Source organism: Maribacter taeanensis (genome assembly GCF_047345145.1).
GTDB lineage: Bacteria > Bacteroidota > Bacteroidia > Flavobacteriales > Flavobacteriaceae > Maribacter_C.
Map to the genome: position 1 here is coordinate 230,686 of NZ_JBLFER010000001.1, position 115,343 is coordinate 346,028.

Annotated in this window: 106 protein-coding genes and 1 other RNA gene (2 of these 107 only partly in view); 51 read left to right on the forward strand and 56 right to left on the reverse strand. The window is 37.0% G+C overall.

Going from position 1 to position 115,343, the window contains the following annotated elements; all coding sequences use genetic code 11:
* Both ACKWCD_RS00925 and ACKWCD_RS00930 read right to left on the reverse strand, forming a co-directional pair.
* On the reverse strand, nt 1-617 hold the 5' portion of the coding sequence (locus tag ACKWCD_RS00925; RefSeq protein ID WP_413982041.1) for an adenylate/guanylate cyclase domain-containing protein. It extends 1,483 nt beyond the left edge of the window; the window shows 617 of its 2,100 coding nt (coding positions 1-617); its start codon is at nt 615-617; its stop codon lies beyond the left edge, outside the window.
* A gap of 88 nt (nt 618-705) precedes the next feature.
* On the reverse strand, nt 706-2,022 hold the full coding sequence (locus ACKWCD_RS00930) for a DEAD/DEAH box helicase (RefSeq protein ID WP_413982042.1): 1,317 nt from the start codon (nt 2,020-2,022) through the stop codon (nt 706-708).
* 223 nt (nt 2,023-2,245) lie between these two features.
* Between ACKWCD_RS00930 and ACKWCD_RS00935 the strand changes: the two genes are divergently transcribed.
* Nucleotides 2,246-3,682 carry a C-type lectin domain-containing protein gene (locus ACKWCD_RS00935; protein ID WP_413982043.1) on the forward strand — a complete coding sequence of 479 codons (1,437 nt, stop codon included), beginning with the start codon at nt 2,246-2,248 and terminating at the stop codon, nt 3,680-3,682.
* Between the two features lie 7 nt (nt 3,683-3,689).
* On the opposite strand, the gene ACKWCD_RS00940 is transcribed toward ACKWCD_RS00935, so the two are convergent.
* The 4 genes from ACKWCD_RS00940 to ACKWCD_RS00955 form a co-directional block, all read right to left on the reverse strand.
* Nucleotides 3,690-4,295, reverse strand: coding sequence for a hypothetical protein (locus tag ACKWCD_RS00940; protein WP_413982044.1), 606 nt, complete (start codon nt 4,293-4,295; stop codon nt 3,690-3,692).
* 66 nt (nt 4,296-4,361) lie between these two features.
* Nucleotides 4,362-5,912, reverse strand: coding sequence for an NAD(P)/FAD-dependent oxidoreductase (locus ACKWCD_RS00945; RefSeq protein WP_413982045.1), 1,551 nt, complete (start codon nt 5,910-5,912; stop codon nt 4,362-4,364).
* Between the two features lie 82 nt (nt 5,913-5,994).
* Nucleotides 5,995-7,431: a M20 family peptidase gene (locus tag ACKWCD_RS00950; RefSeq protein WP_413982046.1), complete on the reverse strand. Its 1,437-nt coding sequence runs from the start codon at nt 7,429-7,431 to the stop codon at nt 5,995-5,997.
* A 106-nt stretch (nt 7,432-7,537) separates the two neighbouring features.
* Nucleotides 7,538-9,559 carry a S9 family peptidase gene (locus ACKWCD_RS00955; protein ID WP_413982047.1) on the reverse strand — a complete coding sequence of 674 codons (2,022 nt, stop codon included), beginning with the start codon at nt 9,557-9,559 and terminating at the stop codon, nt 7,538-7,540.
* 210 nt (nt 9,560-9,769) lie between these two features.
* Between ACKWCD_RS00955 and ACKWCD_RS00960 the strand changes: the two genes are divergently transcribed.
* From ACKWCD_RS00960 to ACKWCD_RS01010, 11 genes are all read left to right on the forward strand, one after another.
* Nucleotides 9,770-10,393, forward strand: a complete 624-nt coding sequence (locus ACKWCD_RS00960; RefSeq protein WP_413982048.1) for a tetratricopeptide repeat protein — start codon at nt 9,770-9,772, stop codon at nt 10,391-10,393.
* A gap of 5 nt (nt 10,394-10,398) precedes the next feature.
* Entirely contained in the window at nt 10,399-11,736 is a 1,338-nt protein-coding gene (locus tag ACKWCD_RS00965) for a 2TM domain-containing protein (protein ID WP_413982999.1), read from the forward strand.
* Between the two features lie 176 nt (nt 11,737-11,912).
* Entirely contained in the window at nt 11,913-12,197 is a 285-nt protein-coding gene (locus ACKWCD_RS00970; RefSeq protein ID WP_413982049.1) for a 2TM domain-containing protein, read from the forward strand.
* An 84-nt stretch (nt 12,198-12,281) separates the two neighbouring features.
* Nucleotides 12,282-12,632: a 2TM domain-containing protein gene (locus ACKWCD_RS00975; protein ID WP_413982050.1), complete on the forward strand. Its 351-nt coding sequence runs from the start codon at nt 12,282-12,284 to the stop codon at nt 12,630-12,632.
* On the forward strand, nt 12,632-12,961 hold the full coding sequence (locus ACKWCD_RS00980; RefSeq protein ID WP_413982051.1) for a 2TM domain-containing protein: 330 nt from the start codon (nt 12,632-12,634) through the stop codon (nt 12,959-12,961). Before ACKWCD_RS00975 ends, ACKWCD_RS00980 begins: the two co-directional genes overlap by 1 nt.
* A 13-nt stretch (nt 12,962-12,974) precedes the next feature.
* Complete coding sequence (locus ACKWCD_RS00985) at nt 12,975-13,304, forward strand: 2TM domain-containing protein (protein WP_413982052.1); 330 nt, start codon at nt 12,975-12,977, stop codon at nt 13,302-13,304.
* A 36-nt stretch (nt 13,305-13,340) separates the two neighbouring features.
* Nucleotides 13,341-13,679: a 2TM domain-containing protein gene (locus tag ACKWCD_RS00990; protein ID WP_413982053.1), complete on the forward strand. Its 339-nt coding sequence runs from the start codon at nt 13,341-13,343 to the stop codon at nt 13,677-13,679.
* Nucleotides 13,680-13,690: 11 nt separating this feature from the next.
* Complete coding sequence (locus tag ACKWCD_RS00995) at nt 13,691-13,996, forward strand: 2TM domain-containing protein (protein WP_413982054.1); 306 nt, start codon at nt 13,691-13,693, stop codon at nt 13,994-13,996.
* A gap of 32 nt (nt 13,997-14,028) precedes the next feature.
* The gene (locus tag ACKWCD_RS01000; protein ID WP_413982055.1) at nt 14,029-14,358 is read left to right on the forward strand and encodes a 2TM domain-containing protein; all 330 of its coding nucleotides are present in this window, start codon (nt 14,029-14,031) and stop codon (nt 14,356-14,358) included.
* Nucleotides 14,359-14,368: 10 nt separating this feature from the next.
* Nucleotides 14,369-14,854 carry a DUF2306 domain-containing protein gene (locus ACKWCD_RS01005; protein WP_413982056.1) on the forward strand — a complete coding sequence of 162 codons (486 nt, stop codon included), beginning with the start codon at nt 14,369-14,371 and terminating at the stop codon, nt 14,852-14,854.
* 18 nt (nt 14,855-14,872) lie between these two features.
* Nucleotides 14,873-15,628, forward strand: coding sequence for a LytR/AlgR family response regulator transcription factor (locus ACKWCD_RS01010; protein WP_413982057.1), 756 nt, complete (start codon nt 14,873-14,875; stop codon nt 15,626-15,628).
* Nucleotides 15,629-15,802: 174 nt separating this feature from the next.
* Here ACKWCD_RS01010 and ACKWCD_RS01015 read toward each other — a convergent pair whose 3' ends face one another.
* From ACKWCD_RS01015 to ACKWCD_RS01025, 3 genes are all read right to left on the reverse strand, one after another.
* Nucleotides 15,803-16,987 (reverse strand): LETM1-related biofilm-associated protein, encoded by a 1,185-nt coding sequence (locus tag ACKWCD_RS01015; RefSeq protein WP_413982058.1) that lies wholly within the window; start codon nt 16,985-16,987, stop codon nt 15,803-15,805.
* Between the two features lie 483 nt (nt 16,988-17,470).
* Complete coding sequence (locus ACKWCD_RS01020) at nt 17,471-19,711, reverse strand: efflux RND transporter permease subunit (RefSeq protein ID WP_413982059.1); 2,241 nt, start codon at nt 19,709-19,711, stop codon at nt 17,471-17,473.
* Nucleotides 19,712-19,805: 94 nt separating this feature from the next.
* A complete protein-coding gene (locus tag ACKWCD_RS01025) occupies nt 19,806-20,474 on the reverse strand; it encodes a VOC family protein (protein ID WP_413982060.1) in 669 nt (222 codons plus the stop codon).
* Between the two features lie 60 nt (nt 20,475-20,534).
* Here ACKWCD_RS01025 and ACKWCD_RS01030 point away from each other — a divergent pair, with 60 nt between their 5' ends.
* On the forward strand, nt 20,535-20,939 hold the full coding sequence (locus ACKWCD_RS01030; protein ID WP_413982061.1) for a response regulator: 405 nt from the start codon (nt 20,535-20,537) through the stop codon (nt 20,937-20,939).
* Here the strand turns inward: ACKWCD_RS01030 and ACKWCD_RS01035 are convergent.
* Nucleotides 20,936-21,337, reverse strand: a complete 402-nt coding sequence (locus ACKWCD_RS01035) for a DUF4345 domain-containing protein (protein WP_413982062.1) — start codon at nt 21,335-21,337, stop codon at nt 20,936-20,938. The two genes, ACKWCD_RS01030 and ACKWCD_RS01035, sit on opposite strands and share 4 nt — an antisense overlap.
* A gap of 145 nt (nt 21,338-21,482) precedes the next feature.
* On the opposite strand from ACKWCD_RS01035, the gene ACKWCD_RS01040 reads away from it, so the two are divergent.
* The 3 genes from ACKWCD_RS01040 to ACKWCD_RS01050 are packed head-to-tail and all read left to right on the forward strand — an operon-like array spanning nt 21,483 to nt 24,231.
* Nucleotides 21,483-22,232, forward strand: a complete 750-nt coding sequence (locus tag ACKWCD_RS01040; RefSeq protein WP_413982063.1) for an SDR family NAD(P)-dependent oxidoreductase — start codon at nt 21,483-21,485, stop codon at nt 22,230-22,232.
* A 44-nt stretch (nt 22,233-22,276) separates the two neighbouring features.
* On the forward strand, nt 22,277-23,329 hold the full coding sequence (locus ACKWCD_RS01045; protein ID WP_413982064.1) for a flavin monoamine oxidase family protein: 1,053 nt from the start codon (nt 22,277-22,279) through the stop codon (nt 23,327-23,329).
* Nucleotides 23,330-23,355: 26 nt separating this feature from the next.
* Complete coding sequence (locus ACKWCD_RS01050; RefSeq protein ID WP_413982065.1) at nt 23,356-24,231, forward strand: helix-turn-helix domain-containing protein; 876 nt, start codon at nt 23,356-23,358, stop codon at nt 24,229-24,231.
* Between the two features lie 53 nt (nt 24,232-24,284).
* Here the strand turns inward: ACKWCD_RS01050 and ACKWCD_RS01055 are convergent, their stop codons facing one another.
* From ACKWCD_RS01055 to ACKWCD_RS01085, 7 genes are all read right to left on the reverse strand, one after another.
* Complete coding sequence (locus ACKWCD_RS01055; RefSeq protein WP_413982066.1) at nt 24,285-24,887, reverse strand: superoxide dismutase family protein; 603 nt, start codon at nt 24,885-24,887, stop codon at nt 24,285-24,287.
* 94 nt (nt 24,888-24,981) lie between these two features.
* Nucleotides 24,982-27,816: a M16 family metallopeptidase gene (locus tag ACKWCD_RS01060; protein ID WP_413982067.1), complete on the reverse strand. Its 2,835-nt coding sequence runs from the start codon at nt 27,814-27,816 to the stop codon at nt 24,982-24,984.
* A 59-nt stretch (nt 27,817-27,875) separates the two neighbouring features.
* On the reverse strand, nt 27,876-28,358 hold the full coding sequence (locus ACKWCD_RS01065) for a YdeI/OmpD-associated family protein (RefSeq protein WP_413982068.1): 483 nt from the start codon (nt 28,356-28,358) through the stop codon (nt 27,876-27,878).
* Complete coding sequence (locus ACKWCD_RS01070; RefSeq protein WP_413982069.1) at nt 28,358-29,572, reverse strand: bifunctional alpha/beta hydrolase/OsmC family protein; 1,215 nt, start codon at nt 29,570-29,572, stop codon at nt 28,358-28,360. The genes ACKWCD_RS01065 and ACKWCD_RS01070 overlap by 1 nt, the downstream gene beginning before the upstream one ends.
* Before the next feature lie 67 nt (nt 29,573-29,639).
* Nucleotides 29,640-30,347 carry a DUF2490 domain-containing protein gene (locus ACKWCD_RS01075; protein ID WP_413982070.1) on the reverse strand — a complete coding sequence of 236 codons (708 nt, stop codon included), beginning with the start codon at nt 30,345-30,347 and terminating at the stop codon, nt 29,640-29,642.
* A 104-nt stretch (nt 30,348-30,451) separates the two neighbouring features.
* Nucleotides 30,452-32,395, reverse strand: a complete 1,944-nt coding sequence (locus tag ACKWCD_RS01080; protein WP_413982071.1) for a S9 family peptidase — start codon at nt 32,393-32,395, stop codon at nt 30,452-30,454.
* 99 nt (nt 32,396-32,494) lie between these two features.
* Entirely contained in the window at nt 32,495-35,755 is a 3,261-nt protein-coding gene (locus ACKWCD_RS01085; protein WP_413982072.1) for a VPS10 domain-containing protein, read from the reverse strand.
* A 211-nt stretch (nt 35,756-35,966) separates the two neighbouring features.
* Here ACKWCD_RS01085 and ACKWCD_RS01090 point away from each other — a divergent pair, with 211 nt between their 5' ends.
* The 3 genes from ACKWCD_RS01090 (at nt 35,967) to ACKWCD_RS01100 (ending at nt 39,499) form a co-directional block, all read left to right on the forward strand.
* Nucleotides 35,967-36,590: a hypothetical protein gene (locus tag ACKWCD_RS01090; RefSeq protein ID WP_413982073.1), complete on the forward strand. Its 624-nt coding sequence runs from the start codon at nt 35,967-35,969 to the stop codon at nt 36,588-36,590.
* A 59-nt stretch (nt 36,591-36,649) separates the two neighbouring features.
* Nucleotides 36,650-37,582 (forward strand): NAD-dependent epimerase/dehydratase family protein, encoded by a 933-nt coding sequence (locus ACKWCD_RS01095; RefSeq protein ID WP_413982074.1) that lies wholly within the window; start codon nt 36,650-36,652, stop codon nt 37,580-37,582.
* A 258-nt stretch (nt 37,583-37,840) separates the two neighbouring features.
* Complete coding sequence (locus tag ACKWCD_RS01100) at nt 37,841-39,499, forward strand: RICIN domain-containing protein (RefSeq protein ID WP_413982075.1); 1,659 nt, start codon at nt 37,841-37,843, stop codon at nt 39,497-39,499.
* A gap of 13 nt (nt 39,500-39,512) precedes the next feature.
* Here ACKWCD_RS01100 and ACKWCD_RS01105 read toward each other — a convergent pair whose 3' ends face one another.
* The 4 genes from ACKWCD_RS01105 to ACKWCD_RS01120 all read right to left on the reverse strand — a co-directional run bounded on the left by ACKWCD_RS01105 (nt 39,513) and on the right by ACKWCD_RS01120 (nt 43,651).
* Nucleotides 39,513-40,115, reverse strand: a complete 603-nt coding sequence (locus tag ACKWCD_RS01105; RefSeq protein WP_413982076.1) for a methyltransferase domain-containing protein — start codon at nt 40,113-40,115, stop codon at nt 39,513-39,515.
* A complete protein-coding gene (locus ACKWCD_RS01110) occupies nt 40,108-41,358 on the reverse strand; it encodes a metal-dependent hydrolase family protein (protein ID WP_413982077.1) in 1,251 nt (416 codons plus the stop codon). Before ACKWCD_RS01110 ends, ACKWCD_RS01105 begins: the two co-directional genes overlap by 8 nt.
* Before the next feature lie 75 nt (nt 41,359-41,433).
* On the reverse strand, nt 41,434-42,864 hold the full coding sequence (locus ACKWCD_RS01115) for an amidohydrolase family protein (protein WP_413982078.1): 1,431 nt from the start codon (nt 42,862-42,864) through the stop codon (nt 41,434-41,436).
* Between the two features lie 19 nt (nt 42,865-42,883).
* Nucleotides 42,884-43,651, reverse strand: a complete 768-nt coding sequence (locus tag ACKWCD_RS01120; protein ID WP_413982079.1) for a CDP-alcohol phosphatidyltransferase family protein — start codon at nt 43,649-43,651, stop codon at nt 42,884-42,886.
* A gap of 135 nt (nt 43,652-43,786) precedes the next feature.
* Between ACKWCD_RS01120 and ACKWCD_RS01125 the strand changes: the two genes are divergently transcribed.
* On the forward strand, nt 43,787-45,043 hold the full coding sequence (locus tag ACKWCD_RS01125) for an MFS transporter (protein WP_413982080.1): 1,257 nt from the start codon (nt 43,787-43,789) through the stop codon (nt 45,041-45,043).
* On the opposite strand, the gene ACKWCD_RS01130 is transcribed toward ACKWCD_RS01125, so the two are convergent.
* Complete coding sequence (locus ACKWCD_RS01130) at nt 45,040-45,621, reverse strand: YdeI/OmpD-associated family protein (protein WP_413982081.1); 582 nt, start codon at nt 45,619-45,621, stop codon at nt 45,040-45,042. The two genes, ACKWCD_RS01125 and ACKWCD_RS01130, sit on opposite strands and share 4 nt — an antisense overlap.
* 98 nt (nt 45,622-45,719) lie before the next feature.
* Here ACKWCD_RS01130 and ACKWCD_RS01135 point away from each other — a divergent pair, with 98 nt between their 5' ends.
* Nucleotides 45,720-49,109, forward strand: a complete 3,390-nt coding sequence (locus ACKWCD_RS01135) for a ThuA domain-containing protein (RefSeq protein ID WP_413982082.1) — start codon at nt 45,720-45,722, stop codon at nt 49,107-49,109.
* Nucleotides 49,110-49,173: 64 nt separating this feature from the next.
* Complete coding sequence (locus ACKWCD_RS01140) at nt 49,174-49,752, forward strand: M23 family metallopeptidase (RefSeq protein ID WP_413982083.1); 579 nt, start codon at nt 49,174-49,176, stop codon at nt 49,750-49,752.
* Here ACKWCD_RS01140 and ACKWCD_RS01145 read toward each other — a convergent pair whose 3' ends face one another.
* Together ACKWCD_RS01145 and ACKWCD_RS01150 are read right to left on the reverse strand one after the other, a co-directional pair.
* Nucleotides 49,753-50,457: a hypothetical protein gene (locus ACKWCD_RS01145; RefSeq protein ID WP_413982084.1), complete on the reverse strand. Its 705-nt coding sequence runs from the start codon at nt 50,455-50,457 to the stop codon at nt 49,753-49,755.
* Between the two features lie 8 nt (nt 50,458-50,465).
* A complete protein-coding gene (locus ACKWCD_RS01150; RefSeq protein WP_413982085.1) occupies nt 50,466-53,774 on the reverse strand; it encodes a T9SS type A sorting domain-containing protein in 3,309 nt (1,102 codons plus the stop codon).
* A 136-nt stretch (nt 53,775-53,910) separates the two neighbouring features.
* Between ACKWCD_RS01150 and ACKWCD_RS01155 the strand changes: the two genes are divergently transcribed.
* Nucleotides 53,911-54,216, forward strand: a complete 306-nt coding sequence (locus tag ACKWCD_RS01155) for a hypothetical protein (protein WP_413982086.1) — start codon at nt 53,911-53,913, stop codon at nt 54,214-54,216.
* On the opposite strand, the gene ACKWCD_RS01160 is transcribed toward ACKWCD_RS01155, so the two are convergent.
* The 3 genes from ACKWCD_RS01160 to ACKWCD_RS01170 are packed head-to-tail and all read right to left on the reverse strand — an operon-like array spanning nt 54,213 to nt 56,357.
* Entirely contained in the window at nt 54,213-54,662 is a 450-nt protein-coding gene (locus ACKWCD_RS01160; protein WP_413982087.1) for a GNAT family N-acetyltransferase, read from the reverse strand. The genes ACKWCD_RS01155 and ACKWCD_RS01160 overlap by 4 nt on opposite strands.
* Before the next feature lie 12 nt (nt 54,663-54,674).
* Nucleotides 54,675-55,589 (reverse strand): metallophosphatase, encoded by a 915-nt coding sequence (locus ACKWCD_RS01165; protein WP_413982088.1) that lies wholly within the window; start codon nt 55,587-55,589, stop codon nt 54,675-54,677.
* Between the two features lie 3 nt (nt 55,590-55,592).
* Nucleotides 55,593-56,357 (reverse strand): 5'-nucleotidase C-terminal domain-containing protein, encoded by a 765-nt coding sequence (locus tag ACKWCD_RS01170; protein WP_413982089.1) that lies wholly within the window; start codon nt 56,355-56,357, stop codon nt 55,593-55,595.
* 230 nt (nt 56,358-56,587) lie between these two features.
* Here ACKWCD_RS01170 and ACKWCD_RS01175 point away from each other — a divergent pair, with 230 nt between their 5' ends.
* From ACKWCD_RS01175 to ACKWCD_RS01235, 13 genes are all read left to right on the forward strand, one after another.
* A complete protein-coding gene (locus tag ACKWCD_RS01175; RefSeq protein WP_413982090.1) occupies nt 56,588-57,121 on the forward strand; it encodes a DUF6913 domain-containing protein in 534 nt (177 codons plus the stop codon).
* Nucleotides 57,121-58,011, forward strand: coding sequence for a 4-hydroxy-tetrahydrodipicolinate synthase (gene dapA, locus ACKWCD_RS01180; RefSeq protein WP_413982091.1), 891 nt, complete (start codon nt 57,121-57,123; stop codon nt 58,009-58,011). Before ACKWCD_RS01175 ends, dapA begins: the two co-directional genes overlap by 1 nt.
* 113 nt (nt 58,012-58,124) lie before the next feature.
* A complete protein-coding gene (locus ACKWCD_RS01185) occupies nt 58,125-58,961 on the forward strand; it encodes an outer membrane protein assembly factor BamD (RefSeq protein ID WP_413982092.1) in 837 nt (278 codons plus the stop codon).
* An 18-nt stretch (nt 58,962-58,979) separates the two neighbouring features.
* Nucleotides 58,980-59,306 carry a DNA-directed RNA polymerase subunit omega gene (locus ACKWCD_RS01190; RefSeq protein ID WP_138658587.1) on the forward strand — a complete coding sequence of 109 codons (327 nt, stop codon included), beginning with the start codon at nt 58,980-58,982 and terminating at the stop codon, nt 59,304-59,306.
* 2 nt (nt 59,307-59,308) lie between these two features.
* Entirely contained in the window at nt 59,309-60,514 is a 1,206-nt protein-coding gene (gene coaBC, locus ACKWCD_RS01195; RefSeq protein WP_413982093.1) for a bifunctional phosphopantothenoylcysteine decarboxylase/phosphopantothenate--cysteine ligase CoaBC, read from the forward strand.
* Nucleotides 60,507-61,397 carry a type IX secretion system protein PorD gene (gene porD / locus ACKWCD_RS01200; protein ID WP_413982094.1) on the forward strand — a complete coding sequence of 297 codons (891 nt, stop codon included), beginning with the start codon at nt 60,507-60,509 and terminating at the stop codon, nt 61,395-61,397. The genes coaBC and porD overlap by 8 nt, the downstream gene beginning before the upstream one ends.
* Before the next feature lie 55 nt (nt 61,398-61,452).
* Nucleotides 61,453-63,105: a DNA repair protein RecN gene (gene recN, locus ACKWCD_RS01205; protein WP_413982095.1), complete on the forward strand. Its 1,653-nt coding sequence runs from the start codon at nt 61,453-61,455 to the stop codon at nt 63,103-63,105.
* Between the two features lie 66 nt (nt 63,106-63,171).
* Complete coding sequence (locus ACKWCD_RS01210; protein WP_413982096.1) at nt 63,172-63,984, forward strand: enoyl-ACP reductase FabI; 813 nt, start codon at nt 63,172-63,174, stop codon at nt 63,982-63,984.
* 45 nt (nt 63,985-64,029) lie between these two features.
* Entirely contained in the window at nt 64,030-65,028 is a 999-nt protein-coding gene (locus ACKWCD_RS01215; protein ID WP_413982097.1) for a glycosyltransferase family 2 protein, read from the forward strand.
* Nucleotides 65,029-65,038: 10 nt separating this feature from the next.
* On the forward strand, nt 65,039-65,998 hold the full coding sequence (locus tag ACKWCD_RS01220; protein WP_413982098.1) for a CdaR family protein: 960 nt from the start codon (nt 65,039-65,041) through the stop codon (nt 65,996-65,998).
* Nucleotides 65,995-66,576 carry a dephospho-CoA kinase gene (gene coaE, locus ACKWCD_RS01225; protein WP_413982099.1) on the forward strand — a complete coding sequence of 194 codons (582 nt, stop codon included), beginning with the start codon at nt 65,995-65,997 and terminating at the stop codon, nt 66,574-66,576. The genes ACKWCD_RS01220 and coaE overlap by 4 nt, the downstream gene beginning before the upstream one ends.
* An 84-nt stretch (nt 66,577-66,660) precedes the next feature.
* Complete coding sequence (locus tag ACKWCD_RS01230; RefSeq protein WP_413982100.1) at nt 66,661-68,238, forward strand: sensor histidine kinase; 1,578 nt, start codon at nt 66,661-66,663, stop codon at nt 68,236-68,238.
* 5 nt (nt 68,239-68,243) lie between these two features.
* The gene (locus tag ACKWCD_RS01235) at nt 68,244-68,957 is read left to right on the forward strand and encodes a response regulator transcription factor (RefSeq protein ID WP_413982101.1); all 714 of its coding nucleotides are present in this window, start codon (nt 68,244-68,246) and stop codon (nt 68,955-68,957) included.
* Nucleotides 68,958-68,995: 38 nt separating this feature from the next.
* Here ACKWCD_RS01235 and ACKWCD_RS01240 read toward each other — a convergent pair whose 3' ends face one another.
* From ACKWCD_RS01240 to ACKWCD_RS01280, 9 genes are read right to left on the reverse strand one after another with little or no spacing between them, the layout of a single operon-like run.
* Entirely contained in the window at nt 68,996-69,499 is a 504-nt protein-coding gene (locus tag ACKWCD_RS01240) for a gluconokinase (RefSeq protein WP_413982102.1), read from the reverse strand.
* Nucleotides 69,492-70,403, reverse strand: a complete 912-nt coding sequence (gene miaA, locus ACKWCD_RS01245; protein WP_413982103.1) for a tRNA (adenosine(37)-N6)-dimethylallyltransferase MiaA — start codon at nt 70,401-70,403, stop codon at nt 69,492-69,494. The genes ACKWCD_RS01240 and miaA overlap by 8 nt, the downstream gene beginning before the upstream one ends.
* Complete coding sequence (locus ACKWCD_RS01250) at nt 70,403-71,236, reverse strand: ion transporter (protein WP_413982104.1); 834 nt, start codon at nt 71,234-71,236, stop codon at nt 70,403-70,405. The genes miaA and ACKWCD_RS01250 overlap by 1 nt, the downstream gene beginning before the upstream one ends.
* A 10-nt stretch (nt 71,237-71,246) precedes the next feature.
* Complete coding sequence (locus ACKWCD_RS01255; protein ID WP_413982105.1) at nt 71,247-72,614, reverse strand: exonuclease domain-containing protein; 1,368 nt, start codon at nt 72,612-72,614, stop codon at nt 71,247-71,249.
* A 36-nt stretch (nt 72,615-72,650) separates the two neighbouring features.
* Complete coding sequence (locus ACKWCD_RS01260; RefSeq protein WP_413982106.1) at nt 72,651-73,310, reverse strand: YggS family pyridoxal phosphate-dependent enzyme; 660 nt, start codon at nt 73,308-73,310, stop codon at nt 72,651-72,653.
* Entirely contained in the window at nt 73,311-73,700 is a 390-nt protein-coding gene (locus ACKWCD_RS01265) for a nuclear transport factor 2 family protein (RefSeq protein ID WP_413982107.1), read from the reverse strand.
* 1 nt (nt 73,701) lies between these two features.
* Complete coding sequence (locus ACKWCD_RS01270) at nt 73,702-74,937, reverse strand: DUF1015 domain-containing protein (RefSeq protein WP_413982108.1); 1,236 nt, start codon at nt 74,935-74,937, stop codon at nt 73,702-73,704.
* On the reverse strand, nt 74,938-75,825 hold the full coding sequence (locus ACKWCD_RS01275) for a 3-hydroxyacyl-CoA dehydrogenase family protein (protein WP_413982109.1): 888 nt from the start codon (nt 75,823-75,825) through the stop codon (nt 74,938-74,940).
* A gap of 57 nt (nt 75,826-75,882) precedes the next feature.
* Nucleotides 75,883-76,848: a Gfo/Idh/MocA family oxidoreductase gene (locus tag ACKWCD_RS01280; protein WP_413982110.1), complete on the reverse strand. Its 966-nt coding sequence runs from the start codon at nt 76,846-76,848 to the stop codon at nt 75,883-75,885.
* A gap of 246 nt (nt 76,849-77,094) precedes the next feature.
* Here ACKWCD_RS01280 and ACKWCD_RS01285 point away from each other — a divergent pair, with 246 nt between their 5' ends.
* Nucleotides 77,095-77,601 carry a nuclear transport factor 2 family protein gene (locus tag ACKWCD_RS01285; protein WP_413982111.1) on the forward strand — a complete coding sequence of 169 codons (507 nt, stop codon included), beginning with the start codon at nt 77,095-77,097 and terminating at the stop codon, nt 77,599-77,601.
* A gap of 104 nt (nt 77,602-77,705) precedes the next feature.
* A complete protein-coding gene (locus tag ACKWCD_RS01290) occupies nt 77,706-78,347 on the forward strand; it encodes a protein-L-isoaspartate(D-aspartate) O-methyltransferase (RefSeq protein WP_413982112.1) in 642 nt (213 codons plus the stop codon).
* Nucleotides 78,348-78,436: 89 nt separating this feature from the next.
* Here ACKWCD_RS01290 and smpB read toward each other — a convergent pair whose 3' ends face one another.
* On the reverse strand, nt 78,437-78,898 hold the full coding sequence (gene smpB, locus ACKWCD_RS01295) for an SsrA-binding protein SmpB (RefSeq protein ID WP_413983000.1): 462 nt from the start codon (nt 78,896-78,898) through the stop codon (nt 78,437-78,439).
* 111 nt (nt 78,899-79,009) lie between these two features.
* Here smpB and ACKWCD_RS01300 point away from each other — a divergent pair, with 111 nt between their 5' ends.
* A complete protein-coding gene (locus tag ACKWCD_RS01300; RefSeq protein ID WP_413982113.1) occupies nt 79,010-79,765 on the forward strand; it encodes a DUF6503 family protein in 756 nt (251 codons plus the stop codon).
* On the opposite strand, the gene ACKWCD_RS01305 is transcribed toward ACKWCD_RS01300, so the two are convergent.
* Nucleotides 79,743-80,291 (reverse strand): SixA phosphatase family protein, encoded by a 549-nt coding sequence (locus ACKWCD_RS01305; RefSeq protein WP_413982114.1) that lies wholly within the window; start codon nt 80,289-80,291, stop codon nt 79,743-79,745. The two genes, ACKWCD_RS01300 and ACKWCD_RS01305, sit on opposite strands and share 23 nt — an antisense overlap.
* 96 nt (nt 80,292-80,387) lie before the next feature.
* Between ACKWCD_RS01305 and ACKWCD_RS01310 the strand changes: the two genes are divergently transcribed.
* Nucleotides 80,388-82,388, forward strand: a complete 2,001-nt coding sequence (locus ACKWCD_RS01310) for a PorP/SprF family type IX secretion system membrane protein (RefSeq protein WP_413982115.1) — start codon at nt 80,388-80,390, stop codon at nt 82,386-82,388.
* An 83-nt stretch (nt 82,389-82,471) separates the two neighbouring features.
* Here the strand turns inward: ACKWCD_RS01310 and ACKWCD_RS01315 are convergent, their stop codons facing one another.
* Both ACKWCD_RS01315 and clpB read right to left on the reverse strand, forming a co-directional pair.
* On the reverse strand, nt 82,472-83,068 hold the full coding sequence (locus ACKWCD_RS01315; RefSeq protein ID WP_413982116.1) for a TetR/AcrR family transcriptional regulator: 597 nt from the start codon (nt 83,066-83,068) through the stop codon (nt 82,472-82,474).
* Between the two features lie 121 nt (nt 83,069-83,189).
* Nucleotides 83,190-85,790: an ATP-dependent chaperone ClpB gene (gene clpB, locus ACKWCD_RS01320; protein WP_413982117.1), complete on the reverse strand. Its 2,601-nt coding sequence runs from the start codon at nt 85,788-85,790 to the stop codon at nt 83,190-83,192.
* Nucleotides 85,791-85,964: 174 nt separating this feature from the next.
* Here clpB and ytxJ point away from each other — a divergent pair, with 174 nt between their 5' ends.
* Nucleotides 85,965-86,360, forward strand: coding sequence for a bacillithiol system redox-active protein YtxJ (ytxJ, locus tag ACKWCD_RS01325; protein ID WP_413982118.1), 396 nt, complete (start codon nt 85,965-85,967; stop codon nt 86,358-86,360).
* 61 nt (nt 86,361-86,421) lie between these two features.
* On the opposite strand, the gene ACKWCD_RS01330 is transcribed toward ytxJ, so the two are convergent.
* Entirely contained in the window at nt 86,422-87,609 is a 1,188-nt protein-coding gene (locus ACKWCD_RS01330; RefSeq protein WP_413982119.1) for a hypothetical protein, read from the reverse strand.
* A gap of 119 nt (nt 87,610-87,728) precedes the next feature.
* Complete coding sequence (gene fahA / locus ACKWCD_RS01335) at nt 87,729-89,015, reverse strand: fumarylacetoacetase (protein WP_413982120.1); 1,287 nt, start codon at nt 89,013-89,015, stop codon at nt 87,729-87,731.
* A 111-nt stretch (nt 89,016-89,126) separates the two neighbouring features.
* Here fahA and glyA point away from each other — a divergent pair, with 111 nt between their 5' ends.
* The gene (glyA, locus tag ACKWCD_RS01340) at nt 89,127-90,401 is read left to right on the forward strand and encodes a serine hydroxymethyltransferase (RefSeq protein WP_413982121.1); all 1,275 of its coding nucleotides are present in this window, start codon (nt 89,127-89,129) and stop codon (nt 90,399-90,401) included.
* Nucleotides 90,402-90,448: 47 nt separating this feature from the next.
* Here glyA and ACKWCD_RS01345 read toward each other — a convergent pair whose 3' ends face one another.
* From ACKWCD_RS01345 to ACKWCD_RS01380, 8 genes are all read right to left on the reverse strand, one after another.
* Nucleotides 90,449-91,105 carry a hypothetical protein gene (locus ACKWCD_RS01345; RefSeq protein ID WP_413982122.1) on the reverse strand — a complete coding sequence of 219 codons (657 nt, stop codon included), beginning with the start codon at nt 91,103-91,105 and terminating at the stop codon, nt 90,449-90,451.
* A 172-nt stretch (nt 91,106-91,277) separates the two neighbouring features.
* Entirely contained in the window at nt 91,278-91,946 is a 669-nt protein-coding gene (locus ACKWCD_RS01350) for a response regulator (protein ID WP_413982123.1), read from the reverse strand.
* Nucleotides 91,947-91,949: 3 nt separating this feature from the next.
* Nucleotides 91,950-94,052, reverse strand: coding sequence for a tetratricopeptide repeat-containing sensor histidine kinase (locus ACKWCD_RS01355; protein WP_413982124.1), 2,103 nt, complete (start codon nt 94,050-94,052; stop codon nt 91,950-91,952).
* Nucleotides 94,053-94,126: 74 nt separating this feature from the next.
* The gene (locus ACKWCD_RS01360; RefSeq protein WP_413982125.1) at nt 94,127-94,279 is read right to left on the reverse strand and encodes a hypothetical protein; all 153 of its coding nucleotides are present in this window, start codon (nt 94,277-94,279) and stop codon (nt 94,127-94,129) included.
* 147 nt (nt 94,280-94,426) lie between these two features.
* Nucleotides 94,427-95,158, reverse strand: coding sequence for a LytR/AlgR family response regulator transcription factor (locus ACKWCD_RS01365; RefSeq protein WP_413982126.1), 732 nt, complete (start codon nt 95,156-95,158; stop codon nt 94,427-94,429).
* 134 nt (nt 95,159-95,292) lie between these two features.
* Nucleotides 95,293-96,816 carry a hypothetical protein gene (locus ACKWCD_RS01370; RefSeq protein WP_413982127.1) on the reverse strand — a complete coding sequence of 508 codons (1,524 nt, stop codon included), beginning with the start codon at nt 96,814-96,816 and terminating at the stop codon, nt 95,293-95,295.
* A gap of 43 nt (nt 96,817-96,859) precedes the next feature.
* Nucleotides 96,860-97,249, reverse strand: a complete 390-nt coding sequence (locus ACKWCD_RS01375) for an acyl-CoA thioesterase (RefSeq protein ID WP_413982128.1) — start codon at nt 97,247-97,249, stop codon at nt 96,860-96,862.
* A 3-nt stretch (nt 97,250-97,252) separates the two neighbouring features.
* Nucleotides 97,253-98,302, reverse strand: coding sequence for a glutaminyl-peptide cyclotransferase (locus tag ACKWCD_RS01380; RefSeq protein WP_413982129.1), 1,050 nt, complete (start codon nt 98,300-98,302; stop codon nt 97,253-97,255).
* Nucleotides 98,303-98,490: 188 nt separating this feature from the next.
* Here ACKWCD_RS01380 and ffs point away from each other — a divergent pair.
* The 3 genes from ffs (at nt 98,491) to fsa (ending at nt 100,188) form a co-directional block, all read left to right on the forward strand.
* Nucleotides 98,491-98,589, forward strand: an RNA gene (ffs, locus tag ACKWCD_RS01385) — signal recognition particle sRNA small type.
* Between the two features lie 69 nt (nt 98,590-98,658).
* Nucleotides 98,659-99,468 carry an SDR family oxidoreductase gene (locus ACKWCD_RS01390; protein WP_413982130.1) on the forward strand — a complete coding sequence of 270 codons (810 nt, stop codon included), beginning with the start codon at nt 98,659-98,661 and terminating at the stop codon, nt 99,466-99,468.
* A 66-nt stretch (nt 99,469-99,534) separates the two neighbouring features.
* On the forward strand, nt 99,535-100,188 hold the full coding sequence (gene fsa / locus ACKWCD_RS01395; RefSeq protein ID WP_413982131.1) for a fructose-6-phosphate aldolase: 654 nt from the start codon (nt 99,535-99,537) through the stop codon (nt 100,186-100,188).
* A 77-nt stretch (nt 100,189-100,265) separates the two neighbouring features.
* Here the strand turns inward: fsa and ACKWCD_RS01400 are convergent, their stop codons facing one another.
* Nucleotides 100,266-101,654 (reverse strand): transaldolase, encoded by a 1,389-nt coding sequence (locus ACKWCD_RS01400; protein WP_413982132.1) that lies wholly within the window; start codon nt 101,652-101,654, stop codon nt 100,266-100,268.
* Between the two features lie 179 nt (nt 101,655-101,833).
* Here ACKWCD_RS01400 and ACKWCD_RS01405 point away from each other — a divergent pair, with 179 nt between their 5' ends.
* Together ACKWCD_RS01405 and ACKWCD_RS01410 are read left to right on the forward strand one after the other, a co-directional pair.
* Complete coding sequence (locus ACKWCD_RS01405) at nt 101,834-103,462, forward strand: ABC-F family ATP-binding cassette domain-containing protein (protein WP_413982133.1); 1,629 nt, start codon at nt 101,834-101,836, stop codon at nt 103,460-103,462.
* Nucleotides 103,463-103,510: 48 nt separating this feature from the next.
* Nucleotides 103,511-104,641, forward strand: coding sequence for a hypothetical protein (locus ACKWCD_RS01410; RefSeq protein WP_413982134.1), 1,131 nt, complete (start codon nt 103,511-103,513; stop codon nt 104,639-104,641).
* Between the two features lie 11 nt (nt 104,642-104,652).
* On the opposite strand, the gene ACKWCD_RS01415 is transcribed toward ACKWCD_RS01410, so the two are convergent.
* Nucleotides 104,653-105,372: a hypothetical protein gene (locus tag ACKWCD_RS01415; protein ID WP_413982135.1), complete on the reverse strand. Its 720-nt coding sequence runs from the start codon at nt 105,370-105,372 to the stop codon at nt 104,653-104,655.
* A gap of 308 nt (nt 105,373-105,680) precedes the next feature.
* Here ACKWCD_RS01415 and ACKWCD_RS01420 point away from each other — a divergent pair, with 308 nt between their 5' ends.
* Nucleotides 105,681-106,142, forward strand: coding sequence for a fasciclin domain-containing protein (locus ACKWCD_RS01420; protein WP_413982136.1), 462 nt, complete (start codon nt 105,681-105,683; stop codon nt 106,140-106,142).
* A gap of 3 nt (nt 106,143-106,145) precedes the next feature.
* Here ACKWCD_RS01420 and pheT read toward each other — a convergent pair whose 3' ends face one another.
* Nucleotides 106,146-108,569, reverse strand: a complete 2,424-nt coding sequence (pheT, locus tag ACKWCD_RS01425; RefSeq protein WP_413982137.1) for a phenylalanine--tRNA ligase subunit beta — start codon at nt 108,567-108,569, stop codon at nt 106,146-106,148.
* Nucleotides 108,570-108,702: 133 nt separating this feature from the next.
* Here pheT and ACKWCD_RS01430 point away from each other — a divergent pair, with 133 nt between their 5' ends.
* Nucleotides 108,703-109,923, forward strand: a complete 1,221-nt coding sequence (locus ACKWCD_RS01430) for a TlpA disulfide reductase family protein (RefSeq protein WP_413982138.1) — start codon at nt 108,703-108,705, stop codon at nt 109,921-109,923.
* A 64-nt stretch (nt 109,924-109,987) separates the two neighbouring features.
* Here ACKWCD_RS01430 and leuB read toward each other — a convergent pair whose 3' ends face one another.
* Nucleotides 109,988-111,106, reverse strand: a complete 1,119-nt coding sequence (leuB, locus tag ACKWCD_RS01435) for a 3-isopropylmalate dehydrogenase (protein WP_413982139.1) — start codon at nt 111,104-111,106, stop codon at nt 109,988-109,990.
* Nucleotides 111,107-111,108: 2 nt separating this feature from the next.
* Nucleotides 111,109-112,278, reverse strand: coding sequence for a 2-isopropylmalate synthase (locus tag ACKWCD_RS01440; protein ID WP_413982140.1), 1,170 nt, complete (start codon nt 112,276-112,278; stop codon nt 111,109-111,111).
* Between the two features lie 149 nt (nt 112,279-112,427).
* Between ACKWCD_RS01440 and ACKWCD_RS01445 the strand changes: the two genes are divergently transcribed.
* On the forward strand, nt 112,428-113,972 hold the full coding sequence (locus ACKWCD_RS01445; RefSeq protein ID WP_413982141.1) for a hypothetical protein: 1,545 nt from the start codon (nt 112,428-112,430) through the stop codon (nt 113,970-113,972).
* A 3-nt stretch (nt 113,973-113,975) separates the two neighbouring features.
* Nucleotides 113,976-114,836 (forward strand): DMT family transporter, encoded by an 861-nt coding sequence (locus ACKWCD_RS01450; RefSeq protein ID WP_413982142.1) that lies wholly within the window; start codon nt 113,976-113,978, stop codon nt 114,834-114,836.
* A 10-nt stretch (nt 114,837-114,846) separates the two neighbouring features.
* On the opposite strand, the gene ACKWCD_RS01455 is transcribed toward ACKWCD_RS01450, so the two are convergent.
* Nucleotides 114,847-115,343: the 3' end of an amidohydrolase gene (locus ACKWCD_RS01455; protein ID WP_413982143.1), read on the reverse strand. The gene runs 1,231 nt beyond the window's last position; only the last 497 of its 1,728 coding nucleotides appear in the window; its start codon lies beyond the right edge, outside the window — the gene reads right to left on this strand; its stop codon occupies nt 114,847-114,849.

Genomic DNA, 115,343 nt, shown 5'->3' on the forward strand with positions numbered 1-115,343 from the left:
TCTGTTTCTTTGTACGCAGTATAGACAATATCGCCGGTCTGTAAGTCCACAAGAAATATGTCGTAGAAGTCATACTTCTTAATCATCTGATTAAAAAAACTGTGATATTTTTCATGAATTTTGGAATATTCGCTTCCGTCTTCTGCGTTAACCAATTTATCTTTAGCTCCCATTTCATTGGGATTTTCAACAATATATTCATACTGCAGATAACAGCCTTGCACACTTTTTGGGTAGAACAACGAAATGTCTTTTTTGACATCTAAGTTTTCCGCTAATTTGTCCATATACAAATTGTAGTGGTCGGCCAAGGCCTTGGTGCACTCTGTGTTTAGCTCTTCATTTTCAAGGCCGTAGAAAGCACTCTTAAATTCAGAGGTAGCTTGTATGATAGTAGGGTTTTGACCCATTACCTCGACGAAGTTGCCGACATCATGTAAGTAGGTTTCGATTTGGGTTTTTTTGGCGATTCGCTCAACTTTAAGCTGATTGGTAATCTCGTTGGAGATTACTTTTTTGCCGTAATTCGAAGCAATAAAACTTAATACTAAGCAAGCTAGTAAGCTTACAAATAACAGAATTAGCATTAAGCGCGTGCGGATGGTAATATTTCGCATGAACAAGGTAAGGTTGGTGTGTTTAGGCCTTCAAGATATTAAAAAATCAGGATTTAACACGAAAAGCATTACCTCAATATACTAGGCCTTATTCTTTTTTCGATGAAGAATCGTTATTCGAACGATTGCGATTTCGGTTTCTATTGCGATTTCTATTCCGGTTTCTGTTTTTGTTTCCGCCAGAACCGCCTCCGTTGTTTTGGTTTCTCGACTTATTATTTCGGGGTTTTTGAGAAGGTTTTCTGACTACAGTATCTTGCTCTGAAGCGTCATCCATATAGGGATGTTCACCCAAGCGCGGGACTTGTTGTTTGATGAGCTTTTCAATGTCTTTTAAATACGGACGTTCTTCTGCCATACAGAAAGAAAGTGCAATACCGCTTGCATTGGCACGACCAGTTCGACCAATACGGTGGACATACGTTTCGGAAACATTCGGAAGGTCATAATTTACTACCAAAGACAAACTGTCTACATCGATACCACGTGCGGCGATATCTGTGGCCACTAATACTTTTAATTTCCCTTCTTTAAATGCACCTAGCGCTTTTTGACGCGCAGCTTGCGATTTGTTGCCATGAATGGCGGCAGAACGAATATCTGCCTGTGCTAATTTCTTTACAATCTTATTGGCACCATGCTTCGTTCGTGAAAACACCAATACAGAATCGTCCGGTCTTTGTTCGAGCAAGTGTACCAAAAGTTTTGGTTTGTTTGCTTTGCTTACAAAGTACACACCTTGTTCAACGCGTTCCGCAGTAGCCTGTTCAGGTTTTATGGTTACGCGTTCAAAATCACCTAACATTTTACGTGACAATTCCACTATAGTTTTCGGCATAGTAGCTGAAAAGAAAAGTGATTGTCTTCTTGGTGGGAGTTTTGCAATAATCTTTTTGATATCATGAATGAAGCCCATATCCAACATCTGGTCGGCCTCGTCAAGTACTACAAAATCTAAATCTCTAAAAGAAATGAACCCTTGGTTCATCAAATCGAGTAATCGCCCTGGTGTGGCGATTAGAATGTCCACCCCCGCTTTTAAAGCGTTTACCTGTTTCCCTTGTTTGACACCTCCGAAGATTACCGTATTTCTTAAACCTGTATATTTTCCGTAGGCAGTAAAACTTTCACCGATTTGAATCGCGAGCTCACGTGTTGGCGTAACTACAAGCGCTTTTACTTTTCTTTTGTTATCTCTGAGGCTAATGCCTTCATACAAATGATGTAAGATAGGAATGCCGAAGGCAGCAGTCTTTCCTGTTCCAGTTTGTGCGACTCCTAAAAGGTCCTTTCTTTTCAAAAGAATCGGAATTGCCTGTTCTTGAATCGGAGTCGGATTGGTATAGCCTTCTTCTTGAAGGGCCTTGAGAATAGGCTCTGCGAGCCCAAGTTCTTTAAATGTCATATAAAATTATAAGCCGCGAAGGTACGTTTTAACAGTGGATAATGTTCTTAAGTAAGAATTTTTTGATTACATGTAATATTTGAAAAGTTCTTTGCCACGGTATTTAGAAGTTTTATACTGTTTCTCACTGCCTACACAACATAAAAGTGTAAGTGAAATCTTTAACGTTTAAATTGCTGTACTATTTGATTACCAAATTAAAGATTGGCTGTCCCAAGAACCTATGCGGAATCTACAAATTATTATTTGTACACTTTTATTTTTTTTCTTCCATGCAACACATGGACAGGATACCTTTGCCGATGATTTTGATGTCCGCAGCTATTCCAACAATGACGGTTCAAACTTATTTTTGGGAAATTGGGTGGAAACAAATGAAACTACAAATCCTACGACCGGCAGAATAGAAATCACATCCGGCGGTGATTTAGAATTTTTAAACCTCGATAACAGGTACATTACAAGAAATCTAGATTTATCGGCTTATGAAAATGTAACCTTGACTTTAGACCACGATAGAACAAATGGAAATGAAACCATACTAGTTCAACTTTATGATGGTTCTACTTTTAATACAGTCGCCACTTTAAATGGCGATGGAAGTCTCACCTACGAATTGGCAGCGAATGAGATTAGTGCGGGTTCAGCTATCCGATTTACTACGGGAAGTGGCAATTGGGGGGATTCTGAACGAGTTTTGATTGATAATTTATTGTTTACGGCACAGGAGCCCGATTTACCTCCGATAGTTATTGGTTCAGGAGATGACCTCTATTGTCCTGGTGGTTCTATTCCAATTGCAGAAAGCATTACGATTACCGACCCTGATGATGTGGGAACTACCGCTGTATTTATTCAAATTTCTGGAGGTTATGTGAATGGAGAGGACTTACTCTCCTTAACAGGAAGTCACCCGAGTATTACAACTTCTTGGGATGCGGTTCAGGGTGAGCTGACTTTACAAGGACCAGCTACTTATGCAGAGTTTGAAGCTGCGGTGCTTGCTACCGAGTTTTCTTCAAGTTCTGGCAATCCCTCTGGTATAAGACAGTTTTCGATAACAGTAGGAGAAGCTAATTTCTTGCCTTCAAGCAGTCATTATTATGAATTTATTTCTGCTCCTGGTATATCTTGGACAGATGCAGAGATTGCGGCGAGCAATCGTACTTATTTCGGATTACAAGGCTATCTAGCTACGCTTACCTCACAAGCCGAGGCGGATTTTTCAGGTCAACAGGCAAGCGGATTTGGATGGATAGGCGCAAATGATGTGAACGTTGAAGGAGAATGGCGCTGGGTAACGGGGCCGGAAGCAGGCACCCAGTTTTGGAATGGAGCAGCTGGAGGAACTGAACTGACCTTTGCAAATTGGAATGGAGGTGAACCCAATGATTATCCGAATAACGCAGTGCCAGGTGAAGAAAATTACGCGCATATCGCCGATGCTTCTGTTATTAGAGGAGGGGCACCAGTTGGCTCTTGGAACGATTTACCAAACGGAGGAGGAGGAGGCGCTTATGCGGCTCAAGGTTATGTAGTGGAATATGGAGGTACGGCAGGTGACCCCGTACTTAATATAACCGCTACGACTTCGTTGAATATTAGCGATTGTCGCGTAATTACAAACCGTAGAATAACCTATAGAGCCAAGAACAACTAAAATTACACTACGCGCTACAATCCGTAGTAACCCTATCGAAAAGCGTTAGATACCATTTTCCATCTATTTTGGTCAGGTAAAAGACAATGTCAAGTTTCGTAAAAACTACACGATGACTTTTTTCTTCTATATGTTTTACTTGTTTATAAAATGATTTGGAAAATTTACTAGTTTCAAAAACAGGTTGTTTCAAAATTTTTGATATTCTGGGATAGGAAATTGAATCGGTAACGAACAAACCTGCGCGGTCCCAAACCATTTCATTGCAATCAAATATTGCATTGTACTTTACAACTTCTTTAGGAATAGCGATTTCAGTAATTTCCATTAGATTCGGATATCTCGAAGAATTCTGACCTGCCGGAAAGGAAAAACTTATTGAAAAATGTTGTTCGAAGGTATCTGGCACTCCGATTCGAAACACATCATAAACCCCAAATTCAGGGTGAATATATTTCTTATTGATTTCTGAAACATTAGCATCTGCCGAAAGTTGAAGAATATCACGAATGACAGTTTTTAAAGTTTCATCAACAGTTTGATCTTTAGCCAACTGTGCCTTGCCACTAAACGTAAAAATCATGAAAATCAATAAAATAGTATTTCTAAACATTTTTATAGCAATTTTATACAAAGTTAAAATGTATCCTTCTTAGGAACATCCCTGAAAGCGGGTAAATTAATAATCGGCAATTGCTGCTTCCGCGCAACGCTCCCCGTCCATAGCAGCAGAAACAATTCCACCGGCATAACCTCCACCTTCTCCGCAGGGAAATAAGCCTTTAATTTCAGGATGTTCCAATTGTTCATTTCTAGGGATGTTTACGGGGGATGAGGTTCGAGACTCCACACCAACAATATTTGCCTGCGCCGTATAATAGCCTTTCATCTTCTTACCGAATTCGGCGAAACCTGCTCGCAAACGACTACCGATGAGTTTGGGAAGCAAAGAATGCATGGGTGCCGAATTCAATCCCGGTTGGTAGGAGGTAGGGTTGAGGTCTTCGGATAATTTTCCTTCTACAAAATCGGTTAGGCGCTGTGCAGGTGCAGTTTGTGTTCTTCCACCCGAAGTAAAAGCCAAACGCTCTAGATTCTTCTGGTATTCCAGTCCTCGTAATTCACCAAACTTTTCATATTTGTATAAATCTTCATCAACATTGATTTCAACTACTATTCCTGAATTCGCATATAAATTATTTCTTTTGGAGGGAGACATGCCATTGACAACTACTTCTCCAGGCGATGTTGCTGCGGGAACGATAAATCCACCGGGACACATACAAAAAGAGTACACGCCTCGACCTTTGGACTGATGCACCAAACTATAAGCTGCAGCCGGAAGTAATTCGTTACGTTCTCCCTTGCAATGGTATTGAATGGAATCTATAATTTGCTGCGGATGTTCTACCCGAACACCCATCGCAAATGACTTCGCTTTGAGTGCTATTTTCTTTTCATGTAAGAGATAAAAGATATCACGAGCGGAATGTCCCGTAGCGAGAATTACACGTTTAACCTCCATTTCTTTTGAATCATCTAAAATAATGGATTTCAATTGATTAGACTTAATTATAAAATCTGTTACTTTAGTATTGAAATGGACTTCTCCGCCAAACTTAATAATCGTTTCACGTATGTTTTGTACGATTTTTGGAAGCTTGTTCGTGCCGATATGCGGATGTGCATCCACGAGGATTTCTTCTGTCGCCCCATGATGTACTAAGCTCTCAAAAACACGACGGACATCACCACGTTTTAAACTCCGGGTGTACAATTTTCCATCGGAATAGGTGCCCGCACCACCTTCCCCGAAACAGTAATTGGAATCTTCATTAACCGTATGGTCTTGGTTGATGGCTTTTAAATCACGACGTCTTTCTTGCACGTTTTTTCCGCGTTCGAGAACTATGGGTTTGTATCCTAATTCTAAACAGCGTAGGGCCGCCCACATCCCCGCAGGGCCAAAACCGATAATGTGAATGGGTTTCGCTTTGGAAACGTCTTTGTAATCGAAGGTATACTCCTTCGTGGAAGGCATGGGTTCGTTGATGTAGACTTCCAGTTTATAATTGAAGTAGATACTGGGTTTACGTGCATCGATAGATTTACGCTGGACTTTAATTTGAATATCTTCCTCTGAAACACCCAGGTATTTAGCAGTTTTTGCCTTCAGTCCTAAAGTACCTTCTTCTTTTAAACTAACCCGTAATTGGATGTTTCTGACCATGTGACAAAGCTAGGTGAAATTGTAGAATAAGAAGAAAAACTTTTCCCCTCCTCGGAGGGGCTAGGGGTGGGTTTTAACTGTTTTATTTTTGTGCACCAAACCTTTTAATAAGATGGTAACTAAACAAGACGATTTCTTTGTAATTGTCTTTGCTTATTTTTTCGTCAATACCATGAAAACGTGTCATGCTTTCTGGGCCTAATCGGATAGGGTAGAATCGATATACATCATCAGAGACCTCGTAGAAATAACGTGCATCGGTACCACCACCAACTAGTCCCGGAATTACAACACTTGACGGAAATACATCACGAATGGTTTGTTGTAAAGTTTGGTAGCCTTCGGATTCTATACTCGAAACGGGTGAGGGGTTGGTCAAAAAGCCAACACGCTCGACTTTAATTTTATCTGAAACCGTATTTTTAATATGTTCTTCAACGATGTCAATCGTTTCACCGGGGAGTATTCTAAAGTTGATGGTAGCTTCTGCTACCGTTGGTATGACATTGTTTTTAATGCCACCTCCAATAATGGTTGGCGCAGTCGTAGTATGTGCATTCAATTTTTCTAGAATCGGTTTTTTAAACAACCACGGATTTGACAAGGCCATTTTTTGCACAAAAGGTAATTCTGCGGCCATATATTCTAGTTGATAGTCAATGGGTTTTACCATTTTATAAGGCCGTTGGTTATTTTCAAGGTCCACAATGGCTTGTGCCAACATTCCAATGGTGTTTTCTTTTGGAGGTGCCGAACTATGCCCACCATTCGTTTCTACAATGAGTTTGAATGAAGCAAAGCCCTTTTCAGCGAGGTTAACTATTGCGACGTCATCTTCAACCCCAGGAACCAAACCCTCTGCTAAAAAGCCACCCTCGTCAAGTGTCATTAAAGCTTGTATGCCTTGCGCTTTTAGATGCGCTGCTATCTTTGCAGCACCGTTCGAGCCACCAATTTCCTCATCATGACCAAATGCCAAATAAATGGTACGCTCAGGTTGAAAAGACTCCTCAAGCAATTGCTCAACAGCTTCCAATAAACCTATTAGCGTGCCTTTATCATCAAGGGTTCCGCGACCTATAATCTCTTTATCTGTTATTTTACCTTCAAAAGGTCCAGCTTCCCAATCGCCTAAGGTGGGTTCGTCTACTGGAACAACATCCATGTGCGACATTAAAATAATCGGCTTTTTTGTAGTATCCGACCCTTTCCAAGTATATAACAAGCTATAGGTACTTATTTTTTCAAGTCCGAGGTTTTCATGTACCAAAGGAAAGGTCTCTTCTAAAAACCTATGAAACCCGAAGAAAGCCGTCGAATCTGGAATGGCTTCTTCACTAAAAGAAATGGTTTTGTGCTGTATACCTTTTGCAAGGTTTTGGTAGATGTCTTTTGCCAAGCCTACCTTTTCTAAAGGTTTTGAAGCTACTTGTTTGGAGCTCGTTCTAAAGGTATTAAAGAGCAATACTGCTATGAATAATAGAACAATAATACCGATTAGTTTGAGTATTTTTTTCATGAGGGTTGGTTTTAGTTAGTTTCACTTTGCTACCACTTCTTAATCCCCTCCCAAGAGGGGATTAATCGCGTGGATGGTGGATTTTTTTTATAAGTTTAATCGTAGATTAATCTTTATATTTCTCAAACCAAGCCAAAATACCTGCTATTTTTGCAATGAGATTACTAGGTCTATTCGCAATACCATGGGACGCTCCTGGAATACGAACCATAGCCGTTTCAACACCTTCTAATTTCAAAGCGGTGTAAAATTGTTCAGATTCGGCTATCGGAGTTCGGTAATCTTCTTCTCCCGTCAAAAGCATAGTTGGCGTGGTAATATTGGCAACATAGGATAGGGGAGAGCGCTTGAAATAGTTTTCTGGATCTTCCCATGGTTTTTTGCCAAACCAATATTTGGAGAAGAAGGCGGCGCCGTCGGCATAGAGCACAAAACTCGTCCAGTTGATTACGGGTTTTGCCACTACTGCGGCTTTGAAACGGTCTGTTTTGCCTACAATCCATGCAGTAAGAACACCGCCACCACTACCACCTGTGACAAATAGTTTTTCGCTATCGACGTATCCTTTGGCAATAACCGCATCAACACCAGACATTAAATCTTCATAATCGTGGTTTGGATAATCATGATGAATAAGGTTGCCAAATTCCTCGCCATAACTAGTGCTTCCACGGGGATTTGAATATAGCACTACGTACCCTGCAGCAGCATAGGCTTGAATTTCAGCGGAATACACCGATCCGTAACTGGAGAAAGGTCCACCATGTATTTCAAGTATAAAAGGATATTTTTTAGAAGGGTCAAAATTCGGAGGTGTAACCACCCAACCTTGTATATCTTTCTGGTCATAAGATGATTTCCACCAGAGTTCTTCTACATTTCCTAAGCTCTTAAATGAGAACAGGTCATCGTTAACAAAGGTGAGTCTTTTACTTCCGCGCTTGTCACTTACTCCTAAATCTGAAGGATGTTGCGTAGTTCCTAAGGTATAGGCAATTTTATTTGTATTCGATACGGTGTATGCCCCAGCATTGTAAGGTCTTCCTAAAGAGAGTCCGCCAACACTTTTAACCTTATCCGTAACTTGACTTGACATAGACATATGAGCAATCTTGGTTTCTCCTTTATCGTCGTATTGAAAATAAAGTCCTTTTCCGTCATTGGCCCATTGCGCATTTGAAACACTCCGGTCAAAATTACCCGATAACAATTTTGGTGTTCCTCCTGCCAAATCTAATACATATAACTCGTTTAATTGATACCCTTGCAGTTCATCATCTAGTCCGGTGTAGGCGATTTTAGTACCATCTGGAGAAACCTTAGGGGAATCATCTGGGCCATAGCGATTGGTCAAAGCGGTGACCTTGGCGCTTGCCAAATCGAGTTCATAGATTTCACTGTTCATAGGTTCGAAAGCCTCATCCGCATTAAAATTTGCGGAAAAATAGAGTTTCTTTCCATTTTTGGACCATACCGGAGCCCCATGGTCGAAATCGGTGGAGGTCAATTGTTTCGGTGTGCCTCCGTCTATCGACAGAGTGAAGAGTTGCATTGTACCTCCCTTGATATAACCTTGACCGTCACCTCTGTAATTCAATTTATCGATATATGTTGGAGGTTTATTCCATTTGGCACCCTCAGGTTTTGGAGGCATTTTAATAATGGATTCATCCGCTTTGGGCACAAACATGTTAAAGGCCAAATAGCGGTCGTCAGGAGACCAAGTGACCTGCGATGGAGCTTTTGGCGTATTTGTCAAAGGAGCAATTTCTTTGGTGTCCATCCACATGAGAAAAAGCTTCATGCGCTCATCTTGACGGTTTGATTTAAAAACTATTTTTTGACCGTCATGCGACCATCTTGGGTAGATGTCGTTTTGGTTCCCAGTTGTTATTGGCCTGTTTCTTGAACCATCAGAATTAACTATCCAAATGTTGGATAGGTTTTTATCCGTCATGACATCCTTGAAATTCCGTACGTATAAAATCTGACTGCCATCAGGTGAAATTTGAGGGTCGGAAATGAATTCCATATTGAAAATGTCGACCAATTCTAAATTAGATTTTGTTTGACTTTGCACAAACACGAAATGGCCTAGAAGCAAAACTAGTAGTACTTGTTTTTTCATAGTAAGTTGGTTAATGATTGTAGAGTATATTTAAATGGAAGGGAACCGACTAAAAGTAAAGAAATAAAATGATTTGATGTTTAGAGGCTGAAAGTTTTTAAGGAGAGAGTTTTACAGTCCATCCTCAAAATTCTACAGTTCAGTCTTTCTTTTTTCTTTTCAAGCTTCAATTCGATAAAATTTGTGGGATAATCAATTCGGTAGAGAATCATGAAAAAAGTATTTACAGCCTTAGTATTATTAGTAACAACAATTTCCTTCGCACAAGACCAATACACTAAAGGAATGCAAAAAGCATTTCAATTATGGGGTGAAGGAAAAACGACCGAAGCTTCGAATATGTTTGAACGTATTTCGAATGCCGAAATGGACAATTGGCTTCCGTACTATTATGTAGCTCAAATTAATACTATTGTTTCCTTTGGAGAAAAAGACAAAGAAAAATTAACCCAGCAGTTGGAAAAAGCACAAGAGTTCATTGATTTGGCAAAAGCTATTTCTCCTGATAATCCTGAGATAATGGTGCAACAAGCTATGACACATACTGCTTGGATAGCCTTTGATGGAGCAACCTATGGCATGACGCTTTCGGGTAAAGTGGTTGCCCTATACGCTAAAGCGGCACAACTAGCTCCTGATAACCCAAGGGTTGTGTTTTCTAAAGCTGAATGGGATATGGGTTCAGCACAGTACTTCGGTCAAGATACGGCACCTTATTGTAAAGATGTAGAGCGTTCACTAGAACTTTTTGCTAACTTTAAACCGGAGTCCGATTTTCATCCGAATTGGGGAGCTGATAGAGCCGAAACGACGCATAAACACTGTACAAAATAATGAGTATAAATCAATTTTTAAGAGAACTTCTGAGAGCTGTAATCATGGGCTCTCTTTTGTTCTTTGGATTCCTTCCTTACTACTACTACACTGATGAACCAAGATATCAATTAATCGTTGATGACCTCTGGAGTGAGTATTACGGAAACATCATATTCTTCATCATAATTTACATGGTGAATATGTTCTGGATTCTTTTTCTTATTAAAAAACACAATTCAAATATTTATACTTTAAATAGAATATCTATTGCAATTGCAGGTAATATAGTTTTGTCTTTTGTTGGTGCTATAGTTGCTAGATTTATTATTTTGAGTTTGTTTCATGGGGTTTCTTATCAAGACTTTATTAGCTCTGAAAGTGTAAGCATCTATTTACAACCCGTCAGTATTGCAATTGTAATCTCCTTGATTTTTTATGCTATTTGGTATTATAAGTACCGCCAAGAAAACAGAGTAAAGGAGCAAAAAATAATCGCCGGTACGGCGTCTGCAAAATTCGATGCCTTAAAAAACCAGCTAGATCCTCACTTTTTATTCAATAGCTTGAATGTACTGACTAGTCTCATTGAAGAAGACCCTTATCAGGCACAAAAATTTACAACGTCACTTTCAAAAGTGTATCGTTATGTATTAGAACAAAAGAACAAAGACTTGATTTCTGTCGATGAAGAATTAAAGTTTGCAAAAACGTATGTACGACTTTTAAAAATGCGATTTGAGGATAGTATTGTATTTGAGATTCCCGATGAAAGTTCGAATCCCGAGGCAAAGATTATTCCTTTGTCATTGCAATTGCTTCTAGAAAATGCGGTAAAGCATAATGTAGTAACTTCAGAACGACCACTTCACATAAAGGTTTTTGAGCGCGATGGAATGTTGCAAGTTTCCAATAATTTACAAGAGAAACAGGTCGTTAAAAAGAGCAGTGGAGTAGGCCTTACAAACATACAGCAACGTTATGCGATACTAACTGATAGAAGAGTTCGCATAGAAAAAACGGCATCTGATTTTAGTGTTCAACTGCCCATGCTCACCAAACAGGTTTCGAAAGTGGAAACTCAAGAAATCTATATAGAAGATAAAAGATATGAAAAGGCCAAAGAGCAAGTTGAGAAAATCAAGGGATTCTACGGAAATTTAACCTCTTACTGCATAGTTATTCCCATTTTAATTTTTATTAATTTTAGAACAACAAGCTTTCCTTGGGCGATATTTCCGGCTTTAGGATGGGGCTTTGGTTTGACAGCTCATGGCCTAGAGGCTTTTGGTTATAATCCGCTGTATGGAAAGAAATGGGAAGAACGAAAGATGCGAGAATTTATGGATGACGAAAACTTCTGACTTCGGTTACGCTCAGTCGTCGACAAAAGGAAAATCGTAAGCTGAGCGCAGTCGAAGCTTCAATTCATCCTAAAGAAATTACAGTTCGGAAATTACTTATTTTAAAACCCCTGATTGTTTCTGAAATTTGATTCGAATTAATCCTGAAACCAGTTCAGGATATAAAAACGAAAATCATGAACTATTTAGAAAACAACGAAAGTAAGTATAGAAGAGCGAAAGAGCGCATAGAAGCCATCAAGGGTTTTTATATGAATCTACTGGCGTATTGCATTGTTATTCCTTTCTTAGCATTTATCAATTATAACACGACGAATTTTCCTTGGGCTGTTTTTCCGGCTTTGGGCTGGGGCTTAGGTTTAGCCGGACATGGTTTAGGGGCATTTGGTTATCACCCTATATTTGGTAAAAATTGGGAACAACGTAAGATGAATGAACTGATGAATGACAATAATTTCTAATCACAATTCATCTGTAAAAAACAACAATTCAGAAAGTAATTTTTAGTAAAACGATTCAATTTATAGAAATTTGATACAAGCAAAATGACAAACCTAAAAAAGAAAGATCAGATGGAATATTTAGAGATAAAAGAAACAAGAAATATCAATGACGGAAAGTATCTAAGGGCCAAAGAGCGAATTGCAGAGATGAAAAAGTTTTATGGTAAACTATTGTCTTATGCCGTATTTATAGCTTTCCTAGCTGCTTTAAATTATTATACCAACGGATGGAATTACATGTGGTTCTTATGGGTTGCTTTCGGCTGGGGAATCGGACTGGTTTTTAAAGCTGTGAAGGTTTTTGGAATGAACCCCTTTTTCGGAAGAGGTTGGGAAGAACGCAAGATTAAAGAATTCATGGAGGAAGATGAACAACAAAACAGATGGAACTAATGGACTATAACAATTTTGAAAAGAAAGAACGCGCTAAAAAGCGAGTTGAAGAACTAAAGGGCTTTTACATACACTTTATGGTATATGTACTCGTAAACATAATGATAAGCACAGTTATCGTGGTAAGTCACATGTACAATGGCGATGGTTTTATTGAATCTATTTGGGATTTTGGAACTATATCAACATGGATTTTCTGGGGAATCGGAGTGTTTTTTCATGCAATGAAGGTGTTCTCATTCAACCCCATTTTTAATAAGAGTTGGGAGGAAAGACAGCTGAAGAAATATATGGACGAAGATAAAAAGCAGGCTGAAAAGTATAAATAATCAAACTATCATTATGAAATCAAAAAATAAACAAGCATTGTCTTCCTTTGAGAGAGCTCAAAAGAGGGTGAAAGACATCAAAGGATTTTACGGACACCTCGCAGCGTACGTGATAGTAATTCTAATTGTGCTTTCAACGAGAGGTAGATTTATGTCCATAGACAATACGATATTTCAAAGTTCTGAGTATTTAAACTGGATAGATTGGAATATTTTCGGAACTCCCATCATTTGGGGAATATTTCTTGTTATGCACGGAATTCGCGTATTTGGGAAGAACCCTTTTCTTGGAAAAAACTGGGAAGAGCGTCAGATTCAAAAGTACATGAAGAAAAACGCTTGAGATAAAGAAAAATAGGAAAACTACAATATCATTATCATGCCATCAAAAAACAAAAAACCAACAACATCCTACGAAAGAGCTCGTAAAAGAGTAGATGACATCAAAGGCTTTTACGGGCACCTAGCAGCTTATATCATTGTAAATGCGCTATTGTTGTTAGCCCGTGGAAAATTTCACTTTATGCTTTTAAGTAAAGGGGCTTTAGGAGACCCAGAATTTCTAAATTGGTTGGATTGGAATGTCTACGGTACACCAATTGTATGGGGAATTGGCCTTGGTATCCATGCATTGAGCGTTTTTGTCAAAAATCCATTTTTAGGAAAGTCTTGGGAGGAGCGCCAGATAGAAAAGTATATGAACAAGGATAAACAATAAGCGCAGTAATTATGGAGCAGATATCTACAGAGCAGTACTTGAGAGTAAAAGATAAGATGAAGCGAATTACAAATTTTAAATGGTTTCTATTGATGGGGTTTGTAGCATCAGTAGTTATGATTGGTTTCTCTGCTTTCTTGTATTCAAATGAAGCACAATATTCTTTTGTTCCGATTACTATTTTTTTAGCAACAACACTTGGGCTTTGGATAATCATAGGCATTGAGTATATAACTGTTTTTAAAAGTAATTTTTTCCTCGAAAAATCCTGGGAAGAACGTCAGATAGAAAAGTATATGCGCAAGTTTGGAGAATAACTTAAAAACAAACGAAGCATAAATTATTGGGCATGGATACAAGAAAAATAGACAAGAGCGCAAAGGCCAAAAAGAAAGTTGAAGCCCTAAAGGGTTTCTACATACATCTCACACTGTATTTCTTGATAAATACCATGCTCTTGGTGGTCAAAATCATTGGCACCCCTTATTATGGCGAAAATTTTATGGGACCAATATGGCACTTTAGTACCTTCGCTACATGGCTTATTTGGGGTTTAGGTTTGGCATTTCACGCCAGTAAAGTATTTGGTTTTAACCCTTTTTTCAATAAGGAATGGGAAAAGCGCCAGATAGATAAGTATATAGAAAAAGACCGAAAAGAATCTAAAAAATACAACTGATTAAAGCAGTATGATACACAGTACTATTGGACTGATACACACCATATGTGCCACTGTAGCATTGCTTACGGGTACTTTTGTTTTACTCACTACTAAAGGAAATAGATTGCATGTTCGTGTTGGATATGTGTATGTTGTGGCCATGTTGGCAATGAACTTTACCGGCTTTGGGATTTATCATTTGTTTGGTGGCTTCGGAATTTTTCATGTAATGATTTTGGTAAGTTTGTTTGCCTTGTTCGGGGGCATGTATCCCATACTTTTTCGAAATAAAGTAAAGAACTGGTACTTGCAGCATATAGAGGTAATGAGCTGGAGTATTGTTGGACTTTATGCCGCTTTCGTTGCTGAAGTTGGGGTTAGGTTCTTACCCCTACAATATATGATGTGGGTAGTTGGGGCTGGTAGTGGACTAGTATGTACGATGGGCAGTATATTGATAAAAAGAAAACTCAAAAAAGAAAAAGAACTGATTGAGCTAAAAGAAGTGAGTTAATAAAACATAATTTTACCTATGAACGTAATTATTATAGAAGACGAAAAACCAGCGGCTAGACGACTTTCGAGACTTTTGGAAGAACTGGATGTGCAAGTATCGGTAATGCTACATTCCGTTGAGGAATCTATCAACTGGTTTCAAAATAATGAGCACCCTGATTTGATTTTCTTGGATATTCAACTCTCTGACGGACTATCATTCGAGATTTTTGAGACCATAGAAGTTCGTAGTGCAATTATATTTACCACAGCCTTTGACGAATATGCGCTTCAAGCTTTCAAGTTGAATAGCATTGATTATTTATTAAAACCCATTGATGATGAAGATTTAGAAGTTGCTGTGAAAAAATATAAGTCCCTAAAACCGGAACCTCAAAAATTGGCATTGGATTTTGAGGACATTAAAAAGTTGTTGGTGAATCCGCTAGAGCGTGAATACAAAAAACGATTTACAGTTAAAGTAGGGCAGCACCTGAAAATTATAAATGCGGATGAAGTGGAATGCTTTTATAGTGAAAATAAAGGAACCTATGCGGCAACTTCTGATGGGAGAAATTATTTATTAGACACCACTTTAGAAAATTTGGAAGGGGAATTAGAACCTAAAATTTTCTTCCGGGTCAGTAGAAAATTCTACGTCAATATCAATCATATCAAAGACATTATTTCTTATACAAATTCACGTCTTCAAATCAAGCTAAATCATTTTTCGGAGCAAGAAATTATTGTGAGTAGGGAAAGAGTCCGTGACTTCAAGTTATGGTTGGAGTAGATAATTGTAAATTACTGATTAATAATTATTTAAATATAATGATAGATTTTTCTTATAATGACTTTTTAGTAACAAAACAGTGTTTTTTGAGAAAAAAAAACTGTTTTTTAAAGTTACTAAAAAGCATTTGAAATTACACTTTATAAGGCTATTTTTTCAATTGATTTTAAGCTGTTAATCTATTCTGTTATCATCAAAAGAAGAAGGCAATAATTTCGGAATTAACTTGATAAAAATAGGTAGCAAAACGGCTCCCCCAGGAAGCATGAAAATTGCTAATGACGGAATAGTTTTAAAAATATCAATCAACTGATTCTGCACTTTCTTTTTTTCCTCAGCACTCAAATCTTGGAGGGTCGCTTTAGAAATAAGAGTTACTAATTCTTTACTTTCATGAAGTTCTTTTTGCAAACGTTTGCTATTTCTTAGAATAAGTTTGTTTACAATTTTTGACATACTATCATAGAACTGTACCGCAAGGTTTTGATTCTTCAGAAAGGGAATAGTCTCTCCATTACGCTCAAAGAAAGCGGTAATTTCTTCTAAGGAACGATTAATTTCTTTTTGTTCGAAACCGAGGTCTTTACCAATGCCGAAGATGAATTCTGATTCTTGGTATTCCAAAGATTTATCTTCCCAAACCGTTAGGCAGGCCATATCAAGGAAATATTGATTCTCCCAAGGAGAAAAATTATCAAGGAGTTTTTCCCTGTAAGAACCATCGAAACGCTCCTTATCGGGGTCAATAAAGGTCAAAGATGCTTCGAATAGTTGGGCCAGTCGTTCGTCATTCTCGTTTTTCTCTTTAGAGCTTAAGGCGTGATAGGTAACATTAATAGCAATGTACTCAATGTTTTGAGCATGCTTTTGAATACCTTCCTTTCGCAGTAAATAGCGCTTGAAGGTCAATACATCAATAAACAATAGCGAATTCGTAATGATACTATTGAAGGTCTTACTGATAACATTATCTGCAAGGTAAACTCTTGAATCAATTAGTTTCTCGAGCTGTGCTGAGGTTTTGCTTCCCGTAAGAATTTTATTAAAAAACGAAATCTCATCCAGTTCTAAATCCTTATAGAATTGAAAGATTTTATCTAAAAAGGCATCAAAATCTGAATCCGTGTATTCTAACGAATAGGTTTTGTATAAAGCGGCAAGGAGATTGATTTTTGCTTTTTCGTCTTCTGAAAGAGTGTGTTCAGTGGAAATATATCTCGGAATTTTAATATTAACTCCATATACAAATCCTATTTTTTTTAATTCCCCATAGATATCTTGAAAGTTGTTGTAGGTAGTAGTATCGTTACTTACGATCTCTCCAAATTTATTAATCCAGCCTGATGCTGATGGGTTCATAGGTTAGGTTCTTCAGAAGCTCAAAAATAGGGTAAAATGCCTTGTTAGGACTAATATTATTGAATTTTCGCAAGATGAGCATTGTCTACTAAATCCTTAAAAATCGGGAAAAACCATTACTTTTTTGAGGTTGGCATAGGTCTTCAGATGCAGTTCATCGGATATTTGCCGGGGTTTCTTATAAAAAGGCAATATATCCTATTTTTCTGTAGGAAATTCATAGTATGTTATGTATGTTTATATGCTATTTTTAGCATTCTGCAATGCCCCAAGTGTTACAGAGTACATATTTAATTTAACCAAAATTGTCCCAAAACCCCCGCGATTATGGAGTATTTTTTATTCTTCCTATGGATTTCAGTTATGCTATTTTTTTTCTTCAGAATTTTTGCTGCTAAAAAACAGTTACAGCGAAGTTTGAAATCTAAAAAGTAGTATTCTCAGTAATTTATTTGAGTTGGCTTTTCTAATTCGGAACTACTTTTAAAGTAGTTTCCGAATTAGTACGGGCAATAATAAAAGATCTAATACGAGGGCAGCTAATAAGGTGACACTTACCAAAAGGCCTATCGTCACACTAGGTGCATGTATTGAAAATAGCAATACCATAAATCCAAAAAATAGCGATAGCGTCGTAATCACAAGAGCTCTACCAGTTTCGTTGAAGGTAACCGTTAATGCCTCTTCTTTGGTAAGCCCATTGTTTCTACTGACTTTATACCGGCCTAAGAAGTGTATGGTGTCATCTACAGCAATACCGAATACGATAGCAAACACAACTGAAATGGTTGCTTCTAACGGAATACCTAAATAGCCTAATAATCCGGCTGCGAATAGCAGAGGCAAAACATTCGGGAGTAAAGAGATCAACAAAAGCTTTAAATCTCTAAAAAGTAAGGCCATGATAAGCGCTACAAGAAGAGCGCCCATCAACAACCCGTTGACCAAACTTTCACGTACGTAAAAAGAGTTTTTGTCTAAAAGTATTCCCGTTCCTGTTAATCGGAATTGAACCATAGAACTATCTATTTCAGTGCGTAAAAATGTTTTTAAATCATTATAAACCCTAGTAATACTATCTAAACCCACGTCAAGTACTTTTGAAGAAATTCGTGATTTAGTTTCTTTAGTATTCACAAATTTTTCAAGTTGCTTTCTTGCCAATTTCTTAGCTTCTGCCTTATAAGACTCAAATTTTACTTCTGTTTCTGGGAGTACAAAGAAATCCGACTTATTCAAATTATTAGCTTTGTTCAGTCCTTTGAAAAGCATATTTACGGATTGTACATTTCGAATTTCTGGAAAAGACTTCATTTTTTCTACTACTTTTTCTATCTCCTGAGCAATAGCGAAATCTGTAATTTTATGATCTCCTTTGGTTGTTATTGCTATTTCTAAGGGTCTGAAACCGGCATAGTTCTTTTGAAAAAACTCAAAGTCATTGGCAATATCACTGTTTACAGGAAAGCTATTTTTAATTTGATAGTTCGTATTGATTTTGGTCATTCCGAAGATGCAAAACACGCCAAAAATTAGACTACCCAACAAAATACTTCTAGGATAAGATTTTGTAAACGAATTCGTGGCAACTAAACTTTTAGACCAGATTTGGGAATCTTGTTTTTTAGGTAATAGGTGTTTTTTATCAATCAGTAAGAGTAAGGCACAGGTAAAGAAAATAATAGTTACAAAAGTTGTAAGAACTCCTATTGACGCATTCAGTCCAAATCCACTAACGCTAGTAGATTTAGAGGTCAACAGAGACGCAAAACCAATCGCCGTAGTTACCGATGTTAGTAAAGTAGAAACCCCAACTTCCTTCAAGGTCAATCGCATGGCTGTCTCTTCCTCTATGCCTTTTTTGAGCTTGTTTAGATAATCATCCATAATATGAATGACATCTGAAGTACCTACAATAAGTAGCAGAATAGGGTAGAAGGCAGCTAGAACGGTAAGCTCAATACCCAACAAAGAAAGTAAGCCCATAAAAATTAATAGGGCAAGGAAAATGGAAGAAAGAGTTAAGGCAATTATCGTTATTCTTCGATATACTAAAAACAAAATCAAAAAAATCAAAAGCGATGAGGCAATGGTTGTCACCATCAATTCTCTCTTTTGCATATCGATCAATGCTTCATAAAAAAATGCTCTACCGAGCAAATGATAGTTTGTAAAACCCTCGGCATCAAGTCTTGCTCGTACTTCAGTCAATAGCTCTGAGCACTGTTCATAATTTAAACTGTCTTCTGTTTCAAGAGCAAGCACAAGAGATTTACCTTTCTCATCAATTAGGGAATTTATAAATAAATCATCCTCTTTAATTTTTTTCCAGTCTGCCTCATACTTCAGGGTATCATTTCTTCGGATGACGGGTATTCTTGTATATCCCAATGGGGATTTTATAGGATAAAATAATGTTGTTAACGATTGATTTTCAGTTACGTAAGGAAGCTCTTTTGCCTCTCTTGATAGTTTGTGAAATCGGTTCAGAAAATCTTTACTAAACACAGTTTCCTCATTCTCAACGGCAACTAAAAGGAAATTGTCATCAGTGCCGAAGTCTTTGATAAAATCTTGATAGAAGGCCAAATCTTCATCCCCTTCGGGAAAAAATTGGCTAAAATCAAAAGAGAATTTTAGGTTGAATAATAAAAAAACCGAAGCGATGCCCAAGATGATAAAGAAGCTTATAACAGCTTTCTTTTGCGAAAAGAGTTTTTGCATTTTAGTCAGTTAGAAACATCGTGGTCCACAAATTTACCAATTGAAAAGAAGTTACACCTCGAATATTGATAAAAGTTATGCGTATGAGGAATGACTAAATTTCGACAAAACCTTTTGGGCACTTGATAATCCCTTTTATACTTACTTCTTCGGATAGGCCTATTTTAATAGATACATCTAGGTTTTTAAGAATGCCTTCAAATAATAAAGGATTCGGATGAGTAGCGCATAACTCTACCAATTCACAACCCATATTCGGTAGTATTTGAGAAGGATGTTTTTGGGTATTACTCCAATCAAGAAAGAAAGGTATTATTTCCACTTCAGGCTTTGGTAGCGGCATGATTAATTTCCATTTCAACAAAGAACCGTCTGCAGTATTTCGTGAGCCTTCTTTGATTTCACCCATTTCAGAATTGTATGTTTTTAAGACTATACTATCTTTTTCAAGCGTGTCTGATTTAATTGCCCAGCGGGTAATTTGATTTTTTGATAGAAGGTCAATACCCATCCACCTAGGTGATGTAACCGCTGTATTCAAATTATCTGCAGCCAACAATTCAAGATATGTCTGATTATTGAGATTGATCAAAGCGTTTTTTGTGCCGAAGTTTTTGTGGTAACCCCCGAAAACTGGCTGGACACCCAATTTTTGTTTAAATTTTTGAATGGCTTCTCGCAAGTCGGAAACAACATATACAATATGATCTACTTTTCTGTCAATGATGATAAATTTTAGGAATTCTAAAGATATGGAATTCACTTTCATTGGCATTTCGAATGAACATTCTGTACCTTGTGATCTTTTAAAAAGCAACTTTGGATGGCTCCTATAGTTTGGATAATAGATGATGATCTTGTGTCACAATTTGCGACGGAATATTGTATTCGTCAAGCCAAAAGCGTGGCCAAGGTAAAGAGTTTCGACAAAGCCACCGATAGTCTGAATACCTTTAAGGAATGTGTAAAAAAAAATAAAGCAATACCTCAAGTTATTCTTCTAGACTTGGTGATGCCCGAAATGGACGGTTGGGAATTTTTAAGAGAAATTGAAAAACTAGTCGGTTGGGAGGGTAAAGTAAACGTCTATATTATTTCAGCATTTGCAAAAAGTAAAGATCGAGATCTTGCCAAAAAACATCCTCTCGTTCGTGGGTATTTTGATAAACCGTTATCCAAAGTAAGTGCAGATAAAATTTTTCAATCTGTAAAAGTCAAAGACCTTTAATAGGTTTTCACCTGACCATATTTTCTGAGATTGTAATATCCCCAAAGGAAGAAAAGAGCTTCTAAAATCATACCAATTGAGTATTGTATTGAAACACCATCGAGAATAGTACTCACAAGTCTTCCAATTGTCAAACCTCCCATAAATATAATGTTAGATATGGTCGCACCTTGCCAGTGCTTTGGATTTTGTATTCCGATAATCCAGTAAATTCCAAAGGCAATATAAAGCCCCATTATCGCTCGAAAAATATTCTTTAACTCTAAGTCTTGAACTTCAAAACCAAAGATGTATGGTAGGAACTTACTGGGATTTCCACCATAAACAAAACTTGCAATGAACACTACTGCTGCTGATATGCCGAGCTGAAGGTTTTTTATTAATTTGGGGTCTTTCATGTCCCACTAAAATACCTTTTTTGTGATTACAGAGCATTGATTTATAAGATGGCTTTCCGAAATTTACCATTCATTCTCTTTTTTGAACTACAATTGGTTGGCAAATCAAAATACTTTTGCTGCTCGAATAATTAAAAAAAATATTATGAGCAAAAGAGCATTGATTATAGGCGGAAGTAGTGGTATTGGTAAGGCAACTGCAGAGAAACTTTTAAAGGAAGGTATTGAAGTACACGTTGTTGGAACGAACAGTGGAAAGTTAGAAGTTTTCAAGAATGAGGCTTCTGGTAATTTAACTACACATAAGGTTGATATTACCAATAGCGGCGAAATGGAAGCTTTGAATAACACTATCAACGGTTGGGATAATTTAGATTACTTGGTAAATGCATCAGGAATTTTTGGTCCTAAACCTTTCTTGGACCATAGCGTTGCCGATTATGATTCGTATATGAACTTAAATAGAGGTTTCTTTTTTATCACACAGACTGCCTCCAAAAAAATGGCTGCAACTGACGGTGGTTCGATCGTAAATGTAGGGTCTATGTGGGCGAAACAGGCAGTGAAAGCGACACCTTCTTCTGCATATTCTATGCAAAAAGCAGGTTTACATTCGCTAACGCAGCATTTAGCCATGGAATTGGCAGATCACAAAATTCGTGTAAATGCAGTATCTCCTGCTGTGGTTGAAACTCCGGTTTATGATAGTGTTTTTGGTGGGAAGGAAGAAGCGCATGAAGCCTTACAAGGTTTTCACGCTTTTCACCCCATCGGCAGATACGGAAAACCTGAAGATATAGCCAATACGATTTCCTTCTTACTTTCCGACCAAGCATCATGGGTAACCGGAGCGATTTGGGATACCGATGGAGGTGTAATGTCAGGAAGGAATTAATTCCAACCGAGAATCTGTATTTTTACGACCATTGCTAAAAGAATATGACTGAAAATTTCTCAAAATATATCATCGTTGGAGCAGGTTTATCTGGACTCACATCTGCCTACCAATTGGAAAAAGCAGGCGAGACTGATTTCGTTATTCTTGAATCGCGAAATAGGCTAGGAGGCCGTATTCTGACCAACGATGGTATAGATTTGGGAGCCACTTGGTTTCAAAACCATCATCAAAATGTGTTGAATTTGTTGGATGAACTTCAGGTTGATAAATTCCATCAATACAGCAAGGGGAAAAGTGTTTTGGTTTACAGCACCATGGCACCCGAGCACTATTTTGAGAGCGACCCGAATGCGCCATCGGCCTATCGTATCTCTGGAAATTCTTCGGCAATGATTCAGGCCTTGGCAGAACCTGTACTAGATAGAATCCATTTGGAAACCGTTGTTTCCGGAATTTCTGAAATAGGAAATAAAATAGCAGTTCAAACGGATAAAGGTGTTTTTACTTCGGAAAAAATAATTGTCACCATACCATCCAAAATCGCAACACGTATTGAATTCAAACCAGAACTGTCGGAAGTAGTAACAAGAGCAATGGATAGTACCCATACTTGGATGAGCAATGCCATGAAAGTCGGTATGACTTTTAAAACCCCTTTTTGGCGCGAAAAAAACTTTTCAGGTACCGTAATCGGACAAGTAGGAGCAGTTACGGAACTCTACGATCATAACAACGTTGAAGAAAACACCTATGCTTTAATGGGTTTTTTAAATGAAGGTTTACGTGATCTTAGCGCTGAAGATAGAAAACAACGTATTCTGGAGTATCTCATCAAATACCTAGGCGAAGAGATAGGGGATTATTTAACCTACGAAGAAAAGGACTGGTCGCAAGACTGGAATACCTCTTGCGAGACGATTAAATCGGTGTATATGAGTCCATCTTATGGGAATCCTGTTTTTGCGCAAAGCTATATGAACAATCGCTTGGTATTTTCCGGTGCAGAAACTTCACCGCTTTATGGCGGTTATATGGATGGCGCTATTTATAGTGGAATTTTGGCCGCCCAGAAAGTTTGTGAGAAAACAGAATAATTACGACTACCCTTCCAGAATCGTTTATGAAACATCCGAAGCAGAAAATAGAACAATATCATTTACATAAGGCGCATCCTGAAAAGCTGCAATTTGAGGTGTATGATTTAAATGCTTATCGAAAAAATAGTGGTACTAAAGCTGCAGTGCCACACTCCCATAGTTACTATCAAATTATTTGGTTTTTTCAAGCGGGCGGAACCCATACGGTGGATTTCAAATGCTTCGAGATTAAAAAGAATACCGTATTATTTGTAAACAAAGATCAAGTGCATGCCTTCGATGCGAACCTTGAAGTTAACGGTTGGCTCATTCATTTTAATGAGAACTTTTTCATGCATTCCGATGTTGATATCTTCTTAAAGTATAACTTGTTTAATTCCCCTCAAAATCCCTGTTATCCAATTGATAATAAAATTGCAACTGTTGGCTTGTCTTATGTGGATTTGATACGGGAAGAATTAGCTAAACGAGATCAGTTTGGTTCCGAAGATGTTGTCCGGTATCTGTTAAAATCCTTTTTGATTACGCTGGAGCGTATCCATAGAAAAGATACGGAAAAGAGCATTGAGCTTACGAGTCAGTATGAGTTTCAATTTTACAAGTTCAAAGATTTGCTTGAGGAGAATTATGCTAAAAATGTTTCCGTACAAAGCTATTCGGAAGCCTTAAACATCTCTTCTAAAACACTCGCTACCATCACGAAAAGCTTTGTGAATAAATCACCAAAACAGCTTATTGCGGAGCGCATTGTTTTGGAGGCAAAACGTTTATTAAAATTCACCACTTTACAGATAAGTGAAATCGCATTTCGGCTCGGATTTGATGATGCTTCCTATTTTGTAAAATATTTTAAGCGGCAGGTGGGAAGTTCGCCAAGTGTTTATAGAGCGAAAGTATAGAATCGAAAAAGACCGCTTGCTATAGCGGTCTTTTTATAATTTTAAATTTTTGATTACTGAATAATTCCCGTACAACTTACACGGGCTCCAGCGGCACCACTGGGTTGTGAAGTAAAATCATCTACTCCTTGGTGAACGATTACCCCTTTTCCAACAATGTTTTTCGTGTCATCATCGCAACCGATACACCATTCATTGGTAGAAAATTCTATCGTTGCATTACCATCAGCATCTGCAGTAAAGTTTCCAATATCACCTTTGTGATAGCCTTCTTCTGCTCCCCATTTACCATGTGGCGTGTTTGTGGGGTTCCAGTGTCCACCTGTAGATTTTCCGTCTGCAGACGAACAATCGGCCTTATCATGAATGTGAATAGCATGTTCTCCGGGGGTAAGTCCTGTTAAAACAGCCATCATTGTTACTTTGCCACCTTCTTCTGTGAAAGTAACATCGCCAGTTACTGTGCTTTCACTTTTGGGCTCCATTTTAAATTTGATGGTTTCAATTTCCGCTATCTCCTCTTTCATTTCTTTAGCGGCTTCAGCAGCCTCTTCTTGGGCAGCTTTTTTTCCATCTTCCATTCCCTGTTTAAACTGCTTACAATTGTATGAGGCTACTATTAAAAGACCCATTGCGGCTAATTTTATTGTTCTCATCTCTACGTGTTTTAAATGATTTAGTTATTTATGGTTAAAAGGTACATAATATATGTCTTGATTTCAAACCAGACATTTAACCAACTCCTAATTTTTACTCTGTTTCGGGCATTAAAACACCTAAGAAATAGTTTTTATCTAAATACTTTTTTGCAACTTCTTGAAGGTCCTCACGGCTTAAGGCATTGAGGCTTTCTTCAAATTTCAAAATGGAATTTACATCTTTATTTTCTTGATCTGCAGTTAATAAATTATCTATCCAAAACTTGTTAGTTTTTATAGCTTCTTTTCTCTGAACCAGATACGTTTCTTTTACTTTGGCCATATCTTCAACCGTTACACCATCAACTTTAATTTTTTCTACCTCCGCTAAGGCCGCAGCAATTAATTTTTCAACATTCTCAGGTCCACAAGGAAAGGAGATTGAAAAAGAAAGACTAGAGAATGATATTTTATTTAAGCTACCACGAGCACCTACGCCGTAAACTCCACCTTCTTCTTCTCGTAATTTTTCTACCAATTTAATGGTCAAAACCTCACCTAAGGCTTTTACCGCTAACTCGGTTTTAGCATCATGTGGTATCTCTTCTTCCCATGATATAGACACATTGCTTTTGGGATCTTTTCCGCGATTAATCACATGTTTTTGATAAACATCCTTTTGTCTAAATTTTGTGGGTACATAGTTTTCTTTGCTGCCGGTACCCGGCAATGATGCTAAGTATTTCTCTGCAAGCATAGCTACCTGCTTGTCATCAAGATTACCAACTAAATAATAGTGAAAATCTCCAGCGTCAGCAAAACGCTCTTGATATTTTTCATAGGCTAAATCATAATCAGAGGCATCTAACTTTTCAATTGTTGGAAAACCCATGAACCTGGGGTTGCCTTCGTTTCTAATTTGCCCCAATTGATCTTGAAAATAAAATTGCGGATTCGCCATTAAATTACCCAAAAAGCTTTTTTCTTTTGTTAAGAAAGACTGATACGCTTCAGGGTCTTTGTTTAATTCTGTAAAGTACAGATGTACCATCTGAAATAAAGTCTCTAAGTCTTTTGGCGCGGCCGAACCTCTAAAATTTTCGCTAAACCTTCCGATGGAAGGTGATACTCGTGCAATCTTTCCGCTCATGAATTTGTCAAGGTCATTTAGTGATAATCCACCGATACCAGCTTCTGACAGCCCATTATTTGCAAAGGTTGTAGCCCTGTAATCAGCATCTGAATATAAGCTAGAACCACCTGGACTATAGGCTCTAAAAAGCACTTCATCATTTTTAAAGTCTGTCTTTTTATAGGTTACCGTAGCTCCGTTGCTCAATGTCATAGTGGTTACATCAAGTGATTCATTCCTCTTAGTAGAAGCTATTTTACCAGCAGGTGGTAGTTTTTCAATGAGAGTATTGCGTACAGCTTCATCTTTGTAATCAGCAAGATCTGAACTTTGAACAGATGCCAAAAGGGTTTTAACTTCATCTTCGGTAACCTCTTTTAAGCCTTCTTTTTTGGCGCCGGTTAATACAATTACTCGATTGTCATCATGTAAAAAAGCGTTAATCAACTCTCCAACTTCTGTAAGTTGTATGTTTGGTAGAAGACTCTTTGTCGTTTCGTATTCCCATGCAAGACCTGGCATAGGGCTTTGCTCAAGGTAATTATCGATAAACTCTCCTACGATGCGCTCACTTTCTCTTTTATCACGATCATTATATTTCTTTTCTAAATTGGCGAGCAGAGTCTTTTTTGCACGATCAAATTCTCCTTCTTTGAATCCATATCGTTTTACACGTTCATTTTCCTCAAGGATGGATTTAAGTCCATCAAGTTGTCCTTCTGGGCTAGTAACGGCAAAGGATTGATAGGCATTTTTAGTTCGCGCGTAAGTACCACCGTAATAGCTAGACGCAAAGACAAATGGTGGCTCCGGTCCGTTACCTAATTCTGCGATACGGTTATTGATCAGAGTAGAAAATAGATTTTTAACTACTAGTTCGCGATAATCACCAATACTCTTAACTTTTGGTGCCTCAAATTGATCCTTATAAAGAACTTGAACTTGGGTAAAAGCGGCTTCTTCATCTGAAGCAATTGCCACGAATGTCTCTTCATGGTTTGGCAATTCATATGCTTCACGTCCCGATGGTTCTTTAGGTTTGGCAATATTGGAAAAATGATCTTTAATTTTTTGTTCCATAGTCTCAACATCCAAATCACCTACGGCTACAACTGCCATTAAATCTGGGCGGTACCATTTGTTATAATAATCTCGCACATCATCGTATGAAAAATTTTCTAGATTTTCCTTTGTCCCAATCGGAAGCCTCTCCGCATATTTAGAACCGTACATGATCTTAGGCAAAGTAACTCTGAACATTCTTTCATTCGCCCCTAGTCTTAACCGTAATTCTTCAAGAACTACACCACGTTCACCATCAATAGCTTCTTCAGACAGGGTGGTGTTATGTGCCCAATCTTCAATAATCTGAAACCCTTTTTCAAGTTTTTCAGGATCATCACTTGGTATGGGAAGTATATAAACGGTCTCATCAAAACTAGTATATGCATTTAAATCAGCACCGAATTTCACACCAATACTTTGCAGATAATCCACCAAGTCATTTTTTTCAAAATTTTTAGTACCATTAAAGTTCATATGCTCCATGAAATGAGCTAGGCCTAACTGTCTATCCGTCTCCATGATAGAACCAGCATTTACAACTAACCTAAGTTCTACCTTGTCTTCTGGTTTGCCATTATTCTGAATGTAGTAGGTAAGGCCATTGCTCAATTTTCCTATTTTTACATCAGGATTGTAAGGAATGTCACCTTCAAGAATCGCTTGGTTTGGCGTAATGCTCGTGTCTTCTTGAGCAAAAACGAATCCTAGGTTTAGTAGCATGAATAAGGCTAGGGTGATACTTTTTTTCATAGTATAGTATTTGATTAAAATGGTTTCTGGTGTTAATCGAATTATTCTTTCTTAATCTCTTAAGGTTTTAAAAGGTACTTATTTTCTTTTATTCCTCGTTTAAGATTCTCACAAATTAGTAAAGATTTATCAATTCTGGTTTGAGAATTTTTATATCTAGCTATCATATAAATAATTCCTCTTTTTTTTCCTGCTGTGAGCGCTTCGAAAATCTGAAATGCCTCATAGTCGCTTAGCAAAACCGCATCGAGCTCTTCTGGCATTTCAACTCCATATTTACTATTATCTTCAAAGAATTGTATCTGAAAATAATCATTAGGAAAAATACCTAATTCTTTCTGATAGCGCTTACCAAACATCATATAATGTAGCCCATTTCTCTTTTGAATTGCACCATGAAAGTTTAGCTCTTTGCCTTCGAAAGTTGCTTTGACTTTAACTCGTTTCAATTTTTTCTCTAGAAAAGGACGAATTATATCTTCAGGAAGTAAGAGTGAATAAAAACTTCCGGTAACAGAGATTTCAAAAGGTTCACTTTGCACTATTGAATCAATTTGGTGATTACTTGTGTTTCGCTATGAAGCGTTTTATGCACTGGACATTTATCTGCAATTTGTAAGATACGGGTGATTTGTTTTTCGTCCAAATCACCAATAAGTTTTATCTCTCGGTGGAAGGTGTCAATTTTTGCCGCATCTTCCTCGCAGTTTTCACAATCTTCTGCATGTGACTTTGAATAGGAAGTATGTACTTCTATATTTTCTAACGACCATCCTTTTCGTCTTACGTACATTTGAACTGTCATCGCCGTACAAGCGGATAAACCTGCAGAAACAAACTCGTAAGGAGAAGGACCGAAATCATTCCCTCCAAATGAAATAGGCTCGTCAGCGGTGATGTAATGGTTACCCACCTTCATTGCGGTAGTAAATCCGTCTTCGGCATCTAAACTTGCAACTACCTGATGTTTTGTTTTTAAATTAGACTCATCAGGAATCTCTACATAGCGTTGCGCCCATCCCGCAATAACTTCTCCAGCATATATCGAATCTTTTTTATTCATTAGCAAATGGTCTGCACCATTTAAAGAAACAAAGCTCTTCGGATGACGGGCAGCAATATAGATTTCTTCTGCATTTTTAATTCCCACAGTAGCGTCTTGAGGTGAATGCATCACCAACACTGCTTTTCTAAGATTTTGAGCAGTTTCTGGAAGTGATTTAGATTCCAAATCATCTAAAAACTGTTTTTTGATGGTGAAATCGCGGCCACTTAAATTCACAACTGCTTTGCCGGTAGACTTAATTTCCTCTATTCCGCTTCGTAGCAGATGTTGCACATGATTCGGATTCGAAGGAGCTCCAATAGTGGCAACAGCCTTCACCGATTGAATTTCGGATGCTGCAAAAATAACGGCAGCACCTCCTAAAGAATGGCCAACCAAAAGGCTAGGGGCTTGATGGTTTTCTTCGAGATAATCAGCTGCAGCAATTAAATCTTCTACGTTGCCTGAAAAGTTAGTGTCTTCAAAATCACCTTCACTTTCTCCGAGTCCTGTAAAATCAAAACGTAGGACTCCAAAACCCTTTGATGTCAAGGCTTTTCCAATATTCTTTACTGCGGATAAATTCTTATTGCAGGTAAAGCAATGCGCAAATATGGCGTAGTTATGAGGGTGTTGATTTACAGGAAGTTCTAACCTTCCCACTAAGTTCTGCCCTTCTTTATTCTGGAATGTTACTTTTTGTAAATTCATCTTAAGATGCTATTTATTAGTTGACGGAAGCCATTGAACACCTTGCCAACTGCCACTGCCTACTGATTTACTCTTTTTTCTTTTTCCGTAAGTCGGGATTATAGAAAACTCCTATCTGTAAACGATCAAAATTTGCGGTTGGGAAATGATTTTTTAAATAGCCCGCTTGCACACTAAGGTTTTCGGTAACATTTACACCTAGGGCCCCATATAAACGATTTTGACCGTAGACATTATCTTGTAAATTCAGAAAAATTTCATCATATAAATTCAAAAAGAAAATATCGGTTAAGGGCAATGTTACCTGCAGCCTATAACGTGCACGATGTTGCGTGTCTTTATCACCAAAGTCTTTATCATTAATGAAACGTTGTTCTAGTCGGTAGCGATGTTCAAATTTAAACTGGCCGACCGTATTTTTTAAAATGAACTGTTCAAATATGCGGTGTTCAGAAATCTTACTGTCGTCCAATAGAATATCACCGAATGCCCTGAAATCTTCGAAAGTTGGGTCGGTGGAGATATAACCATAACCGAATGTAGCAATTGCGTTAGGATTGATATGATAATTCAATCCCGTTCGCAACAGTAACTGATTGAAATTTTTGCCGTTTTCATAATATCGCAATTGCGCCTCTGTATGAATGCTAAGCTTTTCAGAAACTTTATTCGTGCCGAAATACATATGCCATGAACCCCATTTGTCATCGCCTATTTCTTGGGCAAAAGTTGAAATGGTAAAAAGTAGGGGAAGTAGTAAAAGTGTTTTTTTCATTAAAAAATGCAGTTGTTGTCTGGTCGAGCGCAGTCGAGACCTAATTAAGCAAGGAGTTTGTTAAAACCACTCCGCTGCGCTCGAGGAGACAGTAAAGTTAAAATTTAAATATCTGTTTCTTTTATCATAGAATCCCCATCTTCAATTGGAATACCTTTATCTCCTTTTAAATGGACATCTAAAAATTTAAGTGCTTCGCTATAAGCCTTGATTTGATTTTCTTTTTTCACGAATCCGTGGCCTTCATCTTCGAACAATACATATTCTACTGGGACACCATTTTTACGGACCCCAGCAACAATCTCATCTGATTCTACCTGAAGGACTCTTGGGTCTTTTGCACCTTGTAGTACGATTAAAGGTTTGGTGACTTTATCAGTATGAAATAGAGGTGAAATTTCTCGAAGACGCACAGAGTCGGCACTGTTCGGGTCACCCAGTTCTAGGTACAAAGCTTCTTTTTGCGCTTCCCACCATGGTGGAATGCTACGTAGGGTACGAATCCAGTTGGTAACACCGAAAAGGTTCACACCTACATCAAATTCTTCGGGAGTAAAGGTTAGAGCTGCCATAGTCATATAGCCACCATACGAACCACCGATAATTCCGATTTTTTCGGCATCAATTTCTGGCTGAGTAGCTAGCCAATCTTTACCAGCAACGCAGTCCTTCAAATCTTTGTCTCCGTGGTTAAGGTCATCCATTTTGTAGAATGTTTTTCCATAGCCACTGCTTCCTCTATTATTTACGGCCAATACGGCATAACCATGATTCACCATATATTGGAGAAATGAATTAAAACCCTGACGGGATTGCCCCCCAGGACCACCATGTACCCAAACCATTGCCGGAACTTTAGTCTCGGCTGATGCCTGATGTGGTAGGTAATAAATAGCCGGAATCTCCAAACCATCAAACGATTTGTAACGAACTACCTCCGCTCGCACCATATCCTGTGCTTGTATATCGTCATTCAAAACATCAGTCAATTTGGTTTGCTCTTTAGATTCTAGATTGTATACATACAAGTTTGAAGGCGTGTGAGAGCCTCCTGCATAAAAGCGCATCCATTTTTCATCATCTGAGAAACCTACGTTGGTAATGGCCATTCCATCAAAAGAGGGCAAGTCGATATTTTCACCCGAAGCTACATCCATAACCTCGATTGTGTTTTTAGCATCTTCGTTTATGTAGGTAACCTGGTAGGTTCCATTTTCGGTAAAATACGACCCCATAATATCCCAACTTTTCGTCATCACTTTTTCACTGGTTTTATCTGCAATATTGTATTTCATTAATTGCGAAAATTCATTGCCATCATCGGAAGTGTAATACATTGATTTTCCATCAGGAGAAAAATCTTCGGGACTATTCCCACTTTGATTGGTATTGATTTTGGTCAATGATTTGTCCTCCATTCCGTAGAGGAATAAATCGGAATCATTTGTATTTATGGGCTTTATGAGCGGTAAATACTTTTTGTCTTCTGAAAGACCTCCTAGGAAATAGCCATCATCATTTTGATATAGCATTTTTGGAGTGAAGGTTTCTAAATCCATTTCATAAAGGTCTGTGAAACGCTCATCCCGCTTATTAGAAGTATAATAAAAACTCTTTTTGTCATCCGTCCATCCGTAAAAGCTGGCTCTTTTTCCTTCATCCGGAGTTAAATCTTTATGGCTTCCATCGGTATCTCGTAAATAGATGTGATAGATTTCATCGCCATTACCATCCATACGAAAAAGCATCCGCTCGTCTTTTGGAAAATAAGAGATTCCGAATACCGAAGAACTATCCGATTGGGTGACAGGCATCATTTCTCCTCCTGCAGTTGGAACGGTATACATGTTATATATACCTGACCTATTGCTTGAAATCAGCATTTTTGATTTGTCCGGAGAAAAACTACCGCCTCCAATAGCTTCATTATCCATCATTTGTTCGATGGTGTAGGTTTTCATCGTTTCCGCTATACTGGGCTCAGCGGGCTTTTGTTCTTTGCATCCCCAAATTAGGGCGATTGCACATAATACTGCTAATTGTTTCATGATGTTTGTTTTTAAATTGATTGTTGTTGGATAAGTGTCAGATGCTCGGTGCACGATGTAAGAAATCATCGGGCTTCGAGCATCCAACATCCAGCTTTTTTAATTCATACTAAAACTCTTTGTGTCTTTAAAAGGTGAAACCTTCAATGCTTCTATAGATTTGCGATAACTTTTCCAGCGATCCGAGAAGAAGCTATTGGTTTTGTTCAAGGCATCTTTCAAATCATCTTCGGCATACTTGATTAAGTTCTTCTCTGTTTCTGTCAAGCTTGTTTTTCGAGTCTCTGTGTAATACCCAGCATTTCCAATGCGTTGCATGACGTTAATTTCAGGATTTCGAGTTATACCTTGCCGTTTGTCTTCTTTTCCGATATATAAGGCAACTACAGAATCAATGGCCTTTACAATATCAGTTGAGGCCTTAATTTGGTCCTTGTACTTTTTCTTGTCCATTTCTTTCAATTCCTTGGAGTACTTATTGGCGACGTTTTTGCTTTCATTCAATTGCTTTACAGCATCTGCAGCAGTTTGCGTCATGTTTGCGATTTTCTCTGAAGCTTCATAAATTTCGTTTATAGAATTCATATCGACATTCAATCGCGGGTCGGTTTTGACCGTTATCATAGTTTCATCGGTAACATCTCCATAGCTCATTCTGACTTTGTAAGTTCCTGGTTTTACACTTCGTCCACCGCGCTCGTTTTTGCGTTTGCTGATTTTGCGGGATGGTCTATCCGGACCTTTTTCATCCATTCCCCAATAAATTCTATGGAAACCAGCCTTTTCAGGTGTTTTATATTTCAATGTACGGATGACTTTATCGCCACTTAAAAATTCAAACTGAACGGAATCCTTTTTCTGTACTCCTGTAAGTTCTTTTTCATCATCGTCTTTGCGAGCTTGCGAAGCAATCTCTTCATCTTTAGAACTATCCTTTGATTTGTCCTCTTCGTCTTCCTTAGACTTATTCTCTTTTTTCTTCCCTTCCTTCAGGTAATACGTAATCATCGCACCTAGTTTGCGATTTTCTGCGTTGTACAGGGCATCACCCCCAAAACGACTTCCTGTAGGTTGCTGAATAGCTGCTTGATATGCTGTTGGTGGTGTGAATAGTTTCGCATCCGCATTCAAAATAGCTTTGTTCGAAGCTAATTCCCGAAGGGGACGAATATCATCCAGCACCCAAGCGGCACGGCCGAAAGTGCCAATCACTAAATCATGTTCTCTTGGGTGAATTACCAAATCCTTGGTGGAAACCGTTGGGAAACCTTCCGTCCATTTTTGCCAGTTTGCGCCGGCATTAAAGGAAATGTATAAGCCGTCATCTGTACCTAAGAATAGCAGATTTGCGTTTTCAGGGTCTTCTACAATCGATAGGGTATAGCTCTGCACATCGGATGCATCAACGATACGTTCCCAAGTTTTACCATAGTTTCTCGTACGGTAAGCGTAGGGAGTATAGTTGAACCTTCTGTAATCATTCGCGATTAATAGTGCTTCTCCTTTATTTTTGTTGGAAGCCTTGATTTGAGGAATCCAACTTCCTGTTGGTAAACCTTTGATGTTCTGGGTGACATCAATCCAAGTTTCTCCTCCGTTTTGGGTGTAATGTACAAGGCCATCATCAGAACCTGTCCATAACATATCTTTTTCTAATGGCGAAGGTTCAATAACCAATAGGGTTGTATGATTCTCTGCTCCAGTGGCATCCATAGATAGTCCACCACTTTCGCTTTGCTTTTGTTTTTCAGGGTCGTTAGTGGTTAAATCGGGAGAAATGACTTCCCAAGTCAAACCTTTATTGGTACTCTTATGCACAAATTGACTTCCAAAGTATGCAGTGCTATTGTCAAAAGGGTCTTGCCCAATGGCTGCATTCCAATTAAACCGGAGTTTCGTTTTGGCATCCGGTGGAGTAGGGCGTACGATATAATTGTTGCCCGTAATATGGTCATAACGTTGTACAAAACCTTGTTGGCTCATCGTGTAACCATACTGCGAATTCTCTAAATCAGGTACAACATCAAAACCATCCCCGAAACTGATTTCTTGCCAGTAGCTGTTACGAATACCTTGTCGTTTCCAAACATAGGCAGGTCCACGCCAGGAGCCGTTGTCCTGCATTCCGCCATAAACATTGTACGGGAATTCATTATCCGTTGCAATATGATAGAATTGCGCCACGGGAATATTACCAATAAAACGCCATGATTTACCGCCATCTTTGGAAATGTTGAATCCACCGTCGTTACCATTCAAAATGAACTGTCCATTCTCTGGATGTATCCAAAAGGCATGATGGTCAGGGTGAACTCCGTTGGTAACATCATTACCATAGGCATTCATCAGTTGTTTGAAGTTTTTACCGCCATCTTCGGATACATTGATAAACGTAAATACCGAATATACCCGATTTTCATTCTGAGGGTCTACATAGATTTCAGAATAGTAAAATGGACGATTGCCGATATCGGACTTGTCATTTATTTTTTTCCATTTAAATCCACCATCTTCTGATTTGTATAGCGCGTTCTTTTTAGCTTCTACCAAAGCATAAACAATATTGGGTTTTCCCGGAGCTATTGCGATTCCAATTCTTCCTAAGTCTCCTTTGGGGAGTCCATCTTCTTCGGTCAGCTTTTTCCAATTTTTACCACCATCGTGGGTCATGTAAAGTCCGCTACCTTTTCCTCCGGATTTAAAAAACCAAGGGTCACGTTTGTGCTCCCACATGGCAGCAATCAATTTATTCGGATTCGTTGGGTCCATCACCAAATCGGCAACTCCTGTTTTGTTATTTACAAACAGGACCTTCTCCCAAGTTTCGCCACCATCGGTAGTTTTATAAACACCACGCTCAGGATGTTCGCCCCAAGGCGAACCAATAGCACCCACATAAACCGTATTTGGGTCTGTTGGGTCAATTTTTATTCTGTGGATATGACGGGTTTTTGTAAGTCCCATCGCCTTCCAGCTTTTACCACCGTCTAAAGATTTGTAGACACCAAAACCACCGTTCAAACTGTTTCTAGGATTTCCTTCTCCAGTACCCACCCAAATCACAGAAGGGTTAGATTGCTGAATGGCTAAAGCACCAACAGATGCCGTAAGTTCTTCATCGAAAATCGGTTCCCATTTGATACCTCCAGAAGTAGATTTCCATATACCGCCTGAAGCCGTACCCACATACATGATATCAGGATTGGAATGCACGGCATCAATGGCCGTAACACGCCCGCTCATACCACCAGGACCAATGTTTCTGGGTTTTAGGTCTTGGACGAGGTCCATATTAAAGTCTTGCGAAAAGGTTAGTAAGCTTGAAAAGAAAAGTGCAAAAAAGAGTAGTTTTTTGGTCATTTTAGATTGAATTAATTAGTCGGATTAAATATAGGGAAAAGATTCAGGGGATTTCTTAAAGGGGTGTTAAGAACTTGATAGTTTTGGTCTCGATAACAAATGTTATAAATGTGTTGTTATCTCTCGATTTTGGTTGGATAACACTTATATTTATGTTGTTATAAACGAGTTGTAGGGAATTATGAAGAACATTTTACTTCTAACAATCATTATGGGTTTAAGCATAAACTTATTTGCTCAAAATTGCCCAAAACCTAATATTTCGAAAGAATTAGAAATAAGAATAAGCACAGACTCAATTTATAAACAGGATGTTCAATTTAGGATAGAATATTATGCCAAACTAAGTAAAGTAATTCTTCCAAAGTATTTTGGATTAAAAGATTTAATAAGACAAAAAATAGAAATTGAAGACAAGGAAAAAGTAAAAGAGCTGGCAAAATCGTACGAACAAAATCGGATAGAATATTTAAATGAAATTAAAGAAAATCAATTAGTCAAATATCAAGATGCTTTAGGTTATAGTAACCTAAATACCTTATTGATTTTTGAAACTTTAAGTCTTTTCCCGGACTCATATGCAATGCTTTTTAATAATACTGTTCTTAATAGTAAGGCTAATGCAAAAGATAAAATTCTGATTGACCAATTACACTTAAAATACAGTAATGTTCTAACAGAAAATTCAGACTGCATAAAAGATATGATAATGGATATAAAAACTTCAAAAAAGGAATTTAAGATTGTTGAAATATTTCAAAATGCTGGAAATAGAGCCAAAGTGGATGAAGCGAAAACGAAATTGATAAATTTGCTTATTTGGGCGGAAAAATAACTTCTTACAACAAAACCTCCAATGAACAATCTCAATCCAAATCTTTAATAAAAACAGCCATGCACACCATCCTAGGCGCAAACGGAATCATCGGCGAGGAACTCGCCAAAGAGCTACGAGCCAACTATACCAAAGAAATCAAACTAGTAGGGCGTAACCCGAAAAAGGTACACCCTGATGATGTTTTATGTACAGCTGATTTATTCAATATTGAAGATGTCCACAAGGCTTTAGAAAATACCGAGATTGCTTATATGACCTTTGGTCTGCCTTATACTTCCGAAGTTTGGCTTCGTGATTGGGTTTGTATTATGGAGAACGTCATAGAAGGCTGTAAAAAACAGAATTGCAAGCTGGTCTATTTTGACAATACCTATATGTATCCGCAAGATGCCGCGGTTCAGAAAGAAGATACGCCTATGAGTTCTTCAGGCAAAAAAGGTACAGGTAAGAAGTTGGCAGCTGAAATGCTGTTAAAGGCAATGGCCAACAAAGAAGTCGAAGCTTTGATTTGTCGCGCGCCAGAATTTTATGGTCCGGGAAAAACGAAAGGGTTTACTAATGCCTTGGTTTTTGAAGCCTTAAAGAATGGCAAAAAGCCAAAAGTGTTTCTAAGTGATAAAGTACTGCGCACTTTGATTTATACCCCTGATGCGAGTAAGGGAATGGCTGTATTGGCGAATACTCCCGATGCCTATGGGCAAACCTGGCACTTACCCTGTGATGATAATCGATTGACGTACAAACAGTTTATAGCTGAGATTTCTAGCCAGTTGGGAAGAGAAGTAAAATACACCGTGCTCAGCTCCTTTGTGTTGAAAATACTTTCCTTGTTTTATCCGATGATTAAAGAAACCAAGGAGTTATTCCCCAGATATCAAATTGATAATATTTTTGATTCATCGAAGTTTAAGGCAAGGTTTCCTGATTTTGAGGTGACTACCTATAAAGAAGGTATTCAAAGTATCCTTGAGGATTACGAAATAAAATAAGTCTTTTGTTCCTTCCCCTGCTAGGGGAAGGAACCTTCAACTATTCTTTTCTTATTTTTTGAAATTAGCTTTTATCTTCATGAGTATAGAAGAAGGGTTTTAAATATCATTTTGTTTTGGTTTAGTATTTTAAAAAAACCTCCTCACTCCTGCATTTTATTAGACATACACTTTATCGAAAGGTGATATTCTCCTACAATAAAATCAGAATTAAACAGTTTTCTATGCAACCCAATTTGAATTTTATCCTTGTCCCCCATGAGAAAAATATACCTGATTATTCTTTCTGCAGTTGTCTTTGTTACTAGCTGTACGGATGAAACAACCTATATCGACCAACAAAGCCTAGGTAGAGAACTTATATTAGAAGAAAGTAATACAGTGCTCTCAAATGGAATTAGCGACCGCAGCAATCGTATTTTAGATATTTACTTTGAACATGAAATATCTGGTAAAAATGCTGGTATGTCTTTGAGTACCACTAGTGATTTTCATCTGAATTTGGTAGGTCAAGTGTCAAGTCCTAATTTTGAAGGGAGTTCAAATCTTGCCGCGACTCATGTGGATTACCAAGACCAATTTGCCTATGTTTCGTACAATACTATCGGTGAAACTTTTGCAGGTGCAATAGATATTATTGATTTAACTGATCCCCTGTCACCAGTTTTAGTTTCAAGAATGTACATGTTTAATAGAGATGCTAACGTTGTTTTATATGACGATGGGTATGTATATGTGCTAGGAAGTGTAGATACTGAAAAGGTTTTAGAGGCTACAGGTGAATCTTTTATCGCCAAAATAGCTGTTCAGAATGGTACTATTGATTTAGATAGTGTGGAATATTTCTACCAGCAAGGTAATACGGCAACTGGTATTACCAAAATGCAAAACTCCTATTATGTAACTAGTGGAGTAGCGGGGTCCATCGCGAAGTATGATGGCAATGCTTTCTTAAAGTCTAGTGAAGTTCCTTTTGATGATTTGCGTTCCGTTACTTCCTCAAATGGAAAATTAGCGGTTTTGGATGGTAGTACGGGAGTTACAATAATGGATGGAGACTTAAATGTGCTATCGCAAATAAACACGAGTTCTAGTTTTGTAAATGACGCGAAGCGAACTATATCTATGACAGCAGATCAAGTAATTGTGGCAGAAGGTGCCGAAGGAGCGGGAGTGTATAATATAACAACAGGAGCACTTGAAGAGCGTTTGCCAATTCTTTTAGATCCTAAAAATATCCTTCCCTCTGATAAGGTTACCAATGCAGTTTCAGTAAATGGTAATGCTACGCTTTTGGCCAATGGAGGTGCTGGTTTGGCTATTAAGGTAAAGAATGAATTGCTCGATTTAATGGGTGTTGTAGAATTAAATGGTTCTATTAATTACGTAGTTTCTGATGGGAATTACATATTTGCCGCCTCTGGAAATTCAGGTTTGCAAATCATACATAAAATACGAACACAAGAAAGCTTGATTATACCAGAAGGTAATTATTTGATTAGAGCAAGACATAGCGGTCGTGTTTTAGGATTGTCTAGTTTATCTGCCGCTAACGGAACAAATATTTCACAAGAGAGCACATCAGGACAGGCTGAAAGTGAAGCGTGGAATCTAGAGATTCTCGATTCTGGCGCATATGTGATTAGATCAACGTATTCAAATAAGGCTGCTCAAATGGAACCGGTATCGGGGCAACGCTATAATAATGTTCAGCAATGGGAGTATGAAGGCGAAATCAGTCAACAATGGGCCATAGAACCGGCTGCAGAAGAAGGTTATTTTTATATCAGAAACCTTTCAGATAATCAATATATGGATGTTTTTGGGCGTAGGACTTCAGCTGGGACGAATCTAATTACATGGCCATTTCATGGAAGAGGTAACCAGCAATGGCAATTTGAGCCTCTAAATCAGTAAAAGTTTTATCGATCTAAATGTGCTTTTGAAATATTCCGAATAATTCATTCCCAACTCTTGGCGGAATAGAATTGCGGCATCTTTCAAAAGTTATCGTTTTGAAAGTGGGTTCTAAATAGCTTAAATACAGCTCTTTGTCTCCTCCAAAAGGACGCTTTTCTATATCTCCCGTTAAGGGAATATCAAACCAAACCCCAACAAGCTTTCCTTTTGGCTTGAGCAATTTTGCCATTTGTGTTGCATAGCGATTTCTGTTCTCATCCGTTGGAACAAATGAGCAGAAAAAAGTCTGTTCGAAGATGAGGTCGTATTGGGTTTCGTGAAGGAAGAAATCCTCCAATAACAATTGCTCCTCAGGAAATTCCGGATTCCGTTCTTGAAATTGCTTTAGAGGGAATTCCGAGATATCCATTACATGCACATTCTGAAAACCTTGTTTCCAAAGATATTCTGCTTCGTAAGCGTTCCCAGCTCCTGGGATTAAAATTGAGATGGATTTATCTTCCAATTGGTCAATGTATTCTTGCAGGGGAGTAGAGGGGTAACCAATATCCCATCCGGTACGCTCTTCTTGGTAGCGTTTTGTCCAGTAGTGTTGTTCTTCGGGATTATTCATTCTTGTAAACTTCGCCGTCTTTCATTACAAATTTTACGTTTCGCATAGCGCTGATATCTTTTGCAGGATTTCCTTCTACAGCAATAATATCGGCTAAAAATCCTTTTTGCAATTTTCCCAGATTGTTCAAATGAAAGACTTTGGCGTTCAGTGAAGTTGCTGATTTCAAAACCGCCAATGGTTTCATTCCATAGTCGACCATTAATTCCAATTCACGATAATTTTTCCCATGGGTAAATACGCCAACATCACCACCAAAAACAATATCTACTCCCGATTCCAAAGCCAACTTAAATGATTTTCTCTTGTTTTTAATGCGTTGGGGTTCAGGTTCGCTTCCTTTTTTCCAGCCTTGATATTGGGTTATGGCATCGCCGGCGGCCAAAGTAGGGCAGAGCGCAACTCCTTTTTCTTTCATCAATTTAAAAATTTCTAAAGTGCCTCCAGCACCATGTTCAATCGTTTCAACACCACCTTTTATAGCTCGGCGCATACCTTCAGGAGTACTCGCATGTGCAACTGCATATTTGCCTGCTGAGGTAGCCGTTGCGACCATAGCATCGATTTCCTCTTGTAAAAAGGTAGGTTCTGAATCAGCTCCTGGTGTCCAGCGATAGTCCGCGTAGATTTTTATAAAGTCCGCTCCATTTCCCATTTGACGCCGAACCGTTTTTATGACTTCATCCACTCCGCTTGCAGGTTCAGCTCCTAAGGGCACTTTTACGCCATCATGAAAGCCTTTTGGTCCATAGGCACCCGTTGCTACAATAGCTGGTCCCGCAACCAACATTCGTGGTCCTGGTATGATACCTTCGTCAATGGTTCTTTTTAAATACACATCAGTGTACCCGGCACCTTCGGAACCTAAGTCTCTTGTACTTGTAACTCCTGCCATTAAAGTACTCTTAGCATAAACTGTTCCTCGAATGGCACGTTCTATAGGAGATTCTTTCAAAACTTGGTCATTCCAAGAAGTTTCGTTGTACGGATGTAAAAGCAAATGCGAATGGCCTTCGATAAGTCCGGGCATTAAGGTCATGCCTTTTAAAGCTATGGTTTTAGTGTTATTTGGGAGTGTTACGTCAGAAGCTTTTCCGGCATAAACAATGGAATTTCCTTCTACCAAAACCACCCAGTTCCCATGCATTTTCTCGCCGTCAAAAACTCGGTCAGGTTGAAGCAGAGTTTGTGATTGAATCGAAATGGAAAGGAGGCATAGAAATAGACAAAATGGCGTTTTCATAAGTATTCGTTTTTAGCAGTATTGGTAATTAGTTTGATGAATAGTTTTCATATTAGGCTTGGGTTTACATCCCCCTTACTCCCTCTTCAAAGGGGGAATTACTATTGCTGCTTTTAGAAGGGCTTCTAACTTTCCTTTTGAATGGATTTCTCCGTTTTTAATAACCATGTGAATCTTCTGTGTGTTTTCAATGTTATCTAAAGGATTCGCATATAAAAGTACTAAATCAGCTATTTTACCCTCGGAAATACTTCCATAGTCAATATTTTTTTGTAAAAACTTAGAACCATTGTACGCCGAGGTTTTTAGAGCATCTAAAGGTGAGATTCCGTTTGCGACCATTTCTTGTAATTCTTTGTGAAGCGAAATTCCGGGATAGGTATATGAGTTGTAGGCTCCGCTATCCGAACCAGCAAGTAACCCAACTCCGGCATCATTAAGGGATTTGGTTAATTTTCCAAAGAATACATCCAGAGCTTTTCTGTCAGCGATGGTCTTTTTCGAGGAATTCTTTACCCGATTGATACGACCCTCGTAGGTTTTGATAATTCCCTCACTCATATATTTGAGATAATCGTCACCGCTGTGGTCAACTTCATCTAAATAGCTCAATGTCTTGCCAATATGTAATGTGGGTACAACATATACTTGACGCTTACCTAAATGGGAGAAAGCCTTTTGTGCTGTGGAATCTTGATAGTGACTCATGAGCAGTGGCATGGCATCCCAAAAACCGATTTCTTCATTTTTTAATTGTTGGGTGACTTCTTTTTCATTGGAAGTACAACCTTTCATCACGTAATACAAATGCTCGATAGCATCAATTCCGGAATCTACGGCTTGATTTAGTTCTACGGTAAAAGGCATGTGTCCGGAAACTATGAGCCCTCGCTTTTCTGCTTCAACAATTGCTGCTAAATACATTTCTCCAGAAATTTTGCTATCATAGAGTTTTACGTAATCGCTAGGTATTCTTTGTAGTATATCTAAGGCGTTATTGACATCAATTTCATTTTCTACTTCTAAAGAACCTTCCCAAGTACCTGCTACGCCATCTATTTTTGGTCCTGAAGTAAATATCGTAGGCCCGACTAGACTTCCTTCAGCAATTTGTTTTCTCCAATCTAAAATAGCTGTAGTCAAATCTCCTCCTGCATCTCGAACTGTCGTTATTCCGTTAGCGATAAATAGATTTAAGAAATTCTTATTGGCAGCGATTAAACTATCTCCACCACGAAAATGGGTGTGGTTATCCCAGAATCCTGGTAAAACGAACTTTCCTGACGCATCGACGATTTTTTTGACTTCAAAGGAGTCTACTTTTTCTATGTCGGCAACTTTTATAATCCTTCCCTCAGAAATAAATATACTTTGCTTGGTAATGTTTCCCGTCTCTAAATCGATAATATTTCCATTTTGGATAACAAGGTCGAATTGTTCTTTTTCTTCCGAAGAACAACCCAAATTTAAGAAGATACAAAAGGCAATGAACAATAGATTTCGCATACCTGAAAAGTATGGAAAATTAGCGATTTATCAACCTGCGGATGGCAATAAATACGAGAATAAAAAAGGAATATCCGATAAAAAAGGGAATGATATAATTTTCCAAATCTAGAGCAAGCATTATCCCTATAAGTAATAATTGAAATCCTAATCCGAACGTAGAAACGGCTGTCATAAACCAATTGGGAAGGTTTTGAGCTTCTACAGCACCACGGTCAAGTCGGTATATAATCTTATCAAAGACCCCATAGAACAATGAGTAGAGTCCGAAAAGGATATTTACGTTGCGTTGTTTTTCACCTTTCAGAGCTTTAGGCGTCTCATTTTCAAAAACGCGACTTGTAGTATCTCCATTGTGTTTATTCCGAAGGATGACGTAGTAATAGTTATAAAGAGTGCCTTGCAACTGAATTCCGAAGAAAGCTAAAATAGTAAGTAATAAAGAGCCATCGGTCACATACCAAATAGTAATTAAGATCAAAAGATTTAAAATGATATCTGAAACGGAATCTAGATAGCGTCCAGTATATGAAGGCGTATTTTTGATTCTGGCTAATTCACCATCGGCAGCATCTAAAATAGACTTCAAAATCAGAAAAAAGGCGGTTGCCCAATAGTAATGATTTAGAATACAAGCAATTGCTATGAGTCCGGAAATGACAAATGCAATGGTGACATGAATAGGGGTGAAGGAAGTGTTTTTAAGGGATTGCGCAATCATTCTCGCAACGGGTCTTCCATAATCAGATAAATCCAAGAACTGATTTTCTTGGGGTAATTTTGACATAGCATTCAAGTTCTTGAAGAAAACCGGTAACGGAAACACGTTGGCCCAGTACACTCCACAGAACTTAGGTCAAAGGTAAGATTAAATTTACTTTAGAAGAAAGTGTTTCGTTGCTTCTTAGTATCTTCCGAAACTATGGATCAAAAAGCGCCTTGGTATTATTTACTTCTACTTATATTGGCAGGTGAGGCTGTATTCATACTTCCTTTTGTTTTGCCTCGAATTTTTAGACCAACGGTCTTAGATGTTTTTCAATTAGATAACGTGCAATGGGGTTTGGCGGGTTCTGTCTACGGAATAGTTGCTGTGGTTTCCTATTTATTAGGAGGTCCATTAGCCGACAAATACCCACCAAGAAAACTAATGGCCATTGCACTTTGGATGACTGCCTTAGGAGGATTGGTTTTTGCTACTTTTCCTAGTTTTAGAGTACTTCAGGTCTTGTTTGGCTATTGGGGCTTTACCACCATATTTCTTTTTTGGGCTCCGATGATTAAGGCAACTCGGGTTTGGGGTGGTACAAGTTCTCAAGGAAAAGCTTTTGGATTGCTAGATGGCGGTCGCGGACTTACAGGTTTTCTATTTGGACTTTTAGGAGTTGTAATCTTCTCCATATTTATTTCTGATAATATCGAAACTGCTTCGCTTTTAGAAAGACAGGAAGCTTTTAAATATGTGATTTACGTTTCCACGATAATCATAACCGTAATTGGAATTTTGACTTGGTTTTTTATGAAATCAGGAATTGATGAAAAGGAGATTTTGTTAGAACGAATCTCTGTGAGTCAGATTGTTTCTGTTTTAAAACTTCCGTCCGTAGTGTTGCTTATGGTAATTATACTATGTGCTTACGTTGGTTACAAGATAACAGATATTTTATCGCAATATGCCAACGAGGTGATGTTGTATAATCAGGTAAAATCTGCCCAAGTAGGCACTTTTTTACAATTTTTAAGACCGACAACAGGCATTTTACTAGGCTTGTTAGTCGATCGATTCAAAATTAGCTTTGTTCTGATTTTGAGTTTCGTTGCTTGCATCTTAGGGGGTGTTTTGTTCGCAAGCGGAATTATCGAACCTTCATCCACAGCTTTGTTTTTTCTTTCAGTTGTGATTATCGCTGTGGGAGTATATTCTGCGAGGGCATTGTATTTTGCTGTGATGCAGGAAGGTAAAATTCCATTAGTACTGACAGGAACAGCGGTTGGTTTAATTTCTCTAGTTGGATATACACCAGATATTTTTGCTAGTGCTACTTTTGGTTATTTACTAGATGCGCATCCAAAAAGTGAACTAGGCTTTCAAAATGTCTTTTGGATGCTCACCGGGTTTTCTATTGTTGGCTGTATTGCTGCGGTAATCTATTATCGCATCTATGGCAGAGAAAACTAACTCCCCCAACCACCGCGAGCTTTAATATTTTCAGCGCAAAGGTTAACGATTTCAACAATCCTTCTTTGACGAGTTTCCTTCCGCTTGGCTTGATTTAGGTAGTATAAATAACTCTTTCGCTGTCCGCGTGTAAAGTTTTGAAAGTTGGTGAAAGCATTCGGATTTTTATCAAAGGCGTCTTTCAATTCCTTGGGTATAACTCCATTTTCAACGTCATCTAAAGAAGTCCAAGAACCATTCTTCTTGGCCACTTTTATAGATTCCAATCCGCTCTTATGCATTAATCCGTTTTTCCTGAGATCTTTAATATGGTCTTTATTGACTTTGCTCCAAACACTTTTAGGTTTTCTGGGGCAGAAGTATTGTCTGCGTTTTCCAGGACCAATGTTTTTGACGGTACTATCAATCCACCCGTAGCATAAGGCAACGCGAACCGCTTCTTCCCAACGCATGCTTTCGTTTTTATGAGATACTGCATAGAAAATTAGGTAAATACCCTCTTTTTGTACGTGATTGTCATGTAACCAATTGCGCCAGTCGGTATCATTTTTAAAATAAAGCGCTTCGATTTCCTTCATTTTACTAACTATTTTGATAAAAATAGCATATAAATACTGATGTTTTAATGGGATTCATTTGTTATTTTTAAAGACTTAATTAACGAACAAGCATATAAATGAAAAAAATAGCAATCGTTGTAATTATAATCTTCGGATTGATACTAGGAAGTTGCAGTAATAAGCGAGATGGAAAACCTAAAGTTCTGGTGTTTTCTAAAACTATGGGTTTTAAGCATGCCTCAATTCCCGCGGGGATAGCAGCCATACAAAAGCTTGGTGTGGAGAATGGTTTCGAAGTTGATACCACCAAAAATGCGGAGCTATTCAACGAAGAAAACCTTGAGCAATATTCTTCAATAATCTTCTTAAGTACAACTATGAATGTGCTCGATCACATGCAAGAAGCTGCTTTCGAACGCTATATTCAATCAGGTGGTGGTTATGTTGGTATTCATGCAGCCGCTGATACGGAGTATGATTGGGGATGGTATAACAAACTTGTTGGGGCACAGTTCTTAAGCCACCCTTCGGGCACTCCAGAAGCCGACTTTATTATAAAAGACAATAGTTTCATAGCAACCAAACACTTTACTGATTCCGTTTGGCACAGGGAAGATGAACTTTATAATTATAAAAAAATCAACCCAGATGTGAATGTTTTAATGACCGTTGATGAATCTACTTATGAAGGTGGGGAAAACGGAGATTTTCATCCCATTGCGTGGTATCATGAATTTGATGGTGGTAGAGCATTCTATACGGGAGCTGGTCATACAGATGAAAGTTATGTAGAGGAAAATTTTCTAAAACATTTGTTAGGGGGAATTCAATATGCTATAGGTGAAAATCTCAATTTAGATTATAGCAAGGCAGTTTCTCAAATACCTCCAGATATTGATCGTTTTTCAAAAGTGAAATTAAGTGAAGGTAAGTTTTACGAACCTACTGAAATGACCATTTTACCAAATAATGATGTGTTGATAGGGCAACGTCATGGTGAAATATTGCTCTACAAAGCGGAGACAAAAGAATTAACTGAAGTTGCAAAATTAGATGTCTATGATAAAACTTTAAATACTCCTGGTGTAAATGCAGAGGAAGGCTTAATGGGCTTGCAAAAAGATCCTGATTTCGCTACCAATAATTGGGTTTATGTATACTACGCACCTACTGGCGATGAGGAAGTCAACCGTTTATCGCGTTTTAAGTATACCGATGGTAAGTTCGATTTGACATCTGAACAAAAAATTATCGATGTGTATTCACAAAGAGAGATCTGCTGCCATACGGGTGGATCAATTGCTTTTGGTGGTGATGGACTTTTATACCTTTCTACCGGAGACAATTCAACGCCCTTTAACGAAAGGGGAGCTAAGTATGTCAACGATGGTTATGCACCATTAAATGACCTTCCAGGAAAACAGCAATACGACGCTAGGCGATCATCTGGTAATACAAATGATTTAAGGGGAAAAATTCTGCGCATTAGGGTGAATGAAGATGGAAGTTATGATATCCCAGAGGGGAATTTATTTGCAAAAGGTACAGATAAGACGAGACCTGAGATTTATACCATGGGACATCGTAATCCGTATCGTATTTCGGTAGATTCTAAAAGAGGATATGTCTATTGGGGTGATGTTGGTCCTGATGCTCGTGAAGATAAGCTAGATTCAAGAGGTCCGAGAGGTTATGATGAAATGAATCAGGCAAGATCCGCCGGAAATTTTGGGTGGCCTCTATTTATTGGTGATAACAAACCTTACAAAGATTATGATTATGCCACAGGTGAAAGTGGAGCGACCTTCGATCCTGAAAAGCCTATCAACGACTCTAAAAACAATACAGGTTTGACAGAATTGCCACCCGCGCAGCCCGCATATGTTTTTTATCCCTATGGGGAGACAACAGAATTTCCGCAGGTAAATAGTGGAGGTAGAAACGCTATGGCAGGACCTACGTATTACTCCGATGAATTTCCCAATGGAGGCGGTTTACCTAGCTATTATGACGGAAAGGTTATTATATATGAATGGATGCGTGGTTGGATGATGGCAGTGAGTCTTTTCGAAGACGGTACTGTAAATAAAATGGAACCTTTTGCCTCTGACATCAAAGTGAGTAATTTAATTGATATGGAAATGGGCCCAGATGGCCGAATGTATTTATTGGAGTATGGTAGTGCATGGTTTTCGGCAAATGATGATTCTGGATTGAGCTATGTGGAATTTAATGGTGGTAATCGTCCACCTGTGATAGATAATATGATCGTTGATAAGACTTCAGGAAAACTTCCATTGACCGTCAATGCCAGTGTCGAAGCTAGAGATCGTGAGAAAGACGCCGTGAGTTATATCTGGGATTTAGGCAATGGAGAAACCAAGGAAACTACGGAGCCTAAAATTACGCACACCTATGCTGATGCAGGAGACTATAAAATATCTGTTGAGGTAAAAGATGTTGCAGGGGAATCTGCAAAGAGTCAAATGGTTTCGGTAGTCGCTGGAAATGCTAGGCCAGAAGTGGCTATTGATATAAAAGGTGGTAATTCCTCCTTCTTTGTTCCTGGTCAGCCCGTAAATTATGAGGTGTCGGTTGCTGATGCGGAAGGAGAAATTGATGCCTCTAATATTTATGTTTCAGTGGATTATTTAGAGGGAATGGACAAGGTTGCCATGTCTCTTGGTCATCAGCAAGTCTCCGCAGCGGTAACTGGTAAGGCTCTTACCCTTGGAATGGATTGTAAATCATGCCATAAGGAAGCAGAAGCCTCTATTGGACCAAACTACTTGGAAATTGCCCAAAAATATAAAGATGACAAGGGGGCAACGACGTATCTGCAGAAGAAAATTAAAGAAGGTGGTTCAGGTGTTTGGGGTGATGTTATGATGGCAGCTCATCCAAACATTTCTTCTGATGATACCCGTCAAATAGCCACTTATATTATGTCACTGGCAGGTGATGGAAACAAGAAACTTTCTTTGCCTCCAAAAGGCACTGTTGTAGCTGAAGCTGCCGCTCCTGGTCACGTGATGGTGTTAACTGCAAGTTATACAGATCAAGGGGCAGAAGGCGCTGCGCCTTTGACTGGCTCTAAATCCGTTGCATTATCTAGTAATACCGTTTTGTTCAATGATCAGATGAATACTGATGGAATGCAGTCTGTAGCCTTTAATGGAATGGACTTATTATTGTTAACCGGAGGCAAAGGATGGTTTGAATTGGAGAACATAGACCTTTCAGGTGTGAAAGCAGTTGTTATTGCCGCTGGATGGCAAGAAGCGCCAAAAGTGGCTTATGATTTTGAGGTAAGAGCAAACGCACCGGATGGAGAGATCATCGGAAAGGGCAGAATGGATACGCCCCCTGCTGGAGCACCTGGTGGAGCGGCCGTAGTTCCGTTATCAGGAAAAGTTGATGGTAAAACCAATTTGTATATAACTTATGCTGTTGAAGAAGGGAAAACTCCGGCTCAAATTGCATTGGTTAATGCTACTTTTAATTAAGTAGGTATCTTCTTAAAAATATAGCATCCGCTTTTTGTCGGATGCTTTTTTTATATTCGATCATATGATTACGAACACCACAAGACGTTTTTGGTATGGCTTATTGATGTCAATGGCATTTTTGGTGCGTAATCGGAGTATGAGAAAATGGTTTTGGGTGCCTTTAGTTCTAATTGGGATAGGGTTTTTGTTACCTCAAAATATGATTATTCCTGTAAAAGATGCTACGACCAAAAGCTGGGATGATGAATCGTTTTGGGCATATCCTTGGGGTACTTCAATTACACATAAAGGAATCGATATTTTTGCAGATAAGGGAACGGACATTGTCGCCGCAACAAACGGAATTGTAGTCTATACGTATGAAGGCGGAAAAGGAGGGAAGTCCGTAATGGTTCTAGGTCCCAAATGGCGTTTTCATTATTATGCGCACATGGATGAAATAAAAACCTTTGTTTTCAAACCCCTAAAAAGAGGAACCGTTATTGGTACAGTCGGCAATACCGGAAATGCTATAAATACGCCACCGCATTTACACTATGCAATTACAACGCCGTTTCCATATCCGAATTTATATGATGATGAATCGGTTCAGGGGTGGAAGCGTATGTTTTATTTAAATCCTGATATTTGGCTAAGGTGACTATAGCACGCTAAAACTAAATACTTCAGATATTGAGGTATTATTCGTTTCATCGTTGGTCTTTACCATCCAGAAATAGGTGTTTCCTGAAAGCACATCTACATCAAGGCTTGAATCGATAAAGACACCTTTGCCCTCCAATAGATTTTTATCGATTCCAAAGAAAACCTCATAATCCTTAATGTCATTATCGATATCTGAAACTTCCCATTGAAGTGTTATTTTTCCAGCTGCTGCAGTAACCTCTGCGCCATCTGCTGGTGCAATAGCCTCTGCAGAAAAAGGAACATGGTTTACTATTCCTGGAGCCGCATTAAAAAATTGAAACGTTTCACTTGTTGCTGTTATCTGGCTTTCCTCTGATTTTGAGATTACGTACCATTCATAAGCTGTGCCGCGCTCGAGTGTAATTTCTTTGGAATTTTTTGTTGCATCAAAGTTAGAAGTCTCAGCGGCTTCAGTATTGGTCAGCGCCACCTCATAAGAATCAGTATTTTCAGAAGCATTCCATCGAAAAACCACTCTGCTTTGCGTCTCACTTAAAATTGTTCCTTCGTTACATTCTGTGTTATCCTCAGGAAATATCAACGTTGCTGCTGTTGGATCTTCAACAATCTCAGGTATTGGATCAACGGTAGGGTTCGAGGTACATGCGGTTAAAAGAACCACAAGTAATAAGAATGAAAAATGATATTTAAATTTCATAGGGAGAATTATTTTTTGATGATTTTACGCATGCTATTTTGTGATTCTGTAGTAATGATAATCGTATAAATACCAGGAAGTAGTCCATCCATATTGATGTTCACGGTTCTTCCCTCTGGTTCTTCCATTTTTTCTAGAACCCTCGTTCCGTTTTGTGAAAACAGTGTGACCAAGACTTCTTTATCTATATTATTTGAGGGTAGTAAAATAGAAACATCCCCATTTTCTACAGGATTCGGAAATATCGAGATACTATCATAGGTAGCTAAGAGCATCTCTTCATAAACCCCTTGACATTCCTTATCCGTTTTCACACTAATACTATTTTCAACTTTGGAAAGGGGTAAAGTGATTTCACCTTCAGATGTGGAATATTCCGTTCCGTTCACATTGATGAAGTATTTTGTACTTCCTTTAAGACTTAAGGAGACTGTTTTACCTGAATCATCGATTTTTGAATCTACTTCAAGACCATCAGGTTCAGAAATTTGAATATTAAAACATCTTTGATAATCAGGCTCATCTGCGACTGTAATACAAAGCTCGTAGGACCCCGCTTCCAAATCAGCGAAATTTGTAAAGGTTCTAAATTCTTTGGATTCATTAACTGCTCCTCCAACCAAAGTTGCCGTATAATCAAGGTTTTCTTCAGCTCTCAACAGAATATTTCCGTTGTTGCTAGAGGCGCACGATTCCCCGGTGGCTTCAATAATGAAGTTATCTACAGGTAAAGTGAAGTCTAAGCAGTCTTCACTCTCTATCGTCACTATTGATTGCAAAGTACAGCCGTTCGCATGTGCCACCCAAATACTGTAGGTTCCAGCATTTAAACCACTGAATGTACTTTCTAGTGATAAGTTTGAAACATCAAAATTTTCGCCAATGCTATAAAGATATTCACCTGGGTTGTCAATTACTACGGTAATGCTTCCGTTGGCATTCTCGCAAGATGCTTTGCTGACAGTAAATTCAGGAGTGATAGGTTGCCCTTGACTAATGTCGAAGACTAGATAATTAGTACATCCATAACTATCTCTAACACTTCCTGAGTATGTGCCAGGAGCTAAATTTTCGAAAGTATTTTGTTGGCCATAAGATATGCCGTCAATTGAAAATTTATATGGAGGGATTCCTCCTAATGCTTCAATGGTAGCGCTGCCATTATTACTTTCATAACAATTGATATAATTAACTGTAATTGTCGCATCTAATGGCTCAGGTTCAGAAATTATAATTTGATTGCTCTGTGCCTGATTCGCATCAGCGTCAGAAACAATCACGTAATAACTACCTGGTGGAAGGTTTTGAAAAATATTAGCGGCTCCGCTTACCAGAAGTGCCCCGTTATTTGAATCGAAAAGTTCGTAAGTATATACTCCGGTTCCTCCACTGGCTACAACTTCCAATGATGCATCATTTGCGCCGTAACAGGTATTATCACTAGTTTGTGCAATAGAAACCTCAACGGGAGTCACCTGTATTTGGTCGGTATGTTTGGCGTAAAAAACATCAATAGTGCCATCATTGTATTCGATATTTACTCGAAACTCTTTTTTTTGTGTGATGTTATAAGATAAGTTCGTCGGACTTGAAGAAACATAATACCAATTGCAGGCCATCATATCGTTTGCACAACTCTCATCTGTTGCGGCGCAACTATTTTCGTCTAATATTTGCCAAGTAACTCCATTAATATTTGGATTTTCATTTAGAGTAACCAATTTGAAATCACTCGTTCCGCTCATATGGAACCTTACTAAGTTTTCACCATTGGTTGGGCATATGTCAACTCTACTTGCAATTTCTAAGAAAGGATTCTCCAATTTTTCTAAGGCGTCATCAATTCCGTCATTATCACTATCAGAATTAACGGGATTGTAACTTTCGGTTTCATATTCAATCAAGTTGCTCAAGCCGTCTTCGTCGCAATCCAATGTCATCCATTCTTCATTTGGCACAGCGTTTTGGTTCTCCCAAACAAAATCACAATTATCATTTAAATTGGTGCCGTCAGCTATTTCTACTTCATCAACCACTCCATCTCCATCAGTATCAATCATAAAGGAATAAACCGCCCCCGAGTGATTTGCAGCAGTGGAAGGATCGTCCACTTCTGGAACGTGTTCACCTAGACTGTCTTCACCTTCGGCTCCAACCAATAATGTACTTGGAGTTAGTGCAACAGAAATACCAAAATTATCCCCAGCGCCTATGTTCGAAGAGATTAGTCGTTTTTTTTCTGACCAAAGATTTCCTTCCTTCTCAAGATAATATGCTTTGCCAGAATGGAGGCCGTTTGATGAATGATTTAATGCACCAATTAAAATTCTGTCTCCTTCTAAATCAAATGATTTACCAAAATTTCCAGAATTATAATTGCTTATTGGATCCGTTGTGCGCAACTCTTGAATTTCGTTCCAGTTATCACCAGTCTTATCAAAAATAATCACAGAATGAACTCCGCCGACGGCAATTCTTTTGTTTGAAATGTCCACAACTGGCTCAAAACCCGTTCGGTGAAGTGAATTTTGATTATAAACAAGTTCACTTTGAAAAGACCAGCTATTCGCCAAGTTCTCGTAGACATAAATTTTTTCATGTTCAGAAATTACCAAAAATTCATTTTCTATCGACAAAGAGGTGCCAAATCCATCAGAGATATTATTTTGAGGAGCATTAAGTTTTTGCGTTTCTTGCCAAACTCCATTTAGTTTTTGGAAAATATAAACCGCTCCCGCATTCTGAAATTCACCATCATGGCCTGGGGAGCCAACTATAATGAAATTTCCGTCTAGTGCAACCGAGGAACCAAAAAAATCCGAACTTCCTGAATCGGAAGGAATAAGCTTGGCGACTTGTGTCCAGGTACCGTTCATATTTTCGAATACAAATACAGCACCTGCACTTTCAACACCATTTTCATTAAAGCGATAGGCTCCTACTACGATGATATTTTCTTTAATGGCTACTGAATGTCCAAAATAATCCTTGGATTGAGTGTCGGGTCCAAAAAGTTTTTCCTTTTTTATCCAGGCTGTTTCTTCGCGCTCAAATATATAGATTCCGCCAGAAGATCCAGATAGGTTAAACTCTCCAGGTGCGCCAACCACAAGCTTATTGTCATGATATGCCATACTTCTTCCAAAATTTCTGTAGCTACCTGTTCTAGAATCTGGTTTTAGAAAATCTTCTTGGATATATTTCAATTCTTGCGAGAAACAGGACATACCAGAATAAAATAGAACGAATATCAATAAGGCATTTTGTTTGAATTTAATAGGAAAAAAGATTGAACGGAAAAATAAAAACTTCTTCATAAGATTGGGAGTATAGGCTGGCTAGGGTCTTGTGTTATATAGTTTGGTCTTCTTCTAACGAAAAATAGAACCGCTTATTCTGTAAGAATTCACATTATCTTTGTAAGTGATGTGTAGCTCTTAAAATTTGTTGTGAATGCCCATGATACAAACATATTCAGAGTTTTTAGAAACCCTTAAAAATGACGGCCCAGAAGCCTATTGGCCAGAAGTCTTGATTTCACTTTGGTATGATGCAAAGGGAAATTGGGAAGCTGCCCATGACATTGTAGACGGAATGAACAATGCAACCGCTAAATGGGTCCATGCTTATCTGCACCGCAAAGAAGGCGATGACTGGAACGCTGGTTATTGGTATCGTCAAGCGGGAAAAGACTTTCCAAATACTACATTAGAGAATGAACATCGAGAAATTGTACAGTTTATCTTGGAAAAATTTTAAAGCTTTTTCTCGAAACAAACGCTATTCTCGATCCCTATATATTGACCATAATTGGCTATTCTTCGATACCCATTCTTTTCGTAAAGGGCAATTGCTTCTGGTTGTCTTTTACCAGTTTCTAAAACGCATCGGGTGTTACCTAATTCAAATACCCATTGTTCTAGAGCATCCAAGATCTTTGTGGCATACCTTTTTCCACGTTCAGTGGGTGGAACATACATGCGTTTGACTTCCATCGAAGTATCGTCAAATGTCTTGATCGCCCCGCATCCGACAGGAATTTCATTTTTATATAAAACAACAACATGATTGAGATTGTCAATACTATTGAATTGGTGATAAAATGCATGTTCATCGCCGTCTCGCGCACCTAAATCCGCATCCAGTTGAGCGACTAGGCTTATAAAGTCAGGATTTTTAGAATCGGTTCTCAGTAAATTAATCATCGTAGGCAAATATCAAACTGTAATGGAAACTCCGTTTGCGCTAGTATTCTTCATGTCATCAAAATAGAAATCAATTCGCCCCAGGTTTATTCCAAAGCAACCTACTTGATTTACTAATACTTCTTTGTCCTTATTATTTCTAGCAATGGTGGGTTTATCTAAAAATGTATGGGTATGTCCGCCAATAATTAAATCGGTATGATTCGTTTTTTTTGCAAGCGTAAGATCATCAGGTTTTTGTCTTTCAGATTTGTAAGCATAACCTAAGTGCGACAAGCAGATTACCAGATCACATTTTTCATCTTCTTTGAGCATACGCTCTGAATCCAATGCGACCTCAAAAGGGTCTAAATAAACTGTTTCTTGATATAGAGTTTTGGTTACCAGTCCTTTAAGTTGAATTCCGATGCCATAAACACCAATTTTTAATCCATTTAGGGTATAGATTTTATAAGGTTTGGTAAACCCATCTAAAAGTGTGTTGCTAAAATCATAATTGGCACTTAATAGTTCAAATTTAGCATGAGGTAATTGGGCTACTAAACCTGAAATGCCATTATCAAAATCATGATTTCCAATAGTAGCGGCATCGTATTTTAGCATGCTCATTAGCTTGAATTCTAATTCACCTCCAAAGAAATTAAAATAAGGAGTGCCTTGAAAAATATCTCCCGCATCAAATAGTAATGTATTCTCATTTTCTTTTCTAATAGAATCGACAAGGGCAGCTCTGCGAGCCATACCTCCTAAATTGGGGTATCTCGAATGATTTTTAGGAAAGGTATCAATATGACTATGAACATCATTGGTATGCAAAATGGTAATGTGTTTTTTGGAATTCCTTTTACAAGAACTCAATGGAATACCACCCAACCCAACCAAAGTAGAGCTTGCAGTAACATCTTTTATAAATTTTCTTCTGCTCATGGCTTAGTTGATTTTATAAAATCGATTATCTACTTCTGCATGTATGGTATCTGCTTTTTTAAAGTGATCAATCATCGCATTTCGTATCAAGTAATCGGTATCTGTTGCATCAATCATGTTTTTAAAGAACCCCATATTGTCTCCTCCGGTAACTAAGTAGTTCGAAGTAGCAACGTAGTAATTTCGCTTCTCGTCAAAGACTTTTCCTTGGATTTTAATAGATTGCAATTCATCCTTTTTGTTGATTACAATTTGCATGCCGGCAATAGGGTGCGCTCTGTTAGAATGTATTAAGAATTCAACCATTTTAAGTACCGATTTCCCACTTAATTCAACAACCACAACTGAATTCTCAAATGGCATTACTTCATATGCTGTTCGCGCGGATACATTTCCTTTTGATATGGCAGAGCGAATTCCTCCATGATTGAGTAATACAAAATCAATGTCTTTTCCAGTACGGGATTTATAGATTGGGTTGGCTTCCTTTAAGACGATATCGGCCATAAGATTACCAGCTGAAGTATTGTACTTGCCATCTTCTTTGGTAAGTACCGCTGGGGCATAGGCCAGAGCACTATCTAATACTTGATTAACTCTATTGCGATAAGGGGCTACGAATTTTTCAATGGAATCAACTTCAATAAAAGTACTGTCAATGGGCACTTGTTTGGCATTAATTTTGGAGAGGATAGTAGAGGGTTCTTTACAGGAGGAAAAAATGAGTAGAGTTACAATTATAACAAATTGTTGTATTTTTAAATTCATAATCCTTTTTATCTTGCGACCGAAAATGTGTGTTGATATTCTTTACATTTGTGAAGAACTCGGCTCTACTTTTTAAATTGAAGCGAAAATCAGCAATTTTGTGTTCAGTGAAAGACTTTTTGGAGTTACATAGCTTAGCTACCGAAAGAGAAAAAGACGAAGACTGATTGCAAAAGAGCAATTTTAAAGCCGATTGAAAAAGTATAGATAAGTTCTAAAGGTAAAAATACATGTTTAAGGGAATAAAAGATAAATTTAAGTACAAATCTGGGGTTAAATTTTTGAGAGAAGAACTTAAAAAGCCTTTTGATGTTGTTCAGCGTAAAAAAGGGATTACCTCTGTAGCCTGTTTGGTTGATTTAGATTCCTTTGAAAACGCAAATCTTTTTTATGAGTTTGTAGAAGATTATGGATTGCGACCAAATGCGGTGAAAATTATAGGATATAAAAGTTATTACGATAAAAACTCGCCGTATTCTACTCCAGTTTTTTCAGACAAAGATTTGGGATGGAACGGAAACATAGAAAACAGTTACGTACTTGAGTTTTTAAGTCGTGAATATGATATGTTGGTCAACTATTACACTGAAGAGAATCTGTTATTACAGATCATGAGCGTAAAAACCAAGGCAAGGGTTCGTGTTGGATTCAAAGAAGTTGATTCAAAATTCAATGACTTGATTTTAGATACCCCGATGAAAAATTTTAAAATTTTTAAACAAGAGCTAAAGAAATATTTAAAAGTTCTTAATGAAATAAAATAATGAAGCAGTTTGTAGGAACGGGTGTAGCATTGGTGACTCCATTCAAAAAAGATTTTTCGATTGATACGGATGCTTTAACGCAAATCGTCAATTACTGTATTGATGGAGGAGTAGACTATCTTGTAGTTTTAGGAACCACTGGTGAATCGGTTACTTTGAATAAAGCAGAAAAGCTGCTAGTGATGGATACAATAGTTCGAGCTAATGCAGGTCGCTTACCCCTTGTTTTGGGTATCGGAGGCAATAGTACAAATCGTGTAGTTCATGAAGTGAAAGCTTTTCAATCAGACGCTTTTGATGCTATTCTTTCGGTCGTTCCATATTATAATAAGCCCACGCAAGAAGGAATTTATCAGCATTTTAAAGCAATCTCTGAGGCAGCTACAAAGCCCATTATTTTGTACAATGTACCTGCAAGAACTGGCAGTAATATGTTACCAGGCACCGTACTTCGACTTGCTGCTGACTTTGACAATATCATAGGAGTCAAAGAGGCTGTGGGGGAAATGAATCAAGTTCGGGAGCTCATTGCTGGAAAACCAGATGGCTTCCATGTAATTTCTGGAGATGACCCTACTGCGCTAGAGACCGTTTTAGCTGGAGGTTCTGGAGTGATTTCTGTTCTTGGACAGGGGTTACCAGAGCAATTCTCAAAAATGATCAAGTTGGGAATAGCAGGAAACCATAAAGAGGCATCAGAATTTCAAGAAGCAATGTCAAAGGGAATGTATCTTATCTTTGAAGAAGGAAATCCTGCGGGTATAAAATCTATTTTTGAAACGCTCCAACTTTGCGATGCGACTGTTCGACTGCCATTGGTAGAAGCCACTTCGAACCTCAAAGAAAAGATAGCAGCTTTTGTCAAGCCTTTAATCAAAGTCACCGCTTGAAAAAAATAAAGCGTTAAATCTTCTATAAAAGTATTGTCTTAAGGCTTTTATCCATCTATTTTCGTTCGGTAAAAATGTTTTTTATATCCATTGATAATCCGTAATTTTGCAAAATGTTTTTGAAAATGAGACGTATATTTTCCTTTCTAGCTATCATGGTGCTTTTGGCATCTTGTAATGAATACCAAAAAGTACTCAAAGAAACTGATGTCAAAGCAAAATATGATTTGGCACAGAAATATTATGAAGCAGAAGATTTTAAAAGGGCACTTCGACTCTTTGAACAAATTGCACCCAAGTATGTAGGAAAACCTCAAGGAGAAAGGGTAATGTTCTTTTTAGCAGATAGTTATTTTCAGCGTAAAGATTTTAATATGGCCGGCTATCAATTTGAGCGTTTTATTAAGTCATATCCAAAGAGTGACAAGGTTCCAGAGGCAGCATTTTCAGGAGCGCAAAGTTATTTCGAGCTATCGCCTAATTATTCATTAGACCAAACTGATACAGATAAGGCCTTGGCGAAGCTACAGGCTTTTGTTAATACGTACCCAGATTCAGAGTTTTTTGATAAGGCAAATGAAATGGCGCAAGAACTCACCACGAAAAAAGAAAAGAAAGCCTTTGAAATCGGAAAACAGTTTAATAAGCTTGGAGAATTCAACTATGAAGTTCTAAAATCAGCAGTAGCATCTTTAGATAATTTTGTTTCTGATTTTCCCGGTTCAATCTATCGTGAAGAAGCTCTTTATCTGAAACTTGAAGCTACTACGAATATGGCTTTAAATAGTTTTCAATCATTAAAAGAGGAAAGACTGGAAAATGCTAAGGAGGCCTATAATGTTTTGAAAAAACAATTTCCAGAAACTAAATTCACAAAAAAGGCAGATAATTTATTAAAAAAAATAGAGAAAGAACTAGTATATTTCTCAGACATAACAGCAACAAAATAAATAGCTATCATTATGAATATGAATGATTTAAAAAACTCAAAAGCTCCTGTTTCTACTACAACCATTAACAAGAATGAGTTTGACGCACCAACAGATAACATTTATGAAGCAATTTCAATAGCTTCTAAAAGAGCAATTCAAATCAACTCTGACATCAAAAAAGAGCTTCTTGAAAAATTAGAAGAGTTTGCAACTTACAGTGATAGTCTTGAAGAAGTCTTTGAAAATAAGGAGCAAATCGAGGTGTCTAAGTTTTATGAAAAGTTACCAAAACCTCATGCTTTAGCGGTTGAGGAATGGTTAACGGACAAAATCTATTATAGAAATACTGAGAAAGACGCATAGAGATGTTAGGCGGTAAAAACATCCTTTTAGGAATTACTGGAGGAATAGCCGCTTACAAAACTACTTTTCTCGTTCGATTATTGATAAAAGCTGGTGCAAATGTCAAAGTGATTTTGACAGAAAGTGCCAGCTCTTTTGTTTCTCCACTTACCCTTGCTACCCTTTCTAAGAATCCTGTATTATCTTCTTTTGTAAAGGAAGAAAACGATACTATTGATTGGAATAATCATGTAGAGTTGGGGCTATGGGCTGACATTATGATAATTGCTCCCGCTACAGCAAACACTTTGTCTAAGATGGCAAATGGCACTTGTGATAATTTGCTTTTAGCCACCTATCTTTCTGCCAAATGCCCCGTTTTCTTTGCTCCTGCGATGGATTTAGATATGTATAAACATCCATCAACAAAGAATTCTTTCGAAAAACTTGAGTCTTTTGGAAATAAAATGATTGCTGCAACTTCTGGCGAATTAGCTAGTGGCTTGCATGGAGAAGGACGTATGGCCGAGCCAGAAGACATTGTTGATTTTGTAAAACAATTTTTATCTGATGGATTTCCTTTAAGTAGAAAAAAAGTTTTGATTACAGCAGGACCCACCTATGAAGCCATTGATCCAGTGCGATTTGTTGGAAATCATTCATCGGGATTAATGGGTTATGAATTGGCAAAAGAAGCTGCAAGACTAGGGGCCAAGGTTGTTTTAGTTTCTGGTCCATCCCATTTGAAAATAGAAGATGATTTAGTAACAACTTTAAGAGTAATGTCCGCTGACGAAATGTATGATGCTGTACATGCTCATTATGAAACTGCTGATATTGCTATTTGTGCCGCAGCGGTTGCAGATTATCGGCCCAAAATAGTTGCTGATCAAAAGATTAAAAAGTCTTCCGACGATTTATCTATTGAGTTAATTAAGAATAAAGATATTCTTCTGTCCTTAGGAAAAGTTAAGAAAAATCAGTTCTTAGTCGGTTTCGCTTTGGAGACAGAAAACGAGCTGGAAAACGCCAAAGGGAAGTTAAAAAAGAAAAACTTAGATGCTATTGTTTTAAATTCTCTTAATGATTTAGGTGCAGGTTTCGGAAAGCAAACGAATAAAATAACTTTTATAGATAAGAATTCAACGATAAAAGCGTTTGATTTAAAAAGTAAGGCAGCTGTGGCTGTTGATATCTTAGAAGAAATTATAAGCAGAATCAATGCGTAACCTCTTAATTACTCTTTTGACTATTTTTCTCTCTTTGGCAACACATGCCCAAGAGCTAAATGCCACAGTTACTGTAAACTCGAGTGAACTTCCACAGGGTGATCTTCCCGTTTTTAGAACCCTAGAAAGGTCTCTGAATGACTTTGTAAATAAAAATAAATGGACGAATCGAGTTTATAAGGAAAATGAGAGAGTTAATGCTCAAATGATAATTACGCTTTCGAAGTATGAGTCTAATAGATTTGAAGGAAATATCGTAATTCAATCGTCACGACCAGTATTTAATACTTCTTATGAAACGCCTGTTTTTAATTATAAAGATGGCCAGTTTTCTTTTCAATATATCGAATTTGAACCATTGGTTTATAATGAAAATAATTACGGTTCTAATTTGGTCGGAGTCATCGCATATTATGTATATGTTGTTTTAGGATTAGATGCCGATACGTTTTCTTTAGAAGGTGGAACCGAATATTTTAAAGAGGCCCAAAAAGTGGTTACTCAAGCTCAGGGCACTAATTTTGCTGGATGGAGCAATACTGGAAAAGAACGAACTCGTTTTGAATTGGTAGATGATCTATTGTCAAATACATATCGTGAATACCATATAGCGATGTACAATTATCATAGAAAAGGTTTAGATATCTTAGGAGATAATAATAGCACAGGCAAGCAAGTTATTGCAGGAACCATGAAATTGTTTGAAACGATTCAGAAAAGAAGACCGAATGCATTTTTAATTCAAACCTTCTTTGATGCCAAATCAGAGGAGATTAAAAGTGTCTTCTCAGACGGTCCTAAAGTAGATATTGTAAAGTTAAAAGAAACACTCACCAAAGTAGCTCCTTTATTTGCTGGCACCTGGAACGATATTAAATACTGATTTCAGATTTATTTAAAGATATCGATTATCTTTACGGCACTAATATTATTCACTAGTGCTTTCAAAACTTTCTATAAAAAATTACGCTTTAATTGATCACTTAGACGTTTCGTTTACAAATGGTTTTACCAGTATTACTGGTGAAACCGGAGCTGGTAAGTCCATTCTTCTTGGTGGACTTTCTCTGGTACTTGGAAAACGTGCTGATTTAAGCGCGTTGCGTGACAAAGATTTGAAATGTATTATTGAAGCAGAGTTTGAAATTAAAAAATACAAATTAAAACGTTTTTTTAAAAGTAATGACCTCGATTATGAGGATAGGACTATAGTAAGACGTGAGATACTTCCTAGCGGTAAGTCCAGAGCTTTTATAAATGATACTCCGATTACACTAGATATACTTTCTCAATTAGGAAACCAACTAATTGACGTGCATTCGCAACATCAAACTTTACAATTAGCAGACAACGATTTTCAGTTAAAAGTCATCGATGCCTTGGCAGATAATAAAGCCGTTTTGGAGGAGTATTCTGATAAACTTGTAGTTTATAAGAAAACTTCAAATGAATTAGAGCAATTAATTGAATTTCAGAAAGATGCTGACAAGGAATACGATTATAACAGTTTTTTATTAAAGGAACTTGAAGAGGCGAATTTAAAAGTTGGAATGCAAGAAGAGCTTGAAGAGCAACATGAGCAATTAAACAATGTCGAAGGGATTATGGAGCAGCTGTCAAAAGGCGAGCAATTGCTTAATGATGAACAAGCCGGAATAGTAAGTTTACTTAGTGAACTTAAACTAACGTCGAGTAAGTTATCGGGATTTGGAAGTCAATATACAGAGCTAAATGAACGCATTCAGTCCGTTTTTATAGAAATCGATGATATTGCAAACGAACTACAATTTTTTCAGGAACAGATAGAGGCTAATCCTCAATTATTAGAGGTAGTAAGTGGAAAGTTACAGTTGATATTTGACCTTCAGAAGAAGCATCAAGCCTTGAGCATTCAAGAGCTTCTAAAGATTCAGGAAGAGCTTAGTGAAAAAGTTGGGGTAACCGCTAATCTAGAATCGAATATCGAAAAGCTTCAAGAAAAGCTTTTGAAAGATAAATCCGAATTGAAAGAAACAGCAGATACACTTAGTAAAAGAAGAGTTGCTGTGCTGGCAAACTTAAAACAACAGCTTCAAGATAGTTTGGATAGACTAGGAATGCCAAGTGCAACATTTCAGATTGAAATTCACCCATCATCTGATTTTAAATCGAATGGAAATGATAACCTTAGTTTTTTGTTTTCTGCAAACAAGGGTAGCAATTATGGCGAGTTGAAAAAAGTTGCTTCAGGAGGAGAGCTTTCCCGTATTATGCTTACGATCAAATCGATTTTGGCTAAATATGAGCATTTGCCCACTATGATGTTTGATGAGATTGATACCGGTGTTTCAGGAGAAATTTCTAATAAAATGGGTGACATTATGCTTGAGATGAGTAAGACGATGCAGGTATTTTCAATTACACATCTTCCTCAAGTGGCTTCAAAGGGCGATCAACAATTCAAGGTTTATAAAACTGATGAAAACGATACAACCCATACCAGAATGAAAGAATTAACTGCGGATGAAAGAGTAGTGGAACTCGCAGGAATGCTCGGAGGAAATGACCTTTCCGATTCCGCTATGGCACACGCTAGAGAGCTTTTAAATTAGATAATTAATCTGCGGATATTTTGAATATCTTTGACAACTTGAAGCAATCTTAGAAAACAGGAACACATGTCTTATAATTTATTAAAGGGGAAGAAAGGAATCATTTTTGGAGCTTTAGATGAAAATTCAATTGCTTGGAAAACTGCCGAGCGTGTTCATGCTGAAGGCGGTGAGTTTGTTTTAACCAATGCTCCGATTGCAATGAGAATGGGGCAAATCAAAGATTTGGCCGAGAAAACAGGTTCTGAAATTGTTCCTGCTGATGCAACCAGTGAAGAAGACTTAGCGAACCTAGTAGTTAAATCTACTGAAATTCTTGGAGGTAAATTAGACTTTGTTTTGCATTCCATTGGTATGTCAGTGAATGTTCGAAAGGGTAGGGCATATACAGATGAGAAATATGATTTCACTGCAAAAGGTTGGGATGTCTCCGCACTTTCATTTCATAAGGTTATGCAGAGTTTATATAAAGCTGATGCAATGAATGAATGGGGTAGTATTGTTGCCTTGACCTATATGGCAGCGCAACGAACGTTTCCCGATTACAACGATATGGCTGATAACAAGGCTTATTTAGAATCGGTTGCTCGTAGTTTTGGTTATTTCTATGGAAAAGAAAAGAAGGTAAGAGTGAATACCATATCACAATCACCAACGGCAACAACAGCGGGAACTGGAGTGAAAGGTTTTGACGGATTTATAGCATATGCCGAGAAAATGTCTCCTTTAGGTAATGCGTCCGCTCAAGATTGTGCTGATTATACAGTTTCGTTGTTTTCTGATTTGACTCGAAAAGTAACTATGCAAAATTTATTTCATGATGGTGGCTTTTCCAATACTGGTGTAAGTCAAGAAGTTATTGAACATTTCTCAGAATAGGTCTCCAAAGACGCTGTTTTTATTGGTTTTTGCAAATTCGACAAAATGGAGTTAATCTTTTCTTTTATTATTCCTGTTTACAATAGGCCTGATGAGATTAGAGAGCTTTTACAAAGTTTGCAAGAACAAACTTACCAAAGTCCTTTTGAGGTAGTTATCATTGAAGATGGCTCTTCAGAACCATCAGATGAAATTATTAAGGAATTCCAAAGCGAATTATCGATCTCCTATTTCCAGAAAAACAATTCAGGACCTGGTGATTCAAGAAACTATGGAATGCGAAAAGCGGTTGGTAATTATTTCATTGTTTTAGATTCTGATTGCATAGTTCCTCCCAAATACTTAGAGAAGGTTCAAAAATCATTACAGGAAGATTTTGTGCATTGTTTCGGAGGCCCTGATAATGCTCATGAATCTTTTAGCTTAGTTCAGAAAGCAATTAATTACGCGATGACTTCTGTTTTGAGTACAGGTGGAATACGAGGTGGGAAGAACTCAATTGGTAAATTTCAGCCGCGAAGCTTTAATATGGGTATTTCTAAAGCCGCATTCGATGACACCAATGGTTTTGGAAGCATTCACCCCGGTGAAGATCCTGATTTAACTTTTCGTCTTTGGAAAAAAGGCTATGAAACAAGATTGATTTCGGAAGCCTTTGTTTACCATAAGCGACGTATTGATTGGTCTAAGTTTTATACTCAAGTAAATAAATTTGGAATGGTGCGTCCAATACTAAATAAATGGCATCCGAATACTGCAAAAGTTACGTATTGGTTTCCAACACTATTTTGTTTAGGTTTTCTTATCAGTTTGGTTCTATTTGCAATAGGTGTTTTCGCTCCCCTGTTTCTTTATATAGCTTATTTTATAGTGATTTTTATGGATGCAATTTTAAAGACTAAAAGCTTCGCTATCTCTTTGTTAGCAGTGTTTGCAGTTCAGATCCAATTTGTAGGTTATGGATTAGGTTTTTTAAAATCGACAGTTCTTCTTAACTTCACAAGGAAGAAGCCCCAAGAAATTTTTCCAAACTTGTTTTTTTAAATGCCTACGCGTGATACAAAAAATCAAAAACAGCTTAAAGAAGCGGAAAGTAAAGATCTTTTTGGTGTTCTTATTCTGCTCCACCTCGGCTTGGTTTATTAGTAATCTATCCGAATCTTTTATTAGCAATACTACTTTTGATTTGGAATTTGTGAATGCTAGTGATGATCTACTACTAGTCAATACTTCTCAAGATAAGATTAATGCAAAATTGGAGGCGGTAGGCTTTCAATTTTTGGGCTTTAATTTTAAGAATAAAGCCGTAACAATTGATTTATCCGAGGTTTCTAAAGAAGGACGTCAATATCACTTGCCCTATCAAAAATTTAAAGCTCAGATAGAGAAACAGTTGCCCAGTTCAATGCGTCTTATTGATATTGAAAAAGACACCTTGTTTTTTGATTTTCAAGAAGTTATAAGTAAAGAAGTTCCTGTGAAACCTATGTTGCAACTTACTTTAGAGCAAAATTTCTTATTAGATGGAAAGCTCGTGGTTGAGCCAGATACGGTTACAATAAAGGGGCCACGTAACGAGGTCGATACCATTGCAAGCGTGAAATCATTACGAATTGATCTCATAGATTTAAGCGATGATTTCTCTAGAAATACAAGTATAAAAGTTCCTGAGGGCTTAAGGTATACATCTTTTTCTGCAAGCACTGTTACCATTACCGGAAAAGTATCTCGGTTCTCAGAGAGAATGATAACGGTTAATGTAAAAGCCATGAATTTCCCAACAGGTACGGCAATAAAGATGTTTCCAGATCAAGTGAAGGTATTATGTAAGGGAACTATCAATACCTTGAAAAACTTAGATGTCTCTGATTTTGAAGTGATAGCAGATTTTAAGAGAATTAGAAAAACTAAGTCAAAAAAAATACCGTTAATTCTTGAAAAGAAACCAGAAACGCTTTCTAGTGCTATACTTCAAGAAAAAGAAGTGGAGTACATTTTAAAACGTAAAGAATGATTGTAGGATTGACAGGAGGAATAGGGAGTGGCAAAACAACCGTAGCAAAATTCTTCGAAGAACTTGGTGTGCCAGTCTACAACTCTGACAAAAAAGCGAGGAAACTTATGCGGACTTCAAAAAAGCTAAAAAAAGCAATAATTGAGCTTCTTGGCGAAAGTGCGTATAAAGGTAAAAAGTTAAACAAAAAGTATATTTCTGATAAAATCTTTAATGACCCAAAATTGCTCGAAAAGATGAATTCGATTGTGCATCCGGCAGTCAGAAATCACTTTTTGTCATGGAAAAAGAAACAGGAAGCTTCTTATGTAATTCAAGAAACTGCACTCATATTTGAAAATGAAATCCAAGATTTTTATGATAAAATTATTTTAGTGATTGCTCCTGAATCACAACGGATACAGAGGGTTTTAAAAAGAGATGATATTTCGGTCAAGCAAGTAAAGAATCGTTTAAAAAACCAAATGAAAGATTCAGAAAAACTTCACCTAGCTCACTATGTTATCGATAACACAGATCTCTTCGAAACACAAAAAAAAGTCAAGCAGGTGAATAGTGCTCTCCTTGAATATTGCTAGCCCTCCGCAATTTTTTAACATTTTTGTTAAGGTTTGGTTAAAGCTGTAATTTGCCCGAAGTATAATCTTTAAATTAGCCTAAAGATGAATAAAAGATTGTTTATTCTTTTGGTAATCTTAATGAGCCTCTCACTTATTGGAATAATTTTCGTCCAATTTTATTGGATAAAAAAGTCTGTAGAAGACAAAGAAGAACAATTTTCCAATGCAGTAACAGAGGTTTTAAATAAGGTTACCGATAAGATAGAAGGAAGGGAGCGGAAAGATTATTCTGAACGCTATTTAAATGAAAAAGATAGCATAGGTGAGTTGAAAGCAGCTAACTTCACCAACATCATGTTCGGTTATCGTGATTTTGATTCTAACGAATTAAGAGTTTATGAACATGGTATTTTAGAAGAAGATTACAATATCCCCTATACGTTCTTTGACACTAACAGTGGTGACACAACCACAATAAAGAGTTACACGAGCAAGCGAAAAACTACGGTTTTGAAAGAGGATTTCGGCTTAGACGGAAAGGAGTATAACTTGACACCAATTCAATATTATGAAAAAATTGATGGTCTAAGCTCTCTTGAAAAAGCTGCTTTTGAAGATGTTTTTAGTGAATTGGCTAAAAAAGTGCCTATTCATGAGAGGGTCTCGAAGCAAGAAATAGAGCTTCTATTAAATAGAGAACTCGGAAACAGAAATATTGATACAGAGTATGAATATGGGGTATACAGCAGAGGTCTTCCAACAAAAGTGAAGTCAAGGCGTTTTAAATACATGCTGAACAAATTTTATGAAGCTCCAATTTTTTTAGATAGCGAAGGGAATTCAAATTTTTCGCTGTTAATATCTTTTCCGAAAAAGAAGAGATTTTTAATCAGTTCTATTCTGGGTCTAGCAATTTTATCGCTTTTATTTACGCTTGTTATCGTGGCATCTTATTCAGGAGCTATTTATCAGTTGATTAAGCAAAAGCAGATTTCTGAAATAAAGTCAGATTTTATAAATAACATGACCCATGAATTTAAAACGCCCATTGCAACTATAAACCTGGCTGTTGAGGCAATTCGAAATCCGAAAGTAATTGATGACAAGGATAAAGTGGTTCGGTACTTGCAAATGATAAGAGATGAAAACAAGCGTATGCATGCTCAAGTTGAGAATGTTTTACGAATTTCTAAATTAGAGAAAAATCAGCTTGATATTAGTAAGGATAGGGTAGATGTTCACGACATAGTTCAAGATGCAATTGCACACGTCGAATTGATTGTTGCTGATCGAGGTGGTTATGTAGAAACACACTTAAACGCAACTAGAACCGAGGTGCTTGCTAACGAAATGCACTTTACCAATGTCGTTGTAAATATACTAGACAATGCCGTGAAGTATTCGATTGAACCCCCGAAAATTGACGTGTCAACTGAGTTAGTTAAGAATAATATAATTATTAAAGTACAGGATCAAGGTGCTGGAATGAGCAAGGCCGTCCTGAAAAAGGTATTTGAGAAATTCTACCGGGAGCATACCGGTGATATTCATAATGTTAAAGGGCATGGACTAGGTCTAGCCTATGTAAAAAAAATAATAGACGATCATCAAGGTGAGGTTTATGCGGAAAGTGAGAAAGGAAAAGGAAGCACTTTTTATATTAAACTGCCTTTAATTTAAATTTTATGGAAACGATAAACAAGAAGATTCTTTTAGTTGAAGATGACCCAAACTTTGGTATCGTACTGAAGGATTATTTGTCAATGAATGATTTCGATGTGACTTTGGCAAAGAATGGAATGGAGGGTTTTGAGAAATTCAAGAAAGACAATTATGATATTTGTATTCTTGATGTGATGATGCCATATAAAGATGGCTTTACTTTAGCTAAAGAGATTCGTGAGAAGAACGAGAATGTACCTATCGTGTTTCTTACTGCTAAAACGATGAAGGAAGATGTCTTGAAAGGATATAAGGCTGGTGCTGATGATTATTTGAACAAACCTTTTGATTCTGAGGTTTTGTTAATGAAACTAAAAGCAATTTTACTTAGAAAGGCCTCTAACACGTTGGCTGATAGCCGAAAATTTGAGTTCCAAATTGGTGGTTTTCATTTGAATTCAAAACTTCGTTTTTTGAAATATAAGGACACTGATGCTATCAAACTTTCGCCTAAAGAGAACGAATTACTTCGTCTTTTGGCTTTGCATGAAAATGATTTGATGCCTAGAGAATTGGCACTTACCAAAATTTGGAGAGATGATAACTACTTCACTTCAAGAAGCATGGATGTTTATATCGCCAAACTTAGAAAATATCTTAAAGTCGACGATACGGTAGAAATTCTAAACATTCACGGTGAAGGATTCAGATTGGTTGTAAAGACTGAAACGGAATAAAAGTTTGAACAATATTTATAGAGCCTTGACATCTAATGTCAGGGCTTTTTTGTTTTATAGATTCCAATAACTTCAGTTACTATAGTCTCCGGATTTTGTAGAATAGAAACGGTTATAGCATCTGAAGGAACTTCTAAAGCATCGAATTGCGATTGCAATAAGCCTGCTGGCATAAAATGACTCTTTCGTTGTAGTAGTCTTTCTGATATTTCTTCGAAGGTTCCACTCAAATAAATAAACGCTACCTGACTTGTTACATGCTCTCGAAGTATTTCTCTGTACGCTTTTTTTAAAGCAGAGCAGGCAATTACAAGACCTCTGTCTTTATGTTCTATGGATAAAGTGTTTAACCGCTCAAGCCAACCTTGTCGGTCATCGTCGTTTAATGGATTGCCAGCCGCCATTTTTTTAACATTGGCTTCCGGATGGTAATCATCTCCATCAAAAAAGGGAATATCAAATTCTTGGGCCAATAGCTTTCCGATAGTGCTCTTTCCGCAACCGGAAACTCCCATGACATAAAAAATCGGGGCTTTACTCATTTTGTATCTTACGTTCTATTTTTTCAATGATTTTAGTACTGTTTTCATCAAAATTAACCCATAGGGTTTCTTCATTTTTTCTGAACCAAGTCAATTGGCGTTTTGCAAATCTACGGGTGTTTTTTTTGATTTCTGAAACGGCAAAATCAAGTTCCCATTCACCATCAAAATATTTAAAAAGTTCCTTGTAACCTACCGTTTGAAGAGCATTGAGTTCTTTATGCTTGTACACGGATTTCGCTTCCTCTAGAAGTCCTTCTTCTAGCATTAGGTCTACTCTTCGATTGATGCGGCCATAAATAAGTTCTCTATCCGCAGAAATTCCAACAGTAAGAATATCAAAAGGTCTTTTTGGTTTATCCTGATTTACAAAAGAGGAGTAGGGCTTTCCTGAACCAATACAAACTTCCAGTGCACGAATTAACCGATGCGGATTTTCTAAATCTACTTGATTGTAATAGGATGGGTCTAATTTTTTGAGTTGTTCCTGTAGATGATTTATTCCATGCTCTTGTAATTGTATGTTTAACCTCATTCTTATAGCAGGATCTATTTTAGGAAAATTATCCAAACCTTTTGTGACGGCATCAACATATAATCCACTGCCACCAACCAGAACTACAACGCCTTTTTCTATAAATAAAGTTTCCAGCAATTTTATAGCATCCCTTTCAAAATTTCCTACAGAATATGCTTCATGAATACTTTTATGTTGAATGAAATGATGGGTTGCAGTTTGAAGTTCTTCCTCTGAAGGCACAGCAGTACCTATTCTCATTTCCTTAAAAAACTGTCGGGAATCTGCGGAAAGAATATCCGTATTAAAATGTTGCGCTAAAGTAAGCGCTAATTTGGTTTTTCCTATAGCTGTAGGTCCGACGACGGAAATCAGAATCTTTCCCATCACAGTTCACTTCCACAATTAAAACAATGTGAAGCTTCATCGCGATGACCTTCGCAAGAACATGTTGGGCAGGACTGCGTGTTTAAATGGATTTTGTCATCTTCCGCATTCCCTTGTTTTGTGAATTCAGAAGTAACGATTCCTGTGGGTACAGCAATTATTCCGTAACCTAATATCATTACGATAGTCGCTATAAGTTGCCCTAAACTAGTTTGTGGTGCGATATCTCCGTAACCTACTGTAGTTAAGGTTACAATCGCCCAATAGATACTCCTTGGGATGCTTGTAAAACCTGCGGCATCATCCTCAACGAGGTACATGATGGTTCCCATAATTACAGATAAAATCAAAACCGCGTAAATAAAAACCGCGATTTTCGCTCTACTTGCTTTTAATGCTCTCGTAAGTTGAGAGGCTTCGCCTAAAAACTGAACCAACTTTAAGATTCTAAAAACACGCAGTAATCGAAGTGCGCGAACAGCCAATAAAACCTGAGACCCAGCGAAAATATAAGATATGTACAGCGGTATAGTTGATATCAAATCGATAATACCATAAAAGCTAAAGATATACTTGAATGGTTTTTTTATACTTACGATACGTGCTATGTATTCTATAGTAAAGAAAATCGTAATGACCCACTCTAGACTTAATAATACATCATGGTATTTTGAGTCAATTTCCTTAACACTTTCAAGCATTACCAGAATAAGACTGAGAATGATTAAAACGAAAAGCGCAATATCAAACCACTTGCCCAAGGGCGTATCTGCCTCATAGATGATTTCATGAATTTTGCTTTTCCAGCCTTGGTTTGGTTTCCTGGTTTTCAAAGGGTATACTTTAGATGTCGATAATTTTCTTTACACGACGTTTTCGTAGGTATGATTCAATGATATGGGTAGTATTAGCATCACTTTTCATGGGAGTGATAATCGATTCTAAGATATGAATATTATTTATTTGATGATTTAAATCGTAATACCCCATGCCTTTGAATTCTCCATTCTGAATAAGAATAGCGCTATACTGCCCTATTTCCCGACCTTTATCTGTAAGAATACAGTTTTTTCCTGACAAGGAAAAGGTCTTTATAGCCTCGAGTGCTCGCTCATTATAAGCGTCAACTTCTTCTTTTTGAATACAAGCTCCTTTGCAGTCACCATCCTTATATTTGGAGCAATTGCTTTTGGCATCGGAGAGTCCGTTTAACTTGTCACATAAATTAAAATCCTTGCTAATCTTATAGAGTTGATTTTTTGCACCGGCATTGCTAGTGAATGTCGTTACTAAACCTGTGCTTCCTTTTGCATTTATGGCCGCCGTGTAGAATTCTGTATATCCTTCTTCTGAAGCTGTTTGATACAATCCATGGGAAAATAATTTCGGTTTTACCTTATGATTGTATTTAGGTCTGTTTCGCTTTAACTCTTCATTCTCCTTTAATAGGGCAATTAACTCGCTTCCCGTTTTTTCAAAAGTTACTTTTTTGGTTTCCTTTTGGAGTTTTCTTGCTTTATCCCCACTTTTAGTAAAGTGTTGATTTACTCTTTTTTTGATGTTATTGCTTTTTCCTAAGAAAATAATCTCACCATCTTTATTATGCATATAGTAAACCCCTGTTTCCGACGGAAGTTCGTCAACAATATCTAACTGACGTGTTGATAATTCTCCCAAAGTTTCTGCACGTACAACCGTTTTGATTATGGACTTGTCTAAGTCCTTACTAAGTAATAATCGGAAGAGTTTTAAAGTAGCAAGCGCATCACCATTCGCGCGATGGCGGTCACTTACTGCAATGCCAAGAGAACGGACTAACTTCCCTAAACTATAGGATTCCGCATCTGGTAGTAATTTCTGCGATAACTCAACAGTGCAAAGGGTTTTGCGTTCGAAGTTGTAACCCAATCGTCTAAATTCAGTTCTTAGAATTCGATAATCAAATTGGGCATTATGGGCGATAAGAACAGAACCTTCGGTAATTTCAACAATGCGTTTCGCTACTTCATGAAATTTGGGAGCAGTACGCAACATCTTATTATTGATGCCTGTTAGTTTAACTACAAAAGGCTGAATGTCTTTCTCTGGATTGACCAAAGAGATAAAGGTATCTACCACTTCGTGTCCGTCATATTTATGGATTGCAATTTCCGTTATGCCTTCCTCATTGTATTTTCCTCCGGTGGTTTCAATATCTAGTACTGCGTACATGTAGGGTATTCAGATGTTTTCAAGACCAACTCGGTCTTACTTATAATTTCTCGCTCCAAAGATACTACTTCCTATGCGCACCATGTTGCTACCTTCTTCGATTGCCAATTGGTAGTCGCCACTCATGCCCATCGAGAGAATACTTAGCGTTTCAATTTCCTTTTCAAGGGAAGTATAAAGGGATTTCAATTGTTTGAACTCTCTTCGGATTTGCTCTTGATAGTCAGTAAAAGTAGCCATTCCCATAAGTCCGACAATCTTGATATTTTCCAGCTGACGGAATTCTTCGGAAGTAATAATTTCATTTAATTCAGTTTCATCCAATCCGAATTTGGTATCTTCTTCGGCGATATGCATTTGCAAAAGACAATCAATAACACGATTGTGTTTTATGGCTTGCTTATTAATTTCTTTGAGCAATTTAAAGGAATCAACGCCATGGATTAAGGAAACGAATTCCGCCATGTACTTGACTTTATTTCGTTGCACATGCCCAATCATATGCCACTGGATATCTTTGGGCATAACTTCCCATTTCTGGGTCATCTCTTGAATTTTATTCTCTCCAAATACCCGTTGCCCAGCGTCATATGCTTCCTGTAAATCAGATATGGGTTTGGTTTTGGAAACCGCAACAAGTGTTACCTGCGGGGGTAAAGTTTCTTTTATGGTATTGAGATTTTCTTTAATTGACATTTAGATACTACTTTTTAATTTTTTTGGAAATGGCCCAAGGTGTTCTGATATCAATTTCCAAATTCCATTTTGATTAATTATCACTGAAGTTCCTCTTCCGACTCCTTGCATTTTTTCACCGTTTATAATACCTGTCCAATTAAAATCAAAGGTATAGACGGCCATCGTCGGTTTCTTTAATACCCAATGAATGTTCTGCATTGCATATTTTTCATTTTTAATAGCGGAGAAATTTTTCTCAAAAGCACCTTGTAATTCTATCTTTCCTTTAAAAAGGTTCCCGTTTGAAAAAGTCACGGTTGCATTTTCGGCAATCAAAGGTTCAACATTGCCCCAATTTTGACTGGCTAAAGCCCTTTCGTACAATTCGATAAACTGTTCGTGTTCCATCTTACAAGTCGTATATCGCCAAACCACTTCTTAATTTTGGCTCGATATAGGTGCTCTTTGGTGGCATAACCAATCCTGCATCAGCAATGGCTTTAATTTCGGAAATAGTTATGGGAACTAATCCAAAACCCACAGCAAATTTGCCCTTGTCTATTTCGTCTTTCATTTTGATAATATTATGCTTCCCAGAGCCGTATTGAATACGCTTATCTTTTCGTAAATCGTGAATACCTAGAATAGGTTCAAGAATTGTTTTAAAAAGTATTTGTGTATCTAGTTTGCTTAGAGCATCTGTGAATTTGTATACTTTTTTACGAAGGTATAAGGAATAGAATTCTCCTTCAAGGTACATGCTGAAATGATGTTTATTGCTGGGCTTGTAGTCTATACTTCCTTGGTTTTCAATACGATAGTATTCATCCAAACGTATTAAAAATTCCTCCTTGCTCAATCCGTTCAAATCTTTTACCATGCGATTGAATTCGTAAATGCGGATTTCAGATTCCGGAAGTAAATAGCTCATAAAATAGTTATACGGCTCTTTTCCAGTATGTTTTGGATTCTTCTTTTCAGCATTCTCAGCCAATAGATTTGAAGAGGCACTTCTATGATGACCATCAGCAATGTAAAGGGAATCAATTTTACTGAATTCTTTTTGAATTGTATTTATCGCCTTTGTATCTGAAATTACCCAAAGGCGGTGTGTAATTTTATCTTTTGTTGTAAATAGATATTCGGGATCAGAACCCATTTCATCCTTCAAAACCGCAGCAATAGTAGTATTATCTGCATAAGTCATAAGTACAGGTTCAGCATTAAATTGAACAGTTTCTAGATAACTGGCAAAAAGCTTCTCTCTTCTCTGTAATGTATTTTCATGCTTTTTAATTTTTCCGTCACGATATTCTTGAACACTAGTGCCGCAGAAGATTCCTGTAAACGTTCCTCGCCCTTTTTTCATTTGGTATATATAGAGGGCATCTTCAGAATCTTTTAACAAAACATCATCCTCTAAAAATTCTAGATATCGATTATGAACTAGTTTAAATCGTTCTTGACCCGTGACATTTTTGGCATATTTATATCCAGGATTAATAATATGTAAGAACGAAAAAGGATTAAAGTCTAAAACTGAATTTAATTCCCTTCGGGAATATTCTTGGTACGAGCGAGAAGCAACAAGAGCGACTTTATCCTTGGCGGACCTAATGGCTTTAAATGGTTTGATAATTGCCATTTAGCTAAATTGTTTAGATACCGTTTCGGCTTTTCTTGATTCCGCGTAATCATAGAACCCTTCTCCCGATTTTGAACCCAATTTTCCAGCCATGACCATATTAACAAGAAGTGGGCAAGGCGCATACTTCGGATTTTTGAACCCGTCGTGCATTACATTTAAGATGGACAAGCAAACGTCGAGTCCAATAAAGTCGGCTAGTTGCAGAGGTCCCATTGGGTGCGCCATGCCTAGTTTCATTACAGTATCAATTTCTTGAACTCCCGCAACGCCGTTGTATAAAGTTTCAATAGCCTCATTAATCATCGGCATCAAAATTCGATTCGCCACGAAGCCCGGATAATCATTTACCTCAGTAGGTGTTTTACCTAGTTTAGAGGAAAGTTCCATAATGATTTTAGTCGTTTCATCAGAAGTACTATACCCTCTAATGATTTCAACCAACTTCATAATCGGCACAGGATTCATAAAGTGCATTCCGATGACTTTTTCTGGTCGATTGGTCACAGCTGCAATTTGAGTAATTGAAATAGAAGAAGTATTCGTTGCCAAAATTGTTTTGTCAGAGCAAACTTCATCCAGTTCCTTAAAAATTTTTAGTTTTAAATCTAGATTTTCAGTAGCTGCTTCAACTACTAAATCAACATCTGAAACACCTTTGGAAACGGAATCAAAAGTGCTGATATTATTCAAAGTAACTTTCTTATCACTTTCAGAAATTCGTTCTTTAGCCACCATGCGGTCTAAGTTTTTACCGATAGTTGCCATGCCTTTATCTAAGGAGGCTTGTGAGATATCAATTAGATTAACCTGATATCCATTTTGGGCAAACACGTGGGCTATTCCGTTCCCCATGGTTCCTGCTCCGATGACTGCTATATTTTTCATCAATAATTACTTTTATTGTCATTCCCGCGAAGGCGGGAATCTCTTAATCTTACTGGTCTAACTCTTGAAACAATCAATAATCTGCAAAGCCACTTTCAAAGCCTGCGTCCCTTGTTTTAAACTAACTACAGGAACTGAATCATTTACAATCGCATCAGCAAAGGTTTCCAGCTCATCTGCAATAGCATTATTTGTTTCGATATCGGGATTTTCAAAATAGATTTGCTTTTTAATCCCTTCTGCATTTTGAAGAATCATATCAAAATCCCCAGGGTTTTCCGGCGCATCCTTCATCTTTACAACTTCTACTTTCTTTTCTAAAAAGTCCACGGAGATATAGGCATCCTTTTGAAAAAATCGTGATTTCCGCATATTTTTTAAGGAAATTCTGCTTGCCGTTAAATTAGCAACACAGCCACTTTCAAACTCAATTCTTGCATTGGCAATATCTGGGGAATTACTAATTACGGAAACTCCGCTCGCATTGATATTTTTCACTTCAGAATTCACAACACTCAGAATCGCATCAATATCATGAATCATTAAATCTAAAACTACTGGAACATCCGTACCACGAGGATTGAACTCCGCCAATCGATGCGTTTCAATGAACATGGGGTTTTCTATTTTGTCTTTTACCGCAGTAAATGCAGGATTGAATCGCTCAACATGACCAACTTGGCCTTTTACCTTGTATTCTTTTTCAAGGGAAAGTAAATTTTCAGCTTCTTCCAAGGTATTGGTAATAGGCTTTTCGATGAAAATATGTCTTCCTTTTTCAATCGCTTTTTTGGCACAATCAAAATGGGAAAGGGTAGGGGTAACAATGTCAACCACATCTACGGCATCAATAAGTGTATTGATGTTTTCAAAATAGGAGTAGCCAAATTCCTCAGATACCTTCTTGGCGTTAATGGCATCGGGGTCATAAAAACCAATCAATTCATATTTTTCCGATTCGTTGAGAAGACGTAAATGGATTTTTCCTAAATGTCCGGCTCCCAAAACACCAACTTTGAGCATAAGTTTAATTTTTACTCGATAATCGAGATTAAAAACCTGACTGCTGTCAGGTAAGTTGCTCCGCGACTTGCCTCGCAACAATACTTTATTTTCTTTTCTTTTCTAATGTCTCATAGGCATGCCCAGAGGTAATTCACTTCAAAAATAGGGAGATTTGTTCAATTATGTCCCTGAGAAATGGATTAAGCCAGTGAAATAATTCGGAATATTTTCCGTAAGATTGTTGAACTATTAAACCTTAGAAATATGCGCAAGTTCACGTTATTAGTTTTGTTTTTTTCGATTGCTTTTGTTTCCGCCCAAGATGCGCAATCGATACAAAAAGAAATCAATGAAACGCTTTGGAAACCTTTCAAAGCAGCCTTTGAAAATATTGACGGACCTGCATTGAATGCTTTATACGGAAAACAAGTTTTGCGTGTAACTCCAAATGGAATAGACACTGAAAACAAATTCAAAGAAGCAAACTTAAAACGCTTCGAGAATAATAAGAGTAGTCAAGCCAATATTCAATTGGATTTTTGGTTTGATAGCAGGCATACCAATTCCGATACTTCCTATGAAGTTGGATTTTACAGGATGCAATTGACAAATCCCGGAGGGGAAAATACGATTTATGGGCAGTTTCATATTGTTTTAAAAAGGATAGATGGTGTGTGGAAAATCATACAAGATTGGGATACTACAAGGATAAACGGAAATGCAATCAGTGCGTCTGACTTTGAAAAGCAAGCTCCAATTCAATTTGAATGAAACAGTTTCTGAAGGGTAATTTAAATTTCTAGTGAGGCTTGGTACATTTTTAATCGCGATTATCGCCTAAACTTTTTTAACTTCGTGTCACCAAAATCAAACCCTTGAAAGATACCCTCAAACATCGTGGAATGCGAAATAAACTGGCTGATGTGCTGATAGGAAAAGGCATTACGAACACCCAAGTTTTAGATGCTATTCGAACCATTCCAAGGCACTTGTTTATGGATAGTAGTTTTGAAGCGCATGCCTATCAAGACAAGGCTTTCCCTATTGGTGCCGATCAAACAATTTCGCAACCCTACACCGTAGCTTTTCAAACGGAGTTGTTAGAATTAAAGCCTAACCACAAAATTTTAGAAATAGGAACAGGTAGCGGATATCAAACGGCTGTTTTGTTGCAATTGAAGGCGAAAGTATTTTCCATAGAAAGACAGCGGGAGCTCTTTAAAAAGACAAATCTATTTTTCAAGAAATTGGGTTATCGCCCCAAAAAAGTCATTTTTGGTGATGGGTATAAAGGCCTGCCTGAGGAGGCTCCATTTGATGGAATCATTGTCACCGCCGGTGCTCCAGAAGTTCCGAAACCTTTAATGTCGCAGTTGAAAGTAGGAGGTAGGTTGGTTATTCCTGTGGGAGTCGATGAACAAATCATGACCCTGTTTATTCGTAAATCCGCTTCGAAATTTGAAAAGAAAGAATTCGGCTCTTTTCGTTTTGTACCCTTGTTGGAGAATAAGAATTGAATTTACCCCAAAATCCCCTAAAAGGGACTTCTTTTTTAGGCAACTTATAGAGGGTATTATTTGGCATCCCTTTATGGATTGAGGGAAACCTAGTTATTAAACCCTTTTTTAATACGAGCCAAATCTCTTTTGTTATCGCGGTCTTTCATTACTTCCCGTTTATCGTAGAGTTTTTTTCCTTTTGCCAAAGCGATGTTGATTTTGGCTAAACCTCTTTCATTAAGAAATAGATTTAAAGGAACGATGGTAAGTCCTGATTGATTGACTTCTTTCTGAAGTTTTTTTAATTCACGCTTGTTCAGCAGTAATTTTCGCTGTGCCTTAGGTAAATGGTTGTAGTGCGAACCGTGCGAGTATTGGTCAATATTCATGTTGATAATAAAAAGTTCGCCACGGTCATTGAATTCACAAAAACTTTCTGAAATAGAAGCTTTACTCTCGCGAATTGATTTGATTTCAGTTCCGCCCAAAACAATCCCTGCCGTATACTTGTCGAGTAACTCATACTCGAAACGGGCTTTTTTGTTTTTAATATTGACGTTTTTCTGAATCATGAGACAAAAATAGGTTTTTGACTTCTATCTTTTGTAAGATTGTGTCACTTTTGCGTACTGATGTAAAATGGTATTTCCTTTTCAAGGAATTATCTAAATAATTTACCAATGAAAAAAGTCACATTTGTTTTACTTACATTAATTGCTTTGTCTTGCAAAGATGAATCTAAAAAAGCTCTTTCCGCCCAGGAAATTATTGATAAAAGTATTGAGGTAAGTGGGGGAGTCACTCTTTATGAAAATAGCACAATCTCTTTCAATTTCAGGGATAGGGATTATATTTCAGAGATGAAAGGGAAGCGAAAAACCTTGAAAAGAATTCAAAAGAACGATACAATTAATTTGTTAGATGTTCTATCTCCCTATGGATTTACTCGTCATCAGAATGACACCTTAGTTACGCTTCAAGATTCATTAGTAACTAAATATGGTAATTCTGTTAACTCTGTGCATTACTTTTCTAAAATTCCCTATGGTTTGAATGACCCAGCGGTTCATAAAGAGCTTTTAGGAGAAACTGAGATTAAAGGGACTCTTTATTATAAATTGAAAGTTACTTTTGATCAAGAAGGAGGAGGAGACGACTTTGATGATACCTATGTCTATTTTTTCAATAAAAGTACATTTAAAGCAGATTACCTAGCCTACGATTTTCATGTAAATGGAGGAGGAATGCGTTTTCGAGAAGCATACAACGAAAGATATGTAAACGGAATTCGGTTCGTAGACTACAATAATATGAAGCCAATGGACGAAGGTGCTTCCGTCTTACAAGTTGATAGCTTGTTCAATAATGATAGATTAAAACCGCTTTCGAAAATTGAATTGGAAAATGTGAAAGTTACTTTGGGCAATTGCAACTAAAATTCAGCCGCTGAGAAGTTACAGCACCATTTGCCATCTGAACAATAAATAAACTTCCGTTGTCATCGTCTGACATTGATGAATATTTATCTTCACCCATAATAGAGTTTACAAAATCAGGGGTGGTGTTGCTATGGCCTACTACCAGAACTGTTCTATTTAAATTATCCGCTTTAAATTGCTCAATGTCAAGTATTCTAAGATCATAGTATTCCACATCTACATCCTGCTTTACAGAAATAGGAGCTGCAGTCATCGAAGTTCTATTATAGTCTGTGCTATAAATGGCGTCAAGCTCGACGTCTCGTAAAATTTCTGCCCAGTGCATTGCTCTGCCCATTCCTCGTTGAGTTAACTCAGGATCGGCATTCTCTGGATTTGATCTATCTTTTTCCGCATGGCGGATAAAATAGAAAGTTGAAATTCCAGTGTTAATAGGTTCCGCCACGATAACCTTAGGGTCTTCCTTGCAACTTAAAAATCCAGTTAGAATAAAAAAAACGAGTACTACTTTTAGCTGTGTCATTGTTGGTTGATCGAATTGTTGAAAACTTTTCTTCTCTTTTAACTAAAAATACCGGAAAATAGTATGTAAAACTAGCGGTTTTTTGTTTTTTTGCATATGTTCAAACCAGCTGCTCTAGTAGTCCTTTTTTTACTTTTTTTTGTAGGTCATTCACAAGAGGTTTCCCTTCCTGCAGACATGAGGCAGCATACCTTAAATCAATATAATGCCAGTCTCTTTAACCCTGCATTCTCAATAGATAGAAACAATCCGCAATCCGTTTCTTTTTGGACAAGATGGCAATGGCAGAATGTTGATGCAGATCCTACAACGTTATTCTTAAACTATTCAAGAAGCATAAATGATAATTCTGCAGGAGCACTAGGATTTTTTCAGCATAATACAGGTATTTACTTCAACACTGGGGGCGCTCTTAACTACGCTTATCAATTTGAGTTTAATCGTCTTATTAAACTTTCTGTGGGTGCTAATGTTTTTGGATTTGTACAAGAACTTGCCGATACGCGTTTTCCAATTAACCCGATTCCAGGGATTCCGCAATCAATACCTACAAATGATTTTATTTTACAAATAGCACCCGGATTTAATTTGCAGGTGGAAAATTTTTCAATGAGTTTAGCTTCTGAAAATTTGTTTGATTACAATTTCACAGATAAGGAAAGTAATACAGCTACCGCCGATAAGATTTTTATGGGGATGGCATCTTATGACTTTCCAGTGATTGTATCAGATTCAACGGCCTTTATTAGACCTTCTATTTATTTGCGGACAATTCCTGAGCAAGAAAATCAAATAGGTTTAAATACTTTGTTTAGTACTCAAAAATATTGGATTCAATCAGGGTATAATAACTTCTATGGAATTTCTATAGGTGCGGGAGGAACCGTTTTTAATAGATTCTCACTCGGTGCTCTGGTAGAATTTGGAACAAGCGGATCTTTAAACTCAAAGGACCCCTCTTTTGAACTCATAGCTTCCTATTTTCTCGGAAGACCTGAACAAAGAAGACCATTAGTGGCAAGTGGAATTATTGATAAAAATCAACAAGTAGTTTTGTTGGGTGATGAATTGGAGAATGCGCAAGTTGAAGAATTGAAGGATCAAGAAAATGAAGATGAGAAACTAAAGGAAGGCCTTGATCTTGAAAACCCTACTGAAGAAGTGGTTAATAATGAAGAACTAAAAGATCAGGAGCAAACAGATAAAGAAGAAACAAAAGAAGATCGCAAAGAGGCTAAAAGACTTGTTGCCGAACAAAGAGCACTTGAAAAGCAGAAGCGAAAAGATTCTATTGCTGATGTCAAGAGAGAAAAAGAAGTCTTAGCATTGCTTAAGAAGCAAGAAGAAGAACAAGTTAAAAAAGAAGCTGAAGCTGTTAAGATAAAAGAAGAAATAGCGGCTGCAGAATTAAAAGAGCAAAAAAGGCTTGAAAAAATTAAAGAGGATGAGGATGCAGAAGTCTTAGCAGAGACTGAAAGAATGGAGAAGCAGCGTAAGTTAGATTCCATACAAGAAGCCAAAAAATCAGAGGCAATTGCAGCTGAACTTAAGCTAAAAGAGGAGCAAAGGTTAGAAGCACTTAAAAAACAAAAAGATTCGGAGGCAATTGCAAAGGTCCAAAGAATTGAACAAGAGCGAAGATTAGATTCTATTCGCGAGACTAAAAAAACAGAAGCTCTCGCAGCTGCCCTAAAGATGAAAGAGGATCGGCGATTAGATTCCATCGCTAAGACGCAAAAACTGGAAGAGGTTGCTGTTACAGAAGCGGAGAAAGTGAAAGAAATAGAGGCGGAGCCAGAAGTTGTAAAACCGCAGGCTGGTGAGAAATATGAAGAAGTAGCATCGGAAGATGGTTTGGAACCAGGATTTTATTTAATTGCTAATGTTTTTGGCACAAAGAAGTATTTTGATGCTTTTATGCGAGACCTTACGAATAAAGGTATGCAGCCTAAGTCTTTCTACAGAAGTCTTAACAAATACAACTATGCATATTTAGAGCGTTACAATACTATTAGTGAGGCGCGAAGAGCTCGAGACAGCAACTATAATGGAAAGTACAACGGCAAAACTTGGATATTTAGAGTTGTTGGAAAGTAGACTTTGATTTAAAAAAAAGAACTAAACTAAAAACGCCTGACTTGAATTCAAGTCAGGCGTTTTGGGTATTTTAGAATACAAATCTACTTTTTAATTTCATTTTTAATCAATTGCTCCAAATAAGCTACCGTGTTAATCAAATACTTTCGATCACGTGTCATTGTTGACATGGCAACCGCACCTTGAAGCATTGTATACAATTGCTTAGCAAATTGAAGTGGAGTTACAGGTAGTCGAAGCTCAGCTGCATTTACCCCATTTTCAAAAACTAAAGCTATTTTACCCTCAATGGTTTTGATAGTTTCTTTTGCTGCCGCACTTAATAGTGGATTGTTATGTTGAGCGTCTACTCCAGTATTGAGTATAGGACACCCACCCATATCCATGGTAAAAATATCATAATTACGATAAAAGTTAGTCAATGAAAATATCTTATCCATTGCTGTGCCCCCTTCACTTAATCTTTCATCGATTTTACCTAATAACTTATTACTATTGTATTGAAAGGCAGAAAGTGCAAGTGCCTCTTTGTTTTCAAAATTACCATAAAGTGCCCCTTTAGTAAGCCCAGTTGCCTCAGTAAGATCGCTCATGCTCGTGCCGATATAACCATGCTTATTAAAAACTGGAGCAACAGTCTCAATAATGAAGGCGGTGGTTCTTTCGGCTTTAGTCGACATAAATTGTAAGCAATTTTATACGAATATAAAAAAACTATATACTGTATGGTATATATATTTATAAAAAAGTATCCTTGAATTTGAATTACCTCAAGGATACTTTGAAATTACTTAAACTATTTTATTTCACCAATTCATTTTGGTTTCTAAAAACTAATCTATCGTCGAACGAATCTATTAGAACAATGCTATCTGCTTTAATAGTGCCACTTAGTAATTCTTTTGATAAACTATTTAAAACCTCTTTTTGAATAACTCTCTTTATTGGCCTTGCACCGTACTGGGGGTTAAACCCTCTTTTGGCAAGATAGCTTATGGCATCGTCTGTAGCATCAATGGTAATATGCTGTTTTGCAACCATTCTTTTCAATTGATCTAGCTGAAGCTGAACAATTTTAGCTATATGCTCTTTATTCAATGGTGTAAACACAATGATATCGTCAATTCTATTCAAAAACTCTGGGCGTACAGATCGCTTTAGCAAATCTAAAACTTCAACTCTAGCTTCTTCTGTAGCCTTTTCTATGTGCTCAGTATTTTCGAATTTGTCTTGAATGATATGACTTCCAATATTACTAGTCATAATAATAACTGCATTTTTGAAATCAGCAACTCGTCCTTTATTATCAGTTAACCTTCCCTCGTCTAAAACTTGAAGCAAAACATTAAAAGTATCCGGATGCGCCTTTTCTATCTCATCTAATAAAATAACCGAGTAGGGGCGACGGCGGACTGCTTCGGTAAGTTGTCCACCTTCATCATAACCTACATAACCTGGAGGTGCTCCTACTAATCGACTAACTGAATGACTTTCTTGATATTCACTCATATCTATTCGAGTCATTGCATTCTCATCATCAAATAGATAGGATGCGAGGGTTTTGGCTAACTCTGTTTTACCAACTCCCGTAGTTCCCAAGAAAAGGAAAGAGCCAATAGGTTTTTTGGTATCCTGCAAACCAGCTCTGCTTCTTCGTATAGCATCGGAAACTGCGGCGATAGCTTCTTCTTGACCCACAACTCGTTTGTGCAATACATCTTCAAGTTGCAATAACTTTTCACGTTCACTTTGGAGCATTTTAGTTACTGGAATCCCAGTCCATTTGGCAACAACCTCTGCGATATCCTCGTTGGTTACTTCCTCCTTTATTAATGTTCCAATTTCCTGTTGCTCTTGTAACTCTTGTTGTAGACGCTGCAAGTTTTCTTGGGCATCTTTGATTTTTCCATATCGAAGTTCTGCTACTTGGCCATAATCACCATTACGTTCAGCGCGCTCGGCCTCCTGCTTGAAGTTTTCAATATCCTGTTTTGTTTTTTGAATATTGTCGACTACAATTTTTTCACTTTCCCACTTAGCGAAAATGTCATTCCGCTCTTCTTTGAAATTTGCTAAGTCTACATTCAAAGACTTCAGTTTAGCCTTGTCATCTTCGCGTTTTATAGCTTCTATCTCAATCTCAAGCTGCATTATCTTTCGATCTAAAACATCTAATTCTTCAGGTTTAGAGTTGATCTCCATGCGAAGTTTAGAGGCAGCTTCATCCATTAAGTCAATTGCTTTATCTGGCAGGAAACGACTTGTAATATAGCGTTGAGAAAGTTCTACCGCAGCAATTACGGCTTCGTCTTTAATGCGCACTTTATGATGCGTCTCATATTTTTCTTTTATTCCACGAAGAATGGAAATTGCACTTTCGGTATCCGGTTCATTAACTGTTACTTTTTGGAATCTTCGTTCAAGTGCTTTATCCTGCTCAAAATACTTTTGATATTCATCTAAAGTTGTAGCACCTATTGCTCTTAATTCCCCTCTTGCTAGTGCTGGCTTTAGAATGTTAGCTGCATCCATCGCTCCCTGTCCGCCTCCTGCACCAACCAACGTATGAATTTCATCAATAAAAAGTACGATGTCTCCATCGGACGAGGTAACTTCTTTAATCACAGATTTTAAACGTTCTTCAAATTCACCTTTGTATTTAGCGCCAGCAATTAAAGCTCCCATATCCAAAGAATAAATTATCTTGTCTTTTAAATTTTCGGGTACATCACCTTGTATAATACGGTGCGCTAAGCCCTCAGCGATGGCTGTTTTTCCAGTTCCAGGCTCCCCAACTAAAATCGGATTGTTCTTTGTTCTCCTCGATAAAATTTGAAGAATACGTCTAATCTCTTCATCTCTTCCAATTACAGGATCTAGTTTTCCATTATCCGCAAGGGCGTTGAGATTATTTGCATACTTGTCTAAAGAATTATAGGTTTCTTCAGCACTTTGAGAAGTTACCTTCCCACCTTTTCGAAGTTCTTCAATTGCGGCTTTTATATCTTTTTCCGTTGCTCCTTGATCCTTTAGAATTTGAGCAATCTTACTTTTTGATTTTAAAATTGCTAATATCAGGTGTTCTATGGATACGAATTCGTCTTCCATTTTTTTTGCAATGATACTGGCCTCGTTTAGCGTTTTGTTTGCTTCGCGAGAAATCATAAGTTCTCCACCTGAGACCTTAGGGAAATTTTCCAACTCTTTTTCAAGTATCTGTTTCAGAAGATTAATATGAATGTTGAGCTTTTTTAATAGAAAAGGCAACACATTTTCATCTACTTCAGAAATGGCTTTGAAAAGATGTTCGTTTTCAATCTGTTGATGCCCCATTTCTCGTGCAAGTAGCTGTGCTTGCTGAAGGGCTTCTTGTGATTTTATTGTATAATTATGTAAGTTCATTATCTATATTTTTTTTGGGAATGTTTACTTTTGATACGTATAGGTCAACAACCTTACCAATATAATGGTAGCGACAAAATGTCGCTTAACCTCAATAAAATCAAGACATTTCGGCAGTTGTAAGTATTTGTAATCACTGCGACTTATTCAAGGTAATTAATAGAAATTAGAATTATGGGAGTTTTTGGCGGTTTGTTCGGAGGCAAAGGGAATAAAGAGAAGAAGGAAGAGAAAACTATTCCATGGATTGCTTTAACATCGCTTGAACAGTTGGAAGAAATTGAGAAAAAATCAATCTCCAAACCTCAATTTATTTTCAAACATTCAACCACCTGCGGAATTAGTAGAATGGTTATCAATATGTTTAAAAGTAGCTATGAACTAACAGAAAATCAGGCTGATTTATACTATTTAGATTTACATGCCTTTAGAGATGTTTCAAATGAAACGGGGTATCGATTTCAAGTTATGCACCAGTCTCCTCAGTTGCTAGTCATTAAAAATGGGACGGTGGTTTCACATGCTTCCCATGGGGCTATTGCTGAAGTAAATTTAGATCAGTTTATATAAAAAACGCCCATATAATAGTATCGTTACCATTACAAAGGCGCTTATAGGAATCTCGTTTTATTTAGTTGAATCGATGTCTGCTCAAGATCGATTTTATTCTTGATTTTAAATCTTCACCGGCATCGTAAACCATTTGTTCATTGCTAGGAAATGGAACAACAGCTCTATCTAATAACAAAATTAGATCATCATCAAGGGCTCTTTTATCTCCATTGCTATTGGCATATATATGCTCAAAAATGAATTCACTGGCAAGCGGATATGTATTCAACTGCTGTTTTGTATCTAAATCCGTATAAACTACGTTTCCTGCAACTCTTACTGATTTAAACTGCGTAAACTGTCGAAAGGTGCATCGAACTGTTTTGAACTTGTCTACTTTGATCTTATTGCCAAGGCTATCTCTTACCACATTTCCATTGGTGTCTACGGCATATTTATAACCATCTTTTACTTGTTTCTCTTTGATGATTTCTTTCTCACTAATTTGTTCAGGAGAAATATCTATCTGCTCTATAGAGACTTTCATTCCATAGTCATATGTAATATTAGGCAATGGATTATTGTGATATTTGGTCCATAGTTCGTCAAGACCATATGTGTTGAAATTTAAAAGCTCATCAGACAACCTACTTGGTATGATCTGATTAGAATTATTCAACATCTGCACTTCGACGTAGTCGATACCTTTTTCGTAGGCATCTTCTATTTTCTGTCTTGTATCTTCAAACCCAGGATTGATTTGTTCTAAATACTTAAAATCATTATACGCTTTTCTATAGTCTTGTTTACTGGTAGCACTCGCTAGTAGATGTTCAGCATTATCAAATAAGTATTCAGATAGATCTTCTTTATAATCTATAATATCGTTTTCATAATTATCAAAAGAAAATTCCGCATCTCTATTTTCCTCAATAATTCGAAGAGGTAAGAGAGGTCTTATTCTTTCTTGAATATCACGAAGACTTACGTAGGTTTTATAAATAGGTTCATAACTTGCTTCGTTGCCATCTCTTTCTAAAAACGCAATATACTTTAACTCACGCTCTTTATTTTTCTTAAAAGCATCTTCTAATAGCAAAATGTAGGGTTGATTTCCTTTCTTGGTCTTATTTTCCGCTAATTTTTGCAGTGCATTATTTAAGGCATTGGAATAGTCCCCTGAATTTAGAGCTTTTTGCGTTTTTTTAACGCCTCCACAGGAGGCGAGAATAACCAAAATTGATACGAATAGTGTAATTTTTTTCATAACGATATATTTATGGTTTGGTACTGTTAATTCAACAGCCGTGCCAAAGGTGTATCCATTGCTAACGCAAAACGATAAACAATCGTATGAACTCGATAAAATAAGGTTTAAAAGATGATTTATTTTTCAAAAGGTATTGCCGGAAGTAGCTTTGTTTTAACCTCCCCAAAACCGATGTGTATGCCATCTTTTTCGCAATATCCCGTTAAAATAACGGTGTCATTATCTTCAATAAATTTTCTGCTTTGTCCGTCTGAAAGAGGAACAGACTTTGTTCCCTGCCAGGAGAGTTCTAACATGGACCCGTAAGAGTCTGGGGTTGGACCTGAGATAGTTCCGCTTCCCATCATGTCACCACTATTTACGATGCAACCATTGATAGTATGGTGAGCAAGTTGCTGTGCCATAGTCCAATACATATATTTAAAATTGGATTTAGTAATGCTTGTTGGACGCCCGTTTTCGGGTTGAATAGCTACTTCAAGGTGAATGTCAAAACTTTGTTTTCCATTTTGCTTCAAGTAAGGAAAAGGTTCAATATCTTGTTTCGGACTCTCCACACGGAAAGGCTCTAACGCATCCATAGTAACAATCCATGCAGAAATGGATGATGCAAAGTTCTTTGCAAGAAAAGGACCTAAAGGAACGTATTCCCACTTTTGAATATCTCTCGCACTCCAGTCATTAAAAAGTACCATTCCAAAAATATAATCTTCAGCCTCATCGATTGGAATTGGCTCACCAAGTACATTCGCATCTGTCGTAATAAAGGCCATTTCAAGTTCAAAATCTACCAATCTTGATGGCCCAAAAACTGGTTTTTCAGCACCTTTGGGCATAGTTTGCCCTAACGGACGTCGTATTGGTGTTCCGCTAGGTATAATCGTAGAACTCCTACCATGATACCCAACGGGGATATGCAACCAATTGGGCATAAGTGCATTTTCAGGGTCGCGAAACATTGTTCCGACATTGGTAGCGTGTTCTCTACTCGAATAAAAATCAGTATAATCGCCAATTTGAACGGGTAGCTGCATTTCTACTTCGTCCATAGAAAAAAGGATTACCTTTTTATGTTCTTCATTATTTTGAAGTTTAGAATTGCTTATATCGAAGATTTCACTAATGCGGTTACGCACTGCGCGCCATGTTTTTTTTCCGTCGGATATAAAATCATTTAAAGTGTCTTGAAGAAAAATATCATCTGTTAAGGGGATGCCTTCAAAATAACCCAACTGATGAAGAGCTCCTAAATCTATTGCGAAATCACCGATTCTAGTACCGATTGTAATTATATCGTCTCTTGTTAAAAACACCCCGAATGGGATATTTTGAATTGGGAAATCAGAATTTTGAGCTACTTTGAGCCAAGTTTTTTTATTCGGATTATTCGTGTTTTCAGGCATAACGAAATTGTTAATTTATGTTTGATAAATTCCTGTTCAAATATATTCTTTTCTTATAATTTACTGTTCTCAATTTGTACTTTTGCTGCTCATTTAACATAAACCTGAAATATGCAACGCGACGAGATAATTTTTGACCTTATTAACGATGAAAAAGAGCGTCAGCTGAGTGGAATAGAGCTTATTGCCTCAGAGAACTTTACAAGCCCCCAAGTTATGGAAGCTTGTGGGTCTGTCTTGACAAATAAATATGCTGAAGGTTATCCAGGAAAACGATATTATGGGGGATGTGAAGTTGTTGATAAAATTGAGCAATTGGCAATCGATCGCGCAAAAGAATTATTTGGAGCGGAATATGCTAATGTTCAACCCCACTCTGGTTCACAAGCGAATGCATCGGTTTATCACGCCTGTTTGAAACCTGGGGATACTATTCTTGGTTTTGATTTGTCACATGGCGGGCACTTGACGCATGGATCTCCCGTAAACTTTTCAGGAAGGTTATACAATCCTGTTTTTTATGGAGTAGAGGAGGAGACAGGAGTTTTGAACTATGACCATATTCAGGAGATTGCCACCAAAGAAAAGCCAAAAATGATTATTGCAGGAGCTTCTGCCTATTCTCGAGATATGGACTTTAAAAGATTTCGTGAGATTGCTGATAGTGTTGGAGCACTTTTATTGGCTGATATTTCTCATCCTGCAGGTTTAATAGCTAAGGGAATTTTAAACGACCCAATTCCTCATTGTCATATTGTTACCACAACCACACATAAAACTTTAAGAGGACCACGTGGTGGACTCATTTTAATGGGAAAAGATTTCGATAACCCATTTGGTATTACCTTAAAAAATGGAAGTCTTCGAAAAATGTCAGCATTGTTGAATTTAGCGGTTTTTCCTGGCAATCAGGGTGGGCCTTTGGAGCATATTATTGCTGGAAAGGCAATTGCTTTTGGAGAAGCTTTGAAAGATGATTTTCTACATTATATGTTACAGGTAAAGAAAAATGCCGAGGCTATGGCCGCCGCATTTGTTGTAAAAGATTATCACATCATTTCAGGAGGAACTGATAATCATATGATGTTAATTGATCTTCGCAACAAAAATATCACAGGTAAAGATGCAGAGAAAGTTTTGGTTAAAGCTGATATTACGGCCAATAAGAATATGGTTCCGTTTGATGATAAGTCACCTTTCGTAACATCAGGAATTCGCTTTGGTACTGCTGCTATTACGACTCGTGGGTTGATAGAAAGTGACATGATTACTATCGTTGACCTGGTAGACGAAGTACTAACAAAAGCAGAGGACGAAACAGCTATTGAAAAGGTAAAGACAAAAGTAAATCAACTTATGCGGGGCAGATCTTTATTCAATGGATAAGTATTAGTTTTCCTAAATTTAAAGTAAAACCAAATTAGAAACTGCTTTTAACGGTTCAACATTTGAAGATTACCCTTGATAATAGACTGATTTTTCAAATCATATACTACCGCATCGTCTTCTGAGAAATAATAAATACCCCAAAAGCTGAAATAGTCTTTCTCACTGTGATTACCTGATTGAATATCAATCAAAAGCGTATTCCCATTATCCATAAGATCATCTTCAAAAACAGGAACATATATTTCATACGGAATTTCGCTTAATCCTTTGGTCAAATGAATATGATGTGTACTGATTTCAGAAAGAATATTTTCTAATTGCTGCGAAATACTTTGATGGTAAATTCTATTTATAATAATCGAAGTATCATTTAAAAACAAGGAGAATTCTTCTACATCGATTGGAATGTCATTAGATTCTTTCAATTGTTGCAGTGCTCCTGAGAAAGAGTATTCTGGTGATTGGAAATTTCCCCATGTATTCTTTTTGAAATGATGTAAAGTTTCAAGAAATCCTAAATTGCAGTCTAATTCAACCACCAAGTTTATTACATCTTTGGAGGGTGAAAAATTGCGAACTGTTACTTGAGAAAAAAAGTGTTTTTCGAGATTTTTTTTGAAGGTATCTAAGCCTTCTATTTCTATTTCATTGTTAAATCTAACGCGAGAGAAATTATCAAAATTATCGGAGTTTAACGGCATACGGCAATAATAAAATGGTTAGCTTTTAAAAGTAAAGTTAATTTTAAACCACTTCAACTCACCATAGGAAAACCATATAAATACGGAGGTTTTCCTTTATTGCTAAACTCTGATTTCCTTAAAAATCTGATTTTCAGAAAATTAAAAATTAAAAAAAAGAAAAAAACTTAGATTAAATGAAGCCTTTTTTACGAGCTTCGGCTATTAGCGTAATATCATTTCCATTTTCAATGCCAAAAAGGGTCTTTAACTGTCGTTTGCGGGACTCTACTGTAGTTGTTGCAGACGATATTAATGGAGCGATATCTTTTGTTCTAGTGCCAATTGATAAGTAATAAAGAATCTTCTTGTCTAACTCATCTACGACTATATCATTTGTCATTCGCCTACGTATTGCAGCAAAGGCACCGGCAGTATAATAGGGTGGTTTGGTTATGACAGTCTCAACCATGGTTCTTAATGATTTTTCATCAATCTCAGATTTTACCATATAACCATCAGGATCGACAGATTTAAAAATACTGTTGATTCGTAGATTGTCGCTAAATGAAGACATAAAGACCAATTTGGATTCAGGCACCAATTTTCGAGCTAAAATTCCTAGGTCTTCACCACTCCTTATTTCATTTGAGTGGGCTGGAAAGAGTTGTATGTCAAGTAATATTATATCATATTTTAATGATCTGGCAGAAAACTCTATTTTTTCCTGTCCCATTTCATAGCTGGTGGCAATATCAACTCTTACTTCGAAATTCTCAAATGCTTCACCTTCTAAAATGTATTTATAGCCAGTGGTGGTCATTTCGTGATCATCAATGGCTAGAATTCGTATTACTTCCATATATTATGTTTCTTGTAGGTTATGTTCTCGTTGTATAATGCTTGGGGCATTTTCATTGTCATTTGATATTAAGGGTATTGTCAGAGTTACTTTTGTGCCCTTGCCCAATTCACTTTTAATATCCCAGGTTCCGTTTAATTTTTTCATCCTCGAGGCAATGTTTCGCATTCCGATGCCTTTTTTTCCTTTTTTTGGTGTAAAGCCTCTGCCATTATCTTCAATATGAACTGTAAGAATCGCTTCATCTGCATGAAAATTTATATAAATATTTTCACATTCGGCGTGCTTTACAGAGTTTTGAATACTTTCTTGTATTATTCGGTACAGATTTATTTTAATATCACCACTTAGCGCATCCCAGTCCAATTCATCTGAATAATTAAAATCAAAACTTATTTTCGATGATCCTTTAACTGTATTAATCAAATCTTTAATCGATAAAATAAAGTTATGAATTTTTTGATAAGCAGCATGACTTAGTTCATGGGAAATAGAGCGAACTTCTCCTTCAATTGCTTGAATAACACCAATGGCCTTAGCTCGTTCCGCAATAGCCTCTGGATCAGTTTTTTTATTTAGCCCTAACAGCATCATTCGAGCACCTAACATCTTACCCAAAACACCATCATGTAACTCCTCTGAAACTCGTTTTTGCTCCATTTTTTTTCCTTCTTCGACCTTTTCACTTTGAGCAAGCATCAAATTGAAAATCTCTTGGTTATTAGCCTGCTGCTCTTGTCTAAACTTTAAAATTCTATTCTTCACACGTTGATTGATGATAACATAGCTAGCAAGCCCAAGTAAGAATAAAGATAGGGCTATACCTGTCCATAGCTGATTTTCTCTAGTCAGAACTTGATTCTCAGCTATAAATTCATCAGTTTTAAACTGAATCCGTCCAAACTTTTCTCGAATTTTACGTTCTTGTTTTTGAAGACTATCATTAAGCTCAATAAATCGGTTGGCATGCGCTACAGCATTTTTTGGGTCAGCGCTTGGTAATACTTTTAAAATGTCTAGTAAATGTGTATTGCTGCCTACATCGGTAGCTAAGTCTCTAGCTAAATTTAGGTTACTCAAAGCCATTGACGAATCTTTTGTAGCCAAATAATATTCAGCTAATTTTAGGGCGCCAGAAGATTTACCGCCAATATCATTTATGCTATCCTGAACTCTTCGTGCTTTGATAAAAGGCTCAGGTAATTTTGATAATTGATCACTTTTTAAATAACTATACCCTAAATTATTTAAGACCCGACCGCATAGTTTAGGTTTTTTCTGGTGTAAGCTATCGAATGCCAAAACTTCTAAAAAAACAGGAATTGCTTTTTCATGATGTCCCTGTCTTTGGTGAACTAGGGCCATATTATGTTTTACTGATAGCATCTTAATAGGGGATGCATTGCCTTTCTCTAGATATCTTAAAGCTTCTGAATAATCTTTTAAGGCTTGTTCCGGTTCATCGAGCAATTTTGCATTATCGGCAAGACTAGAGTAACATCGCGAGATGTCTTCAAATTCGTTAAGGGGTTTTAACTTTTCAATCGCTTTTAGTATTGTAGCTTCTGCTCTTATGTTATCTCCCACGAATGACTGAACACCTCCCATTTTCCGAAGTAATTGACCAGATTTACGCTGATTACCTATTGCTTCAAAAATTTGTTGTGCTTCTCTATACTTAAAATAAGTACTGTCTTGCACATTATACTTTTTAAAAAACGCGCCTAAATCCCAATAAACCTCTCCTAAATTAGACGAGTCTCCTACTTTTTTATTGAACAGAATTGCTTTTCGATTGACTTTTCGAAAGTTAAGGGAGTCTTTTAATCTCAAATAACGTGCAGAAAGTTTGGTCAGATATACTGCCTTTAGAGAGTCATTGGAGAGCGCGCTAACTTCTTTTAAGGCCCTATTTAATAGTAGGGAATTGACATCTGGATTAGTTTTAACCGACTTACTCTGATCAATCCATATTTGAATACTATCAATCTTGGCAATTTCTATCGGATTATTAGAAGTCTCTTGATTTTGACAGGAAGATAGAAAAAGAACCAAACACATACCAGCAAGATAGATCGGCTTCAGAAAGGGGGGTGATATGGACATTCAACTTTTTCCTACAAGATAAAAAAAAAGTCCTAAATGGAATATTTAGGACTTGTATTGTATAAATAAGTTTTTTAGGCTGTGCCCCCACGAGGGTCATCATCGTCACAATCTACGCAAGCCAACATGGTTTCTATATCAAAATCAAAATCCATTTTATCTACTTGGGTTACAAACATACCTACTGTGAATGCTACTACTGCTAAAATACCTGCTACTTTCTTCATGTTCTTTTGTTTTTGGGAGATTAATAATACTTCTTTGAAATACTAAGTAAAATTAGATATCTCCTCAAAGGATCTAGAGCACTTTGAAAATGTAAGGGTATTCGAACCTATTCTGAGAGTATATGAATAGATTTTGAAAGTATTCGATTAATTTAGGGAAGAAATCGCCTTTTTTGTAAGCACCTTCTTTAAGGTGTCAACATTGGCGCGGTAGGATTTTGAGAAGGGTAATTGTTCTTTTTTATATTTTAAAGTACAGTTTGCTTTGCCGTAACTGATGCGTGATATATAGTTAATGTTGACAATATAACTTTGGTGAATGCGCATGAAGTTTTTGGGCATTTGATCTTCGAACGTTTTCAACGTTTTAAAAGCGTGGTTTATTGTACCATCTTTCATTACAAATTCAGTTGCATTGTTGTCGGCTTTCAAGTAAAGTATATCGTTGGTATTTAAATACTGGAAATCACGATATGATTTTAAACACAAAGTTTGTGACTCCATTTCTTCAGGCATTACTTTTCTCAATTTTAAAATTGATTTTCGCACGTCGTGCTCATCATATGGAGATAGCCAATAATCAAAAAAACCATTCTTCAGAGCATCATAAGCATGGTCTTTAGTTTTTGAGATACCAATAAAAATCGGCATAAAATTGGTGTATTGATGGAGCTCTATAATCATCTGAAAATAAGAACCAGCATTTTCATTCAAATTGATGAAAACGATATCTGGAGTATATTTCAAAATAGCGTTCAAACCTTGCGTGTCGTTTTCAGCGATAGCTGAGCAATCGAAATCACCACATTCCGCTAAATAGTGCTGCAGGTTCAAGGTTGCAGAAGTCTCGGAGTCAATAATGGTGTACGTGTATGACAATTTGATTCGTTTCTATTTGCAAAGAACTTATAGAGAATTCGAATACAAAAGAGGAAAACCATATAATAGTGGAGGTTTTAGTTTAAAATTTACTTTAAATGTTAAATATATAGGAAAAAACCTACAAAATATATTTATTGCGAAATTTGATTTGCCCCAATAGTGGGAGAAATGGTTCTTGGTATTCCTAAAATGTCAAATGGTACTTTCAAAGCTGCTTCGGTATTTCCTCTTTCCGCCGCTGCTGATGGCGATTCTACTGTGAAATTATTTTTACTCGGATCTTTGAAATTAGCATCCTCATTCAAAAATACTTCTTGGTAAAAACTTAAGTCCTCAAAATTGTAAAGCGGATCGTCTTCAAATTGCTTATTAATATCTCTAAATTTTAATAGACAATTGGTAAAGCTATATTGAAAGGCCGCTGCATTGTTGTTTCTTAAAACCATTTCAATAGAATTGCTACCGTCGATTATGCAGTTTACGAAATCAGCTTGCTCCAAATCATAAGCTAAAGATTCGGTAAAATTATCGATTTCTAAAGTTGCGCCCCCACGGAAACCATTACTCCAATAATTGGCAACTGTACAATGCACAAATTCATATTTGCCCCCAAGATTGAGGTATAAAGAAGAATTTCCAGAACTTCCTAAAACGACATTTTCACCTTCTATAAATGCTCTTCGGCCCCATAAATTGATACTTGCGCTGTTGTAGATTTGTGTATTCTTTATTTTGAGGGTGGGGGATTGTAAAAGCTCATTTCCCTCAACTAGTATGCCTACTATTGCATTTTTAAGTGTTAAATGATTTATGCTATTATTGACGCTTCCAGCGGAAATCCAAATAGTTCCCCATTGACCAGGAACATCTGACAATTCTGCTTCTAATCGGTCTCCTGAGAAAACGACTTCGTTCTCTAATAATTCTTTATCTTCACTTAATGCTCCATTAATTTGAATGGAGGCATTTGAATTTATGAACATTCCGGAGTCTTTGTGAAAATGCACGCGAGTGCCTGCTTCTATAGTCAATTCTTTTCCCTCTGGGATAGCGGCATATCCATAAATCACATATGGTTTTTGATCTGTAAAGTTTAGCTGATTATCTTCTAATTCAAATCCCTCAGTGCGTACTTCATTACCTGCTTCATCTAGACCAATTGGAATTGTTTCTTTGAGTCCATTTGATAATTGCCTTGGATATAAAAAAATAGCATCTTTAACTAAAGTAACTAGTTGCACTTCTTGCTGGTTTTCACTAGCATCAAATTGAATTGCATCTGTATATAAAAACTCGTTTTCGTTGGTTTCTGAAACATCGAATGTAGTTTCTATGAATATAAAAATGCTGTCTTTAGCAAGTATTGGAATATTATTGAATTCCTTACCAGCGGCGCCATCGACATTTAATCGATAACTGCTACTTTGCCCTTGAGATAATCGAATAGAAGGTATTTCTATATCTTCCCGCGTTCTATTATAGACTTTTAAAGTGCGAGTGCTACTGCCGATGGTACTGAAAACTGTATCCAGAAATACGGTGTCCTTAGAAAATTCTAAATTACCACTACTAGGTGTATATTGGAAATCTTTTCTACAAGAACTACCCAAAACAATGAGCATGACAGTGAAAATAATAAAGAAGTATGAACGCATTTTAGTGTTTCAGGTTCAAAATTCAGGACTCTAAAAACGTTTTTCAAGAAAACACGTTTTTAATTTCTTCAGAAATTCGCGTTGGTCTTAAGGTCTTCGCATTTAACAAACACCATTCAGTTTTTGAACGTAATAAAAGCTGATTTGTTATAGCGTTGTACATTTCAACTATTCGCATGCATGTTGCCCCTCTACTTTCCGCAATATGTGTTTGAATTTTAATTTGGTCGTTTAATTGAGCTGCGCCTTTATAGGTAATGTTATGATTCATTACTACCCAGACTACAGTTGACTGTATTTCATTAGACGCATAACGTTGCCAATGTTCTTTGGATACATCTTGAATCCACTGCACATAGCGCACATTGTTTACATGGTCTAACTCGTCTAAATCATCTTTTGAGACTATTAGTTGCTTTTCATAGTTTGTCATAAACTATTTCTTCATGATTTTTACTTCGAAAAGTTTATCCCAATCTTTTCCTGTAACAAAAAAGGTTTTTCGTTCAGGGTGATAAGCAATTCCATTCAAGACATTATCGGTGTCCACCCAATTAGGCCCTTTGGTTACTTTCTTACTTAAACCTCCAAAATTCACAACACCTTCTATAGCTCCACTTACAGCATCTATAATCATTACACCAGATTTTTGATAAACATTAGCGTACAGTTTACCATCTACATACTCAAGTTCATTAGTATTATTGAAAATCGAGGAGTTGGTAACAGTTTGCGTACGGCCTTCTTCAACAAGTGTTTCTGGATTTAAAAACCAAATGTTTTCTGTGCCGTCGCTCTTGAATAATTTTTTTCCGTCATTGGCGAGTCCCCAACCCTCTTTGCTTTCTCCATATTGAAAACTATCTATTTTTTCAAAGTCCTTTAAATCATAAATGAACCCAATTCTACTTTGCCACGTGAGTTGGTAAATCTTACCATTCATTATGGTCATTCCCTCACCAAATACGGTATCGTCAAGATCAAGTTGCTTTAAAATTTCTCCAGTCTTATAATTTACTTTTCGAAGAGAAGAACGCCCCTTCTTACCCGTACTTTCATAAAGCGTATCTTGATAAAATTCCAGGCCTTGTGTATAGGCTTTGTTATCATGGGGGTACTCTTTTATAATCTCGTAAGTGTATATTTCGGGAGCATTAGCCGCTAGAACTTTGATGCTTTTGGATATTTCTACGGATGTATCATCAAATTTAACTTCTGCATTTAAAGTTTTGTTTCCTAAGGTAGGGATGTCTAGTACTACTTGATTATTCTCAAGAACTATTTCTTTACCGTCAATAGAGTAGCTAACACCCTGGATGGTTTTGTCTTGTTTGTTGATCAAACGAATTCCCACAATCTCATTTTGTTGGAATTGTTTTTTATTTCCCTCCAATTGAATCGCGAAAAGATCTTGTGGTTCAGAACTACCACCTCCACAAGCCATAAAAAGAAGAAAGAAGGTGGTTGAAAATAAAATTTTAATCATTTTATTGTTGTTTTTTACTATTGCCGATTGAAAGTTTTACAAAATTATCTGTATTACAAGAATAGCTTTTTTTGCTAAAGGACTATTGTTGAAACCTTTGAGACAAAAATAACACCAAACCTTTAAGAACAAACAATATTTAGACTAAAATTATGAATGTAAAAATGAAAAGATTGTATATTTGCAGTTGGCAAGTCCTACACGACCAGCTCCTGTAGAATCCCCCAGGGTGGGAACGCAGCAAGGGTATATGGTTGTAGCGGTGCGATGTAGGTAGCTTGCCTTTTTTTGTGCCCAAAAGTCAAGAAAACAAACTATTTGAACCGTTGGTTTTATTTTGTTAATTTTCAAGAATTATGAATTCTAAAGTTGTTCTTATTACGGGTGGTTCCTCAGGAATTGGTAAATCTATAGGTCAGTTTCTAAAAACAAAAGGATTTACAGTTTACGGTACTACTCGAAACTTAAGCAAAAGCACAAATTTTACTTCATTCGAGCTTCTTGAAATGGATGTAACGGATGTTGCAACGATACAAAATGCGTTGTCAAAGATCATAGAGAGGGAGGGAAGACTTGATGTTTTGATAAACAATGCCGGTATTGGTATAACGGGACCGATTGAGGAAACTCCACATGAGGAGATTTTAAAAGTATTTGATACCAATTTAAACGGACCTATTCATATGATGAAGTCCGTTCTTCCTATAATGCGTGAACAGCGTAGCGGATTAATTATTAATATTACTTCGATCGCGGGATACATGGGACTTCCCTATCGTGGAGTCTATTCTGCAACCAAAGGAGCAATGGGATTAATAACCGAAGCCCTACGTATGGAGGTGAAAGATTCTGGGGTTCATATTACCAATGTCGCTCCCGGAGACTTTGCTACAAATATTGCTTCGGGTCGTTATCACTCACCTGTTTTAGAAAACTCACCTTACAAAGTTCCTTACGCAAGTACATTAGAACAGATAAACGAGGGTGTGAATGATGGAGAAGATCCTATTTTAGTGGCTCGAGCGATTTTAAAGATCATAAATACCAAGAAGCCAAAAGTGCATTATAAAGTAGGTTCATTTATGCAGAAGTTCTCTTTATTTCTTAAAAATGCTTTGCCCGATAAAGTATATGAGAAACTATTGTTGAGTCATTATAAGTTGTAATTTTGCTTGCTTAGTGGGAAAGTCTCTCACAAAAATCCATTTTATCAAATTCAAAAAGCATTTAGCATGAAATTTTTTATTGATACAGCCAATTTAGATCAAATTCGTGAAGCTCAAGCTCTTGGGGTACTTGACGGGGTTACTACCAATCCATCCTTAATGGCGAAAGAAGGTATTACCGGTCGAAATAATATTTTGAAACATTACGTAGATATCTGCAATATTGTTGAAGGTGATGTTTCTGCCGAGGTAATTTCCACGGATTTTGAGGGTATGATCAAAGAAGGTGAAGAATTGGTAGATCTTCACGAACAAATTGTTGTTAAAGTACCAATGATCAAAGATGGTGTAAAGGCATTAAAATATTTTTCTGACAAAGGTATACGTACGAATTGTACACTAGTTTTTTCGGTAGGACAAGCTCTATTGGCTGCTAAAGCTGGAGCAACTTACGTTTCTCCTTTTATAGGAAGGCTCGACGATATTTCTACTGACGGTTTAAACTTGATAGCTGAGATTCGTCATGTATATGATAATTACGCTTTTGAAACTGAGATATTAGCCGCTTCTGTGCGTCACACAATGCATGTAATTGATTGCGCTAAGTTAGGAGCAGATGTTATGACTGGACCTTTATCTTCTATTGAAGGACTTTTAAAGCACCCTCTTACAGATATTGGATTGGCTAAGTTTTTGGCAGATTACAAGAAAGGAAACTAGAAGATATTTTTCGATGATAAATTAAAAACCCTTGAATTAGATTCAAGGGTTTTTTTATGTGTTCTAAAAAGAATTTCCTAAAAATTAGCTGCCCACATAGTAGTGAATGCATCTACAATCTCTGCATCTTCTGTAATGATGCATTTGTTCATGGGGTAAATTATAAGTGCCTTAGTAAGCTCTTTAAAATTGTCAGCTTTAAATTGATTTTCAGGGTCTAAATTCGCCTGTTCAATCATACCTTTCCAGGTTGCTTCATCCGTATTGTGATTAATACCTATAAAAGTATATTCTTGCTTTTTCGAGGAAAGTGTATTGACTCGTTTATGAATGTCTTTAAAATATCTTTTGTTAGCTCCGGTCCAGAAATAGAATACTACTTTTTTATCTTTTGCAATTTCTTGCAATGAAACCTTATCGCCATTGCGATCTGTAACGATAACATTGGGAATCTTTTTTTTAGGCTGTATATTTCGAATACCTTCATATAATTCATTAATCTCCCGAATGTGTCTATTATTACCTGATCGCGTATGAAAGTCTTCAATAAAAACCTCGTTATTCGCTTCGGTGTCGTTTGCCATTAATAAATAATCAAAAGCTACTTTTCTAAAAAGATTGTCTTTTAATTCCGTTTCCTGAACTAAGCTATCAATCAAATTAAGTTTATGTCTATTAAAATGAAGATGGTTTGTAATTTTCTCATTTTCAACTCCGCATGTTTTCGCACATCCTACATAAGAGAGATTATTAAGATGTGATTTCATAAAGTCATAGTACGGAGTCAGATAACTAAGGCTTCTATTGTTGAAACTAATATCATTCCGGTAAGCGTAAAAAGTCTCTGGAAGTTCGTGTAATGTTTTTTTACCAGTCTTTTTTCGGTGCTCAAACGGATACTTCTCTTTGTAGTTATAATACGTATAATTGATACTAATTTCTGCAATTTCTTCCTCGGCCCGTGAAAGTTCATTTTCCGATTTCAACTGATCTAAAGTTGTTAGTTTTTCATTGCGCAAAGCTTCGATGCTTTGGTCAAACTCATCAGGTTCCATCAGGAAGTAAGAGGAAAAAATGAGTCTTTCTTCATCTTCGTTGGCAAGAAAAAGATCGATTAAGAAATTGTTAATTTCTGCCCCTTCTCCTGAAAACACCAAAGACTCATCAAAATCTATAGTATTCAATCTTATTTGGATACTATCACCATACTCGAAAAATACGTATTGATTTTCAGGACCGTGATTAAAATGATGAAGACCTTCTTCAATAGTTGGAAGTCTAAATGAAAAACGGTTGTTTTCATCTAAAAGCGCAGAATCTAGCACTCGGTCATTCTTTAAAAGAAAAACCTTTGAGCTGGTCGGATTGACAATCTCCCCAGCAAAAAAAACGTTAGGGGACTTTTTTTTATCTTGACTACAACCTGCTAAAATTAGAAAAAAGAGATATAGTAAATGTTTATTCATAAAATAATATCTACCTAGTAACGAACAAAACTAATAAACCCATATGTGCATTGCTGTTAATAGTGCGTTAAAAAGTTATAGGGTTTAGTTAAGGTTAACGATGAAATACACCTTCTTAAGTTTATTCGCATAAGGACTTTTATTTATTTATTTTTGCACGAAATTTTAAAGCACGGTTTATGTTATCTGTTTCAAATCTATCAGTACAATTTGGCAAAAGGGTTTTGTTTGATGAAGTGAATGTTTCTTTTACCCAAGGGAATTGCTATGGTGTAATTGGCGCCAATGGTGCAGGTAAATCTACCTTTTTGAAAATATTGTCTGGTAAACAAGACCCTACATCTGGTCATGTTCATTTAGAACCAGGCAAACGTATGTCTATATTAGAACAAGAACATAATGCGTATGACGCATCTACTGTTTTAGAGACTGTTGTAATGGGTAACAAACCCTTATTTGCTTTGAAGTCTGAGATTGATGCTTTATATGCTGATTATAACGATGAAAATGCAGATAAGATTGGAGAACTCCAGGTACAATTTGAGGAGATGGACGGTTGGAATGCGGATAGCGCTGCTGCCGCTATGCTTTCAAATCTAGGAATAAAGGAAGATCTACATTTCACTACTATGGCTGAAATGGATTCTAAGCTTAAAGTAAGAGTACTTCTTGCTCAGGCTTTGTTTGGAAATCCTGATGTTTTGATTATGGATGAGCCAACAAATGATTTAGATTATGAAACTATTAATTGGCTTGAGAACTTTCTTGCAAACTATGATAACACGGTAATTGTTGTATCTCACGACCGTCACTTTTTAGATGCTGTTTGTACGCACATTTCTGATATTGATTTTGGTAAAATGAATCACTATTCTGGCAACTATACTTTTTGGTATGAGAGTAGTCAACTAGCCGCACGACAAAGAGCTCAACAGAATAAGAAGTCTGAAGAAAAGGCTAAAGAGCTACAAGAATTTATTGCTCGTTTTAGTGCTAATGTTGCCAAGAGTAAACAAGCTACTTCACGAAAGAAAATGCTGTCGAAATTGAAGGTTGAAGATATAAAACCTTCTAGTAGACGATACCCTGCAATTATTTTTGAAAGAGAGCGTGAGGCTGGAGATCAAATACTAAACGTAGATGGTCTTTCAGCTTCTTCTGAAGACGGAGATCTATTATTTCAAAATGTAAATATAAACCTCGCGAAAGGAGATAAAGTTGCGATTATTTCAAGAGACTCTAGAGCTACTACAGCATTCTATGATATAATAAATGGTAACAAAAAAGCAGATTCAGGTAATTTTCAATGGGGTGTTACCACGAATCAATCCTATTTGCCAGCAGATAATTCTAGTTACTTTACTCAGAATATCAGCTTGGTCGACTGGTTAAGGCAATGGGCAAAAACCGAAGAAGAACGTGAAGAGGTATATATTAGAGGTTTCTTAGGGAAAATGCTTTTCAGCGGAGAAGAAGCTTTGAAAAAGTGTACTGTATTGTCTGGAGGAGAAAAGGTGAGATGTATGTTAAGCCGAATGATGATGTTAAGAGCTAATGTTGTGATGCTTGATGAGCCAACCAATCACCTAGACCTGGAAAGTATTACCGCATTTAATAATTCTTTAAAGAATTTCAAAGGCACTGTTTTACTCACTACACATGATCATGAATTTGCACAAACCGTTGCCAATAGAATCATAGAATTGACACCTAAAGGCAATATAGACAGGTATTTAACGTTCGATGAATACATGTCTGACAAGACAATTAAGGAACAACGTGCAAAAATGTACGCTGTTTCAGTATAGTTTATAGAAGCCCCCAAACGCTTGCATACTAACTATAATTTCGAACGTATGAAAACCTACTTCACTTTTTGTGCCCTTTTCGCATTGGTATTCCTTGGATGTTCTAAATCTGATGATCCCTCAAGCGAGGTCGAAGGGGGTAAAAGTATTGATGCTGATTACATAGTACTTTTAAGCAAAGATGGAATTTTAAAACCCCAACTTTTAAATGCTAATGCCGAGGTTGTTACGCTCAATCCAGCAGAAAGTTCATTGACCGAAAAGGCGAATCCGGATTTAAGCTTTGTTGATGGTGCTAACTTTATTCAGTACCATAAAGATGGTACTTGTAACGCACAGGTTATTTCTCACAATTTTAAGAACGATACAAACAAAGAGATTGCTGCTTTTTCAGATTTGGACGATTGTAATCTAACCGCTAAGGCGATTGCTAAATCAGATGATTTCCTTTTTATTTCTTACGAATTGACTGGTTCAAATTCTAGTGCTTATTTTGTGCGAATTATTGATTTAGGTGCTTCGGAATTAAGTGCGATTGATGTCACTTTAGATAAAAACCCGGTTGATCTGGCGGTTGCGAATAACCGATTGTTTATTTTAACTTCTGACGGACTAATGACCGAAGAGCATAGCCTATCTGTAATGGATATTTCGAACAACACTTTGATACATGAACTGGATTTAGGGTTTAGAGCCAGACGAATTTTTACAGATGTTCAACAGAATATTATCATTAGTAATGATGCACTACACACCACATTAAATAGCGCTACCATGGCTTATGAATATACACAATATGATAATGCTACAGCTCCAAATTTTTCTACTTCAGAATCGACAAATTTTGATTTATCGGGAAGACTATTTTATCCAATGAATCCTGGTGAAAATAGTTCTTATCCTTTGGTGCCAGCGATCTATGATTTTTCTAAAAAACGGGTAACTCTATATGCTTATGAGAACTTTCTGACTGAAGCCAAACGTAATTTTGAATATGAAATCGAAACTACAGCTACAATCGGTTATGATGAAGCCAATGGCCTCATGCTTATTGGATACCAAAAGATGAACAGCGCTTCTAAATTGGGAGGACTATTGCGAATAAGATTAGCTCCTGAACCAGCAGTGATCGATAATATCGATTTAGATGGAGTGCCTTACGAAATAATAATTAACTAAGTCAATTGCATTTATGCATTAAAATATTTGCTATTCCAGATAGCTGGATTAAAGTTTTTACCCATTGCAAATCCGTAGAAAATAACAATTGCTGCAACTGACTTAAACATAAAGAAGAAAACTATCCAAAATTCAGCACTAGTACTGGCCTTAGAAAACAATCCTTCAGGAACCAATAAGGTAATTAAATAGCTTATAGCTAGAACGAGTAATGAGAGATTCACAATATTCTTGAAAGGCCACATAAGTAGTTTTCGTAAAGGGTGCAAATCATTTCCCCATTTATGAACAAGATAAAAGTAATCATTCCCAATAGGAGCAAACAACAATGGATCATCTTTATCCTTTAATTTGAAAAGCTTTGAAGGAGCTATTATTTTAAAACCTTTGACTTCGATATTATGATCTCTTTCAAGTTTTTTAATTTCATTAAAAGCTTCTTGTGGTATGTCGCCCTTGAAATATCTAGAGTTCAGAAAACGAAGTCTATAGTCGATACAGATTTGCTTAATTTGATCAATATGAAAAATTCTATTGGTCTCAAGTTGATCAAAATCGAATTGATTAATAATTGATTCTCTCGATCTAGAAATATTTTTTTCTAACCGTTCTTGGTCGAATTCATTGGTTTTTAAAATCTCATAAACTTCTTTCAGAATCACTTCAGATTTTGAATCATTGATTTTTAGTTTTGAAAGCTCATCTTCAATATTGGTTTTCTTTAGCAACATAATCTTCTTTTTTTTAGCAGTTACTAAATTACGTAATTACTATGCGTCTAATTATCAAGTGATTTGAATAAAAGTTAATATTTTGTTAATTTCTACAAACTGCAACTTTCGTTAGCAACAATTTTACTGATATTCTGTAACTTGCCGATGAACGGATACCGTTCGTCGATATTTTAGCCCTATTCTATTAACCGGAACCTAGAACACCTATGAAATGTAAGGCATGCCCCGTGTCCCTAATTTTGCTATTTTTCTCTTTAAGCGCCTTAGCTCAAAACACACAATCAGCGACATTTAACAATGTAGAAATGGATCCTAATGCATCCATAATTACAAATACAGAAAGTTCTCAAAACCACAAGATGTTACTTGCAGCAATGCGGGCGGCAGAACTAGAAGAAATTTTGAGTTTTGACGGTCCGTTTACTGTATTTGCGCCTTCAGATCTAGCTTTTGAAAAATTACCTAATGACACCATTAAAGAGCTATTAGATCCTGATAACAAAAAGGAAGTTCAAGCTTTAATGACCTATCATATTATAGCTGGCAATTTTTCGGCTTCTAAGATTTTAATGGCAATGTCTAGAGGAGGGGGGAAAGCCTCTTTCACCACAGTTAATGGTAATGAGCTTATGGCAACAATGCAAGGTGTTGATATAATGTTAACTGACAATTTCGGAAATAAAGCTAAGATTACCACAGCTGATTCGAACCAATGTAATGGAGTTATTCATGAAATTGATACGGTAATTCGTCCCGGTAAGTTGTAAGATTTATCGTAGTTCGGCTTTCAACTCACTTTCGTAACGGTTTTTGAGCTTGCCCATAATCTTGTCGATCTGCTTGTCTGTTAAGGTGTTGTTTTCATCAAGTAATGTGAAGCCGACGGCGTAGGACTTTTTGCCTTCTGGAAGCTTTTTTCCTGTATAGACATCGAACAGATTAACATGCTTCAAAAACTTCTTCTCAGTTTGAAAAGCAAGATCATATACTTCCTTAAAAGTAATACTGTTGTCAAGCAGAAGAGCAAAATCTCGCTTAACCTGAGGATATTTTGGAATATTTTGAAAAACAATTTCGGTATCATCTACCAACGAAACAATATTGTCCCAATTAAAATCAGCAAACAGAACTTCTTGCTTAATATCAAAGTTTTTCAAAATGGTTTTTTCGACCAGTCCAAGTACTACTAATTCTTTTTTACTTGCCTTCAAAGTCAGTCCTTCAGAAAAATTAGAATTATTGAGTGGTTGAGAACTAACTTTGTTTAACCCTAAACGGGACAGTATATTTTCAGCTGTAGCTTTGAGAAAATAGAAATCTGTTTTTTGCGAAGTCACCGTCCAACTATCTTCATAACGATTTCCAGTGGCAAACAAGCTTAAGTGTTTGCTCTCTAAACGATTGCTTTCATATTGATGGTAAGTTTTACCAAATTCGAAAAACTTCAAATTTGATCTTTTACGATTTAAATTATGCGAAATTGCTGTTAACCCTGAAAATAACATAGATTGACGCATAACTGATAGGTCATTACTCAAAGGGTTTAACATGTTTATGTTATGCGCTGTTTGAATTGTGTCAGAGAGTTCATGGTATTCAGGAGAGGTAAGACTATTTGCTAAAATCTCAAAGAAACCTTGAGAGGCTAGGTGATTACCAATGATATTTTGTAATTTATAATCTTCTAATTTTGAAGTTGGCGCAATAGAAGCGTTAAGCTTTTCTGTGAATAGAATATTGTTATATCCAAATACACGCAGAACTTCTTCAATTACATCAACATCGCGTTGTACATCGACACGATAAGATGGAATCATTAGCCCAAGTCCTGACTCGGTAACATTCATAACCTTAATATCCAAAGAAGATAAGATTGATTTGATCGTATCTCTCGGAATTTCTTGACCAATAAGGTTATTGATTTTGTCAAAATTCAAGAACACTTGATGGTCGGCAACTTTATTTGAATACAAATCAACAACATCAGAAGTAATATCACCACCGGCAATTTCTTTTATTAAAACGGCTGCTCGACGTAAGGCAAATTCCACATTTTCAATATCGATTCCACGTTCAAATCGGAAAGAGGCATCGGTATTCAATCCGTGTCTTTTTGCAGATTTACGTATAGAAACAGGGTCAAAATATGCACTTTCAAGAAAAATTGAAGTTGTAGTTTCACTAACTCCTGAATGTATTCCACCAAAAACACCGGCAATACACATTGGTTTTTCAGAATCGCAGATCATTAAATCTTCTTCATGCAATTCTCGCTCAACTTCATCAAGTGTAATGAACTTAGTGCCCTTCGGCAAAGTTTTTACAATGATCTTTTTACCTTTAATTTTATCAGCATCGAAGGCATGTAATGGCTGTCCCAGCTCATGAAGTACATAGTTGGTAGCATCTACTAAATTATTCTTAGGAGTGATGCCAATTGCTTTCAATCTATTCTTTAACCAGTCAGGAGAGCTCTGTACAATAAGGTTGCTTAGTGTAATTCCGCAATATCGCGGTGCTAGTATACTATCTTTAACTTCAACATCAATTTTTAATGATCTATCAGTAATATTAAAATTACTCACCGGAGGGGTAATCAATTCCAATTCAATTTCCTTTTGGCGTAAACCTGCTCTTAAATCTCTAGCAACACCGAAATGGCTCATGGCATCAGCCCTATTTGGGGTTAGTCCAATTTCAAATACGTGGTCATTTTCTACTTCAAAAATTTCAGAACAAGGTGTGCCTATCTTTAGGGAATCTTCTAAAATCATAATGCCATCATGACTATCTCCTAAACCTAATTCATCTTCGGCACATATCATTCCATGACTTTCTTCCCCTCTAATCTTTCCTTTTTTTATTTTCCAAGGTTCATCGTTGGAATAAAGTGTTGTACCAATTGTAGCAACAGGAACTTTTTGACCAATAGCTACGTTAGGTGCTCCACAAACGATTTGTAGAGGTGCTCCATTTCCAATATCAACAGTAGTCAATTTTAAACGATCAGCATTGGGGTGTTGGATACAACTAACTACATGCCCTACAACAACACCTTGTAATCCACCTTTTACAGATTCGAAAGACGTGATACCTTCTACTTCTAAACCTAAATCAGTTAAAAGTTCGGCCGTTTGATTTACTTCCCAATCAATATTTATGAATTGTTTGAGCCAGTTGTATGATATGTTCATCGATCTTATTTAAAGGGCGTAAAGATAAAACAATGCATTAAGACATTCAATAGTGGCTGATTCGAATTGTTTTAATTTTTAAGTGTAGGTTTTTTGTTGTTATTTCGACCTTGAGAACAAATTAAAGACTTTGATGAGAAAAATAGCAAGCTTACTGATATTGATTTCTATTTTAAATTCCTGCACCCCTCAAAAAGAGAAGTCTCTCGCAGAGGGAATTTGGATAGCTGAGTTGACCGCGATGGATGATGTGATACTGCCGTTCAATTTTAAGTTAGCAAAAGTTGCTGAGAATTATGAAATTGAAATGTATAATGCTGAAGAAGTCATAACTGTTAATGAAATTGAAATTAAAAATGACTCTATTTTAATAAAGTTTCCGGTTTATGAAGGGTATATCGCTGGAACATTTACCGAGAACTCAATAGAGGGAAAATTTATAAAAGAGAGTTTAGATCGTGTTGTTCCCTTTAAAGCAGCTTACGGAGTGAAAGAACGGTTCAGAAATGCCAATCCACCAGTAGAAAATAGTACTGGTATTTGGGAGGCAGATTTTGAGAATGATGAGAAGGAAATTTATAAGGCTAAAGGAATTTTCGAACAAACTGGCGACAAGGTTACCGGTACGTTTCGAACTGAGACAGGTGATTATAGATACCTTGAAGGAGTTATGAGCGGTGATTCATTAAAGATATCGGCATTCGATGGTGCGCATGCATTTGTTTTCACAGCAAAAGTTAATGACAGTAGTATGAATGGCGCCTTTTATTCAGGAAATCATTCAAAAGAACCTTTTGTAGCGAAACGCAACGAGGCTTTTGAGCTTACCAGTTCAGATTCTCTGACCTATATCAAAGATGGCTATGACAAATTCACGTTTTCTTTTCCAAATGCCGATGGAAATCAAATTTCATTAGAAGATGAAAGATTCAAGAATAAACCAGTTGTTGTACAAATTATGGGGAGCTGGTGTCCGAACTGTTTAGATGAAACCAAATATTATGTGAATTACCTCAAGGAAAATTCAAATAATGATTTAGAAATTATTGCTTTGGCTTTCGAATATGCCAAAACTAAAGAGGGTGCTTTTAAAAGTATTAAACGTTTAGAGGATAGAATAGGAGTGGAGTATCCAATTTTATTAGCTCAGTTTGGATCTTCCGACAAGGCATTAGCCCAAGAAAAACTACCAATGCTAAATCATGTTTTATCTTACCCAACCTCCATATTTATTGATAGAAAAGGGAATGTTCGAAAGATTCATACGGGTTTTAATGGTCCTGCAACTGGAGAGAAATTTATCGAGTTTCAAAAAGAATTTGATGCATTCGTAAAGGAATTGTTAGCAGAATAAATGATACAGACTCCTTCCCCATGCAGGGGAAGGAACATAATAGTTTGATTTTTGTATTTGAGTTTTAAATAATCGTAGATTTCCCCAAACCAATATTTTCATCGTTTATATTCGGATCTTCATCTGAATCAACAATATGGTCAGCTATATAATCACCCACATAGTCAGTACCATATTTGTCACTTCCTAGAATATCTGTGGTAGTTATTCCCTTCTTAAAAGATTTTTGAACAGCTGCAGAAACGGCGTTGGCTTCTTCGTAAAGCCCAAAATGTTGTAGCATTAGTACAACACTGAAAATGGCGGCCACTGGATTAGCAATATTTTTTCCTTTAGCCTGAGGATAAGAACCGTGAAAAGGTGAGAACATTGCATTTTCATTTCCAACGGAAGCTGATGGCAATAGGCCCATTGAACCAATAACGATACTTGCTTGGCTCGTAAGGATATCTCCAAACATATTTTCTGTCAGAATAACATCAAACTGTGAAGGATTGGTCATAAGTTGTACGAAAATGTTGTCAATAAATTGACATTCAAAATGTACTTCTGGGTAACTATCGGAAATCTCGGTAACTACCTTTCTCCATAAACGTGAGGTTTCGAGTACATTTGCTTTGTCTACTAGAGTAAGTCTGCCTCTACGTTTTTTAGCTGCTTTAAAAGCCAAGTGCGTTATTCTAGCAATCTCCTTCTCAGAATATTCACAAAGGTCTGAAGCCAGAGTTGCATCCTCATTTAGTGTTTTTTTTCCGTAATAAATACCTCCAGTAAGTTCTCGGTAAATGACAAAATCGGTTCCAGCAATGACCTTTTTAGGTAAAACTGAATTTTTAACAAGGGCAGGAAAAACTTTTACGGGTCGAATATTTGCAAAAAGACCTAACTCTTTCCTAAGTTTTAATAAGCCCTGCTCTGGTCTAATTCGAGCTTCAGGATTATTGTCATATTTTAAAGCACCAATCGCTCCAAATAATATAGCGTCAGAGTCTTTACATAGTTGTAAAGTTTCTGTTGGTAATGGGTTTCCATCATTAGAAATAGCTATAGCTCCAACAGGAGCTTCCTTGTATGTAAAATGGTGATTGAAAGTTTCTTCAACAGCTTGAAGACACTTTACCGCTTGGGCCAAAACTTCAGGTCCGATTCCATCTCCTCCTAAAAGCGCTATTTTTAAATTCATTACTAGACCTTTTCGATGGCAACGTCAGTAGCAGCGATGATTTCATGAATATCTTCATCCATGATTTCTTTTTTTCTGTCTGCAAACTTTAAAAATTCTTGATAAACGGTATCTAATTGCAATTTGGTCAATTCATAACCCACTATTTTTGCACGATATGCTAAAGCTGCCCTTCCACTTCTTGCCGTAAGGACAATAGATGATTCGTTGACACCCACATCAGCAGGATCAATGATTTCATAAGTCTCTCTATTTTTGATAACTCCATCTTGATGAATACCCGAACTATGTGCAAAGGCATTTGCGCCAACAATAGCTTTGTTGGGTTGCACCATCATTCCCATTTTTTGAGAAACCATTTGACTGGTATCATATAACAATTTGCTGTTGATATTCGTATCCAAGCCTAAACTTGGGTGTTGACGAAGAATCATTACAACCTCCTCCAACGAAGTATTTCCTGCGCGTTCACCGATACCATTTATGGTACATTCGATTTGTCTTGCACCGTTTACAACTCCGGCAATTGAATTGGCAGTAGCCAATCCTAAATCATTATGACAATGACAAGAAAGCACGGCTTTGTGAATACCTTTGACATTTTCTTTAAGGAATTTCATTTTAGCTCCATATTCTTCAGGAAGACAGTATCCAGTGGTATCTGGAATATTCAAAACAGTCGCACCAGCAGCAACTACAGCTTCGCAAACACGTGCTAGGAATACATTGTCCGTTCGGCCAGCATCTTCTGCATAGAATTCTACATCTTCAACAAAAGTTTTGGCATAACTGACTGCTTCCACGGCGCGCTCGATTATAGCATCTTTATTAGAATTGAATTTGTATTTGATATGTGAATCAGAAGTTCCAATTCCCGTATGTATTCTTGGTCTCAATGCAGGCTTTAAAGCTTCCGCGGCAACTTCAATATCTTTCTTAACTGCGCGGGTCAAACCGCAAACGATTGCATTTTTAACGAGCTTGGCAATTTCAAGTACAGAATTAAAATCCCCAGGACTGGATATTGGAAAACCTGCCTCAATAATATCAACACCCAAATTGTCTAAACGCTCAGCAATTACCAATTTTTGCTCTGCATCTAATTTGCATCCAGGTACCTGTTCTCCGTCTCTGAGTGTTGTGTCAAATATTTGTACTTTATCTTTGCTCATTGTAATATTTGTGTAGTTTTATGTACCCTTTACGAATATATAACCAATAGGGGTAATCTCCTAAAAAAGCAATTAAGATTTACAACGCTTAATCACTTTTAAAGGTGTTAAAATTCTGATTAACAATTATTTAAATTACTTTTTTTACGATGACAAATGCCCATAAAGATGCTTTGTTCGTATTAGTGAAATCATTATCTAAGTCTGAGAAGCGTCAGTTTAAACTCTACGTTGGGCGTTTGGGGGTAAATACTGATGCCAAATTTATTGCGCTTTTCAATTTAATGGACAAAATGCGCGAATATAATGAGAAGACCATCTTGGCTAGCGGAATCGTAAAAAAATCGCAATTATCAAACTTAAAGGCGCACCTGTATAAACAGATTTTAATCAGTCTTCGTTTAAACCCTGTGAATCAAAATATGCGTGTTCAAATTCGCGAACAGCTTGATTTTGCTACTATTTTATATCAAAAGGGGCTCTACAAGCAAAGCTTGAAAATTCTTGATAAAGCAAAGACAATTGCTATAGAGAATGAGGAGAAAAACATTGCTTATGAAATTGTTGAGTTAGAGAAGATTATTGAGACGCAATATATTACCAGAAGTATTCCCGATAGGGCTAATGAATTAGCGATTCAAGCAAAAGAATTATCGGCTCATAATGTAATGACCAGTAAACTTTCAAATCTGTCTTTACAACTTTATGGATGGATGTTAAAAGTAGGTTATGCTAAGAGTGATGAAGACCTGAATAAGGTCAAAAGCTATTTTGAAAAACAACTTCCTAAGTACCATATTGATGAACTTGGTTTTCGTGAGAAATTATGGTTGTACAAAGCGCATTTGTGGTATAGTTTTTTAACTCAGGATTTCTTGTTTTGTTATAAATATGCTAACAAATGGGTAGATTTATTTTATGAGAACAAGGAGATGATTTATTTAAACCCTGTGTTCTTTTTAAAAGGAAATCATTATCTGTTAGAATCCTTATTTTATGTGAAATATAGTTCGCAATTTAAACAAGTGCTTGAACGTATGGAAGCTATGGTGGAGAGCAAGGATTTTCCTAAAAATGACAATATTTCTTCCTTGGCGTTCCTCTATATCAACTCCAACAAATTAAATCTTCACTTCATGGAAGGAACCTTCAAAAAGGGACTTTATTTGGTCAAGATTGTAGAGTATGGAATTGCCAAACACAAAGACCGAATTGATGAACATCACATCATGTTGTTGTACTATAAGGTCGCTTGTTTGTATTTCGGAATGGGGGATAACAAAGCTTGTATTCAGTACCTCAAGAAGATTATCAATAATAAGAATTTGAAAATGCGCGAAGATTTAATGTGCTTTGCTAGGGTACTAAGTTTGGTAGCGCATTATGAAGCAGGAATGGATTATCATCTCGAAGTGCAGTTAAAAAGCACCTATAAGTTTTTACTAAAAATGGATGATCTGCATGAAGTGCAAAAAGAGATGATCAAGTTCTTAAGGAACTTAGGGAATATTTACCCGAGCGACTTGCGAAATGAATTCCAGAAACTCCATACTGAGCTTAAGAAGTATGAAGACCACCCGTATGAGAAAAGAGCATTCTTGTACTTAGACGTAATTTCATGGTTAGAAAGTCATTTGGAAAGCAAGCCAGTGGGACAAATTATTCGAGAAAAAGCTTTGTCACTTACCCGATAACTGTTGAACGCAAAAAATCCGCACTTTTCACACTTGCTTGAGATCAATCTGGCAATGTTATTTATAAGCACTTCGGGCGCTTTGGGTAGGTACATTCTATTGTCTGTTCCTGTTACCATTGCTACTAGAGCTATTTTGTCCTTTGGTATTCTATTGTTGTACTGTAAGTTCAAAGGATTTTCCTTAAAAGTTGAAGATAAGGACCTTCCGATGGTTATTTTTGCCGGATTCCTAATGGGGCTACATTGGATTACCTATTTCTACGCCCTACAGATGTCAAACGTCGCTATTGGAATGCTTTCTTTGTTTACTTATCCTGTCTGGACGGCCTTATTAGAACCTGTTGTGTTGAAAACAAAATTTCAAAAGATTCATCTGCTTTTGGGTGCTTTGGTTTTATGTGGGATTTACTTTTTGATTCCAGATTTTAATTTAGAGAATTCATATACCATTGCCATTGGAATGGGTGTTTTTTCTGCATTGGTTTATGCTTTTCGGAATTTGATTATGAAACCCAAGGTGGGGAAATACAATGGTTCTTTATTAATGTCTTACCAAACGGGAATTGTAGGTGTTATGCTATTACCGGCATTATTTTTCACCAATCTTAATGAAGTCTTATCACAATGGGAAGCACTGGTAACACTAGCCTTACTGACAACTGCAATTGGTCATACGCTATTTCTTTTGAGTTTGAAACACTTTACCGTTACTACAGCGAGTATACTGAGCAGTGCGCAACCCGTATATGGTATAATCATCGGAATGATTTTCCTCTCCGAATTCCCATCATGGTCGACAGTTTTTGGGGGAGTTCTGATTTTGACAGCTGTGGTTGTAGAAAGTGTTCGAACGTACCGATAAACTTATGTTTTTATTCTTTTTTGCTGTAAACAACCTCACCATTAAAGATGGTCATTTCTACCTCGGTTTCTAAGAGTTTATCTTCTTCTACGGTCATCAAATCTTGATTGTAGATTGTGAAATCAGCAAGTTTACCTACAGAAATAGAGCCCTTGATGTTTTCTTCAAAAGCTCCATAGGCGGCATCTAAAGTATAAGATCTTAAAGCTTGGGCCCGAGTCATTTTTTGTTCTGGTTCAAAACCGCCTTCAGGTAAACCCTTTAAAGTTTTACGGCTTACACTGGCATAGAAGCTTGCGATTGGATTTAGTGGTTCTACAGGAACGTCGGTGCCGTTTACAACTGGAATACCACTTTTTAATAAGTCTTGCCACATATAAGCACCTTCTTTGATTCGTTTCTCTCCCAAACGGTCAATCGCCCAAGGCCTATCAGATGACAAGTGTACGGCCTGCATAGCCGGAATAACCCCAAGTCCGGCAAAGCGTGGAATATCATCAGGATGCA

What these genes read in the sequence shown, in the direction of transcription:
- ACKWCD_RS00930 (WP_413982042.1), bottom strand. Translation starts at nt 2,022, where the DNA reads ATGACATTTAAAGAACTTGGGCTCGCAGAGCCTATTCTCAAGGCCCTT.
- ACKWCD_RS00935 (WP_413982043.1), top strand. Translation starts at nt 2,246, where the DNA reads ATGCGGAATCTACAAATTATTATTTGTACACTTTTATTTTTTTTCTTC.
- ACKWCD_RS00940 (WP_413982044.1), bottom strand. Translation starts at nt 4,295, where the DNA reads ATGTTTAGAAATACTATTTTATTGATTTTCATGATTTTTACGTTTAGT.
- ACKWCD_RS00945 (WP_413982045.1), bottom strand. Translation starts at nt 5,912, where the DNA reads ATGGTCAGAAACATCCAATTACGGGTTAGTTTAAAAGAAGAAGGTACT.
- ACKWCD_RS00950 (WP_413982046.1), bottom strand. Translation starts at nt 7,431, where the DNA reads ATGAAAAAAATACTCAAACTAATCGGTATTATTGTTCTATTATTCATA.
- ACKWCD_RS00955 (WP_413982047.1), bottom strand. Translation starts at nt 9,559, where the DNA reads ATGAAAAAACAAGTACTACTAGTTTTGCTTCTAGGCCATTTCGTGTTT.
- ACKWCD_RS00960 (WP_413982048.1), top strand. Translation starts at nt 9,770, where the DNA reads ATGAAAAAAGTATTTACAGCCTTAGTATTATTAGTAACAACAATTTCC.
- ACKWCD_RS00970 (WP_413982049.1), top strand. Translation starts at nt 11,913, where the DNA reads ATGAACTATTTAGAAAACAACGAAAGTAAGTATAGAAGAGCGAAAGAG.
- ACKWCD_RS00975 (WP_413982050.1), top strand. Translation starts at nt 12,282, where the DNA reads ATGACAAACCTAAAAAAGAAAGATCAGATGGAATATTTAGAGATAAAA.
- ACKWCD_RS00980 (WP_413982051.1), top strand. Translation starts at nt 12,632, where the DNA reads ATGGACTATAACAATTTTGAAAAGAAAGAACGCGCTAAAAAGCGAGTT.
- ACKWCD_RS00985 (WP_413982052.1), top strand. Translation starts at nt 12,975, where the DNA reads ATGAAATCAAAAAATAAACAAGCATTGTCTTCCTTTGAGAGAGCTCAA.
- ACKWCD_RS00990 (WP_413982053.1), top strand. Translation starts at nt 13,341, where the DNA reads ATGCCATCAAAAAACAAAAAACCAACAACATCCTACGAAAGAGCTCGT.
- ACKWCD_RS00995 (WP_413982054.1), top strand. Translation starts at nt 13,691, where the DNA reads ATGGAGCAGATATCTACAGAGCAGTACTTGAGAGTAAAAGATAAGATG.
- ACKWCD_RS01000 (WP_413982055.1), top strand. Translation starts at nt 14,029, where the DNA reads ATGGATACAAGAAAAATAGACAAGAGCGCAAAGGCCAAAAAGAAAGTT.
- ACKWCD_RS01005 (WP_413982056.1), top strand. Translation starts at nt 14,369, where the DNA reads ATGATACACAGTACTATTGGACTGATACACACCATATGTGCCACTGTA.
- ACKWCD_RS01010 (WP_413982057.1), top strand. Translation starts at nt 14,873, where the DNA reads ATGAACGTAATTATTATAGAAGACGAAAAACCAGCGGCTAGACGACTT.
- ACKWCD_RS01015 (WP_413982058.1), bottom strand. Translation starts at nt 16,987, where the DNA reads ATGAACCCATCAGCATCAGGCTGGATTAATAAATTTGGAGAGATCGTA.
- ACKWCD_RS01020 (WP_413982059.1), bottom strand. Translation starts at nt 19,711, where the DNA reads ATGCAAAAACTCTTTTCGCAAAAGAAAGCTGTTATAAGCTTCTTTATC.
- ACKWCD_RS01030 (WP_413982061.1), top strand. Translation starts at nt 20,535, where the DNA reads ATGGCTCCTATAGTTTGGATAATAGATGATGATCTTGTGTCACAATTT.
- ACKWCD_RS01035 (WP_413982062.1), bottom strand. Translation starts at nt 21,337, where the DNA reads ATGAAAGACCCCAAATTAATAAAAAACCTTCAGCTCGGCATATCAGCA.
- ACKWCD_RS01040 (WP_413982063.1), top strand. Translation starts at nt 21,483, where the DNA reads ATGAGCAAAAGAGCATTGATTATAGGCGGAAGTAGTGGTATTGGTAAG.
- ACKWCD_RS01045 (WP_413982064.1), top strand. Translation starts at nt 22,277, where the DNA reads ATGACTGAAAATTTCTCAAAATATATCATCGTTGGAGCAGGTTTATCT.
- ACKWCD_RS01050 (WP_413982065.1), top strand. Translation starts at nt 23,356, where the DNA reads ATGAAACATCCGAAGCAGAAAATAGAACAATATCATTTACATAAGGCG.
- ACKWCD_RS01055 (WP_413982066.1), bottom strand. Translation starts at nt 24,887, where the DNA reads ATGAGAACAATAAAATTAGCCGCAATGGGTCTTTTAATAGTAGCCTCA.
- ACKWCD_RS01060 (WP_413982067.1), bottom strand. Translation starts at nt 27,816, where the DNA reads ATGAAAAAAAGTATCACCCTAGCCTTATTCATGCTACTAAACCTAGGA.
- ACKWCD_RS01070 (WP_413982069.1), bottom strand. Translation starts at nt 29,572, where the DNA reads ATGAATTTACAAAAAGTAACATTCCAGAATAAAGAAGGGCAGAACTTA.
- ACKWCD_RS01075 (WP_413982070.1), bottom strand. Translation starts at nt 30,347, where the DNA reads ATGAAAAAAACACTTTTACTACTTCCCCTACTTTTTACCATTTCAACT.
- ACKWCD_RS01080 (WP_413982071.1), bottom strand. Translation starts at nt 32,395, where the DNA reads ATGAAACAATTAGCAGTATTATGTGCAATCGCCCTAATTTGGGGATGC.
- ACKWCD_RS01085 (WP_413982072.1), bottom strand. Translation starts at nt 35,755, where the DNA reads ATGACCAAAAAACTACTCTTTTTTGCACTTTTCTTTTCAAGCTTACTA.
- ACKWCD_RS01090 (WP_413982073.1), top strand. Translation starts at nt 35,967, where the DNA reads ATGGGTTTAAGCATAAACTTATTTGCTCAAAATTGCCCAAAACCTAAT.
- ACKWCD_RS01095 (WP_413982074.1), top strand. Translation starts at nt 36,650, where the DNA reads ATGCACACCATCCTAGGCGCAAACGGAATCATCGGCGAGGAACTCGCC.
- ACKWCD_RS01100 (WP_413982075.1), top strand. Translation starts at nt 37,841, where the DNA reads ATGAGAAAAATATACCTGATTATTCTTTCTGCAGTTGTCTTTGTTACT.
- ACKWCD_RS01105 (WP_413982076.1), bottom strand. Translation starts at nt 40,115, where the DNA reads ATGAATAATCCCGAAGAACAACACTACTGGACAAAACGCTACCAAGAA.
- ACKWCD_RS01110 (WP_413982077.1), bottom strand. Translation starts at nt 41,358, where the DNA reads ATGAAAACGCCATTTTGTCTATTTCTATGCCTCCTTTCCATTTCGATT.
- ACKWCD_RS01115 (WP_413982078.1), bottom strand. Translation starts at nt 42,864, where the DNA reads ATGCGAAATCTATTGTTCATTGCCTTTTGTATCTTCTTAAATTTGGGT.
- ACKWCD_RS01120 (WP_413982079.1), bottom strand. Translation starts at nt 43,651, where the DNA reads ATGTCAAAATTACCCCAAGAAAATCAGTTCTTGGATTTATCTGATTAT.
- ACKWCD_RS01125 (WP_413982080.1), top strand. Translation starts at nt 43,787, where the DNA reads ATGGATCAAAAAGCGCCTTGGTATTATTTACTTCTACTTATATTGGCA.
- ACKWCD_RS01130 (WP_413982081.1), bottom strand. Translation starts at nt 45,621, where the DNA reads ATGAAGGAAATCGAAGCGCTTTATTTTAAAAATGATACCGACTGGCGC.
- ACKWCD_RS01135 (WP_413982082.1), top strand. Translation starts at nt 45,720, where the DNA reads ATGAAAAAAATAGCAATCGTTGTAATTATAATCTTCGGATTGATACTA.
- ACKWCD_RS01140 (WP_413982083.1), top strand. Translation starts at nt 49,174, where the DNA reads ATGATTACGAACACCACAAGACGTTTTTGGTATGGCTTATTGATGTCA.
- ACKWCD_RS01145 (WP_413982084.1), bottom strand. Translation starts at nt 50,457, where the DNA reads ATGAAATTTAAATATCATTTTTCATTCTTATTACTTGTGGTTCTTTTA.
- ACKWCD_RS01150 (WP_413982085.1), bottom strand. Translation starts at nt 53,774, where the DNA reads ATGAAGAAGTTTTTATTTTTCCGTTCAATCTTTTTTCCTATTAAATTC.
- ACKWCD_RS01155 (WP_413982086.1), top strand. Translation starts at nt 53,911, where the DNA reads ATGCCCATGATACAAACATATTCAGAGTTTTTAGAAACCCTTAAAAAT.
- ACKWCD_RS01160 (WP_413982087.1), bottom strand. Translation starts at nt 54,662, where the DNA reads ATGATTAATTTACTGAGAACCGATTCTAAAAATCCTGACTTTATAAGC.
- ACKWCD_RS01165 (WP_413982088.1), bottom strand. Translation starts at nt 55,589, where the DNA reads ATGAGCAGAAGAAAATTTATAAAAGATGTTACTGCAAGCTCTACTTTG.
- ACKWCD_RS01170 (WP_413982089.1), bottom strand. Translation starts at nt 56,357, where the DNA reads ATGAATTTAAAAATACAACAATTTGTTATAATTGTAACTCTACTCATT.
- ACKWCD_RS01175 (WP_413982090.1), top strand. Translation starts at nt 56,588, where the DNA reads ATGTTTAAGGGAATAAAAGATAAATTTAAGTACAAATCTGGGGTTAAA.
- dapA (WP_413982091.1), top strand. Translation starts at nt 57,121, where the DNA reads ATGAAGCAGTTTGTAGGAACGGGTGTAGCATTGGTGACTCCATTCAAA.
- ACKWCD_RS01185 (WP_413982092.1), top strand. Translation starts at nt 58,125, where the DNA reads ATGTTTTTGAAAATGAGACGTATATTTTCCTTTCTAGCTATCATGGTG.
- ACKWCD_RS01190 (WP_138658587.1), top strand. Translation starts at nt 58,980, where the DNA reads ATGAATGATTTAAAAAACTCAAAAGCTCCTGTTTCTACTACAACCATT.
- coaBC (WP_413982093.1), top strand. Translation starts at nt 59,309, where the DNA reads ATGTTAGGCGGTAAAAACATCCTTTTAGGAATTACTGGAGGAATAGCC.
- porD (WP_413982094.1), top strand. Translation starts at nt 60,507, where the DNA reads ATGCGTAACCTCTTAATTACTCTTTTGACTATTTTTCTCTCTTTGGCA.
- ACKWCD_RS01210 (WP_413982096.1), top strand. Translation starts at nt 63,172, where the DNA reads ATGTCTTATAATTTATTAAAGGGGAAGAAAGGAATCATTTTTGGAGCT.
- ACKWCD_RS01215 (WP_413982097.1), top strand. Translation starts at nt 64,030, where the DNA reads ATGGAGTTAATCTTTTCTTTTATTATTCCTGTTTACAATAGGCCTGAT.
- coaE (WP_413982099.1), top strand. Translation starts at nt 65,995, where the DNA reads ATGATTGTAGGATTGACAGGAGGAATAGGGAGTGGCAAAACAACCGTA.
- ACKWCD_RS01230 (WP_413982100.1), top strand. Translation starts at nt 66,661, where the DNA reads ATGAATAAAAGATTGTTTATTCTTTTGGTAATCTTAATGAGCCTCTCA.
- ACKWCD_RS01235 (WP_413982101.1), top strand. Translation starts at nt 68,244, where the DNA reads ATGGAAACGATAAACAAGAAGATTCTTTTAGTTGAAGATGACCCAAAC.
- ACKWCD_RS01240 (WP_413982102.1), bottom strand. Translation starts at nt 69,499, where the DNA reads ATGAGTAAAGCCCCGATTTTTTATGTCATGGGAGTTTCCGGTTGCGGA.
- miaA (WP_413982103.1), bottom strand. Translation starts at nt 70,403, where the DNA reads ATGGGAAAGATTCTGATTTCCGTCGTCGGACCTACAGCTATAGGAAAA.
- ACKWCD_RS01255 (WP_413982105.1), bottom strand. Translation starts at nt 72,614, where the DNA reads ATGTACGCAGTACTAGATATTGAAACCACCGGAGGAAAATACAATGAG.
- ACKWCD_RS01260 (WP_413982106.1), bottom strand. Translation starts at nt 73,310, where the DNA reads ATGTCAATTAAAGAAAATCTCAATACCATAAAAGAAACTTTACCCCCG.
- ACKWCD_RS01265 (WP_413982107.1), bottom strand. Translation starts at nt 73,700, where the DNA reads ATGGAACACGAACAGTTTATCGAATTGTACGAAAGGGCTTTAGCCAGT.
- ACKWCD_RS01270 (WP_413982108.1), bottom strand. Translation starts at nt 74,937, where the DNA reads ATGGCAATTATCAAACCATTTAAAGCCATTAGGTCCGCCAAGGATAAA.
- ACKWCD_RS01275 (WP_413982109.1), bottom strand. Translation starts at nt 75,825, where the DNA reads ATGAAAAATATAGCAGTCATCGGAGCAGGAACCATGGGGAACGGAATA.
- ACKWCD_RS01280 (WP_413982110.1), bottom strand. Translation starts at nt 76,848, where the DNA reads ATGCTCAAAGTTGGTGTTTTGGGAGCCGGACATTTAGGAAAAATCCAT.
- ACKWCD_RS01285 (WP_413982111.1), top strand. Translation starts at nt 77,095, where the DNA reads ATGCGCAAGTTCACGTTATTAGTTTTGTTTTTTTCGATTGCTTTTGTT.
- ACKWCD_RS01300 (WP_413982113.1), top strand. Translation starts at nt 79,010, where the DNA reads ATGAAAAAAGTCACATTTGTTTTACTTACATTAATTGCTTTGTCTTGC.
- ACKWCD_RS01305 (WP_413982114.1), bottom strand. Translation starts at nt 80,291, where the DNA reads ATGACACAGCTAAAAGTAGTACTCGTTTTTTTTATTCTAACTGGATTT.
- ACKWCD_RS01310 (WP_413982115.1), top strand. Translation starts at nt 80,388, where the DNA reads ATGTTCAAACCAGCTGCTCTAGTAGTCCTTTTTTTACTTTTTTTTGTA.
- ACKWCD_RS01315 (WP_413982116.1), bottom strand. Translation starts at nt 83,068, where the DNA reads ATGTCGACTAAAGCCGAAAGAACCACCGCCTTCATTATTGAGACTGTT.
- clpB (WP_413982117.1), bottom strand. Translation starts at nt 85,790, where the DNA reads ATGAACTTACATAATTATACAATAAAATCACAAGAAGCCCTTCAGCAA.
- ytxJ (WP_413982118.1), top strand. Translation starts at nt 85,965, where the DNA reads ATGGGAGTTTTTGGCGGTTTGTTCGGAGGCAAAGGGAATAAAGAGAAG.
- ACKWCD_RS01330 (WP_413982119.1), bottom strand. Translation starts at nt 87,609, where the DNA reads ATGAAAAAAATTACACTATTCGTATCAATTTTGGTTATTCTCGCCTCC.
- fahA (WP_413982120.1), bottom strand. Translation starts at nt 89,015, where the DNA reads ATGCCTGAAAACACGAATAATCCGAATAAAAAAACTTGGCTCAAAGTA.
- glyA (WP_413982121.1), top strand. Translation starts at nt 89,127, where the DNA reads ATGCAACGCGACGAGATAATTTTTGACCTTATTAACGATGAAAAAGAG.
- ACKWCD_RS01345 (WP_413982122.1), bottom strand. Translation starts at nt 91,105, where the DNA reads ATGCCGTTAAACTCCGATAATTTTGATAATTTCTCTCGCGTTAGATTT.
- ACKWCD_RS01350 (WP_413982123.1), bottom strand. Translation starts at nt 91,946, where the DNA reads ATGGAAGTAATACGAATTCTAGCCATTGATGATCACGAAATGACCACC.
- ACKWCD_RS01355 (WP_413982124.1), bottom strand. Translation starts at nt 94,052, where the DNA reads ATGTCCATATCACCCCCCTTTCTGAAGCCGATCTATCTTGCTGGTATG.
- ACKWCD_RS01360 (WP_413982125.1), bottom strand. Translation starts at nt 94,279, where the DNA reads ATGAAGAAAGTAGCAGGTATTTTAGCAGTAGTAGCATTCACAGTAGGT.
- ACKWCD_RS01370 (WP_413982127.1), bottom strand. Translation starts at nt 96,816, where the DNA reads ATGCGTTCATACTTCTTTATTATTTTCACTGTCATGCTCATTGTTTTG.
- ACKWCD_RS01375 (WP_413982128.1), bottom strand. Translation starts at nt 97,249, where the DNA reads ATGACAAACTATGAAAAGCAACTAATAGTCTCAAAAGATGATTTAGAC.
- ACKWCD_RS01380 (WP_413982129.1), bottom strand. Translation starts at nt 98,302, where the DNA reads ATGATTAAAATTTTATTTTCAACCACCTTCTTTCTTCTTTTTATGGCT.
- ACKWCD_RS01390 (WP_413982130.1), top strand. Translation starts at nt 98,659, where the DNA reads ATGAATTCTAAAGTTGTTCTTATTACGGGTGGTTCCTCAGGAATTGGT.
- fsa (WP_413982131.1), top strand. Translation starts at nt 99,535, where the DNA reads ATGAAATTTTTTATTGATACAGCCAATTTAGATCAAATTCGTGAAGCT.
- ACKWCD_RS01400 (WP_413982132.1), bottom strand. Translation starts at nt 101,654, where the DNA reads ATGAATAAACATTTACTATATCTCTTTTTTCTAATTTTAGCAGGTTGT.
- ACKWCD_RS01405 (WP_413982133.1), top strand. Translation starts at nt 101,834, where the DNA reads ATGTTATCTGTTTCAAATCTATCAGTACAATTTGGCAAAAGGGTTTTG.
- ACKWCD_RS01410 (WP_413982134.1), top strand. Translation starts at nt 103,511, where the DNA reads ATGAAAACCTACTTCACTTTTTGTGCCCTTTTCGCATTGGTATTCCTT.
- ACKWCD_RS01415 (WP_413982135.1), bottom strand. Translation starts at nt 105,372, where the DNA reads ATGTTGCTAAAGAAAACCAATATTGAAGATGAGCTTTCAAAACTAAAA.
- ACKWCD_RS01420 (WP_413982136.1), top strand. Translation starts at nt 105,681, where the DNA reads ATGGATCCTAATGCATCCATAATTACAAATACAGAAAGTTCTCAAAAC.
- pheT (WP_413982137.1), bottom strand. Translation starts at nt 108,569, where the DNA reads ATGAACATATCATACAACTGGCTCAAACAATTCATAAATATTGATTGG.
- ACKWCD_RS01430 (WP_413982138.1), top strand. Translation starts at nt 108,703, where the DNA reads ATGAGAAAAATAGCAAGCTTACTGATATTGATTTCTATTTTAAATTCC.
- leuB (WP_413982139.1), bottom strand. Translation starts at nt 111,106, where the DNA reads ATGAATTTAAAAATAGCGCTTTTAGGAGGAGATGGAATCGGACCTGAA.
- ACKWCD_RS01440 (WP_413982140.1), bottom strand. Translation starts at nt 112,278, where the DNA reads ATGAGCAAAGATAAAGTACAAATATTTGACACAACACTCAGAGACGGA.
- ACKWCD_RS01445 (WP_413982141.1), top strand. Translation starts at nt 112,428, where the DNA reads ATGACAAATGCCCATAAAGATGCTTTGTTCGTATTAGTGAAATCATTA.